The organism is Sphingomonas naasensis (assembly GCF_004792695.1).
In the GTDB taxonomy this organism is placed as follows: Bacteria; Pseudomonadota; Alphaproteobacteria; order Sphingomonadales; family Sphingomonadaceae; genus Sphingomonas; species Sphingomonas naasensis.
In genome coordinates this window covers 113,299-224,158 of sequence record NZ_SRXU01000006.1, presented here as the reverse complement: position 1 = coordinate 224,158, position 110,860 = coordinate 113,299, and the positions used below count along the sequence as shown (strand labels likewise).

Here is a 110,860-nt window from a genome sequence, read left to right as displayed (position 1 = left end):
GGCTCGGCCACCCCGGCCCTCGCGCAGGAAGAGCCGCCCAAAGCCGTCACCGTCACCGGCAGCGTCGCGCTCGTCTCCGACTATCGCTTCCGCGGCGTCTCGCAGACCGACAAGGAAATGGCGGTCCAGGGCGGCCTCACCGTCAGCCATGAGAGCGGCCTCTATGCCGGTACCTGGGCGTCGAACCTCGCCGGCTGGGGCACGTTCGGCGGGGCCAATATGGAGCTCGATCTCTATGCGGGCTACAAGTTCCAGCTCGGCGACGGCGCGGCGCTCGACGTCGGCCTGACCTGGTACATGTATCCGGGCGGCTTCCAGAACACCGACTTCGCCGAACCCTATGTCAAGCTGTCGGGCTCGCTCGGCCCGCTCAGCGGCCTGCTCGGAATCGCCTATGCCCCCAAGCAGGAAGCGCTCGGCAATTTCTCCAACACCCCCGAGAGCAACGGCCAATCCGAGGACAATCTCTATCTCTGGGGCGACGTCTCGGCAGGGGTGAAGGGCACGCCGGTGACGCTCAAGGGCCATATCGGCTATTCGAACGGCAATCCGGGCCTCGGACCCAATGGCACCAGCCTGTCGCCGACCGGCGAGTATCTCGACTGGCTGCTCGGTGCCGATGTGGCGATCCCCGGCACGCCGCTGACTCTCGGCGTCGCCTATACCGACACCGACATCAGCGAAGCCGAATCGGCCTATCTGCTGCCCAATTTCTCGTCGACCAAGGACGGGTCGAGCATCGCCGGAAGCCAGGTGGTGTTCTCGGTAAGCGCGGCGTTCTGAAGCTGTCTTTCCTCTCCCTGCGGGAGAGGTAGCGAAGCTTGGCAGCTTGCTGCCTTAGCGTAGCCAGGTGAGGGTGTCGTGCCATCTATAGCGCGATCCCCTCACCCAGCTCCGACTAAGGCCTCGCCAGGCGAGACCTAAGTCTGCGCAACCCTCTCCCGACGGGAGAGGGAAGTACAGGTTACCGCAAATCGGGCGCGGTCGCCTCCTCGGCCAGCTTCGCCACCACCTCGTCGAGGCTCAGCATCTGCTGGCCCTGGCTGCCCAGCACGCGCAGCGCCACGGTGCCTTCATCGGCCTCGCGCTTGCCGACGACGAGCAGGTGAGGGACCTTCGCCACCGAATGCTCGCGCACCTTATAGTTGATCTTCTCGTTGCGCAGGTCGGTCTCGACCCGGATGCCCGCCGCGGCGAGCTTCTTCGCCACTTCCTTCGCGTAATCGTCGGCGTCCGAGACGATCGTCGCGACCACCGCCTGGGTCGGCGCCAGCCACACCGGCAGCTTGCCGGCGAAATGCTCGATCAGGATGCCGATGAAGCGCTCGTACGAGCCGAAGACCGCGCGGTGGAGCATCACCGGGCGGTGGCGCTCGCCATCCTCGCCGACGTACGACGCGTCGAGCCGCTCGGGGAGCACCCGGTCGGACTGGATCGTGCCGACCTGCCACGTCCGCCCGATCGCGTCGGTCAGATGCCATTCGAGCTTGGGCGCATAGAAGGCGCCTTCGCCGGGCAGCTCTTCCCAGCCATATTCTTCCGTAGCCATGCCGGCGCGGACCACGGCGTCGCGCAGCTCGGCCTCGGCCTGGTCCCACATCTCTTCGGTGCCGAAGCGGTTGTCGGGACGCAGTGCCAGCTTGATCGCGTATTTGAACCCGAAGTCCTTGTAGATGCGGTCGGCGAGGCGGCAGAACGCCTGGACCTCGTCGACGATCTGGTCCTCGCGGCAGAAGATGTGCGCATCGTCCTGGGTGAACTGGCGGACGCGCATGAGGCCGTGCAGCGCGCCATGCGGCTCGTTGCGGTGGCAGCAGCCATTCTCGTAGAGGCGCAGCGGCAGGTCGCGATACGACTTGATCCCCTGCTTGAAGATCAGGATGTGCGCGGGGCAGTTCATCGGCTTCAATGCCATCCATTCGGCGGCATCGGAGACGATCGGGCCCTCATCCTCGATATTGGGCACCTCGTCGGGGATGACGAACATGTTCTCGCGATATTTGCCCCAATGGCCGGACTGCTCCCATTGGCGCGCGTCCATCACCTGCGGCGTCTTCACTTCCTGATAGCCCGCGGCGTCGATCGCGCGGCGCATATAGGCCTCGAGCTGGCGCCAGATGGTGAAGCCCTGCGGATGCCAGAACACCGAGCCATGCGCTTCCTGCTGGAGGTGGAACAGGTCCATCTCCGCGCCGAGCTTGCGATGATCGCGCTTCGCCGCCTCCTCGAGCCGCATCAGATGCTCGTCGAGCTGCTTCTTGTTGAGCCAGCCGGTGCCGTAGATGCGGCTCAGCATCGCGTTCTTCTGGTCGCCGCGCCAATAGGCGCCCGACACGCGGGTGAGCTTGAACGCGTTGGGATCGACCTTGCCGGTCGAGGCGAGATGCGGCCCGCGGCACATGTCGAGCCACGCGTCCTCGCCCTTGCCGGCGCGATAGACGGTCAGCTCCTCGCCTTCGGGAAGCTCCTGCGCCCATTCGGCCTTGAAGGTCTCGCCCTGCTTCTGCCAGCGCTCGATGAGTTGCTGGCGCGACCAGACCTCGCGGATCAGCGGCTCGTCCTTGCCGATGATCTTGCGCATCTCGGCCTCGATCGCCGGCAGGTCCTCCTCGGTGAAGGGACGGTCCTTCGGCGCGAAGTCGTAATAGAAGCCGTCGTCAGTGGCGGGGCCGAAGGTGATCTGGGTGCCGGGGAACAGATTCTGCACTGCCTCGGCGAGGATATGCGCATAATCGTGGCGGACGAGCTCGAGCGCATCGGCCTCGTTCTTCGCGGTGACCAAAGCGAGGTGCGAATCGCCTTCGAACGGCCGGCCGATATCGCGCAGCTCGCCGTCGACGCGTGCGGCGAGCGCCGCCTTGGCAAGGCCCGGACCGATCGCCGCGGCGATGTCCGCCGGGGTAGTCCCCGGAGCTACCTCGCGGACGGAACCGTCGGGCAGCGTAATGCGGAACATCTCGGACACGGGAGCTCTTTCAACAAAGGTTTGGGAGCGCGGCTTATGCCCGCGCAGGCGCGATATAGGCAAGGTGCACGTCGGCGGCCATGTTTCTCGGCGAGACTCGACGAATAGTCTGATGATTGGACTTGCCTCGAACGCGCGTATCGGGTTGAGGCAAGCCATGCTGAACCACATCATCAACCGCCGCGAGCTGATCGTGGGCGGCGCGGCGCTCGCGATCGGTGCCGGGCTTCCCGGTGCGGCGCAGGCGAAGGAGGCGAAGATCCAGAACCCGCTCGTGCTCCAGCGCGCCGACCCGCAGATCCTGCGGCACGGCGACGATTTCTACTTCACCGCCTCGGTCCCCGAATATGACCGGATCGTGCTGCGCCGCGCGAAGACGATCGCCGGGCTGAGGGACGCGCCCGAGACGGTGATCTGGCGCCGCCCGACGAGCGGCAAGATGGCGGGCTATATCTGGGCGCCCGAGATCCACCATTTCGACGGCAAGTGGCATTTCTACTTCGCCGCCGGCGATGGCGACGACAAGTTCCACATCCGCACCTATGTGCTGCAGGCGGAGGGCGCGGACCCGCTGACCGCGGACTGGACCTTGCTCGGCCAGCTCGAGACGCCGTGGGACAGCTTCACGCTCGACAGCACGATCTTCGCGCACAAGGGCGTGCGCTACATCTGCTGGGCGCAGCACGAGCCGGGGATCGCGACCAACAGCAACCTCTACCTTGCGCCGCTCAAGACGCCGACGACGCTCGCAGCACCGCCCGCGCGGCTGACCGTGCCGACGCTCGACTGGGAAGTGCAGGGGTTCAAGGTGGCCGAAGGGCCGGCGCTGCTCGCGCGGAACGGCAGGTTGTTCCTTACCTACTCGGCAAGCGCCACCGATGCGCGCTATTGCATGGGCATGCTCACCGCCGACGCAGATGCCGACATCATGGACCCGAAGGCATGGTCGAAGTCGCCGGCGCCGGTATTCGCGACCTCGGAGGCGAACAAGGTGTTCGGGCCCGGCCATAACAGCTTCGTCGTCGACGAAAAGGGTCGCGATCTGCTCGTCTATCACGGCCGCGACTATCGCGAGATCAAGGGCGATCCGTTGTTCGATCATAACCGCCACGCCCGGGTCCAGCCGATCGCGTATCGCAAGGACGGCACGCCCGATTTCGGCGTGCCGGTGGCGAACGGGGTGCTGGGCTAAACAAATCCTCCCCCGGGAACCGGGGGAGGTGGCGCCGAAGGCGACGGAGGGGCCTCTCCGCGAATACGCCGCTTGCGGAGGCGCCCCCTCCGTCAGCTTCGCTGCCACCTCCCCCGCTGCGCGAGGGAGGATTTTCTTCAGGCCACCCCGAACGGCACGACGCGGTTCAATTCGACATGGCCGATCTCGGCGCGGCCGAGATAGGGCACCTTCATGTCGCGGCACCAGCGGACGATGATCTGCTCGATCGTCTCGCCAAAGTCGTTGCCGTTGTCGACCACCGCGGACACCGCGCCGAGCCGCACCCCGGCGATGCCCTTGAGCTGAGTGGCGTGCGCCATCTGGAAGAGCATGCGATCGATCCGGTAGAGCGGCTCGTCGACTTCCTCGATCATCAGCACGTGATCGGTGAGATCGGGCAGCCACGGCGTGCCGATCATCGTCGTCAGGATCGCGAGGTTGAATGCCGCGGCGGGGCGCCCGTCGGCGAGGCTCGGCTCGAGCGCGCGGCGGTCCTTGTCGATCAGCCAGCCCAAAGCCCAGCCCGCCGCCTCGCCGGTATCGTTCTTGCCGATGCTGCTCGCCATCGAGGCATGGACCGGGTGGCCGATCCGCCGCGCATAGAGCGCACCGAGCAGGAACCCCATGTCCGAGAAGCCGAGATACGTCTTGCGCGCCGCGGCGGCGTTGAGCTGGGGCATCACCGCGTCGAGGATGCGGTTCGAGCCATAGCCGCCGCGCGCGAACCAGATCGCGTCGAAGCCCGGATCATTGGCGAACTCGAGAAAGGCCGCGGCGCGCTGCGCGTCGGTACCGGCGAAATGCCCGGCCTCGAAATAGCATTGCGGATGGAACACGATGTCGTGCCCCGGATAGGTCAGCGCCATGAACGCTGCCATCCGCAGCGAGCTCTCGCGGGTGACCGGTCTTGCTGGTGCGACGACTCCGATGCGCATGCCTTGCCCCTTCGCTTCAAACCGCCGATAGCCCGCCCATGCAGCATGGCAAACCCTACTTCTTCGTCGGCATCGGTGGATCGGGAATGATGCCGCTGGCGATGATCCTCGCGGGGCAGGGCGCGACGGTGGCGGGATCGGACCGCAGCCTCGACGCCGGCCGGCTCCCCGCCAAGTTCGACGATCTCGCGCGGCGCGGGGTCGCGCTGTTCCCGCAGGACGGCAGCGGGATCACCTCGTCGGATCAGATCGTGGTGGCCTCCGCCGCGATCGAGGCGAGCGTGCCCGACATGGTCCGCGCCGCCGAGCTGGGCAGCGAGCGTATGACTCGCGCCGAGCTCAACGCGAAGCTGTTCAACGCGGCGCCGCAGTCGATCGGCGTGGCGGGGACCAGCGGCAAATCGACTGTCACGGGCATGATCGGCTGGATCCTCCACGTCTGCGGGCGCGATCCGACGGTGATGAACGGCGCGGTGATGAAGAACTTCGTCTCGCCCGACGCGCCCTTCGCCAGCGCGCTGGCCGGCGCCGGCGATGCCTATGTCAGCGAAGTCGACGAGAGCGACGGCTCGATCGCGCTCTATTGGCCCAAGGTCGCGGTGCTCAACAATGTCAGCCTCGATCACATGCCGATGGAGAAACTGATCGAATTGTTCGGCGCCTTTGTCGCCAGGGCGGCGCATGCGGTGGTCAATCTCGACAATGGCGAGGGCGCGGCGCTGGCGATGACCGTCCCGCCCGAGCGGCTGACCAGCTTCGCGATCGACCGTCCCGCCGATCTCACGGCGATCAATCTGATCGAGCAGCGTTTCGGCGTGTCGTTCGAGCTCGCCCGGAAGGACCATGCTTCGATCCCGGTCACGCTGCAGGTGCCGGGGCGGCACAATGTCTCGAACGCGCTCGCTGCGCTCGCTGCCGTGGCCGCGGCGGGGATCGATCTCGGCGAGGCGGCACGGGCGATTCAGGGGTTCACCGGCCTCAGGCGGCGCTTCGAGCTGGTCGGCGAGGCAGGCGAGATCGCGGTGATCGACGATTTCGGGCACAATCCCGACAAGATCGCGGCGACGCTCGACACGCTGCACGCTTTTCCCGGCCGGCTGCTGCTGCTGTTCCAGCCGCACGGCTATGGCCCGCTCAAGGTGATGCGCAGCGAGCTTGTCGCGATGTTCGCGGCGAAGCTGCGCGGTGACGATCTGCTCGTGCTGCCCGATCCGGTGTTCCAGGGCGGCACCGTCACGCGCGAGGTGACCAGCGCCGATATCGTCGCCGATATCGCCGCCACCGTCGCGCAGGCGCTCCATATTCCCGATCGCGATGCGGCGGCGGCGCATCTCGTCGCGCAGGCGCGGCCGGGGGACAGGATCGTCGTTATGGGCGCCCGAGACGACACACTCAGCCTGCTCGCCCAGACGATGGTCGAACAACTCCGCGGACGCTGAGCACCGGCCAGTCAAAGGGGGCTTGCGTCGAGGCCCTCGGCCGTGACACGTTACCCCGGCTCGCTTGGATCCCTCTTCGCGAGCCAGTGCGTGGCCGGAAGCTGTCACTACGGAAAGCACGGCCTTCCGGCCACAAATCCCGCTCAGCGCTGCTCGGCAGCGGCCGCTACGTGCCCGGGCTGCTCGACCGGTGCCGCCCCGGCGCCCGGCAAGGGATGCTCGATCCGCGCGCGCCGGATCCGCAATCCAAGGAACAGCACCGTCGGCCAGAACACGGTGTTGAGCACGTCGCTCGTCGTATCGGGCATCCATTGCCCGTGGTTGATGCGATCGAGCACTTCGTTGACGAACTCGGCGAGATAGACCGCGAGCAGCGGCCACGGCGTCGCCAGTGATCGGCCGGTGACGACGCGCACGAAGAGCAGCACCGCCATGCCGGCATGGATGTGGAGCACGGTGTCGGGAGCGCCGGTGCCGTCGCCCACCCAGGCGATCAGCCGGCCATAGAGTTCGATCGGACTCATCGTCGCGCCTTAGGCGCAGTTCGCCGGCGCGGCTACCGGCCTATCGCGCGGAAGGGCGAGGGCGGTAACGACAACAACGCTTGTCTCTGTGTCGCGATTGCTTTCCTTAATGTAAAAGACAGTTGACATTGATACTGGTGCTACGTAAAGCTCACTTTACTAACTCGAAAGGGAGCTTGACATGTTCGTTCGCAAGGGAGCCCATAATCCGGCGCAGCGCCGCTATGTGCGGCGCTTCGTTCCGGGCATGCTCGGCTATGTCGGCCTGCTGCTCGTCTCGACCTGGGCGATCAGGGCCTATCACCCGGAGGGGGCGCTGCTGTTCCTCCTCGCGCTACTGCCGGCGCTGCCGCTCGTCGCGGTGATCGGGGTGATGGGCTTGTATCTCGTCGAGGAGCGGGACGAGTTCATCCGCAACCGCCTCATCGTCGCCATGATCGGCGGGCTCGGCATCCTGCTTGCGCTGACGACGATCTGGGGGTTCCTCGAGGATCGCGAGGTGGTCCCGCACTTCCCCACCTTCCTCTCCTTCCCGATCTGGTGTGGCTGCTTCGGGCTGTTCCAATGCTTCCTGTCGCTGCGCGACCGGCTTGCGGGAGGAGGCGAATGAAGAACCGCCTTCGCGTGCTCCGCGCCGAACGCGCCTGGAGCCAGCAGGATCTCGCCGAACGGCTCGAAGTGTCGCGCCAGAGCGTCAACGCCATCGAGACCGGCCGCTACGATCCGTCGCTGCCGCTCGCCTTCAGGATCGCCGACCTGTTCGATCTGGCGATCGAGGAAATCTTCCACAACCCGGCAAAGGACGACCAATGATCGCTCGCATCCTCTTCGCACTGGCGGCCACCGCCAGCATTCCCGCCATCCTCGGCCCGCAGCCGGCGCATGCCGCGATCGTCGCCCCCGCCGACCGGATCCAGATGGAGCACATCTCGGTCGAGGTGATCGGCAAGGGCAGCCCGGTGATCCTGATCCCCGGCCTGTCCAGTCCCCGCGCCGTATGGGACGGGGTCGCACCCGAGCTTGCCAAGACCCACAGCGTCTATCTGGTCCAGGTCAACGGCTTTGCCGGTGACGATCCGCGCGCCAATCTCAAGCCGGGCGTGCTCGACGGCATCGTCGCCGATCTGACGACGCTGATCGCGCAGCAGAAGCTGAAGGCGCCGGCGGTGGTCGGGCATTCGATGGGCGGGCTGGTCGGGCTGATGCTCGCCGCGCGCCAGCCGGCGAGCGTCGGCCGGTTGATGGTGGTCGACGCGCTGCCATGGTTCGCGGTGCTGATGGCGCCCCCGGGAACCGAGATGACGATGGCGATGGTCGAGCCGCGCGCCGCGCAGATGCGCGATGCGGTGACCGCGAGCTATGGCAAGCCGCCGAGCAAGGCTGCCGCCGAGGCCAATGTCGCGTCGCTGACGCTCAAGCCCGAGAGCCGCGCCAAGGCGACCGAATGGGCGATGGCGGCCGATCCCCGCGTCACCGCGCTGGCGCTCTACGAGGATCTGACCACCGACGTGCGCGGCGAGCTCAAGGCAGTGCGCGCGCCGACGACGATCGTCTATGCTTGGAACAGCCAATATCCGGCGAAGGACCGCGCCGACGCCTTCTTCCGCGGGCAATATGCCGCGATCCCGAACGTCACCTTCGCCGGGATCGGCGAGTCCGCCCATTTCGTGATGCTCGATCAGCCCGGCCAGTTCGCGACCACGCTGAATGCCTTTCTCGCCGGTTGAAAAAAGAAGGGCCCGGGGATCGCTCCCCGGGCCCAGTTTTGCTCACCCTTCTCTGCGTGCGTTCGCTCAATAGGTGCCCGAGAAGCTGCGATTGAGGTTGCGCTCGCTCGACCAGTCCTCGCGGCTCCGGTCGTCGTCGCCCTCGCCGAACAGCGCACCCGAACGATCCTCGTCGCGCCAATGCGCCTGCGCCTCGGCGGCGCTCTTGCGCAGCGTCACCTCGTCGTCGACCGACTGAATCCAGCGCGACGGGATCGAATGGTGGTGCCCGCCGGCTTCGCTGTCGCTCCTGGTCAGCAGGATGCGGTCGCCGCGCACCTTGTCGACGGTGCCGACATGGCTGCCGTCCGAGCCGATCACTTCCATGTGCTCGTTCACGCGCTGCAGCGAATCGCGCTGTCCCTGGCGTTCGGACCGCCAGCTGGTGAACTCGTTGTGGAAGCGCTGCGAATTCTCGCGGCGATACTCGTCATAATCGCGATCGAGCTCTGCGATACGCTGGCGGCGCCACGCATGGTAATGGCCGTCGCCGGCGGCATCGCGCGCGCGTTCGCCGCGGCCGACGCGGTCGTCATAGCGCTGGTCCATTTCGCGGCGGCGCTCGGCGTCCTCGTCGCCGAACCATGAACGAACCTCGTCGCCCGCGCGCTCGAGGAAGCTGCGATCCTCGCCATGGCCGAACCGGCCCCGCGCATAGCCGCGATCGGAATCGCCTTCGTCGCGGAAGGCGCGCTGCCCGGTCGGAGCGCTGCGATATCGGTCGGTCCCGCCGCGGTCGCGATCGCCATAGCTTCGCGCGCCATAGCCGCTGCCGCGATCGCGCCAGTCTTGCTCGTCGCGCGTGCCATAGCCGCCATGGCCGCGTTCGCGCCGGCCGGAGCCGATCTCGCCGGCCGCGGCATAATCGCGCGCGCTGGAATAGGTATAGTCGCGGCCCGAGCCGTAATCCTCGCCATAGTCTTGCGGGCCGCTCTGGCCATAGAAGTCGCGCCGCCCGTAGCGGCTGTTGCGGTCGTCCATCGCACGTCTCTCCTGGTCACTGGTCGGACAGGGCGCCGCGGACGCGAAATCGCCGCTGCGCCGACGGTGATTCAGCGTGCGAGAAGCGGGGAAGGTTCCGGCATCTTGCCGAATTTGCAGCCTTTTTCGGCGCGGTGCGAAGGCGTTCCGTCGCGGCGATCGCAACCCGGTTGCATCGCGGTTCGCGGCCCGCTAAGGGGTGCGCCTCCCGGGCGACCGGGGGCCGGCGGCGGGGCTGTAGCTCAGATGGGAGAGCGCTGCAATCGCACTGCAGAGGTCAGGGGTTCGATTCCCCTCAGCTCCACCAGCCGCCCTAAGGATAGACCTGCCTCTTCCCGCAATCGCGCGAACCTGCGCGTGCCCCGTCGGGGCCGAAAGGCGCAACCTGCGACAATATCCGTGCGCACCGCCAGGCTATCCGGAGCCGCTGGAGGTCCCGTGTCGCGCGTATCTGCATCGATCATTCTGCTCGCGCTTGCGCCCGCGCCGCCGGCAATGGCGCAATCGGCGTGCGTTCTGCCGAACGGCAACGTCTTCAAGGGTGCCTATGTCGTCGAGTTCTGGAAGCGCCATCCGGCAGGCACCGTGCTTCCGGATGCCGATGCCTCGGCACGCGCACCGGGGCTGCGCCGCACCACCGCGCGGACCTTCGTCGCGCCGCGCTCGAACATCTCCAAAGCGGACGCCGACCTCATCTCGCGCAAGCTCGCGGTGGCGCTCGACGCGTTGATGGCGCAGCCATCGCTCCGCGAGCTGCACGGCGTCAGCATCATCCCCACCATCAACATGCGCCGCGCGAGCTCGGGCCTCATCGAGGCCAATCTCACGCTGATGGCCTATCCGATCCATCTCGAGGACCCGGCGACCTTCCAGCGCGACGGCGGCTATTTCACCCCCGGCGAGGGGACCAACATCAACGTGCTGTTCAACACCGAGCCGGCGCGCGGCCGCGATCCCGGCGAGCGCGGCGTCTGCTACGGATCGCGGCTGCGCCGCGTGGGCGACGCCGATGTCCTGTACGTCGTCGCCAATGGCCGACCGCTCGCGGTTGACGAGGTCGTGCCGGTGAGCGGACGCATCGCGCGCGCGCCGAATCCGGACTTGCTCGATCCCAAGGTCCCGGCAACCCGATTGCAATTCCTCGACGTGCAATTGCGCACCGGCAACGGCGCCTCGGAGCTGGCCCGTCGCGTGGCGCGGCCCACGGACAATGTCGGCCGCATCTACGCCGCGGCCTTCATGACCGACTGGAACGGCGTGGCGGCGCGGATGCAGGCGGTGCGCTGAACGCGCGGCGCGGCTCAGGTCGGGCTGGAGGCATGGACCTCGTGCAGAACGAGGTTGCGATCGGTGATGCCCAGCCCGGCCCAGCTCTGCCGCCAGCGGGCAAGGTGCGGGGCGCCGAAATGGGCGTCGAGCGCTTCCCTGCTGCGCCACATCTCCGCCACCCGGATCAGATCGGGGTCGAGCAGGTCGCGCGCATAGGAATAATCGATGCAGCCATCCTCGGCGCGGCTCTGTGCGATCATCTCGCGCATGACGGGCAGCGCCGCGTCGAGCCTCGCGGCGGGAAGGCGGATCGTGCCGGTTACGAGGATCATCGCGATTGTTTCTCCCGAAGGGGCCACGCCGCCGCCTTGCTGCAACTGAAGCACGGAAGATAGCCGCATCGGCACGTGGTTCTTGTTGCGTCTTGCGGCGCGCATCGACGCAGGCCGCATTTCCGCAAAGCCGAACAATCGTTCCGCGCCGTCCCGCAGTAGCTTTGGTGCCGTTGCTCGAATCGGCAGCGAAGTGGGACGATCGGCATGCGTAAGATGGTCACAGGCCTGGCGATATTGGCTGCGGTTGGCGCCGGAGCGGCGCTCGCGCGTGCGGGCCAATCGGCGACTCAGGCGAGCATGGACGCCCGGTTGAGCGGGGATTGGCGGTGGGGCAGCGCCTCCACCGTCGACCAGTACAACCCCGCCACCAACCGCTTCGTCACGCCGAACGGCTCGGGCGGCGCGCTGCGCTTCACGAGCAATGGCGGCTTCGTCCAGACCGGCTATCTGCAGACCGGCTCAATGTGCACCAATCGGATCATGTTCTGGAAAAAGGGCAGGGTGCAGGTCGCGAACGGCAAGATCCGCTTCCTGCCGACCGCGAGCGTCCGGCGCATCGAGGACAGCTGCAACAGCAGCGCGGTCAAGGAAACGCGCAACTGGGCGACCGCCGAGGATTTCGCTTTCGCCGTCAGCGGCAGCACGCTCAAGCTGACCTCGGACGGCGTCACGCGCGAATATGATCGGCGCTGAATCATAGGCGCGGCCCTTCCGCCCCGATCTGCGCCCAGCCACAATCCAGCGAGCCAGCAAAATGCACATCGCCACACCCTTTACCCGGATCGAGATCCCGCGATTGGCGGTGCTGCGTCGCGGCGCGCTGACGGTCGACTTCGAGCCGCTCCAATTGTGGCTCGGCCGCGCGCCCCTGCGGCTGTCTCCGCTGGAAGCCGCGCTGATGCTGCTGCTGGTCCGGCGCGGGCGCGCGACATGGGCCGAGGTCGATCAGGTGCTGCGCGACGGCGCGTCGAGCGCATCGATCCGCGACGTGATCGTCTATCGCATCCGCGGCAAGTTCCGCGCGGTCGGCGGCGCCGATCCGATCGAGACGGTGCGCGGCTGGGGGCTCAAGCTGCGCGTGCCGCCCGACGAGCGCGATTCGACGAGCCTGTGGATCGGCGATCGCCGGCCGTTTCGGTGACCCGCTAACGGCCCGGCGCCTCGAGCCATCCGGCCCGCGCCACGGTCTCCTGCATGACGCAGTCGGCATAGACCAGCCCGGCAGCGGAGCCGCCGCCTTCCGAAGCGGAAGCCTTTTGGCAGCGCGCGTCGCGCCGGGCGATCCACGCGCGCTCCGATTGCCGCAGGCGGGTCCGGCCGGCCGGATCGCGCGCCGCCATCGCCGCCTTGTAGGCGCGGTTCAGTCGCGCGTCCTGCCGCGCGGTCTCGGCGGCGATGCAGTCGAGCATCGCCGAGGTCACGCCGCTCGCGGCGTCGCCGTGCGCCATGCATGCGTGATAGTCGGCCGACAGCGCCGCGTCGGCCGCCGCGGCCGTGCGCTCCTGCGCGGCGATCGAGGACGCGCTTCCCGCCAGCGCGATGCCGAGGCAGATCCGCAGCATGCGCCTCATGCCGCCTTCGCTCCCCGCATCCATTCGCCGGGTGGCATGCCGAAGCGGCGCTTGAATGCCTTGGTGAACGCCGCCTGGTCCGAATAGCCGAGTTCGGCGGCAGCGCGCGAGAGATTGAGCTTCTCGGTGCGAAGCCGCGCCGCGATCGCGTCGAGGCGCAGCTCGCGGTGATAGGCCGCCGGCGGGACGCCGTAGAATTGGGTGAACACCCGCGAGAGATGAAAGGGCGAGGTGTTGGCATAGGACGCAAGCTCGCGGAGCGAGACGTGGCGGTCCTGGATCGCGTGCAGATAGCCGCGGCTGAGCTCGGCGCGGCGGATGAGCTCCCGGCGCGTCGCGGGGCGCGCCGCGGTCGCGCCGGCAAAGGGGCTGGCGGGGCTTCGTAGCAGGCCGCGCAGCCATTCGGCGGTCGACGCCACGGCGGCATTGGCGACGGCCGGACCGGCATCCGGCGTGGACGCGACCTTGCGCCCGGCCGCGCGCATCTGCTCGACAAGCGGCGAGCCCGCCGCGCTGAGCGTCACCGGGCCGTCGAGCAGAATATCGTGCGCGGCGGCCGGGATCTCGAAATCTCCCTCCGCGAAATAGACGCAGATCCCGGCGCCGTCGCCCTTGCGGATCTGCGCGACCATCGTCTCGCTGCTCGCGCTGACCAGCAGCATCTCGCCCGCGCGCAGACGATAGTTGCGCCCGCTACAGACATAGGATTCCTCGCCCTCGAGGACGAGCTTGATCGACATCGACTGGCGGGAAATGACGCTTTCCCCACGCGGAAGCCGCGACAGCACGAGCCGCGGGCCATCCACGCCGCCGGGCCGTTCACGATGCGTCCGCATATCTACGAAGCTGGCAACCATATCATCCCGTTCACGCGAACCATCGCGGCCCCCCAGGCGCCGTCGACCAATCCCGCTCTATAGTGAAGCCGCTAGATGGCTGCGACCTTAACGTCCGCCGCTCGCCGGAAATCAGCAAGGACGGACAAAATCTCGTGCCGCGCCGCGCCCGTGTTCGGCGGTGCCCGCAAGCCAAGACAATACCCGGCGCGTCGAGCCGGATAGCGCTTTGCTACTTCGTGGGACGAGGCGTTGCGTTTCGGTTCGAGGGAGAGGGCGCGGCCGCAGGTGCCGCGCCGTGCGGGGAGAGAAAGCAGTGAAGCCTTTTCGCGTGTTCATCGCCGACGAAGAGCTGGGCGGGCTCGAGCGGCTGCATAGCATCCTCCGCGCAATTCCGGGAATCGAAGTGGTGGGAGAGGCGCGCAACGGCGAGGACGCCGAACGCGCGATCGTGCGCTCGGACCCCGATCTGGCGGTGCTCGGCGCGCGGATGCCGCGCAAGAACGGCCTCCAGCTCGCCGCGTCGCTGCGCGAGGAAGGCGGCCCCGAGGTCGTGCTGATCTCGGCGGACGAGAGCTTCGCGGTCGACGCCTATGCGGTGGAAGCGGTGGACTATATCCTCAAGCCCGCGCAATTCAGCCGCGTCGCCATGGCGGTCGAGCGCGCACGCCGCCTGCGCCGCCTGCGCCAGCTCGCGCAAGGATCCGGCGCGCCGGCGAGCGCGATGCGCGGCATGTGGGTGACGACGCGCTCGGGCTCGGCATTCGTCGCGTACGACAAGGTCGTCTGGGTCGAGGCGCAGCGCGAATATGTCCTCCTCCACACCGACGAGCGCGACTATATCGTCCGCAGGGCGATGAAGGACCTCGAGGACGTCCTGCTGCCGAGCGGCATCGCGCGGGTGCACCGCTCGCGGTTCGTGCGGCTCAGCAAGATCGTCGAGATCCGGCGCGGCCGACGGGCGGTGCAAGAGGTCGTGCTCGAGGACGGGACGCTGATTCCGGTCGGCGCGAAATATGCCGCCGGGCTGTCCCGGTCGCTCAGCGCGCGGTGACGCCCATCGGCTCTTGCCGTGGGGCCGTCCGGCGCGAATAAAGACGCGTGAAATGTCGCTGAAACCGATTTTGATCTTGCTGGCTTGCGTCTCGATGGCCGGCCCGTGCGCGGCCGCCGCCGATCCGCTGCCGAGGTCCGCCAGCCTCGCCGCCGAAGTCCGGACCGTGACCGGGGGAGCGGCACGCGGTGTCGAGGTCACGGCGCTGCGCGGCGAGGCGGGCGTCGCGCTTAAGGCCGGGGACATCATCGTCGCGCTCGACGGCAAGCCGACCGCGGATGTGCCGGCGTTGCTGGCGGCGCTTCGGGGCACGCGGGCGGGGAACCGGCTGCATGTCGAGGTTCAGCGCGGCCGCGTGCGCAAGCATTTGTGGGGCATCGCCGCGGCGCGTCCGATCGAGCGCTTTGCAGGGGCGGAGACCCGGCTCGGCGAAGTCGCGTTCGGCGGGGGTCTGCTGCGCGACATCATGGTCGTTCCGCACGGCGCGCCCGCCGATGGGCCGCTGCTGTTCCTCATCCCGGGATATACCTGCGCGAGCGTCGAGACGCCGGATCCCGACGCGTCGCATCATCAGCTGATCGAGGGGCTCGCGAAGCGCGGCATCGCCACCTATCGCATCGAGAAGCCCGGGGTTGGCGACAGCCGCGGCGGCAAGCCCTGCGCCGATATCGACTTCGCGACCGAGCTCGGCGGGTTCGTCGCCGGATATCGCGCGCTCGTCGAGAAATATGGCGTCTCGCCCGATCGCATCTTTCTCTTCGGCCATTCGCTCGGCGGCATCGAGGCGCCCTTGATGGCGCGCGATCTGCCGCCGCGCGGCGTGGCCGTGTACGGCACGGTGTACGAGAACTGGCAGGACTATATGGCCAACGTGTTCCGCACCCAGGACTTCATCGCGCTGGCTGCGGATCCCGCCCTGGGCGAGGCGCGCGGCGAGGAAGCCCGCGCGCTGCTCCACCAAGTCTTCGTCGATCGCCTGACGCCCGGGCAGATCGCCGCGCAAGGCCCCGAGGCCGCGGCCCGGCTCACGTCCTTGATGAGCTGGGACGGGGGCACGCATTATTACGGGCGGCACTATGCCTATTGGCAGGGCCTCGCCGGGCAACGGATGGCCGCGGCGTGGCGCGACGTGCATGCCGAGGTGCTGTCGATCTTCGGCGAAAGCGACGTCGAGGCGCTGAACGACATCGGCCACCGCGCGATCGCCGACGTGGTGAACCATTATCGGCCCGGCACCGCGCGGTTCGTCGCGGTGCCGCTGACCGGGCACAAGATGCGGCTCGACGGCACGCTGGCGGACGTCCGGCGTGCGCGCAGTGGCGGCGATGAGGAGGGGGCGACGCGGCCCTTCAACCCCGCGCTGATCGACATCGTCGCCGACTGGATCGCGCGCGCCGCGAAGCGATAGGGGGCGGCCGGCCGGCGCCGGCAGGGGACATTGCCGCCATTCCCGTTTCCCCGGCAGGCTCGCCGGCGCGCGAAGCCGTGTCCCGCGCGTCTGTCGGTAGCGCCAATGCGCTTCTTGGTTGATTGGCTGCAGTTCCCGACGCGCTCGTGACTTGCCGGTTCAAGTGTGTCCGGCCCTTTCCGGAAGAACGCTCCCAGCAATGCGGGGTGCACGATTTCTCGGTGCCGTGCGCGGGGGTCCTTCGGGAGTCCCGGTCATGGATCACCGGGCCGCCACCAGCCCCCGACTGAGCAGAAAGCTGACGCAACGGCTGTCGCCGCATCGTCCGGATGTGTCGGGCGAGCGATCGGCGATGCGGGAATTGAGGGAAGAGACATGAGTAAGAGAACGGGGGCCTCGGCCAAAATGCTGCGCCGCTCCACGGCACTGTCTGCACTGGTGCCGCTCAGCGCGCTGCTGATCACCGCGCCAGCGATGGCACAGGAAGCTACCGCGCCGATCGAAACACAGGCGGTGCCGGCCGCACCCGCCGAGGTTGCGGACGCCGCGCCGAGCGAGGATGTCGTCGTCACCGGCTCGCTCATCCGCCGGACGAACACCGAGACGCCGTCGCCCGTCACCATTCTCTCGGCCCAGTCGCTCGAGGAGCGGGGGCTTAATACTGTCGCCGAAGCGCTGCAGCGCGTCTCGGCGGGCAATGCCGGAACGATGACGCAGGGCTGGAACGCGGGCGGCAATTTCGCGGCGGGCGCCAATGCGGTCGCGCTGCGCGGGCTCACCGTGCAGGCGACGCTCAGCGTCTTCGACGGGCTACGCATGGCGCCCTATCCGCTCGCGGATGACGGCCAGCGCAACTTCGTTGATCTCAATACCATCCCCAACGGGATCATCGAGCGAATCGAAGTGCTGCGTGACGGTGCATCCTCCACTTATGGCGCCGATGCCGTTGCCGGCGTGATCAACGTGATCACCAAGAAGCAGATCAAGGGGCTCCATCTGAACGGCTCGGCCGGCATCTCGCAGCGTGGTGACGCCGGTGAACGACGGCTTGAGGCCACCTGGGGCTATGGCGACCTCGGCGAGCAGGGCTTCAACTTCTATGTGAGCGGCGAGTATCTCAAGCAGGACCCGCTCTACGCCGCCGATCGCGGCTACCCGTTCAATACAGGCGACTGGAGCAAATTCTGCAACGCAGACGGGGCCTGCATTCACAACGGCAATCCCAATGGCGTGAGTCCGGACGGATTTGCCAATGTTCTCAAAATTATTCCGGGAATCGCGCTGGCGCGCCCGGTGAACACGGCCGGCGCCAGCATCGGTGATGGGCGCTTTCAGTTCCTCAACTCGGCGCTTGGATGCGGGCGGTGGGATACGGTCCAGCTCACCCCGGCGCAGCTGGATCCCAACCAGGGCGGATCCGCGACGGCGCCGGTGAACGGGCGTGCCTGCGAGGTCAATCTGATCGGCGCCTATGGCATGTTGTTGCCCGATGTCGAGCGCTTCGGGGCCTCGACACGCTTCACCATGCAATTGGGGGAAGATCACCAACTTTACGTGCAGGGCAACTATTATCAGACCGACACCAACACGAGCGGCGCTCCGCGCTCGTTCCAGGAGCGCCCGACCGATCCCCGCAGCGGTGCCCTGGTCTATAACGTCATCGCGCCGGTCTATGTCTGCCCGACCGGCGTCGGCACCCTGAACGGCGTCGGCACCGGATGCACGGCGCAGAATGGCGTGCTCAATCCCTACAATCCCTTTGCGGCCTCCGGCCGAACCGCGCAGCTTTATTTCGGCGCCGACCAGCCCACCCACGACGATACGAGCGCGCGCGCGCTGCGCGGGGTCATCGGTTTGTCGGGCGCGTTCGAGGGAGGCTGGAACTATACGGCGGATTTCACCGTCTCGAGCATCAAGCTCGACTATGATCAGCGAGGGTATCCGATCCCGCAGCGTCTGATGGACGTCGTTGCCCGCGGCACGTTCAACTTCGCCAACCCGGACGCCACTCCGCAAGCGATCTGGGACTATATCACGCCGGCCAACCATACGACCTCGACGTCGGATTTGTGGCAGGCAACCGCGACGGTCTCGAAGTCCCTGTTCGATCTGCCGGGCGGTTCGCTGCAGACGGCAGTCGGTGCAGCCTATCGTCACGAGTCGATCGACGCGCCGAGCGCCAATCCTCAGAATGACGCGCATCCCTATGACCGCTATTACAATATCAATGCCGTGGGCACGTCGGGCAGCCGCAACGTCTTTTCGGCTTTCGGCGAGATCGACGCGCCGATCGTCAAGCAGTTCGAGCTGAATCTGTCGGGTCGCTACGATTCCTATTCGACCGGTCAGTCGAACTTCTCCCCCAAGGTCGGCGCCAAGTTCACGCCCGTGCGCGAGCTTGCGTTGCGCGGCACCTGGTCGAAGGGTTTCCGCATCCCCAGCTTCAACGAAGCCTTTGGTCTGCCGACCACCGGCTTCGTGTCGCAAGGCGGCGGGAATTTCTGTACGACCTATGCGAGCTTCTGCGCCGCGCACAGCAACAACGCCTATGCCTCGACGGCGTTTTCGGTGGGGCTGACGAATCTCGGTAACCGCGATCTCAGGCCGGAGCGCTCCCAGAGCATCACGATGGGGGCGATTTTCGAGCCGATCCGCAATTTGAGCTTCACGGTCGATCTGTGGCGCATCAAAGTGCGCGATCAGATCGTCGGCGTCGTCGACATCGGCCCGGCGGTCCGGCAATATTATTCCAACAATGGTGTCGTCACGATCCCGGGGATCACCGTCACTCCGGGCACTCCGGATCAGGCTAACCCGAATGCGCTCCCGCATATCGGCACGGTCCAGGCGCCGTATCTGAACGCCAACCGGCAAGTCGTGCAGGGCGTCGATCTCGGCATGAACGCGCGCCTCAATCTCGCCGACGGCGTGAGGCTGATCAGCGCCTTCGAGGCGTCGTATCTCGATCAGAACCATCTGACGCTGGTGGATCCGCTATCGGGTGAAGCGCAGGATCCGCAGAAATATGAAGGCACGCTCAGCCCGTGCAACACCACCTCGTGCTCGGGCTCGCCGCGGTGGCGGGCAAGCTGGCAAAACACGCTCGATTTGGGCGATACCACGGTATCGGCGACGGTCTATTACACGAGCGGCTACGACGTCGCGCAGGTCGATTTCGGCGCCACGCCTGGTGACTGCCAGAGCGCGCTCGATGTCGGCGCGGCCGCCTATGACGATGGATCGCCCGTGCAGTGCCGTTCGAAAGCGATCTGGAACCTCGATCTGACCGCCAACCACCGGGTAAGCGAGAATTTCAGCGTCTACGCCAACGTGCTGAACCTGCTCGACACGCAGCCACCGTTCGATCCGAATGCAGCCTATGGCGGGTTCGGCTACAATCCGGCCTGGGCCGGTCCGAACATCATGGGGCGCTATTTCCGGCTCGGCGTGAAGCTGGATTTCTGAACCTCCGCACGAGGCAACACCTGGGGCGGCTTCGGCCGCCCCTTTTTTTGGGCTGCGCGCGCATCCGCCGCGCGGGCGCGACGGAAAGACCGGACGGCAATCAGGGAATCGCCGCCCGGCCAGGCCCCGCAAGACAATGCCCTCGGAACCCGGCACACCCTCTACAGAGCCAAGAAAAACGGATTGCTAGCAAGGCCTTCCGGATAGTGCCTTACGGGTTCGCCACGGGCTTCGTCGCCGGCGCCCGCGTCAGGCGCTGCGTCGGCTTCGGCTTGGGCTGGCTGTCGAGCAGCGCGTCGAGCCTGGCGCGGACCTCGGGCTGCGCGGCGGCGAGGTTGCGCGTCTCGAGCGGATCAGCGACGAGATCGTACAGCTCGTAATCGCGCGCGCCGGTCTGCTCCTGCGTCCAGCGGACGAGGCGATAGCGCTCGGTGCGGATCGCCTGGCCGAGGCGATTGGGCCGCGGATAGGCGTGATAGGCATAGCCGCGGACCCGCGCGGCGGGATCGTGCAGCACCGGCGTGAGATCGGTGCCGTCGATTGGCTGCGGCCCGGCCGGCACCTTCAGCCCGGCGAGCGCCGCGAGCGTCGGATAGATGTCCACCGTTTCGGCGAGCTGGCGCGTCGCCTGTCCGGCGCCGATGCCGGGGCCGGCGAAGACCAGCGGCAGATGCGTCGCCTGCTCGTAGTTGGTGTGCTTGGTCCAGATCGCATGATCGCCGAGATGATAGCCGTGATCGCCCCACAGCACGACGATCGTGTTCTTCGCGAGGCCGGTGCGATCGAGCTCGGCGAGCAGCTTGCCGATCTGCGCGTCGACATAGCTCACCCCGGCATAATAGCCGTGGATCAGCGTGCGCTTGAGCTCCTCGGGATAGTCTGCCTCGCGCGTCTCGGGATCGATCGGGGCGAAGGCGTTGATCTCGCCGCCGACCTTGCCGGCAAAGGCGGGCGCGCCGTCGGGCATGCGCTCGAAGCTCGGCAGCGGCAGCTTCGCGCGATCATATTTGTCCCAATAGCGCTTGGGCACCGAGAAGGGCAGATGCGGCCGCGCGAAGCCGACCGCGAGGAAGAAGGGCTGGCCCTTCGCCTTGAGTTCGCCGAGCCGGCCGACCGCCTTCGCCGCGACGCGGCCGTCGCCATAGGCCTCGTCGGGCACGTCGGGCGATTCCCAAGCGATCCCGCGGCCGAGCGTGCGGGCATAGGCCCAGACATCGCCCTTGGGGATCTCGAACTCGTTGAACAATGCCGCCTCGCGCGTCTTGCCGAGCGCCTTGCCCTCGGGCGAGACATATTCGATCACATGGTCCTTGTACGGCGTGGTCGACCAGCTCTGCGGATCGCCGACGGTGTTGTGGCCGATGTGGAAGGTCTTGCCGATGCTCTCGGCGCGATAGCCGGCGGCCATGAAATATTGCGGCAGCGTCACCGCGTTCGGCATGTACTCACGCAGATTCTCGCCGAAATCATAGATCCCGCTCGAGGTCGAGCGCGCGCCCGTCATCAGGTTCATCCGGCTGGGCGCGCACACCGCCTGATTGGCGAAAGCGAGCTCGAAGCGCGTCCCGCGCGCCACCAGCCGATCGATGTTGGGCGTCACCGCGACCGGATCCCCGAAGCTGTGGATCGCGGGCTTGAGATCGTCGACGAGGATGAGCAGCACATTGGGGCGCTCCGCCGCCACCGGCGCGGCCGCGGGGGCCGCCCGCGGGGGCGCGGTCTGCGCGGTGCTGCATCCCGAGGCGAGCAGTAGCGCGGCGAGCGCGGCCGCCGCGCCCGCGCCGCGCCCGAACCGCGCAATTCCCACGCTCGATCCGCGAAGCCCGGCTTTTGAGATACGCAACCGCATAGCAACCCTTTCCCGTTCGCACGCCAACGCGCGCTATTTAGCATATAAATAGCGCGATCATTTGACAGATAAATCATTTTTATGCAGCGTTCGATCATGGAGGATGCCGGGACTGCCCTTTCCGCGAGCAGCGCCCGATCCGCGCTGGGGCACAATCTCACGCTCGGCCTCGTCGATGCGCTCGGCCGTGCGATCGTCGCCGGCGAATGCGCCAATGGCATGCTCCCGACCGAGCCCGAGCTCGAGCGGCGCTTCGCGGTCAGCCGCTCGGTCGTGCGGGAAGCCGTCAAGATGCTCGCCGCCAAGGGCCTCGTCGTCACGCGTCCGCGGCAGGGAAGCCGGATCGAGCCCTGCACCGCATGGGATCTGTTCGATCCGCTCGTGCTGGACTGGATGGTCGAGGGCAGCATCGCGCCGGAGATGCTTCGCCAGCTCTGCGCGTTCAGCATGTCGATCGAGCCCGCCGCCGCGGCGTTGGCGGCGCAGAGCGGCGGCGCAGGCGGCCATGCGGCGATCGCGGCGGCCTGCCATCGTATCGCGCAGAGGCAGGGTCAGTGGCCGTTGCGGATCGACGCCACGATCGCCTTTCACCGCGCGGTGATCAGCGCGTCCGGCAATGTCTTCTATCTGCGCACCGGCGATGCCATCGACGCCGCGCATCGCGTCCTTGCCCGGCACGGCATGGCCGAAAGGCCGGCGCTCCTGCCGCACTACCCGGCGATTGCCCGCGCGATCGAGGTCGGGGCCGCCGAGCGTGCGCGGCGGGAAATGACGACGTTGCTCGTGCGCCTGTTCGAGCCCGTCCTCGGCGGCACGGCGGCGGCCTAGGGACCTCGACGCTAGGCTTCTGGCGTCCGGTCGAGATAGTCGAGCACGTCGCCGATCAGCTTGGCCATCGCGTCGCGCGCGATGTCGGGCTTGCCCGCGGCGATCGCGACATACACCGCCTCGTGGTCGGGGATGCACGCCTTGCCGCCGGCCTGGCGATTGGTGACCCGGATCGAGGTGTGGAGCGCCGTCGTCACGATGTCGCGGAACTGCGAGAGAAAGGGATTGCCCGAGGCGCGCAGCACCGCGACGTGGAAATCGATGTCCGCGGCGAGCGGATCGCCATTGCCGTCGGCGGCCTCGCGCATCCGCGTCAGCCCCGACTGGATCGCGGTCACCTGCGCGGGAGTCGCCCGGCGTGCGGCCCAGGCCGCAGCCTGCGGCTCGACGGTCATCCGCAGCTCGTTGAACTGTCGCAGCAGCCCGCGCGAGAGCTTCTGCTCCATCAGCCAGCGCAGCACGTCGGTGTCGAACAGGTTCCAGTTTTCCTGGGGCTGGACGAAGGTCCCGATCTTCGGGCGGGCGCCGAGCAGTCCCTTGGCGGTGATCATCTTGATCGCCTCGCGCGTCACCGAGCGGCTGATGCCGTGCTCGCGGCTGAGCTCGGCCTCGGTGGGGAAGGGGTGTCCCTGATACTCGCCGCGGACGATCGCGCTGCCGACCGCGTCGACGAGGCCGAGGGTCAACGTCCGATTGAACTGGCCGCCGCTGTCCAGCTCGTCTTTCGGCATCGTCGCCATCGCCTCGATTTTTCCTCATTGGCGCCCCGCCCCAGCCGGGTGCGAGGCTGTGCTAGCGTAAAATCGGACCAATGAACACGGTGCCGCGAACGGGCACGGCGCGCGCCCCTGCCGGGAGCGCGCGCCGTGCTGGACTTTGCCGACCCGGCATCAGAACCGGAAGCGGATGCCCACGCGATAGACGCTCTCGAGGAAACGCGTCTGCCAGCGATAGCTCTGGCCCGCCGCGTTGAACACGCGCGCGTTGGTCGCGGCGGCACCGAGCAGGTTGGTGGCATTGAACGAGAGCGTGACGTTTTCGATCGGCGACAGCGTCGCGGCGAAGTCCATCGTGCCGCGGCCGTCCTCGGTGATCGGCAGCGTCGGCCCGAGCACGCCCGCGCCGAGCGCGGGATCGACGACCTGGCCATAGCCCGAGACGAAGTCCGAACGGTAATTGTACGAGAGGCGCGCCGAGAAGCCGCGCGTCTCGTAGAAGCCGGAGACGTTGAAGATGTGATCGGAGATCCCGGCGATGCGCTGCATCCCCGGAAGCGTCGCCGCGAGGCTGGGGGCGAGCTCGGTGCCATGGTCGAGATAGGTGTAGTTCACCAGCGCGCCGAACTTGCTCATCCAGTCGGGAAGCCAGGATGCGTTGAAGAAGGTGCGCGCACCGGCTTCTATGCCGTTGATCTGACCCTTGCCGCCATTTTCCGGGCGGTTGATTCGCAGGCGGCCGAATTCGGCATCCTCGATATCGGTGGTGAAGTTGTTGATGAAGCCGTTCAGGTCCTTTCGGAACAGGCCCACGGTGATCGAACCGCTCTTGCTGAAATAATATTCCAGCGATGCGTCGTAGTTGTTCGATTCGATCGGGTTGAGATCGGGGTTCCCGCCCGATGCGGTGCGGATGCAGTCCGGGTTGTTGGGACCGGCGCTCGGATCGGTCGCGCTGGGGGTGCAGATCTGCGGCAGCGCGCCGATCGTCACCGATGGATTGATCTGGCCGAAACCGGGCCGGGTCCGCGTCTTGGTGAAGGCGAGGCGCATCTGCAGCTCGGGCAGGAAGCGAATCCGCGCGCTGACATTGGGCAGGAAATCATTGTAGTTGTTCACCCGGGTGATCGGGGTGATCACGGTGCTGCCCGCCGAAGTGCTGCGCGCCAGCCCGTTGATCGTGTCCTCGGTGCGGGTCGCGCGCAGGCCGATCAGCCCGTCGATCGGCACGCCGATATCGAACTCGTACTTCGCCTGGACGTAGCCGGTATAGGTCTTCTCGTTGCCGGTGTAGACCGGGGTGCCCCAGCCCGGGCGGCCGGTCGGCTGACCGGCAGCAGTGCGCAGCGTGTCGATATTCTCGACGAGGCTGTCGCGGGTCGGGCTCAGCCAGGTGACCAGCGAGGTGGCATCGTCGTTGCGGAAGCCGCGCGCCGCGCTCTCATATTCGAGCGGCAACAGCGTGAACAGGCGGCCGGCGGGCGCGGTGTCGGTGCGGGTATAGGTGTAGCTGTCGGCGTCGCGGGTGCTGTAGCGAATGCCCGCCTGGAGATTGGTGATGCCCGAGGCGCCGAGACGGTAGTCGAGGTCGAGGCGGCCCTGCACGCTGCGGCCGTGCCCGCGATTGCCGCTCTCGACGATGTTGGTCCAGCGATAGAGGGCGGGATTGAACAGGTCGAAATTGTTGAGCAGCGTCACCGTGCCGCCGCCGACGCCCTGATCGGCGTCGAACTCGAAATGGCGAACCGGCTGCGTCGTCAGCGTGTAGTTGAAGACGTAATTATGGTTGGTGAAGGTCGAGTCGGTGAACGCGGCATCGCCGGTGATCTTCAGGTTGCCATTGTGCCAGATGAAGCCGCCGCCGGCCTGATAGGTGTCGGTCCACTGATCGTTGACCTGCTGGACGCCGGTGGGGAACCCGCCGGCGCTGGCGTCCATGCTGCGGATGAGGTTGGTGCCTTCGAACAACGCGATGTTGGACAGGACCGCGGCATCGCCCGAATTGACCTGGAAGTTGCGCGGCTCGTTCTTGCCGCGATAGCCCTGGAACAGCCCGTCGAGATAGATTTCGAGCGTCGAGCTCGGCCGCCACTGGAACGACGCCGCCGCATTGGGGCGGAAGCGCGTGCCGGCATTATAGTCGGTGTTGACGAACGACGGATAGCGCAGCGCGGTGCCGGCATAGCCGGGGACGGTGGTGCGGTTGAGGATCGTCTGGCTGACGTTGCGCGCCGAATCGGTGAACTTGGTGTCGGCATAGGATCCCTCGATCAGGAAGCCCATCTCGCCGATCCCGGTGTTCCAGCGCGTGCTGGCGAGCAGGTTCGCCTCGAAGCCGAGCCGCTGCGACTGGTACCAATGGAGCCCGGTGATCGCGCCGGCGACGCGGCTGCCCTTGAAATCGAGCGGGCGGCGCGAACGCACGTCGATCAGGCCGGCAAGTCCGGGCTCGAGCAGATTGGCGGTCGCCGATTTGAACACATCGAGCCGCGCGATGCCGTTCGACGGGAAGTCCTGCAGCTGGACGTAGCGCCCCTCGGCCGTGAACACCTCGCGGCCGTTATAGGTGGTGGAAAGGTCGCCGAGCCCGCGAACCGTGACGCCCTGCGCGATGCCGGCGTTGCGCGTGACCTGGACGCCGGTGACGCGGGCAAGCGATTCGGATGCGCTGATATCGGGCAGCTTGCCGATATCCTCGGCCACGATCGAATCGACGATCTGGTCGGAATCCTGCTTGATCGCCTGCGCGGTCTCGAGGCTGCGCCGGATCGCGCTGACGACGATCTCGTCGGAATCGCCCGGATCCGTTTGCGCGTCGGCCTGAAGCGCCCCGGCATCGTCCGCAGAAGTCGCGCGGAGCCCCTCCTGGGCCGCGGCGGTCAGCGGAAACAGCATCAGCGCCAGTGCAGACGAGGTCGCCAGCAATGAGACGGAACGAACAGACATGAGCCTCCCCCTTTTCTTACAACAGTTATGATAATTGACGTGCTTTAATTATCATATTAATCTGTGTTTGCAACAGGGGATGTTTCCCGATCGTGTCAGAGGCACGGCAAATCCGAACGCGGGAGAGCGATGTGAAAGCTGCGATCAGTCGTCGCGGGGTGCTGCTTGCGGGCGCTGCCGCACTGGTCGCGGGAGGGGCGCTGCCCGCGGCGACGGCGCGCCGGAAGCCCAATATCGTGGTGCTGTACGCCGACGATCTCGGCTATGGTGATCTGAGCTGCTACGGCGCCACGGCGCTGCGCACGCCCAATCTCGATCGGCTCGCCGCGCGCGGCACGCGTTTCGAGAACGCGCATTCGCCCTCGGCGACCTGCACGCCTTCGCGCTACGCGCTGCTCACCGGCGATTATGCGTGGCGCGCCTCGGGTACCCAGATCCTGCCGGGCGACGCCCCCGCGCTGATCCGTCCCGGCCGTTTCACGCTGCCGACGATGCTCAAGCGGGCGGGGTACGCGACCGGGCTGGTCGGCAAATGGCATCTCGGGCTCGGCGACGGGAGCGTCGACTGGAACGGCGAGATCGCGCCGGGTCCGCTCGACATCGGCTTCGACTATGGCTTCTTCATGCCGGCGACGCTCGATCGCGTCCCGACCGTGCTGATCGAGAACCGCCATGTGGTGAACCTCGATCCCGCCGATCCGATCGCGGTCAATTATCATACCAAAATCGGTGACGAGCCCACCGGCGCGGAGAATCCGGACCAGCTCAAATTCGGCGGCGATCCCGAGCATTCGGACACGATCGTCAATGGCATCGGCCGGATCGGCTGGATGACCGGCGGTCGCGCCGCGCGCTGGCACGACGAGGAGCTGAGCGACGTCCTGCTCGCCAAGGCGACCGCGTTCATCGAGCAGCACAGGGCCGATCCGTTCTTCCTCTATTTCGCGGTCAACGAGCCGCATGTCCCGCGCGCGCCGCATCCGCGCTTCGTCGGAAAATCGGGCATGGGGCCGCGCGGCGATGCGATCCTCCAGCTCGACTGGACGGTTGGCGCGCTGATCGCCACGCTGGCGCGGCTCGGCATCACCGACGACACGCTGATCGTGTTCAGCAGCGACAACGGCCCGATCCTGTTCGACGGCTATGCCGATCACGCGGTCGCGCTGGCCGGCGCGCACCGCCCGGCCGGGCCCTATCGCAGCGGCAAATACGCGATCTACGAGGGCGGCACGCGGGTGCCGATGATCACGTGCTGGCCGGGGCAGGTGCGCGCCGGCCATGTTTCGCGGGCGATCGTCGATCATGTCGACCTCGTCGCCTCGCTCGCCGCGCTGGTCGGGCAGGCGCTGCCGCGCGACGGCGCGGTCGACAGTTTCGACATGCTCGCGCCGCTGCTCGGCCACAGCGATCGCGGGCGCGACCATGTCGTCGAGGATACCAAGCTGATGGTCACCACCGGGGCGACGGTGGCGAGCGACGGCGAGCGGATCCTCGCGATCCGGGTCGGCGACTGGAAGCTGATCCGCGGCAGCGTGGCGCCGCACGAATTCCATGGCAACGCGATCGGCACGAGCCCACGCGACCAGCTCTACAATCTCGCCGAGGACCCGGGCGAGCGGGACGATCTCGCGGCGAAGCTGCCCGATCGCGCCCGCGCGCTGGCGGCGTGGCTCGACAAGATCGAACGCGACGGCCGCAGCCGTCCCTGAATCCGGAGGAAGAGTGATGCGGAAGCTTCTCGGACTATGCGCGGCGGCGCTGCTCGGCATGGCGGGCCCAGCGCTCGCGCAGGGCGCGCTCGGCGCGAACTACAACGAGCATTTCGAGGACGTCGATTGGCGCGATCTGCAAAAGGCCGATGCGCGCTGGGTCCGGCTGTTCCTGCCGATGCCGCAGGTCGATCGCACCGGCGCCGCGGGGCATGGCGCGGTCCGGACGATCCTCGCTGCCGCCGATCGCGGCTACAAGACGATCCTGACCCTCAAATATCCCTATAACCGCGTCGCCTTTCCCAAGGTCGGCAGCGCCGAGTTCGAGAAGCAGCTGGCGCGCACCGATGCGGTGCTGCCGCTGGTGATGGGCAAGGTCGATATCCTCGTGATCGGCAACGAGCCGTTCATCGAGAGCCGCCAGCAAGATTGGGACGCCAATTTCAACGAATTCTACGAGCAGCTGGCCCGGCGCGTGATCGCCTATCGCGCCGCGCATTGCGGCAAGGACTGCAAGACGCGGCTCTATATGGGCGCGCTCAATCACATCGAGCGCCCCGCCTGGCGCACCCCGGCGACCGAGCGCTGGCTCTCCTTCATCAAGGCGACGCCCGAGCTCGACGGCGTCAACCTCCACCCGCACATCCGCGCGATCGAGGAATCGAAGCCGTTCCTCGACTATGTCCTGCCGCGGTTGCGCCCGGACCAGAAGTTCATCGTCACCGAATTCTCGCTGGTCTGGTGGTGGCAGGCCAATATGGAGAAGCCGGCGCCCGCTGCCTTCCTCGCCCAATATGGCTTCCCCGCCGGCACGCAAAACTGGCAGGTGATCGCGGCGGCGCTGAAGAATCCGTTCCCCAAACCGCAATGGGACGCGTTTCTCTCCGCCAGCCCGTGGTTCGAGAGCAGGAAGCATTATCTGCGCAACCAGATGAAGCTGTTCAACGACACCGGTCGACTTGCGGTGGCCACCTATGGCTTCAAGCAGGGCAGCTCGATGTCGGCGGAGTGGGGACCGAAAAAGGTGCCGTGGCTGCTCAACAGCGTGGTCGCCGGCCGTTCGGTGCAGCCCAATCCGGACGGCAGCAGCGCGTTCAACTATGCCTGGATCGACGACTTCCGGGCATTGCAGAAGAAGTGACCATGAACCGCCTGCTCCTCGCCGCCCTGCTCGCCCCGGCGTTCGCCACCTCCACGGCGCAGGCGCAGGCGCCCGCCAAGGGCGTGGCCGACGATATCTTCGCCGATCACCCCTCGATGGATCGCAACGCCGTGGTGATGCCGGGGCCGGACGCGAAGCCGGTGGTGCCCTTCTTCGCCGAGCGACCGATCGGCGACGCTTCGATCGCGCGGACCGCGGACGGCGGCTGGATCCTCACCGGCACGCCGCTGCGGAGCGGCGCGCGGCACGGCGTCGCGCTGTGGACCTCGATCGACGGCAAGAGCTGGAAAGGCTGGGGCCCGGCGCGGATCGCGGGCAACGGCATCGCGCCGGGCGACGTCTCGGAACGCTATCTCGCCCCGTCGGTGACCGTCGCGCGGGGCGGGCTCTATCTCGCCTTTTCGGACAAGACCGGCTGCGCGCGCATCGCCACCGGGACCACCCCGGGCGGCAGCTTCGCCGCCTCGCCCTGCCTCGTCGAGGATACGTCCGACGCCTCCTTGTTCGTCGACAGGGACGGCACGGGCTATCTGCTCTGGGGCGGCGGGTACATCGCGAAGCTGCGGCCGGGCTTCCAGAAGCTGGCCGAGGCGCCGCGCTTCCTCAAGCCCGACCAGAAGCTGTTCGCCGCGCATCCGCCAGTGGGCAAGGACTGGCCGGTGCGGACCCGCGTCGGCCGCACCGGCGCGACGATGTTCCGCGACGGCGATCGCTATCTGCTCGCCGCCAGCGAAGTCACCGGCCGGATGCGCACCGCGACCGAGGACCTGTTCATCGCCGAGGGGCCGACGCCCTATGGCCCGTTCTCGATGCGGATGCTGGCGGTGCCGCATGCCGGGCGCGGAGCGATCGTGCGGCGCGACGACGGCGGGCTGGCGACGGCGTATAATCCGAAATGCGAGGACGGCTTCGCGCTGTTCTGCGAGCAGGTCGGGCTGGTGCCGCTCGAGCGCGCGCCCGACGGCCGGCTGCGCCAGGCGGCATCGGTGCTCACCGAGGACAGCGCCGTCGCGGCGCGCAGGCCGCTGATCACCGGCGAGACGATGCGCGATCCCTCGGTCACGCTCGGCGGCGACGGCTTCTACTATCTGGTCGGCACGCTCGACGGCTATGGCTATCACAAGCCCGAAGGCGGGGTGAAGCTGTGGCGCTCGGCCGACCTCCGCCAATGGGACGCGGTCGGCCTCGTCTGGCGCTGGGAAGACATGGGCTATGATTTCGGCGGCAACATCGCCGAGCTCTGGGCGCCCGAGATCAAATGGGTCGCGCGCGACCGGACCTATTATCTCGCCTTTTCGGTGATGGAGCGCGGGGTCGGCGGCAAGACCTGGCTCTATCGCTCGAGCAGCGGCAAGGCCGAGGGCCCCTATCAGAACGTCACGACCAGCTATCTGGTCGAAGGGATCGACGGCTTTCCGTTCGAGGATGACGACGGGCTCTATTTCCTGTGGGGCGGGGGCCGCATCGCGAAGCTCAACGCCGCGCGGAGCGGCTTCGACGGGCCGGTGCGCACCCTTGCCGATGTCGATGGCGACGCGGTGGGCTATGAAGGCAACGGCCTGATCAAGGTCAACGGGGTGTATTTCCTGACCGGCGCCGAATGGCACGGGCCCTTACGGACGCATGGCACCTACGACATGATGTACGGCACCTCGAAATCGCTGTTCGGGCCGTACAGCCAGCGCCGGATGGGCGCGCCGCATGGCGGGCACGGCACGGCCTTCGCCGACAAGCAGGGACGCTATTGGTACACGATGTTCGGCAACGACCCGACCGCGCCGTGGCGGATGCATTTCGGGCTGGTGCCGATCGACATCGGCGACCCTGCCTCGATCGGGGTGCCGCGGATCGACGCCGCGCGGGAATGACCGCGTGTAGGAAGAGAGCGCGCGAGTCGTGAAGGATTTGCCGCGGCAAGAGTCGCAAGAGTCGCGATAGAACGACTCTCCCGTTGCGCGGGTAGGAAATGTGGTTGCGTGCGGCTGTAGGACAATCGACGGTGTCAAAGAGCGGGGCCGCGGCGGAGCCGGGCCGGCACCGAGGGCAGCAGACGAAATCCTGCATTGCAAGAAGGCGGTTCGGCGGTTGCCGGGTGGATCGCGATCCCGGGACCTTCGCGCGACGAACGAACCCAGCGCCTGCTTTACCGGACGTTGAGAGCAGGCCGCTACGCAGGTAGCCCCGCGACACGGCAAGGGCCTACGACGACGTGACGCTCGCTGACTTCAATCGAGGCGCAGACCTCACCGCCGAAACCGTCGAAGCGTTCGGCGCGTCCGGAAATCCGTTGATCGACGGGCTTTGGAGCAAGCCTGCTGCATCGATACGGCAGCACGAAGCCATCGGTATCGGCTTGTTCGAGACGTTGCTCGCAGGCTCGTCGCGAGACATTCGGGCGCGCGTGCATCGCGCCATCCGGGCACTGCCGCTCAGCTGGGGAACCTATTGGTTCCTGTATCAAGACAGGCGATTGCGGGGAAATTCCAGCGATTGGGCCGATGCGGTCGCTGCCCTGCTGATCCGCATGCCATTGGCCCACGCCATGCATCGCGGCGGGCATTATGGCAGTGCCCGGCCGGTTATCGTCGCCTGCCTGCATCAACTGCTGTTGTCGTCGCATGTGAAAGGGCTCGATTACGATCGGCCTCTTCAGGCGAGGATGGGTCAGATCGTGGATGTCGTCGCGTGGTTCGCGCGAAACGACCCCGACGCCAGCCGCGACATCGGCCTGGCCATGGCACCCCTGATGCAATTTCTCTGGGATCGAAGGGCCGATGGCGGGCTTGCCGGCGATACGCGGGAGTCGATCCACCGGCTCTACACGTTTCTGGATCAGAACCTCGACGTGTGCGCGCGCATGCCGGGCGCATGGCCTTCGATCCACGAATATTGCCTGAAGGCGCTGGGGATTGCCCCGCGGGACTCGATCGTCTGGCAATTGCAGGACGATTTGCCAGGACTGGTGAACGCGTTCAAGCGATCCCTGTCGCGCAGAATCGGCGCGGATCTCGCGGAGCGGCTGCTTTCCGACGACCGGTTGGATCCCGCAGAACTCTGCCGCGCCGGGCAGGCGACGGATATGCTGCTGCGTCTCCTGCGCGCCAGAGAGCTATGGCGTGGCACCGCCGGGCTCGGACGCGAGAACAGCTATGATATCCTGCACCGCGCGCTCGATGCGTTCAGAAACTGGCGTGACCTGAATGATATGATCCGTGGCGTGGCCGCTGTCGACGCGCCCGCCAGTGACGCCCAGATGGCGGAACTGGTTCGCTCGTTGGCGGGCGCTGGAAACATTGTCGCCGAGCAGATCGTCCCCCGCGCCCTGCAGCGCGCCCGCATGCCAGGCTTCCCGATGACGCGTCAGGCTCTCGAGGATCTCCCCGTCACCGGCGAGATGAACGTCGTACCGTATTTCGACGAGACGTTGCGGAAGGTGAAACGCGGCCTTCGTTCGATCTGAGGTCGACTGCGAGCAACGATTTCGCGCTGGGTCCTGCCTTCCGCCGGCTCGTCACTTGCCCGCCTGCGCACGCGCGCGGGCGCGCAGCTGGAGGCAATAGGCCAGCGTTGCGATCATCCCCGCCGCCACCACGCCGGTGCCGAGGCTGATCGCCAACGGGATCGGCGCGAAGATCCACAGGCCGGTATAGACCAGCCCGCTGAGCACCAGCGACCAGCCGGCGAAGCGGGTGATCTGGCGCGCGCAGGCACTGGGCGCGACGATCTTGGGCGCGCGATTGCCGAACCAGGCGATCATCAGCCCGTTCGCGCCGATGACCAGCCGCAGCACGGTATCCTGATCGATATAGCCCCGCTGGCGGGCGAAGGTCGCGCCCAGCGCCAGCACAATGATCGCGCCGGCGCAGACGAGGCCCGGGACGAGTTCGTCGAGAGGTTTCTTCATCGCTGGATCTCCATCCTGGCCGGCGCCGCTTCGCCGCCAAGGCCGAAAGAGTGGGCGAAGCCGAGCAGCGCCTCTTCGAGCACCGAGAGCTTCAGATGATAGAGGACCGACTTGCCGGCCTTTTCGGCATGGACGAGATCGGCTTCCCTGAGCACGGCGAAATGCGCCGACATGGTCGGCTTCGAGACGTCGAAATGCTCGCAAAGCTCGCCGGCGCTCATCGGTCCGCCGCGCAGCAACTGCAGCACGCGGCGGCGCGTGGGATCCGAAAGGGCTTTGAACACCTGGCTCATGATTCGATAATTAGCTAATAATCGAATTGATCGCAAGCCCGATCTCATTCGCGGACCACGCAGCGGAAGCCGATATGGCTGGTCGGGCTGTCGATCGGCTGGGCGTGGCGCGCCGCGGGGCGATAGCGTTGGCAGTAATTGGCGGCGCAGAGATGCGAGCCGCCCTTGAGCACTTTCCGGCCGATCGCCGGGCCCGACGGATCGATGCTGTTCTTGCGATTGCCGCCGCGCGGATCGGGGACCGCGCAGCACGGGCTCTTGTCCTTGCCGGGGCGCAGCGTCTTCGGCACCGCATACCAGTCGCGCGTCCACTCCCAGACATTGCCGATCATATCGACAAGGCCATGGCCGTTGGCGGGATAGGCGCCGACCGGGGTGGTGCGGCAACCGCCATCGGCGCGCTGATTGGCGAAGGGGAAGAGGCCCTGCCAGTAATTGGCGAGGATCGCGCCGCCGGGAGCGAGTTCGTCACCCCAGGCATAGTCGGCGCCGTCGAGCCCGCCGCGCGCGGCATATTCCCATTCGGCCTCGGTCGGCAGCGCCTTGCCGGCCCAGCCGGCATAGGCCTCGGCATCGGCGAAGGCGATATGGACCGCGGGGTGATCGGGCAGCGCTTCGCTGCCCGGGCCGAGCGGGTGCCGCCAGTCGGCGCCGGGGACGAAGGCCCACCATTGGCCGTAATCGTCGAGCGGCACCGGGCCGGCGGTCGGCTGGAACACCGCCGAGCCGGCCTGCGCCTCCACGGGCGCGAGGCCGGGATAGTCGCGCGGATCGGGGGCGATCTCGGCGAAGGTGCGATAGCCGGTCGCCGCGACAAAGGCGGCGAACTGGCGATTGGTCACCGGCGTCTCGTCGATCCAGAAAGCGTCGACGCGGACGCGGCGCACCGGGCGCTCCTCGGGGTAGAAACGTTCCGCGCCCATCGCGAAGGCGCCGCCGGCGATGCGGCGCATGCCCGGCGGCGGCGTCACCGCGCGGGCAGCGTGCCGTCCGCGACCGGATCGCCGAACACCGGGTGCCCGTCGCGCCCGAAGGTGACGCGCTGGATCCGCGGCGCGCGCCGGGGCGTGCACTTCATGTCGGCGGCGGGATTGGCGTGGTAGACGATCCAGTGCTGGCCGTCGGGCGAGGTGAAGAAGCCGTTGTGCCCCGGGGCGAACACGCCGTGCGCGGGCGATTTGGCGATCACCGGGCCGGGCGCCTTGGTCCACATCTTCGCGTCGAGCGGATTGGCGTTCGCCGGTGCGCGGAGCAGGCCGATCGCGTAATCGTCCGACCAGCAGGCGCTGCCCGAATAGCTGAGGAACAGATCGCCCTTCGGGCCGGCGAGGAATTCGGGGCCTTCGAGGATCTGGCGGCCGCCCTGGCGCTCCCAGCTCTGATCGGGGCGGGCGATGATCGTCTCGGGGCCGGTGAGCGTCCACGGATTGGCCATTGCGACGATCGCGAGATTGCTGTCGGGGCCGACATAGGGCGAATAGACGAAATAGCGCTTGCCGCGCCACGCGAAGGTGGTGCCGTCGATGCCGGTATGCGCGGTCTCGAGCCGGCCGCGATCGACCCAGTTGGCGCTCAACGGGTCGGCCGAGGCGTTCTCGAGCACGAAGATGCCGCGATGCGCGTCGTCATTATGCCCCGCCGCGGCGGCGGTGTAATAGAGATACCATTTGCCGTCGATGCGGTGCAGCTCGGGCGCCCACACCGCCTCGGCATTGGGACCGGTGGCCGGCGCGCGCCACACGGTGACCTCCTCGGCCTCGGCGAGCTTGCCGAGATCGCGCGTCTTGCGGATCGCGATGCGATTGCCGAGCGTGTTGAGATAATAATAGTCCTGCCCCTCACGCGTGATCCACGGATCGGGGCCCGAGGGCAGCAGCGGATTGGCGAAGCGCGTGTCGTCCGCCGCGCCGGCGAGCAGCAGGACGAGCGACGCGGCCGCGGCGGCGCGGGCGGACAGGTTGACGAGTTTCACTGAATCTCTCCGGGAAAGGCCGCGACGAGCGCGTCATATTGCTTGCGGCTGATTTCGAGCATCGAGCCGTGCCGGGTGCCCGCGGGCATGGTGTAGCGGTTCCACGCGTCGACCCCGCTATTGCCGGACACCTGATACCACGGCCCCTCGAGCCGCGGCGCGCGCGACAGGCCGTAGCTGGTGCCGGCATATTGCTCGTACCAGAGCAGCCAGTCGTTGGTTTGCGGCGCGCGGATCAGCGTCGGCGCCTCGCGGAAATTGGGGCTGAGCGGCGGGCCGGGCTCGGGATACGGCCCGAGCAGCTTGTCGGCGCAGCTGATCCGGATCGTCTTGCCGGTGATCCAGTTGTACGACGGATAGCGCTCGTCCTTGATCACCGCGCAATAGCCGCCCTGCGGGTTGGGCTGCACGATCGTGTCGATCGTCGCCATCTCCCAAGTGAAGAGCCGCTTCGGCTTCGCCGGCAGCTTCGCCAGATCGGCGCCGGTCACGTAGAGCGTGCGCTGGCTCGCCCAATAGCGCTCGGGATCTTCCTTCGCGCCGGGCACGCTGGGAGTGTGCCACGTCAGCAGGAAGGCGTTCGAGGCCTTGTCGAACAGCAGCTTGGGCGCGCCGATCCGCTGCAGCGCATTGGCGTGATGCGGGATGTTCTTCAGATCGGGCTGATAGGTGGCATAAGGCGTCCAGCGGATCAGATCGTCCGAGACCCAGAAGCGGATCAGCGGATCTTCGTCGCTCTTGTTGCCGACCAGATAGTAGCGCCCGTCGGGCCCGCGCGCGATCGAGGCGTGGCCGTGATAGTCCTCCGACACCGGCTTGCCGGCGTTGATCCGGCGCCAGTGCAGCCCGTCGAGGCTGACCGAATAATAGAGGACGCCGTAGCGCTCCCGGGTCATGTGCGCGAACAGATAGGCGCGGGCGGGATCGATCGCCGGTGTCTCGGGGGCGCCGGGGGGCACGCTCTGCGCCCGCGCGGCGCCGGTGCTGCCGAGCAGAAGCGCCGCGGCGAGCAGGATTCCGCCGCGGATCGCCGCGCGGCCCCGCCGCCCGCGCCTGTTGAGTTCGCCCATGCTCCGCTCCCGATCACTTAGCTTATTTATCATACATAGCGGCGAGCGGCGCGGTTGCGCAAGCGGCCAGCGCGGGGCGCGGCTGCGGTGTCGATTACGCCTTTTTTGCCCGGGCCGGCGGTTTGGCGCGATTGAGCGCGGCGGCCTCGCGGATCAGCGCCTTGAGCGCGTCCGCGTCGATCGCCTCGCCCTCATGGATGTCGATCGCGCGGCGGGTGTTGCCGTCGAGGCTCGCATTGAACAGGCCCTTGGGATCGGGCAGCGACGCGCCCTTGGCGAAGGTGAGCTTGACCGCGGCCTTGTAGGTCTCGCCGGTGGTGAGGATCCCGCTCGCCGACCAGACCGGCACGCCGCGCCACTTCCACTCCTCGATCACCTCGGGAACGGCCTCGTGGATCAGCGTGCGGACGCGGGCGAGCGTCGCGCCGCGCCAGTCGTTCAGTGCCTCGATGCGCGCGTCGATCCGCTGCGAGGGGGTCGGGTCGGTCATGCTGCTTCCTTCTCAAACAATCGCGCGCGGATCACATCCGCTCGCCGGGCAATTTGCTCGCCTGCTTCACCCAGTCGACGAACTGGGCTTCGTCGATCGGCGCATCCTCGTGGAGGTCGAGATAGCGGACCTGCGGGTATTTCGAGAGCCCGGCCGGGGCGGGATCGAGCGATGCGCCCTCGAAGAAGGTCACCTTCACATAGCGATCGAAGCAGTGGAAGCTGAGGAACCAGCCCTTGCCGGGCATGCCGTAGAAGGGCGAGTTCCACTTCACCGCCTTGCGCACCTCGGGCAGCGCCTCGCCGATCAGCCGGTCGAGCGTGCGGCCGATCGCCTGCTTCCACCCGGGCATCGCGGCGATATAGGCCTGCACCGGCGCATCGCCCTCGCCCTTGGGGATCTGGGGATTGCCCCCGGCGAGCAGCTTCGGCGGCGCCATCGCGCTAGTCCTGCGCCGCGACGCGGCGTGCCGCGCGCCCGCGGGCGACATAGGGCAGCGCGAACAGATAGAGCCCGGTCACCAGCAGCAGGATCAGCGGGACCAGCGCGAACAGACCGAGCCATGCCGGCGGCTGCCCCTGGCCCATCGCGACCATGTAGCCGATCACGCCGAGCGTGAAGGCGATCGCCGTCCAGCGATGGAATTGGCGGATTTTGCCGTTCATGCCTGTCTCCTTGCTCCCGGGAGTTCAGTCGAGCCGCCCGGCGAGCTCGTCGAGCTTGCCGAGGAATTGCTGCCAGCCGAGCTTCGCGCCGCCGAACGCCTGCTTCTGATCGGGCCGGAAGCCGGTCTGCTCCATGCGCAGCAGGGTGCCGCCGGGAGTGGGGGTGAGGGTGAAGGTCACCACGCTCTCGAGCGCGAAGGCGGGATCGTCGCTGGCGAAGTTCCAGCTATAGGCGAGCGTCTCGTACGGATCGATCTCGAGCACCTCGCAATCGAGCACGCCGCCCCATTCGCCGCGCAGCTGGAAGCGATGGCCGCGCTCGGGGCTGAAATCATTCTGCATCAGCCATTCGGCGATCAGATGCGGCTGGGTGAGCGCGCGCCACAATTTCTCGGGCGGGTGCGGCATCGCGCGCTCGACGGTGACGGTCTGCACGGCGGCGGGGGTGGCGGTCATTGGTCCATCCTTTTGAGCAAATCCTCGAGATCGTCGAACCGGCTCTGCCAGAAGCCGGTCATCCGGCTGGTCCAGTCGACGAGCGGCGCGAGCGCGCCGAGCTGGGCGCGATAATGCGTCTGGCGGCCCTCGGGCCGGTCGAGCACCAGCCCCGCCGCCTTGAGCAGCCCGAGATGCTTCGACACCGCCGGCTGCGACACGCCGGCACGCGCGGTGAGCGCCGCGACGGTCTGCTCGCCCTCGCGGCACAGCCGTTCGAAGATCGCGCGCCGGGTGGGATCGGCGAGGGTACGGAAAAGGGCATCGGGCTCGGGCATCAAACACATAACTCAGCGGTTATGGGTTGATCCATAATCACATGGTTATGAATGAGTCAAGCGCGGGTTCGACGGGCAGCGGGAAAATCGCGCGGTGCGGCGAGGCGCCCGATCGCTGGCGGCTAGCGAATCCGTCGCAGCGTCTGCGATTTGCAGATCACCCCGCCGAGGGTGCAGCCGGTGCCTTTGAGGGTGTTGGCGTCGAGCATCACCACGGTGCCCGAGAAGGTCCGGTTGATGTCGGGGACGAAGACCTTGCCGCGCCAATTGCCCTTCCGGTCCTTGCGGAAATCGTGGAACAGGTCGAGCCCGATCAGATTGGGCGTGCCGCCGCGGCGGGCATCGGCGATGGCCTTTTCGCTGGCCCAGACGACCTTGCCGCACATTGAATTGCCGCAATGATAGGCCTCGAGATGCACGCTGTTGCTGCCGTTGCGCCACAGCCCGAGTGCGGCGTCGCCATCGCGCGCGAAGGCGGGCGATCCGCTCGCGGCGAGCAAGGGGAGGAGCAGCAGCGTTCGAACGGAGAGCCTCATCGCATTTCCCTCCACAGCAGGCGCCGGCGCGCGGGGCGCAATCCGCGGGCTGCATCGCGCACGACGGCAGGCGTGCATATACAAGTTTACCCGTGGGAGACAGGGGAGGCGATCCCCTCGGGGAATGTCGCCGGACGGACGAGAGCGCCGGTTCCCGCGCCCGCGAACCCGCCTCGCCGACGCCGACGCCGTCGTGCCGTCGCGTGTCGGAAGACGGCCGCGCTTCGACATCGGTGGAAACCCCTGCTCCAATCGGCGATAATCGCGATGTTCAGCGGTGGGCGGACCAAGCTAGGCCGACGGAGCGAGGCGGGCGTGCACCGCCTTCGTCGCCGGCTGTGACGAGGTGAGAAATGTCAGACCGTCTTTCCCCGCTTCGGATGCGCCGTCGGGCGCGAGCGCTTCCCCTTGGTGCTGCGGTGCTGGCTTGCCTCGGTGTCGGTGTCGCGCCGGCGATGGCCCAGCGCACCGCGCAGCAGGAACTGGCGGCCTTCCCCCAGGCGCCTGCCGGGCAAGTGCGGCGGGTGATCTTCGTGCCGAAGGAAGCCAATGAGGATGGGCTGCGAATCGGGCTGATCGTCGGCCGGACGATGCGCGTCGACTGCAATCGCCACCTCTTCGCCGCACGGATCGAGACGCGCACCGTGCAGGGCTGGGGCTATGACTATTTCGTCGTCACCGAGGCGGGCGCGCCGGCCAGCACGTTGATGGCCTGCCCGCCGGGCAGCGAGCGCCGCGAATTCGTGCGCGCGGCGGAGGAGCCGCTGCTCCGCTACAACAGCCGCCTGCCGGTCGTGGTGTTCGCCCCGGCGGGGGTGGAGGTGCGGTACCGGATCTGGCGGGCCGGGCGCGAGGCGGTGGCGCGGTGAGGGTGTCGCAGGCGCGCGTACGGCAGCGCCGCCCGCGGCTTTTTTGGATTTAGGATGAAAAGGATGGTGCCGCTTACAGGACTCGAACCTGTGACCCCCGCATTACGAATGCGATGCTCTACCAGCTGAGCTAAAGCGGCCAACCGAGGCGTCACGGCCCCGGAGAGAGCGCGCGCTTACCAGCATGATTCGTAGCTGACAAGCGTTGCGATTTGCTTGCCGCGGCGATCCGGGCTTTCCCCGGCAGGGCTGGCCGGCGATCGGGCTTTACGCGTCGTTTACCACGGACGGTGCATGGCTGTGTCTCAAAGGTCGGGCGCTGCGCCCGCAACGGAGCACGCGCATGGACATGGCTCGCGGTATCAATGAGCCCTTCGACCCCGCCCCGGAGGAGTCGGACGACGAGATGGTCTCGAATCATCCGATGGAGATCGGCGCCGACGAGCGCCGCATGCATGTGCGCGCCTATAATTACTGGGTGTCGCTGCTCCACGGCCGCGCCTATCCGTCGATCGAGGATCTCGATCCCGACAATATCGCCGATTTCGGCCCGCACAGCGTGCTGCTCGATTTCACCCGCGGCGTCGAGGATCCGGCGATTCGCTATCTCGGCGCGATGCTGCGCGAGGAATGCGGCTTCACGCCGTCGATCCAGCGAATCGGCGAAGTGCCGAGCCGCTCGCTGCTCTCGCGCCTCACCGACCACTACCTCCAGATCATCGCGAATCGCGCGCCGATCGGCTTCGAGGCCGAGTTCGTCGGCCAGCGCGGGCACAACACGCTCTATCGCGGCATTCTGATGCCCTTCTCGTCGGACGGCGAGACGATCGACTTCATCTATGGCGTGATCAACTGGAAGGAACTGGTCGACGCCGAGACGCAGGCGCGGCTCAACGCCGAGATCGAGGAATCGCGCCGCGCGGTGCCACTCAATCCGGTCGCCGCCGCGGTCTGGGCCGACGGCCCGAGCGCCGGCTTCGACACCCCCGATTCGATCGCGGCGCCGGCCGCTGCCGAGACGCTCGCCGATCATCTGATCCTCGCGCGCGAATCGGCGGAGGCCGCGCGCGCATCGGATTTGCGCAGCCGCAGCGCGCTCTACCGCGCGCTCGCCCGCGCCTATGATTTCGTCCTCGCCGCCGAGGAAGCGCCCGAGGATTATGCCGAACTGCTCAGCGACCATGGGCTCACCGTCCAGGCGCGCGCGCCGATGACCCCGGCGGTCAAGCTGATCTTCGGCGTCGACTACGACAAGACCCGGCTCACCGAATTCGCCGCGGTGCTCAGCTATGCCCGTCGCCACGACGTGCCGGTGGGCGGGCTCGACGCGTTCCTCGAAGTCGCCGAGGGCGGCATCAAGGGCGTGGTCAAGGCCGAGCGCGACTATCGCCGCCCGGCGCCCAAGGCCGACATCTTCGCGCAGGCCGCCGCCGAGCTGCGCAGCCGCCCGCCGCTCGGCCATGTCGCGATCCCCGCGCAGGGCGAGTTCGTCGTCCTGCTCGCACGCGCGGGCAATCAGGGCCTCGACATCGTCGCGAGCTTCGAGGACGACGCCGCGCTCACCGAGCGCGCGATCCGCAAGGCCGCCGCCTGAGAGCTGTTAGCGCTAAACTGGTAGCAAACGTTACTTTCTTGCGCGCTTAGGGTTGAGGTCGCCGAGCGCCCGGCGCATAGCGGCGCGCATGAAAACCATGATGACGTCGCTCACGCAGGCGTTCGAGGCGCGGCTGCTCGAAGGAGCACTGCCGGGAGAGTTGGAAGGATTCGATGCAGGCGAGCGGGCCGAGGCCGCCGCCTTCGTCGCCGAGGCCGCGGCGGTGCGCCCGCCGGGCAGCCCGCAGATCCGGGTCGAGACCTATCTCGACGACGAACGCCGCAGCATGCGGCTCGCGGTCATCAATGACGACATGCCCTTTCTGGTCGATTCGATCGCCAGCGCGATCGCGGCGCACGACATCGCGATTTTCCGCATCATCCACCCGGTGATCGCCGTCGAGCGTGACGGCGAAGGCAAGCTCGTCGCGATCGACGCCGAGGGCGGGCGGCGCGAATCGATGATCTATATCGAGATGGAGCGCAGCGACGCGCGCACACGGCGCGGGCTCGTCGCCGAGCTCGAGCGCACGCTCGCGCAGGTGCGCAGCGCGGTCGAGGACTGGCGCGCGCTCCAGGCGGCGATGTTCTCCGACGCCGGTGCGCTGGCCACGCCCGAGGGCACGGCGCTGCTGCGCTGGTTCCTCGACGGCGCGATGACGCTGCTCGCGCACGAGAAATGGCGCACCGACGGCAGCGTCTCGGACCAATTGGGGCTCGCGCGCTACACGCTCGAGACGCCGATCCTCGCCGAGGCGTCGCGCAAGGCGGCGGTCGAGCATTTCCAGAAGGGCGGCGATGCGCCGTTGCTGCTCAAGTCCAATTCGATCTCGACCGTGCACCGCCGGGTGCCGCTCGACATCGTCGTGCTGCCGATCCTCACCGGCGCCGAGGTCACCGGGCTGTCGATCCATGCCGGGCTGTGGACCAGCGCGGCGCTGTTCGCCGATCCACAGGACGTGCCGGTGCTGCGCGCGCGGCTGGGCGCGCTCGAGAAGAACTTCGGCTTCGATCCCAAGGGCCATACCGGCAAGGCGATGGCGCACGCACTGACCGCGCTGCCGCACGACCTGACCACGGCGTTCGATCCGGCCTCGCTCGAGACGCTGGTGCTCACTGCGATGTCGGTCGCCGATCGGCCGCGCTCGAAGCTGGTGCTGGTGCGCAGCCTGCTCGGGCGGCATTTGTTCGCGTTCGTCTGGCTGCCGCGCGACGAGATCTCGACCGGGCGCCGCGAGGCGATCGGCGAGATGCTCGAAGAGGCAGCGAAGGCGAAGCTGATCAACTGGTCGATCGCGCTCGAGGACGGCGTGGTCGCGTTGCTGCGCTACACGCTCGATCTGCGCGGCGGCGGGGTGATGCCCGATGCCGCCGAACTCGACACGCGGCTCGAGCGGATGCTGCGCGGCTGGGTGCCCGCGGTCGAAGCGGCGCTGGTCGAGCAGGCGGGGAGCGCCTCGACGCGGCTCGCGCTGCGCTTCGCCAATGCCTTCCCCGCGGTCTATCGCGCGACCACCACGCCCGAGGAGGCGGCGCGCGACATCTTGCGAATCGCCACGCTCGAAGCGCCGGGCGCGCGCTCGGTGCGGATCGCGCCGCAGCCGGGCAAGAAGGGCGAATATCGCATCAAGCTCTACGCCCAGGGCGGCGCGCTGGCGCTGTCCGATGCGGTGCCGGCGTTCGAGAATTTCGGCTTCCGCGTGATCGAGGAAGTGCCGACCCAGCTCGCCAACGGCATCTTCGTCCATGATTTCGAAGTCGCGCTGACCGGCAATGCGCGGACGCTCGACGCCGAGCCCAAGCTGGTCGAGGACGCGATCGCCGCGGTGCTCGAGGGCCGGGCCGAGAACGACCTGTTCAACCGGCTGATCGTCGAGGGCGCGATGCGCCCGCGCGCGGTGGTGCTGTTCCGCGCCTGGTTCCGCTATCTGCGCCAGACCGGGATGAGCTATGGCATGGCCACCGTGGTCGACGCGCTGCGCCGCGCGCCCGCGGTCGCCGCCGCGCTGATCGCGCGATTCGAGGCGGCGCACGATCCCGAGCGCGCCGGCAAGGACGCGAACGCGCTCAAGGCGGCGGGCAAGGCGATCGATGCCGGGCTCGACCAGGTCTCGGCGATCGACGACGACCGCATCCTGCGCGCGCTGCGCGGGGTGGTGCTGGCGACGCTGAGGACCAACGCCTTCGCGCCGGCTTCGGCCGAGGCGCTCGCCTTCAAGATGGATTCGGCCAAGGTGCCGGGGCTGCCGGCGCCGCTGCCGTGGCGCGAGATCTGGGTGTACAGCCCGCGGGTCGAGGGCATCCATCTGCGCGCCGGGCCGGTCGCGCGCGGCGGCCTGCGCTGGTCCGATCGGCGTGACGACTTCCGCACCGAGATCCTCGGGCTTATGAAGGCGCAGCGCGTCAAGAACGCCGTCATCGTGCCGACCGGCGCCAAGGGCGGCTTCTATCCCAAGCTGCTGCCGTCGCCGGCGCAGGACCGCGACGCGTGGCTGGCCGAGGGCACCGAGAGCTACCGGATCTTCATCCGCTCGCTGCTGTCGATCACCGACAATATCGTCGCGGGCAAGGTGGTGCATCCGGAGGGCGTCGCGATTCTCGACGGCGAGGATCCCTATTTCGTCGTCGCCGCCGACAAGGGCACCGCGACCTTCTCCGACGTCGCCAACAAGATCGCGGTCGAGCGCAACTTCTGGCTGGGCGATGCCTTCGCCTCGGGCGGGTCGCACGGCTATGACCACAAGGCGATGGGGATCACCGCCAAGGGCGCATGGGTGTCGGTGCGCCGCCATTTCCTCGAGATGGGCGTCGACGTGCAGTCCGAGCCGGTGCGCGTCGCCGGCTGCGGCGACATGTCGGGCGACGTGTTCGGCAACGGCATGCTGCTGTCGAAGGCGATCAAGCTGGTCGCGGCGTTCGATCATCGCCACATCTTCCTCGATCCCGATCCCGATCCGGCGAAGAGCTGGGACGAGCGGTCGCGGATGTTCGCGCTGCCGCGGTCGAGCTGGGCGGATTATAATCCCGATCTGATCTCGCAGGGCGGCGGCGTGTTCGCGCGCACCGAGAAGTCTATCCCGCTGAGCCCCGAGGTCCAGGCGCTGCTCGGGCTCGACGTGCCCGAAATCGATCCGACCGGGCTGATCACCGCGATCCTCAAGGCGCAGGTCGACCTGCTGTGGTTCGGCGGCATCGGCACCTATGTGAAGGCGGCGAGCGAGAGCCATGTCGATGTCGGCGATCCCGCCAACGACCGGCTGCGCGTCAATGCCGAGCAGCTCCGCGCCAAGGCGATCGGCGAGGGCGCCAATCTGGGCGTGACCCAGGCCGCGCGCATCGCGTTCGCCGGGCTGGGCGGGCGGATCAACACCGACTTCATCGACAATTCGGCGGGCGTCGACTGCTCGGACAACGAGGTCAACATCAAGATCGCGCTCAACCGCGAGGTGATCGAGGGCCGGCTGGAGTTCGAGGACCGCAACACGCTGCTCGCCGAGATGACCGACGATGTCGCGCATCTCGTGCTCGAGGATAATCGCCTCCAGACGCTCGCGCTCTCGTTCATGGAGAATGACGGCGCGGTCTCGTTGCCGAGCTATGTGCGGGTGATCGAGATCCTCGAAGGCGCCGGCCGGCTCGATCGCGCGGTCGAGGGGCTCGCGCCGAACGAGGAACTGCTGCGCCGCGCGCAGGAGGGCAGGGGGCTGACCCGGCCCGAGCTGGCGGTGCTGCTCGCCTCGACCAAGCTCGCGCTGCAGGACGCGATCGAGCAGGGCCAGCTCGGCGCCGATGCCGAGCTCGAGGACGATCTGCTCGCCGCCTTCCCGCAGGCGATGCAGAAGCGCTTCGCGACTGCGATCGAAGAGCATCGCCTGCGCAACGAGATCGTCGCGACCAAGCTCGCCAACCGGCTGGTCAACCGGCTCGGGGTGCTTCACCCGTTCGAATTGGCCGAAGAGGAAGGCGCGGCGATGCGGGACATCGCAGCGATGTTCGTCGTCGCCGAGCGGCTGTTCTGCCTGTCCGACACGTGGACGGCGGTGGAGACCGCGGCGATCGGCGAGGGCGCGCGGCTCGCGCTGCTCGACGAGATGGCGGTGGCGGTGCGCGGCCAGATCGCCGATCTGCTCCGCGTCTGCCGCCCCGGCGCCAGCCCCGCCGAGGTGATCGCGCGGCTGAAGCCGGGCATCGACGCGCTCGACAAGCAGGCCAAGGCGCTGCTGCTCGACGAAGTGAAGAGCCAGAGCGGGCGGATCTCGACCAGGCTCGAAACCGCGGGCGCGCCGGCGGAGCTCGTCGCCAAGGTCGTCCGGCTGTTCGAGATGGACGGGGCGGTCGGCCTCGCCGAGCTCGGCGTGCGCAAACAGATCGACGAGACCGTGCTCACCCGCGCCTTCACCCATCTCGGCCAGGCGCTGGGGCTCGACTGGGCGCAATCGACCGCGGCGCGGATCACCACCGGCGATCCGTGGGAGCGGCTGCTGATCGCCGGGCTGGCGCGCGACTTCCAGCAACTGCGGCTCGACTATCTCGGCCGCGCCGAGGGCGATCCGCAGGCGGCGGTCGATACGTGGCTCGACGAGAATCGCGCCCGGGTCGAGCAGTTCGCGGGGCTGGTACGCCGCGCGCGGCAGGCGGCGTCGCCCAATGCGGCGATGCTCGCGCAGATCGCCGGTCAGGCGCGGGTGCTGTTGGGGCGGTAACCGGGGCGGACGGCCTGGCCCCGGCCTTTGTCAACTGTCGTCAGCCCCGCGGAAGCGGGGGTGACGAAGATGGTTGCGATCAGGCTTCGACGTCGACGCGCTGCGTGGGCGTGGTCCGCACGATCAGGTACATCGCGCCGAGGCTGCCCACCACGCCCATTCCGCAAATCGCCGCGAGGCCGATATAAAGTGCCGACATCCCGCTCTCCCCTTTTTTTCTGAGGAGAGACTGCGAAGCTTTTGGTGATCAGGCAATGTACATTCGTCGCTGCACTGCGGCGGGACTTTGCTGCATTTGCGAATGACTGCCGCTCGCCGAAACGCCGGCGCGTGGCCCGGAATCAATCATTCGCCACATTGCAATTGCGAATCGTTCGCGTTATCCGCGCCTGTCGCAACCGCTCGAGTTCAGCCGCCTTCCATGCACGGTACCGCCGCCACCCCGGCCAAAGCAAAGCGCAGCCGGAAGAGCTTCTGGCTCAAGCAGCTCCATACCTGGCACTGGATGAGCTCGGCGATCAGCCTGGTCGGGCTGCTGCTGTTCGCGATCACCGGCTTCACGCTCAACCACGCCGCCGAGATCGAGGCCTCGCCCAAGTCGATCGAGCGCGCCGCGCAGCTGCCGCCGCCGCTGCTCGCTTTGGTCAGGCCCGACGACGCGCCCGACAGCAAGAAGCCGCTTCCGGCGGATGTTGCGAAGTTCGTCGGCGAGAAGCTGCAGATGCCCACCGGCGGCAACGCCGAATGGTCGATAGACACCGTCTATCTCGCGCTGCCGCGCCCCGGCGGCGACGGCTGGATCTCGATCGATCGCGCAACCGGCGAAGTGACCAGCGAAGTCAGCTCGCGCGGCTGGATCGCGTATCTCAACGACCTCCACAAGGGCCGCAATTCGGGCGCGGTGTGGAAGTGGTTCATCGACATCTTCGTGCTGGCCTGCATCGTCTTCACGCTGACCGGCCTCGTGCTGCTCTGGATGCATTCGAAGCATCGCAGGAGCACCTGGCCGATCGTCGCCGCCGGGCTCGCGATCCCGGCGCTGCTCGCCATCTTCTTCATCCACTAAGGGGTTTCGTCAGCATGCAGATCCGCCTGACCGGTCTCACCGTCACCGCGCTGGGGGCGAGCGCGCTCGTCGCCGGCCCGGCCGCGGCGCAGGCGCTCGACCTGACAGTCACCATCCCGAGGCTCAGCGTCGCCGAATATCACCGCCCCTATGTCGCGGTGTGGCTCGAGAAGGAGGGCGTCGCGCCGCGCACGATCCAGGTGTGGTACGACGTCAACAAAGCGGGCGGCGAAGGCACCAAATGGCTGCGCGACGTGCGTCAATGGTGGCGCGCCTCGGGCCGCGCGATGGCCTTCCCTGCCGACGGCGTCACCGGCGCCACGCGCGCGCCGGGCGCGGCGAAGGTTCGCCTCGTCGGCGGCCGCGGCGGAATGCCGACGCTCAGCCCGGGCAATTACACGCTGGTCGTCGAGGCCGCGCGCGAAGTCGGCGGGCGCGAGCTTCTGCGCCTGCCGTTCGCGTGGAACGGCAGCTCGGCCACTGCCAGCGGCAAGGGCGCGACCGAGCTCGGCGCCGTATCGCTGACGCTCAAGCGCTAAAAGGGGGAACGCCATGAACCTACGCACGCCACTCATCGCGATCAGCGCGGTCGCCGCGCTGGCCGCACCGGCCGCGCTCGCGCACCGCATGTGGATGATCGCCTCGTCGACCACCGTCTCGGGCACCGACAATTGGGTGACCGTCGACGCCGCGGTTTCGAACGACCTGTTCTTCTTCGATCACCAGCCGATCCGCGTCGTCCCCACCGTGACTCAGCCCGACGGCACCGCCGGCACGGTCGAGAATCATGCGGTCGGCAAGTTCCGCGCGACCTTCGACGTCCACCTCACCCAGCAGGGCACCTACCGGATCGGCGCGGTCAGCCAGAATGTGTTCGGCAGCTACAAGCTGAACGGCGAGAGCAAGATGATTCCGCGCGGCACCACCGCCGACAAGCTCGCCTCGGTGATCCCCGCGGGCGCCACCGACGTCCAGACCTCCGAGAGCCTGTCGCGCAACGAGATCTATGTGACGCAGGGCGCGCCGACCACCACGGTGTTCAAGCCGGCCGGCAAGGGCATCGAGCTGGTGCCGGTCACCCATCCCAACGATCTCGTCGTCGGCGAGGCGGCGACCTTTCAGTTCTTGCTCGACGGCAAGCCCGCGCCGGACCTGTTCGTCACGGTGATCCCGGGCGGCATCCGCTATCGCGACAATCTGAAGCAGCAGGATCTCAAGACCGGCGCCGACGGCAAGGTCTCGATCAACTGGCCCGATCCCGGCCTCTATTGGCTCAACGTCACGCCGAACAGGCCGCGCGAGGAAGGACAGGGCGGTCCGGGCATGGGTGCCCCGGGTGCCGGCAGCCCGCAGGGCGGCCGTCCGGCCGGCCCGCCGCAGCGGCGGGTGAGCTATGTCACCACGCTCGAGGTGCTCGCCCCCTGAGGATCGCGATCCCGCCCGCGCTGTCGGCCGAGGCCTTTCACCGCCGCGCGGGAGGCAGCGTCCGCGCGTTCGGCGGCGAGACCATGGGCACGACCTGGTCGGTGCGGATCGCGGCGCTGCCCGAGCGGCTGGCGCCGGCGATCGCGCCTGCGGTGCAGACCGTGCTCGACCGCGTGATCGCGCAGATGAGCCAGTGGGAGCCCGGATCGGATCTCAGCCGGTTCAATCGCGCGACGCCGGGAAGCGGGATCTCGCTGCCCGCCGAGTTCGCGCACGTGCTCGGCGCCGCGCTCGACGTCGCGGCGCGGAGCGGCGGGGCGTTCGATCCGGCGATGGGCGCGCTCGCCGATCAATGGGGCTTCGGTCCCTCCGGGCGCCGGGTGGGGATTCCGCCTGCGGTGCCCGGTGGCGAGCGACGGATCGACTTCGAGCCGCTATTGCTCCGCGCGCGCCGCAGCGCGGCGGCGGCGCTCGACTTTTCCGGCATCGCCAAAGGCTATGCCGTCGATGCGGTGGCGGCGGCCCTGCGCGCGCACGGGCTCGATGATTTCCTCGTCGAGATCGGCGGCGAGCTCAGCGGTCACGGCATCAAGCCCGATGGACAGCCCTGGTGGGTCGATCTCGAGCAAGCACCGGGTGCCGCGGTGGCGCCGATCCGGGTGGCGCTCCACGGCCTCGCGATCGCGACCTCTGGGGATTATCGGCGGCATTTCGAGGAAGGCGGGCGCCGCTATGCGCATACGCTCGATCCGCGCAGCGGCGCGCCGCTCGACAATGGCGTGGCTTCGGTGACGGTGCTCCACGCCGAATGCATGCGCGCCGATGCCTGGGCGACTGCGCTGAGCGTGCTCGGTCCCGAAGCGGCGCCGGCGGTGGCGGCGCGCGAGGGGCTGGCGATGCACATGGTGGTGCGCGCGGCGGAGGGGCCGCGCGAGATCCTCTCGCCCGCCTTTGCGGCGATGCTCGGCTAGGGTCCGTACTCAAAACCCGCAATGGTCGTGACGGAGCCGATTTTGGCGCACGGGGAGGAACGAGGAGGGAGCGACGCGGTGTCATCGTGACCCCAAGGACTTGGCTCGTGACGTGGCTGTGCGCCAAAAGCGACCCGCCGCTGCGCGGTCGCCCGGAGACGCACGCTGGACTGCGTCAGCCCGCTTGCCCGGGCCGCCAGCCCGCGCTGCGCGAGCTTCCTTGCCAGCGCACGTCTCCGGGCGATCCCGACCGTTGTGGGTATTGAGTACGGACCCTAGAGCGCGGACGCATAGGACTGCCAATCTGCTTTCGCCCCAAGGGCGGTCGTTCCGTGGCTGTCGGTGTTCGCCTGCAAGCGGTCATCGGGCGTTCCGGTCGATCCTCACAAACCGCAAGATCGGTCGAGCGTCTAAAGGTGCGAATCGCCTAGCTGGTGCCGTCACGGAGGAAGAAACGATGAAGGCAGCGCTTCGGAATTATCGGGCGCGGATGCAGCGGGTGCTGGATTATATCGATCAGCATCTCGACGGCGATCTCGACCTAGATACGATGAGCGCGATCGCCGCCTTTTCGAAATTTCATTTCCACCGGCAGTTCACGGCGACCTTCGAGGTTTCCGTGCATCGCTATGTCCAGCTTGCCCGCATGAAGCAGGCGTCGAACCGGCTGGCCTCGAATGGCGCGCTGAGCGTCACCGAGATCGCGATGGATGCCGGATACGAATCGCCGGATGCCTTCGCCCGCGCCTTTCGCCAGCGCTTCGGGCAATCGCCTTCGTCGTTTCGAAAATCGCCCGATTGGGCGCCGTGGCTTGCGGCCTTCGGGCCATTGGAGATCGCCAGGAGCAAGCTGATGAATACGACCTACACCGAAAATGATGTGACGATCCGCGAGGTGGCGCCGACGCAGGTGGCAGTGCTGGAGCATCGCGGCGATCGGGCGCGGCTGAACGAGACGATCGAGAGCTTCATCCGCTGGCGCAAGGCGGCGGGGCTTTCGCCGGAGACAAGCCCGACCTTCAACATCTTCCGCTCCGAGCGGACGCCCGCAAATCCCGACGATTACAGCATGGACCTATGCGTCGGGACCGATATGCCGATCTCGGCGGACGACGAAGTGATGAAGGCCGGCACGATTCCCGGCGGGCGCTGCGCGGTGCTGCGGGTCAACGGTGCCTCGCACAATCTGGAGCCTGCCGCGCTCTATCTCTATCGCGACTGGCTGCCGGCAAGCGGCGAGGAGGCGCGCGACTTCCCGATCTATTGTCAGCGCTACATCACTTTCCGACCCGATGCGGCCGCGCATGATGTTGTAGCGGAGCTATTTCTGCCGCTGAAATAGCCCCGTGATGGCGGCTTGTTCCTTCCGGTCGCGGGAAGAGGGCAAGCCGCTAACCGCCCGTTCTCAGACATCCACAGCCGTTCCGGCGGGCGGGGTCTATGAATCCTCGGCCTGGCCGCTCGCTGCGGCCGGCGGCTGGGTCTGGTCGAGCAGCCAGGTGCGGATCGCGCTGGCGAGGTTGGGCGGCGCATCGGATTGGATGCGGGCGTGATCGATCGCCGCGACGAGCGCGCTGAGCGGCAATGCGCGCGCCTCGGCGGCGGCTTCGAGGGCATCCCAGAACAGCGGCTCGAGGCTGATCGAGGTCTGGTGCGCGGCGATGGTGATCGAGCGTTTGACCGGCCCGTGAAACCCTCCCGCGGGCGGGTCGAGCTTCATTCGCTGTCGAACAAGGCCGCCAGCTGCTCGACCATCGTCCCGGCGAGCTGCTCGGCATCCATGATCGTCACGGCGCGGCTGTAATAGCGCGTCACGTCGTGGCCGATGCCGATCGCGACGAGCTCGACCGGCGAGCGCGCCTCGATCCAGCCGATCACCTGGCGCAGATGGCGCTCGAGATAGGAGCCCGAATTGACCGAAAGCGTCGAATCGTCGACCGGCGCGCCGTCCGAGATCACCATCAGGATGCGGCGGTCCTCGGGCCGGGCGATCAGCCGGCTGTGCGCCCAGAGCAGCGCCTCGCCGTCGATATTCTCCTTGAGCAGCCCCTCGCGCATCATCAGCCCGAGGCTGCGCTTGGCACGGCGCCACGGCTCGTCGGCCTGTTTGTAGACGATGTGGCGGATGTCGTTGAGCCGGCCGGGCTGGGCGGGGCGACCCTCGGCGAGCCATTTCTCGCGCGCCTGCCCGCCCTTCCACGCGCGCGTGGTGAAGCCGAGAATCTCGGTCTTCACGCCGACGCGCTCGAGCGTGCGCGCGAGGATGTCCGCGCTGATCGCGGCGATCGAAATCGGCCGCCCGCGCATCGAGCCCGAATTGTCGATGAGCAAGGTCACCACCGTGTCCTTGAACTCGGTGTCGCGCTCGACCTTGTACGACAGCGACAGCATCGGATTGACGACGATCCGCGCCAGCCGCGCCGCGTCGAGGATGCCTTCCTCCTGATCGAAGTCCCAGCTGCGGTTCTGCTGCGCCATCAGCCGGCGCTGGAGCCGGTTGGCGAGCTTGGTCACCGCGCCCTGGAGATGGACCAGCTGCTGATCGAGATAGGCGCGCAGCCGATCGAGCTCCTCGGTGTCGCACAGCTCGGTCGCCGCGATCACTTCGTCGAACTGGGTGGTGTAGGGGCGATATTCGAACTGCGGCGGCAAGTCGCTCCACGGGCGATTGGGGCGGACGGGCATCATGCCGTCCTCGCCATCGTCGCCGGGCTCGCCGTCGCCGTCGTCCATCGCCTCGGCGTCGCGGTCCTCGCCCTGCTCGGCATCGTCGGATTCGCGCTGTTCGCCGCGCGCCTCGACCTCGCCTTCGCCCTGCTGCGCTTCGCTGTCGCCTTCCTCGTCGCCGGGCTCGTCCTGCTCGTCGGTGCCCTCGTCCTCGCCGCCGCCGTCATCGGCCTCGTCGGGGATCATCTCGCCTTCGACCAGCTCGAGATCGTGGAGCAGCTTGGTGGCGAGGCCGGCAAAGGCTTGCTGATCGTCGATCGTCAGCGCCAGCGCATCGAGATCGCCGGCGGCGCGCTCCTCGATCCAGTCGCGGACCAGCGCCATGCCCATCGCCGCGCTGGCCGGCGCCTCGCGCCCGGTCAGCCGCTCGCGGACCATCAGCCCGAGCGCGGTCGACAGGGGCACTTCGTCGCGGTTGCGTGCCCGCGCGATCGGATCCGAGCGCAGCCGCACGCCCAGCGCATGCTCGAGATTGTCGGCGATCCCGGCATAGCCGCGCGATCCGAGCGCCTCGACCCGGGCGGTCTCGATCGCGTCGAATACCGCGCGTGCCACGGCCTCCTTGGGCGCGCCCTTCAGGTGCAGCGCGGCGTCGTGGTGCCGCATGCGGAGCGCGAAGCCATCGGCGAAGCCGCGCGCCTCGGCGACCTGCTCGGCGGGCAGGCTGCGCGCCGGCATCGGCACCTTGATGCTGCGCCCGTCCTGGCGCGGCGCCTCGGACGTGAAGCTCAGCTCGGCCTCGCCCTCGCCCGAAAGCGCGCGCGCCGTGCCGCCCAGCACGTTGCGAAGCTGCTCGAGGGGAGAATCTGCGGCCACGAACGCCATGTGGCGGGGTGCGCGCGCGAAATCAATCGCGCGCGACCGCTCCGGCGCGCAAGTCGTCGTTTAGCGAAATGCTAAGCAACCTTCAGCAGGATGCAGGCGATCGGCTCTGGGGGGATGGCGGATGCAGGCACGCGGCAGGTTCGTACTGGCGATCATGGCGGCGGTGACGCTGCTCGTCGCGCTCGCCGAGCCCGCGGAGGCGCGGCGCCGTTTCCGCTTCTTCAGCTTCGGCGGCGGTGGCGGCGGCGCCTATGCCGAGAAGATCGACAAAGTCTACGACCTGCCCGACACCGCCACCTATTCCCACGACGGTCAATATTATGATCTCGGGGCGCTCTACACCGTCCGCGACGGCGATTCGATCTATCCCGCCGAGCCGGGCTTCGTGCTCTACAATGGCGATCGCTATGTGAAGCTCGACAGCGCCCAGCTCGATGTGATCCGCCTCGATCTCGGGATGGACCCGACCGCCAGCTACCGCGCGACCTATTCGGCCAAGGTCCCCGAGCGGCCGAAGAGCCGTGCCGAGGTCGAGCGGCTGCCCGGCGAGACGACCGACGAACTGCGCGCGCGCGTCCGCAAGATGGCGGCGGAGCGGGGCGACGCGACGGATGGGGACACGGCGGCGCCCACGGGCAAGGGTGGCGTCGGGGCGTTGTTCATCGCAATGCTGGTGATCGGCGGCGGCTTCATCCTGTGGCTGCGGAGCTTCCTGCGGCGACGCGTGCGCGAGTCGATCCTCGGCCCCGAAGAGAGCAGCTCCCCCGATTCCGCGTTCAACCAGCGCGTCGCCGCGCGGCTGCGCGAGCTCGAGATCGAGCGGCAGGCGCAGGGGCACGGGCAATCGGCGCCCGAGGCCGCCGCGGCGCCGGCGATGGCGGCCCCGCGCACCTTCGGCCGCAAGCTCGCCTAGCCGGCTTTGGCGACCACGCTTTCGGGCAGGTCCTTGCCGAACACCCGCTGATAATATTCGGCGACCTGCGCGCGCTCTGCCTCGTCGCACTTGTTGAGGAACGACAGGCGAAAGGCGAAGCCGACATCGCCGAAGATCAAGGCGTTCTGCGCCCAGGTGATCACCGTGCGCGGACTCATCACCGTCGAGATGTCGCCGGCGATGAAGCCCTTGCGGGTCAGATCGGCGACGCGGACCATGTTCTCGACCACCTGCTTGCCGTCGGGCTTGTCGTACTCGCCCGACTTGGCGAGCACGATCTGCGCCTCGGTCGCGGCGGGGAGATAGTTGAGCGTCACCACCACGTTCCAGCGGTCCATCTGGCCCTGGTTGATCTGCTGGGTGCCGTGATAGAGCCCGCTGGTGTCGCCGAGGCCGACCGTGTTGGCGGTGGCGAACAGCCGGAACCACGGGTTCGGGCGGATCACCCGGTTCTGATCGAGCAGGGTCAGCTTGCCCTCGGTCTCGAGCACGCGCTGGATCACGAACATCACGTCGGGGCGGCCCGCGTCATATTCGTCGAAGACGAGCGCGGTCGGGGTCTGCAGCGCCCAGGGGAGCAGGCCCTCGCGGAATTCGGTGACCTGCTGGCCGTCCTTGAGCACGATCGCGTCGCGGCCGATCAGGTCGATACGGCTGATGTGCGCGTCGAGATTGATGCGGATGCACGGCCAGTTGAGGCGCGCGGCGACCTGCTCGATATGCGTCGACTTGCCGGTGCCGTGATAGCCCTGGACCATCACCCGGCGATTGTGCGCGAAGCCGGCGAGGATCGCGAGCGTGGTGTCGGGATCGAACACATAGGCGGGATCGAGATCGGGGACGCGCTCGTCGGCCTCGCTGAACGCGGGGCATTCCATGTCCGAATCGAGGCCGAACAGGTCGCGCACCTTCACCATCTTGTCGGGCGCGTCGAGAATCGTCGTCTCGCGACTGTCGGGCTGGGTGTTGGGAATATCGGCCATCATCGCTTCCTGCAGGATCGGCTTCGCGAGGTAGTGGGGCGTTCGCCGCACTGCAACGTCAAAGCGCAGGGGGCTTCCGCCTATCAGTCGTTGGAGAAGACGGGAAGACCAAACAGATCGACGAAGCGCTGGCCGATCGCGGCATCGCCGGTGACGGTCACCCTGCCCTCGCGCATCGACACGGCCAGCGGGTCGCGGCCATAAAAGGTCGCCGCGAGCAGCGAGGGCTCGCCGGCGAAGACAACCTCGGCGCCCGCCGGGTCGCGCCGCTCGATCGCGAGCAACCCGTCCACGATCCGCGCGCGGAACGGCTCGCCGCCGACGCGGAAGCCGAGATCGGGGGCGAAATCGGGATCGGCGCGGTGATTCATCATCGTGCGCAGCGACAGCATGAAGGCGGTGTTGCTGAGCGGCAGCGTCACGTCGTGCGCGGGCGATCCCGCCGCCCAGCGGCTCAGGGCGAAGATCGGCTCCTCGAGCGCGGCACCCCATTTGGTGAGCTCGTACACCTGCGCATTGGCGGGTGAGGGGAGCGCCCGCTTGCGCAGGATCCCCGCCCTTTCCATCCCTTCGAGCCGCTGGGTGAGGATGTTGGCGCTGAGCCCGTCGAGCGCCCCGCGGATCTCGCCGAAGCGCCGCGGCCCGAGCAGCAGCTCGCGCACGATCAGCAGCGCCCAGCGCTCGCCGATCAGATCCATCGCCAGCGCGGTCCCGCAGGCGTCGCGATACCAGCGGCGCATCTGGATCAAATCGGGGTTAGTTATTTTTTGTGACTCCATGGTTGTTTTTTGTAACCGAGTCGGGCATCAAGATCAAGAAAGCGATTCGCGACACCCGAAAAGCGGAGGTTTGCATGACGGTCGAAACGATCCTGCCCCCGGTCGAGGTGCTGGCAGCGCGTGCCCGATCGCGCTGGCCGGGCGAAAGCGCCGAATATCGCGCGGCGCGCACCGCGCTGCTCGCCGACGAGATCGCGCTCCGCCGCCAGATCGAGCGCGTCGCCGAGCAGCGCCGCGCGCTGCCGCCGGGGCCGCTGGTCCCGGGCGACGCCTATAGCTTCGAAGGGCCCGAAGGCCCCGTGACGCTCGCCGAGCTGTTCGGCGACAAGGACACGCTGGTCGTCTACACATGGATGTTCGGGCCGCAGCGCGAGCGTCCGTGCCCGATGTGCACCTCTCTGCTCTCGGCCTGGGAAGGCGAGACGCGCGATATCCAGCAGCGCGTCGCGCTCGCGGTGACCGCGCGCTCGCCGCTCGACAAGCTCGAGACGTTCGCCGCCGGGCGCGGCTGGAAGCATCTGCCGCTCTATTCGGACGCGGACGGGACGTTCAGCCGCGATTTTTGGGCGGTCACCCCCGAGGGGGACGACATCCCGCAACTGCTCGTCTTCTCTCGCCGCGACGGCACCATCCGGTTCTTCTGGGCAGGGGAGATGGACGATCTGACGGCCGATCCCGGCCAAGACCCGCGCGGCGCACCCGATTTGATGCCGCTTTGGACGATTCTCGACGCCACTCCCGAGGGACGCGGCGCAGACTGGTATCCCAAGCTCGATTATTGAAACCGATTCCCCCGGGGAGATTTCCGATGACCCAAAAGCTCTTCATCAGCTTGCCCGTCTCGAACGTCGCCGCTTCGGTCGCCTTTTACGAAGCGATCGGCATGACCAGGGACGAGGCCTTTCCCGGCGGCGATAGCGGCGCGGCGATGAACTGGGGAGACGCGGTCTGCTTCATGCTCTCCAGCCATGCGGCGTTCGGCAGCCTGACGTCCAAGCCGATTGCCGACACCCACAAGACCGTCGCCAATCTGTTCGCGCTTTCCATGGACAGCCGCGACGCGGTGGATGCCATCTTCAGGGCCGCGCTCGCCACCGGCGGACGCGAAGTCCACGGCGTGGAGGATGAGGGGTTCATGTACAGCGTCGGATTCGAGGATCCCGACGGCCATGGCTTCGGCCCCTTCCATATGGACATGGCCGCGATGCCCGCCTGATCCGGGGGGCGCCGGGCGCGCACCCGATCCAATGCCCTTTTGGACGATCCCCGACTCGACTTCAGCGGCCGATGGGAGCGATGGACGCCCCCGGCTCGACTATTGAAACAAGCATTAGGAGAGACCCGATGACCCAGATGATCTTCGTCAACCTGCCCGTCGCCGACGTGGCGAAATCGACTGCCTTCTACGAGGCGATCGGCTGCACGAAGGATCTGCGCTTCAGCAACGAGAATGCCAGCGCGATGCAGCTTTCCGACACGATCGTGTTCATGATCCTGTCGCAGGACTTCTTCAGGACGTTCACCTCGAAGCCGATCGCCGATGCGCATGCGACCACCGAGGTGCTGATCTGCATCTCGCGCGACAGCCGCGATGCCGTCGACGCGATCGTCGAGAAGGCCGTGGCTGCCGGCGGCAAGGGCGATACCCGGGAGAAGCAGGACATGGGCTTCATGTACGGCCGCAATTTCGAGGATCTCGACGGCCATGTCTTCGAGCCGATGTTCATGGACATGGAAGCGGCGATGGCGGCCTTTCCCGATGGCCCCGCGCACGAGCCGGCCTGAGGGAGAAACCCGATGTCGTTCCAGGCCTATCTGACCAATATCGAGGCGAAGACCGGCAAGAGCCCCGCCGATTTCCGCGCTTATGCCGCGGCGAAGGACTGGCTCGCCGGCGAGACGCTGCGGCCCGGGATCAAGGCCGGCACGATCGTGGCCGATCTCAAGGCCGAGTTCGCGCTCGGCCACGGCCACGCCATGGCGATCGTCGCGCTGCTCAAGGGCAGCAAGAAGGAAGGCGACGCCTGAACCCTTTCGACAGGAGAGAGATCATGGACAAGCACCTCACCACCTGCATCTGGTACAACTACACTGCAGAAGAAGCCGCGAACTTCTATGCGTCGCTGCTGCCCGACAGCCGGGTCACCAACATCTACCGGACGCCGTCCGACACGCCGTCGCAAAAGGCCGGGGAAGTGATCGTCGTCGAATTCGAACTGATGGGCCAGAAGTTCATCGGTCTGAACGGCGGACCGCAATTCCCGCAGAGTGAGGCAGTGAGCTTCACCATCCACACCGACAACCAGGAAGAGACCGACAAGCTCTGGAACGCGATCGTCGGCAATGGTGGCGCCGAGAGCATGTGCGGCTGGTGCAAGGACAAATGGGGCGTCAATTGGCAGATCACGCCGAAGCAGCTCATCGCGCTGGGGCTCGCCAATCCCGATCGCGCCGCCGGCAAGCGCGCGATGGATGCGATGATGCAGATGAAGAAGATCGACATCGCCGCGATCGAGGCCGCGGCGGCTGCCGTCCCGGCCTGAGGAGGGCGCCATGTCGATCGAGATCACCGGGTTCAACTGGGTGCCCGATTTCGCCCGCGGCTATGTCCGCGATCTGCGTCCACGCTGGGCGTGCGAGGAGATCGGGCTGCCCTATGCGATGCGACTGCTCAGCCCCGTCCCGCCCAAGCCCGCCGCCTATTTCGACGAACAGCCCTGGGGGCAGGTGCCGGTGCTCCACGATGGCGAGGTCCAGCTGTTCGAGAGCGGCGCGATCCTGCTCCATCTCGGCGAGCGTGACGAACGCTTGCTGCCGCGCGATCCGCAGGCGCGCGCCACCGCGATCGCCTGGCTGTTCGCCGCGCTCAACAGCGTCGAGCCGTGGCTGTTCGAAGTCGCCAATGTCGAGATATTCTCGGCGAAGGAGGAATGGGCGAAGCTGCGCAAGCCGAGCCTCTTCGAAGCGACCGGCAAGCGGCTCGACGGGCTGGCGAACGCGCTGGGTGATCGCGAATGGCTGGGCGATGCGTTCGGCGTCGCGGACATCGCGATGGTCACCGTGCTGCGCAACGCCGATCACGCAACCCTCATGTCGAGCCGTCCGCGGCTCGCCGACTATGTCGCTCGCGGCATGGCGCGCCCCGCATTCCAACGCGCGCTCGCGGCGCAACTCGCCGACTTCGAACCGGAGCCGGTTGCCGCATAATCAGGAGAGAGACGATGCCTTATGTCGATGGTTTCGTAACCGCCGTCCCGACCGCCAACAAACAAGCCTATACCGAGCATGCCACCAAAGCCGCGGACCTGTTTCGCGCGCTGGGCGCCACGCGCATGGTCGAGGCGTGGGGCGACGACGTCCCCGACGGCAAGATCAACGACCTGAAAAAGTCGGTGCAGGCCAAGCCCGACGAGACGGTGCTGTTCAGCTGGATCGAATATCCCGACGCCGCGACCGGCAAGGCCGCGGGCGAGAAGATGATGAACGATCCGCAGGCGGCCGAGATGATGAAGGACATGCCGTTCGACGGCAGCCGGATGATCTATGCCAGCTTCGATTCGATCCTCGAGCAGGGCTCGGGCGAAAAGCCCGGCTATGTCGACGGCTTCGTCGTCGCGGTGCCGCAGGGCAAGAAGGACGCCTATGTCGCGATGGCGCAGAAGGCGGCGGGCATGTTCGAGAAGCATGGCGCGCTGCGGGTGGTCGAGAACTGGAGCGTCGATATCCCCGAGGGCAAGGTGACCGACTATAACCGCGCGACGCTGCGCGAGGACGGCGAGGATGTCGTCTATTCGTGGATCGAATGGCCCGACAAGGACACCCGGGCGGCCGCGTGGGAGAAGATCATGGCCGATCCCGACATGCAGCCGGGCGACGACATGCCGTTCGACGGCAAGCGCATGATGTGGGGCGGGTTCGTGCCCATCCTCGACGAAAAGCTGGCCTGAGCGGGAGAGCAACCATGACCAATCCCCATGGCACGCCGATCTGGTACGAGCTGATGACCAGCGACCCCGAGGCGATCCGCCCCTTCTACGAGCAGGTGGTCGGCTGGAGCGCGGTGCCCTATGCCAACGACACGCTGGCCGAGACGGGGGGGTATACCGTCTTCAACGCCCCCGACGGCCAGGGCGTCGCCGGGCTGATGAAGGTCCCCGAGCCGGGCCCCGCGCCCGGCTGGTATGGTTATATCGGCGTTGATGACGTCGATGCCGCCGCGGCGAAGCTCGCCGCGGCGGGCGGCGCGGTCCACATGCCGCCGACCGATCTAGAAGGCGTCGGGCGGATGGCGATGGTCACCGATCCGCAGGGCGTCGCTTTCTATCTGATGCGCGGCGCCAGCCCCGAGGCCAGCACCGCGTTCCAGCGCATGGCGATGGGCCATGGCGAATGGAACGAGCTCCAGACCAGCGACGATCAGGCCGCGCTCGCTTTCTATGGCGACCAGTTCGGCTGGAAGAAGGATGGCGCGATGCCGATGGGCGAGATGGGCGACTACAGCTTCCTCAGCCATGACGGCGGCATCATCGGCGCGGTGATGAAGGCGCCGCCCGGCACCCGGCCGGGCTGGAACTATTTCTTCCGCGTCGGCAGCATCGAGGAGGCGAAGCGCCGGATCGAAGGCGGCGGCGGCGCGGTGGTGCAGGGGCCGATGGAAGTCCCGGGCGGCGACTGGGTGATCTACGCCAGCGATCCGCAGGGCGCGAAGTTCGGCGTGGTGGGGACGAAGGGCTGATGCTCGAGCTCTTCCTCCACCCTTTCTCGTCGTACAGCTGGAAGGTGCTGATTCCGCTCTACGAGAACGGCACCGCGTTCACCTATCGGATGATCGAGCAGCCCGAAAATGGCGCCGAGCTCCACCGGCTCTGGCCGGTCGGCAAATTCCCGCTGCTGCTCGATCAGGGCAAGCCGATCTACGAATCGAGCACGATCATCGAGCATCTCCAGCGGCATCATCCGGGTCCGGTGCGCCTGATCCCGGAGGACGATGCCGGGATCGAGGTGCGCATGCTCGATCGCATCTTCGACAATCATGTGATGGCGCAGATGCAGCGCGTGGTGAACGACGCGCTGCGTCCGCCCGAGCGGCGCGATCCGGTCGAGGTCGAGCAGGCCAAGGCGGCGCTCGACAAGATCTATGGCTGGCTCGACGACTGGCTGGCCGGGCGGCAATGGGCGGCGGCGGACAGCTTCTCGCTCGCCGACTGCGCCGCCGCGCCGTCGCTCTTCTACGCCGATTGGGTGCACGAGATCCCCGAGACGCTGACGCATCTCCGCGCCTATCGCGCGCGGCTGCTCGCGCGTCCCTCGGTCGCGCGCGCGGTCGACGAGGCGCGGCCCTATCGCCATTATTTTCCGCCGGGCGCGCCCGACCGGGATTGACGGTTCGGGTCAGTGCTCCTGCGAAAGCAGGAGCCCAGAATCACGGGCCGAATCGTTTGTGGCTCTGAACTCCTGCTTTCGCAGGAGCACGAACTTCAGGCGAAGGCCGGCGTGGCCCTGAGGTGCTGATAGGCCTCGATCACCTTTTGCAGCTGCGCCTCGTGGCTGCGGTCGCCGCCGTTGCGATCGGGGTGATAGCGGCGGACCAGCTCGGAATAGGCTTTGCGCAGCGCGGTGCGATCGGCGTCGATCCCGAGCGCGAGCGTGCGCATCGCCTCGCGGTCCCTGCCCGACAGCGGCTTGCCGTCCTTGCGCGCGGCCTGGTCCTGCATCTTCTCGCGGAAGCGCGCGCCGATCGCGTCGAGCGGATCGGCGAAATCGGCCCAGCGCGGCGGGCGATCGGCGCCGCCGGTGGCGTTGAACGCACGCGTCTCGCGCTCCCAGCCGGCGAGCGGGCTCTGCGCGTCGTGGATCTCATCGGGGCTCATGCCGGCGAAGAAGTTGTAGCCCGAATTGAACGCGCGGACATGATCGAGGCACAGCCAGCGATATTCGCCGGGGCCGTCGAAGCCGTTGCGCGCGCCGTTGGCGGGCGCGCGGAACTCGCCCGGCTCGTTGCAGCCCGGCTCGGCGCACAGCCGGCCCTTCGCCTCCACGCGGCCGTGGAAGCGGGCATTGGGTCGATCTTTTCTGGGCTGGCCCTGGGCCACGCTACCTCCCTCGAACAAACCGCCTATATAAGCGCGATGACCGACCCTGCCAGCGGCCGACTCGCCGACATCATCGCCGCGCGTCTCACTGCCGCGCTCGCTCCGACGCAGCTCGAGGTGATCAACGACAGCCACCATCATTCGGGGCATCTCGGCGACGACGGCACCGGCGAATCGCACTGGACGGTGGTGATCGAAAGCGAGGCCTTTACCGGCGTCTCGCGCGTTCAGCGCCAGCGATTGATCAACACCGCGCTCGCCGATCTGCTCGCCGGCCGCATCCACGCGCTCGCGATCAGGGCCCGCGCACCGGGAGAATAGCGATGACGACGTACAAGCTCTGGTACTGGGCCGAGATCCAGGGGCGGGGCGAGTTCGTCAGGCTGGCGATGGAGGCCGGCGACATCGGCTATGTCGACATGGCGCGCGAGCGCGGCTCGGAGGCGCTGATCGCCGACATGAAGGCGCGGACCGATCGCCCGCCCTTCGCGCCGCCCTATCTCGACACCGGCGATCAGGTGATTGCGCAGGTCGCCAACATCCTGCTCTATCTCGGCGATCGCCACGGCATCGCGCCGGCGGACGAGGTCGCGCGGCGCTGGCTGCACGAGGTCCAGCTGACGATCACCGATTTCGTCGCCGAGGTGCATCAGGTCCATCATCCGGTCGGCACCGGCCTCTATTACGAGGACCAGAGGCGCGAGGCGGCGCGCTTCGCCAGGGAGTTCCGCGAGGCGCGCATGCCGAAGTTCCTCGGCTGGTTCGAGCGCTCGGTGGCGGGCGAATGGCTGACCGGCGAGCGCTGGAGCTATGGCGACACCTCGATCTTCCAGCTGATCGAGGGGCTGCATTACATGTTCCCGAAGCGGATGAAGGCGATCGAGCGCGACTATCCGAGGCTGCTGGCGATCCGCGACCGCGTCGCCCGGCTTCCCGGGATCCATGATTATTGCGCGAGCGACCGGCGGATCGGGTTCAACACCGACGGCATCTTCCGCCATTATCCCGAGCTCGACGCCGACTGATCGGAAAATCTGCCTTTCCAAACTGTGGCTGTCCGCTGCTGCCGCGCCGGGCTAAAGTTCGGCTCCAGCGGAGGAAGCGATGCGCGAAGACCTGATCACCATGACGATCGAGCCCACCACGCATGATCTGGGCGGGTTCAAGGTCCACCGGACCCTGCCGTCGCGGCCGCGGACGATGGTGGGGCCGTTCATCTTCTTCGATCAGATGGGTCCGGCGCGGCTCGAGCTCGGCACCGGCATCGACGTGCGCCCGCACCCGCACATCAACCTCGCCACGGTGACCTATCTGTTCGCCGGCGCGATCGATCATCGCGATTCGCTCGGCACCTTCGCGACGATCGAGCCCGGCGCGGTCAATCTGATGACCGCGGGGCACGGCATCGTCCATTCGGAGCGCTCGCCCTCGGCCGAGCGCGCGATCGGGCCCGAGCTTTCGGGGATCCAGACCTGGCTCGCGCTGCCCGACGGGCGCGAGGAGATCGATCCGGCGTTCGAGCATGTCGCCGCCGCCGAGCTGCCGGTGATCGCGGCGCACGGCGCCACCGCGCGGGTGATCATGGGCACGCTGTGGGGCGCCGCCGCGCCGACCACCACCTATGCCCAGACCATCTATGCCGATATCGCGCTGGTGCCCGGCGCGAGCATTCCGATCGACGCCAATGCCGACGAGCGCGCGCTCTATGTCGCGGACGGCGAGGCGAGCCTCGACGGGCTGCCGCTGATTCCGATGACGCTCTACGTGCTGCGCCCCGGCGTCGCCGCCACGCTGCGCTCGGACCGCGGCGGACGGGTGATGCTGTGCGGCGGCGAGGCGTTCACCACGCCGCGCCATGTCTGGTGGAACTTCGTCTCGTCGAGCCGCGACCGGATCAACCAGGCCAAGCAAGACTGGAAGGCGGGCAGCTTCCCCAAGGTGCCGGGCGACGACAAGGAATGGATCCCGATCCCGGAGGTCCCGAAGACGGTGAGCTATCCCTGAGATTCTCAACTATGGTAAGCGCGTAAGCTAGATAGTTTTCCTATGACTGCACGGCCTGAAATAGGCCGGCTCATTGTCGCCACGGCGAGTTTTGTCGAAACTGCAGGAATATCCGCATTCATTGTACAGAGAGCAGTACTTGAATATCACGTCCACCCGATCCCATATCAGTTTGCGAAAATTGGATATGTCTTCAACATTTTGATATGGTGTGTGGTATATGGATAATTCTTTTCCAGGTTGTAGGGTGTATGACTCGAAAATACTGTTCCATCTAGGTGTTTCATTTAAGAACATCTCCGTATCAACATACTCCAAGTCAGAAATGTTGGGTAGCAACGATCCATCCAAGTAAATCTTTATGTCTTGTATTATGGCTGGCCCTGAGCCGTGATTGTATATGTATATGCCTACTTCTTCGTCTCCGGATGATGCTCTTCTGTCGAACCCTACTACCGGAGTAACTGATATTCTATTGTGAATGTCTGCCTGATTAAGTTGACGATTTGCTGCATTTGCTGTTGCGGATAAAGCATTTGATTGCAATCGCATCTCATTGATTTGATTGGTTAGTTGAACCAGCTGCTTTTTTGTTACTTCTGCCATCTCGCTCGCCGCCTTTGATTGTTCTTGGCTGGCTTCAGCTTGCCTGTTTAGAGTTTTCAATGATTCGGCTGCTTGTTCGCCGCTTAGCACACTCTCTCTTTGGGTAAGCACCGTAGATGTCACGACGACAACAGCGCCCACCCCGGCTGTCGCCAATGTAGCCCAGTCGAACCAATCGCGAGAGGGTCTGGCGCCAAGGGGATCCCGTTTGTCCCGTAGCGGCGATCGTAGTGTGGTTTTCTTGATTCTCTTGTACATGGCTCTCAAATCCCATCTTGGTTCAAGACGCACGTGATACAGAGAAGGTATTTTATACATGAGATGACCGGTTTTGGAAAACTATGGTTGCGATTTTCCGTGAGTTACTTTGATATCAACGGATAAAGGGCCTGTGACGCAAATAGGAGGGCCGATGTCGGACCCATTACTTCGACGCATATCCCTTGCCACCGGCGTCGCGCTCGACGTCGCCATTGCCGGCGATCCCGCCAAGCCGGCGATCTTCCTGCTTCACGGCTTCCCCGAATCGCACCGCACCTGGCGCCACCAGATCCCCGAACTCGCGCGCGATTATTTCGTCGTCGCCCCCGATCAGCGCGGCTTCGCGCGCTCGTCCAAGCCCGAGGGCGTCGACAGCTACGGCCCGGGCAAGGCGGCCGGCGACCTGCTCGCGCTCGCCGACCATCTCGGGGTCGGACGCTTCACGCTGGTTGGGCACGATTGGGGCGGGGCGATCGCGTGGATGGCGGCGCTGCAGAACCCGCAGCGCGTCGCGCGGCTGATCATCGTCAACGCGCCGCATCCGCTGGTCTTCCAGCGCGCGCTGTTCGACGATCCCGCGCAGCGCAAGGCGAGCCAGTATATCACGCGCTTCCGCGACACGACGATCGATCAGGGGCTGGTCGGCGCGGGGCTCGAGCGCTTCTTCGCCTCGACCTTCACCCGGCACCTGGTCAGCGCAGTCGCGGGCGAGGACAAGGCAGCCTATCTCGACGAATGGAGCCAGCCCGGCGCGATGACCGCGATGCTCAACTGGTATCGCGCCTCGCCGATCGTCGTTCCCGCGCCCGACGCGGAACCCGAGCGCCCCGCCTGGCTCGACGCGCCGTTCCCGCCGATCGTCCAGCCGACCCTGGTGATCTGGGGGATGCGGGATTTCGCGCTGCTCCCGGGCCAGCTCGCGCTCGCGGATCTGGTGCCCGATCTGACGATTGCGCGCATCGAGGATGGCGGCCATTTCGTGCCATGGGAGAAGCCCGAGGCGGTGACCGCGGCGATGCGGAAATGGCTGGCGGCGCATCCCGTGCGTTAGGCGCCTCAGCGCTTGCTGCGCATCCCCGGCGTCTTCTTAACCGAAGCATCGTCGAGCAGCCGGCGATAGTCGGCGCCCTGCGAATCGAGCAGCGCGATTCGGCCCTCGCCATCGTGATGGATTCCCCAGCCGAACTGCTTGACCAGCGGCGAGGCGCGCAGGCACGCCTGCGGCGTCGCGAAGAATTCCTCGCGGCGCTTCCCGCCGCCGCGCGCGCGGTGCGTCGCGTAGAGAAGGTCGTCGCTGGTCATCGCATAGGGCGTGGCGAGCAGGCCGTGCTGCACCGTGGCGATGGTGCCGGGCTTTTCGGGGATCGTCCCGCCCGGCACCGGGCAATCCGCCGAGACCGTGATCAGCGTATCGCGATAATTGGTGCTGTGCATTTCACCAGGCCCGCATGACATAGGGCCGCGTCTCGTAGGGCGGTTCGAGCGCCTCGACCCACGCGCCATGCGCATGGGTGAGCGCGACCAGCTCCATCGGGGTGTCGCCCGGCCAGCCGCGGACGCGGACCTCGTGGCGGTGGAGGTCGCGATTGGGTTCCATCATCACCCAGCCGAGCGGGCGTTCGGGCGTCGCGCGCGCCCCCGCCGCGGCCATCGCCCCGGCGATGCGGCGCTGGGTCGGCTCGGGGAGATATTGCCACACCACCGAATGCATCAGCACCCGCGTCACGCCCCCGGGCTGCGGTTCGGCGAGCCGTGCTTCGACCCAGTCGGCGGCGTCGCCCTGCACCAGATCGACCCCCTCGGCGCGGACCATCGCGATCGTCTTTTCGAGCCGGGCCTGGCGCTCGACATTCTCGACCCAGCAATAGGCCTGCAGCCGCTCGGCGTCGCGCTCGCCGGAAAGATCGAGCGGCTGGATGTCGACGCCGCTGGTCCGAACGATCTCGACCGGCGCGTCGGGCGGCGGTGGTCCGCGCCATTCGGGCCGGATCGTGACCGGCGAGTCCGTCGGCCCGAAGCGCGCGCCGCCCAGATCGAAGCGATAGCGGCTGATCAGCAGGTTAAGCCCCGCGCTCGATCCGATCTCGAGCAGCTCGAACCTCGGGCCATAGCGCGCGGCGAGGTGGAGGATCCCGGTCATCAGCCCCGCCGAGCGCCCGGCCTCGTTGGTCTGGGGCGGGCCGTCGAGCCACGGCAGCAGCGCGGCATCGTGCGCGACGAACACCCGGTTGAGGATCGCCGCGACCGCGGCCTCGTCGGTCACCGCGCCGCTGAACACCGGCGCGATCTCGGGCACGCCGCGGCGATACAGCGCGTGCAGCCCGCCGATCAGCCGCAGCACCAGCGCGTCGGCGACCGGCTCGCCCGGCCAGTCGAGCACGCGGCGTCCGGTGGCGCTGTCGCGGGTGAGATGCTCGCCGAGCACGGTCGCGATCCGCGCGGTGATCGGCGCGGCCATCGCGGTGCAATAGCCGGCCTGGATGCGGAAGCTGTCGCGGTTGCGCTGCTCGTCGGCCATGCCGCGCTTGTTGCGCCCGCTTGTCCCCCCAAGTAAAGCCCCCGCACCCATGGCCGAACCGCTCATTCTCGCCGTCCCCAAAGGGCGCATCCTCGACGAGGCATTGCCGCTGCTCGCGGCGGTCGGCATCGTGCCCGAGCCCGCCTTTTCCGATCCCGACAGCCGGGCGCTGCGTTTCGCGACCAACAGCCCGGCGATCGACCTGATCCGGGTGCGCGCGTTCGACGTCGCCACCTTCGTGGCGCACGGCGCCGCGCAGCTCGGCATCGTCGGCTCGGACGTGCTCGCCGAATTCGACTATTCGGAGCTCTATGCCCCGGTCGATCTCGGCATCGGCCATTGCCGGATCTCGGTCGCCGAGCCGGTCGATCTCGCCGAGAAGGACGATCCGCGCGGCTGGAGCCATGTTCGCATCGCGACCAAATATCCGCATATCACCCGCGCCCATTTCGAGGCGCGCGGGGTGCAGGCCGAGTGCGTCAAGCTGAACGGGGCGATGGAGCTGGCGCCGGTGCTCGGGCTCGCGCCGCGCATCGTCGACCTCGTCTCGTCGGGGCGCACGCTCAAGGAGAATGGTCTCGTCGAGGTCGAGGTGATCGCCGAGGTCACCAGCCGGCTGATCGTCAACCGCGCGGCGTTCAAGATGCGCGCTACCGAAGTGGTGCCGCTGGTCGATGGCTTCCGGAAGGCAGTGGCGTGATCCGCCTCGACGCCACTTCGCCCGACTTCGCCGCGCAGTTCACCGCGCTCGTCAACGCGCGCCGCGAGGCCGACGAGGATGTCGCGCGCAACGTCACGCACATCATCAAGCGCGTCCGCGACGAAGGCGATGCCGCGCTGCGCGACCTGACCCGGCTGTTCGACAAGCATGATCTCGACCAGAGCGGCTGGACGATCGATCGCGCCGATTGCCTCGCGGCATGGGAAGGGCTGACCCCCGAGCTGCGCGACGCGCTCGAGCTCGCCGCCGAGCGGATCGCAGTCTATCACGCGAAGCAGAAGCCGCAGGACAGCGACGGGATCGACGCCGCCGGCATCCGGCTCGGCGCGCGCTGGCGGGCGGTGGATTCGGCCGGGGTCTATGTCCCCGGCGGCCGCGCGGCCTATCCCTCGTCGGTGCTGATGAACGCGATCCCCGCCAAGGCGGCAGGCGTGCGCCGGCTGGTGATGGTCACGCCGACGCCCAATGGCGACGTCAATCCGCTGGTCCTCGCCGCGGCGCACATCGCCGGAGTCGACGAGTTCTGGCGCGTCGGCGGGGCGCAGGCCGTCGCCGCGCTCGCCTATGGCACCCACAAGATCGCGCCGGTCGACGTCGTCACCGGCCCCGGCAACGCGTGGGTCGCCGAGGCCAAGCGCCAGCTCTACGGCGTGGTCGGGATCGACATGGTTGCCGGGCCCAGCGAGATCGTCGTGGTCTCGGACGGCAGGAACGATCCCGACTGGATCGCCGCCGATCTGCTCAGCCAGGCCGAGCACGACCCGACCAGCCAGTCGATCCTGTTCACCGACGATGCCGGCTTCGCCGATCGCGTGGCCGAAGCGGTCGATGCCCAGATCGCGCAGCTCGCCACTGCCGCGACGGCGCGGGCGAGCTGGGACGCCAATGGCGCGATCATCGTCGTGCCGAGCCTCGTCGAGGCGATTCCGTTGTGCGACCGGCTCGCGCCCGAGCATCTCGAGCTCGCCTGCGACGATGCCGAGGCGCTGTTCGACATGGTCCGCCACGCCGGCTCGGTGTTCATCGGCCGCTACACGCCCGAGGCGGTCGGCGATTATGTCGCGGGGCCCAATCACGTGCTGCCCACCGGCCGCCGCGCGCGCTTCGCCTCGGGGCTGTCGGTGCTCGACTTCATGAAGCGGACCAGCTTCCTCGCGCTCGATGCCGACGGGCTCGCCGCGATCGGCCCCGCCGCGGTGGCGCTGGCGAAAGCGGAAGGGCTGCCCGCGCATGCCGAATCGGTCGCGATCCGGCTCAGGAACGGCTGATGCGCGCGCCCGACCTGATCGAGGATGGCTGGTGCCTCGAAAGCGGCGAGGACTATCATCAGCTCAACCCCGAGACCTTCGAGATCCCCGACGCGGCGGTGCGCCGCAACCTGCGCATCGGCGATTTCGCCAAGCTGATCTTCGCCGTCGCTGTCGAGGGCGACGAGGATCCGATCTACGAGCGGATGTGGGTGGTGGTGCGCGAAGTCGCGGGCGAGGGCTATTACGGCCTGCTCGATAACGCCCCCGACATCGACGAGAATGACGAGTTCTGGATCGGCACCGAACTGCCCTTCGGTCCCGAGCATGTGATCGAGGTGCAGGCCGGCGACGCGGAAAGCGGCACCTATGCCGCGCGCACGCCGTTGCGGGAGTGGCCGCGCGACTAGTTGCCGCGGCGAAGCACGCCCCCTTTGCCTTTGGCGGCGCGCGCGCCTATCTGCGCGCGATGCCCAGCCCCAAAGCCAAATCCCGTTCCAGGGCCCGCGCCGCCGCGCGGCTCGCCGCCGTGCAGGCGCTCTATCAGCAGGAGATGGAGGGCACGAAGCTGCCCGTGCTGCTCAACGAATTCCACCAGCATCGCCTCGGCGCGACGATCGAGGATGTCGAATATGTCGATGCCGACGTCGCGTTCTTCGACGATATCGTCAGCGGCGTCGACGCGCGGCGCGAGGAGATCGACCGGTTGATCGCCGCCCGCCTCGCCGCCGATTGGTCGCTCGACCGGCTCGACAAGCCGATGCGCCAGATCCTGCGCGCCGGCACCTATGAGCTGCTCGCGCGCGCCGACGTCCCCGTGGGCGCGGTGATCAGCGAATATCTCGACGTGACCGACGCGTTCTACGACCGGCGCGAGAAGGGGTTCGTCAACGGCATCCTCGACGCCGTCGCCAAGGACGTGCGGGGTTGAATTCTATCCTCCCCCTCCGGGAGAGGATCTAATGAACGAAGCCGATTTCATCGCGGCGTTGCGCGCGCTCCCGCTCCACCCGGGCGCGCAGGCGCTGCGCGACGACGCCGCGGTGATCGAGATCGGCGGCGAGGCGCTGGTCCTCACCCACGACGCGATCGCCGAGGGCGTGCACTACCGCCCCGGCACCGATCCCGCCGATATCGCGTGGAAGCTCGTCGCGGTGAACCTCTCCGATCTCGCCGCCAAGGCGGCCGAGCCGATCGGAGTGCTGATCGGCGCGACGCTGGTCGAGGGTGCCGAGCGCTTCGTCGAGGGCCTGCGCGAGGTGCTCGAGGCGTACGGCGTCGCGCTGCTCGGCGGCGACACGATCGCGCATGCCGGCCCGGCCACTTTCGGCTGCACCGCGATCGGCCGCGCCACGGTGCGCCCGGTCCCTGCCCGGACGGGCGCGCGGGCAGGGGACGCGCTCTACGTCACCGGCAGCATCGGCGCGGCGCTGCTCGGGTTCGAGGCGGGCGACGGCGCCGCCTATCTCCGCCCCACGCCGCGGCTCGCCGAGGGACTGGCGCTCGGGCCGCATGTCCATGCGATGATGGACGTCTCGGACGGCCTTCTGCTCGACGCGCGCCGCATGGCCGAGGCGAGCGGCTGCACCGCCGCGATCACGCTCGACGCGGTGCCGTTCGCGGCAGGCACGACCGACCGGCTCGCCGCGGCGCGCTGGGGCGACGACTATGCGCTGCTCTTCGCCGCGCCCGACGGCGTGGCGCTGCCGGTGCCCGCGACGCGCATCGGCGCGATGCTGCAAAAGGGCGCGGAACCCCTTCTGCTCGATGGAAAATCTCCCCCGGAACGGCTCGGCTACGAGCACCGCTGAGGCGGGTTGCGCCTGGTACGGGTGCCCGATACCTTCCCGCTTCCGCAAAGACCGGTGGCAAGGCCGGCGGCGGTTCCAGTTCTAGGGGAAGGACTTCGCCTGATGACGATTGTTTATCTCGCCATCGCCTGCGGTTTGCTGGCGGTGGCTTATGGCTTTCTGACGAGTCAGCAAGTGCTGCGGGCATCGCCCGGTAACGAGAAGATGCAGGATATCGCCGCCGCGATCCAGGAGGGGGCCAAGGCCTATCTGGGCCGGCAATATCTGACGATCGCCATTGTCGGCGTGATCGTGGCTGTCGTGTTGTTCTTCACCCTCGGTGCGCTGCCGACGCTCGGCTTCGTGATCGGCGCGGTGCTTTCGGGCGTCGCCGGGTTCATCGGCATGAACATCTCGGTGCGCGCCAATGTCCGCACCGCCGAGGCGGCGCGGCAATCGCTCCAGGCCGGGCTCACGCTGGCGTTCCGCTCGGGCGCGATCACCGGCATGCTGGTCGCCGGGCTGGGGCTGCTCGCGATCGCGGGCATCTTCGGCTATCTCGTCGAGGGCGCGGGCATGGCGCCCAATGCGCGTCCGGTGATCGAGACGCTCACCGGGCTCGCCTTCGGCGCCTCGCTGATCTCGATCTTCGCGCGTCTCGGTGGCGGCATCTTCACCAAGGCGGCCGATGTCGGCGCCGATCTGGTCGGCAAGGTCGAGGCTGGAATCCCGGAGGACGACCCCCGCAACCCCGCGGTGATCGCCGACAATGTCGGCGACAATGTCGGCGACTGCGCGGGCATGGCCGCCGATCTGTTCGAGACCTATGTCGTCACGCTCGGCATCACCATGGTGACGATCGCGCTGCTCATGCGCGGGCTTGCTCCCGAGCAGCTGCTGGCGCTGATGACGCTGCCGCTGATCGTCGGCGGGGTGTGCATCATCACTTCGATCATCGGCACCTATTTCGTCCGGCTCGGCAAGGGCCAGTCGATCATGGGGGCGCTGTACAAGGGCTTCTGGGTCACCGTGCTCCTGTCGGTCCCCGCGATCATCGGCGTGACGCATTACACGCTCGGCGGGCTCGACACCGTGATCGGCGGGATGGGCGATCCCTCGGCGTTCCTCGAAGGCTCGACCGGGCTCGCCGATCAGGCCAATACCGGCCTCGCCACCGGTCCGAGCTTCACCGGCTGGGATCTGGTCATCTGCATGATGATCGGGCTCGCGGTGACCGGGCTGCTGGTGTGGATCACGGAGTACTACACCGGCACCAACTATCGCCCGGTCAAGTCGATCGCGAAGGCATCGGTGACCGGCCACGGCACCAACGTGATCCAGGGCCTCGCGATCAGCCTCGAATCGACTGCGCTGCCGACGTTGGTGATCGTGATCGCAGTGATCGCGGCCTATCAGATCGCCGGAGTGATCGGCGTGGCGTTCGCGGCGACCTCGCTGCTCGCGCTGGCGGGGATGGTCGTGGCGCTCGACGCCTATGGCCCGGTGACCGACAATGCCGGCGGCATCGCCGAGATGGCGGGGCTCGAGGACGAGGTTCGTCACAAGACCGACGCGCTCGACGCGGTGGGCAACACCACCAAGGCCGTGACCAAGGGCTATGCGATCGGCTCCGCCGCGCTCGCGGCGCTCGTGCTGTTCGGGGCCTACACCACCGACCTCCACGAGTTCTTCCCCAACGTCGACGTCGATTTCTCGCTGAGCAATCCGTACGTCATCGTCGGGCTGCTGCTCGGCGCGTTGCTGCCCTATCTGTTCGGGGCGTTCGGCATGACCGCGGTCGGCCGCGCCGCCGGATCGGTGGTGCAGGACGTGCGCGACCAGTTCCGCGACAATCCGGGGATCATGGAAGGGACCAGCCGTCCGAATTACGGCCGCACGGTCGACATCGTCACCAAGGCGGCGATCAAGGAAATGATCGTCCCGTCGCTGCTGCCGGTGCTCAGCCCAATCGCGGTGTACTTCCTCATCACCGCGGTGGCGGGCCAGCATGAGGGCTTCGCGGCGCTCGGCGCGATGCTGCTCGGCGTGATCGTCTCGGGCCTGTTCGTCGCGATCTCGATGACGTCGGGCGGCGGCGCGTGGGACAATGCCAAGAAATATATCGAGGACGGCAATCACGGCGGCAAGGGATCCGAGGCGCACAAGGCCGCGGTGACCGGGGACACCGTCGGCGATCCGTACAAGGATACCGCGGGCCCCGCGGTCAACCCGATGATCAAGATCACCAACATCGTGGCGTTGCTGCTGCTCGCCGCGCTGGCGGGGAGCCATGTCGCGGGCTGAGGTTGAAACCCGGCGCCGACAGGCGTAAATTACCTTCGTCCGCAGGGGCGACCGTTTCGACGGGGACCCCTGCGGCGGATGCCTTGACCGGGCTGCGTGCCCGGCCTTTGGCAGCAGTCTCGTCTATCCATTGAGACATGCACTGGATCGTGGACCATGCGGAGCGCGACTGTCTCCGCGGAAGATGGCCGTTATTACCGCATGCGAGATCTGGTCCGCCGGCTTCGAGCCGGCGGACATGTATTGGGCTTTGGCCGGCGCTTTACTTGCGATATCCTGCGCCATGTTTGTCCGCGCCTGTTTTCCTTTCTTCGATACGCGCTTCGCGCGCGAGGATGCTGCGGGGGACCAGCGTCGCGCGCCGCTCTGGCTGTCCGTCGAGCCGCCGCCGAAGTTCGATTTCGTCGGCCGGCTCGGACGGGTCGCGAAATGGATCCCGCCTTTGCCCTATGCGCGCTGCTCGGCCGCCGACCTGATCAAGATCGATCGCAGTGCGGATCGCGCCGTCGCGCTTCGCGTCGATGCGATCGAAGCGGTTGCCGACCAGCATGGCCATGCCCGATTGGCGGTCACGCTGGAGGCGCAGGCGTCGGCAGATCGGGTGCGGATGACCGACCTGATCGAATCGGTCGCGAGCGCCAATATCAGCATCTGCCATCCCGAGCGGCGCGGCCTGTCCGACAGCCTTGGCGCGGCCGCGGACGTGCTATGCGATCTCTACGCGCGTGAATCGGCGCGCACCGCGCCCGAGCCGCGGGGCGATTATCAGCCCGATTGGGTCCATGCGGGGCGGCCCTTTCTGATCGTCGTCAACAGTCGCCGCGAGCCGGTCGAGTTGCCGCTCGCGGTCGAAATGCCCGCACCCGTTCCCGGCTTTGGCGGCAGCATCCGCTTCTTCCCGTGGCGCTCCGACGAAGGCGGTGCCGCGCTGCCGATTTGGTATCTCGAGGCGCCGCGCGGGGGCGATGCGTGGCGCCAGCCGGCCGAGGCGCTCGAGGACCTGACCGCGCATTATGAGGAGCTTTTCGTCTGTGCTACGCTCGAGGAGAAGGCCGGCGACGATCCGGCCTATGCGCGGTATCTCGAGCTTCACCGCAAGCGCCTGACCGGGGTGCTGCGCGTCGAGCGGCGCCACGGCGTGGAACTTCAGGCGGCCCTGCGGTTGCTCTCCGACTATGATCGCTCGGTATTCAAGCCGCGCGAGGCGGACGATCTCGAACGGGCTATGATCGCGCGGATCAATGCGCAGATCAGCGATTATATCGAACCCAGGCAGGCGAGGAGCATCTTCATGACCTTCAACCAGACCTTTTCGGGCGGAACCAACATCGTGAACTTCGGCGAAATGACCGGCAACACGATCACGCAGACCAACACGATGTTCGACGAATCCAGCGCGCCGGACGCGCTCAAGGACCAGCTCAAGGCACTGCGGACCTCGTTGGTCGAAGCGGCCAAGACGCTGCCCGAGGCGGACGCGAGGACGCTGCTCAAGGATTATGAGAGCTTCACCGAGACCGCGCTGCGCGAGAAGCCGCCCAAGGAAGTGGTCAAGGCGCAGGGCAACAACCTGATCGACACGGTGAAGAGCATCGCCGCCTTCGCCACGCCGGTCGCGACGATCGTCGGCGCGATCCTCAAGATCGTCGCCGGCTGACGCGGCGGCGCGGTTCTGCTACGGGGGCGCGGCATCCCCATCCCGGAAGCGATTGTGACCGAAGCCGTTTTGCCCGTGCGCGTTGCCGCGCTGTACCAGTTCACCCGGTTCGAGGACCCTGCAGCGATCAAGCCGCCGCTGGAGGCGCTCTGCCACGCGCACGGCGTCAAGGGCACGCTGCTGCTGGCCGGGGAAGGGATCAACGGCACGATCGCCGGCGGCGATGCGGGGATCGGCGCGGTGCTCGCGCATCTTCGGACCCTGCCCGGCTGCGCCGCGCTCGACGTCAAGGAATCGCGCGCCGCGACGATGCCGTTCCACCGGATGAAGGTGCGGCTCAAGCGCGAGATCGTGACGATGGGGCAACCCGATATCGATCCGACCGATCCCGGCGCCTATGTCGCGCCACAGGACTGGAACGCGCTGATCGATTCGCCCGAAACGATCCTGATCGACACGCGCAACGATTATGAAGTCGCGATCGGCAGTTTCACCGGCGCGATCGATCCGCGAACGAAGAGCTTCCGCGAATTCCCCGATTGGGTCCGCGCGCATCGCCACGAATGGGAAAGCGCGGGCAGGGCGCCGAACATCGCGATGTTCTGCACCGGCGGGATCCGCTGCGAGAAGGCGACGGCGTTCCTCAAGGCCGAGGGGCTCGATTCGGTCTATCATCTCAAGGGCGGCATCCTCGCCTATCTCGAGCAGGTGCCCGCCGCGGACAGCCGCTGGCAGGGCGAATGCTTCGTGTTCGACGAGCGCGTCGCGGTGGGCCATGGCCTCGCGCCCGGCAGCCACGGCCTGTGCCGCGCCTGCCGCACGCCGGTCAGCCCCGGCGACCAGGCCTCGCCGCTGTTCGTCGAGGGCGTTTCCTGCCCCGCCTGCCATGCCGGGCGGAGCGACGCGCAGCGCGCGCGTTACGCCGAGCGCCACCGCCAGAGCCTGCTCGCCGAGGCGCGCGGCGAGGCGCATGTCGGGGCGACGCTGCCGGTGCGCGACGCTGACTGAGCCGATCCTCTACAGCTTCCGCCGCTGCCCCTATGCGATGCGGGCGCGGCTCGCGCTGCTGGTGAGCGAGACGCGGTGCGAGATCCGCGAAGTGAAGCTGCGCGACAAGCCCGCCGAACTGATCGCGGCCTCACCCAAGGCGACGGTGCCGGTGCTGGTGCTGCCCGACGGACAGGTGATCGACGAGAGTCTCGACATCATGCGCTGGGCACTGCGCCGCAACGATCCCGAGGGCTGGCTGGCCGGCGACGATGCCGGCCTGATCGCGGCCAATGACGGCCCGTTCAAATACCATCTCGATCGCTACAAATATCCCGAGCGGCACGGGTCGGATCCGGGCGTGCATCGCGCGGAGGGGCTGGCGATGCTGGCGGCGCTCGAAGCGCGGCTGGCGGCACAGGCCTGGCTGTGCGGGGACCGGCGGATGCTCGCCGATGCTGCGATCATGCCCTTCGTCCGCCAGTTCGCCGCGGTCGACCGCGCATGGTTCGACGCGCAGGCGCTGCCCGCCGTGCAGCGCTGGCTCGCCGGACAGCTCGCCGCGCCCCTGTTCGCCGCGGCGATGATCCAGCGCCCGCAATGGCGCGCCGAGGGCTAGAGCGACCGCGCGATCAGCAGCTTCATGATCTCGTTCGACCCGCCATAGATCCGCTGGACCCGCGCGTTCCGCCACATCCGCGCGATCGGATAGTCGTTGATATAGCCATAGCCGCCATGGAGCTGGAGGCATTCATCGACCACCTGCCACTCGCTCTCGGTGACCCAGAGCTTGGCGATCGCGGCCTGGGTGAGATCGAGGCCGCCGGCGAGCACCCGCGCGAGGCAATCGTCGACGAAAACCCGCGCCACCGCGGCCTTCGCCTTGCATTCGGCGAGCTTGAACTGGGTATTCTGGAAATCGAACACGCGCTGGCCGAACGCCTTGCGTTCCTTGACGTACGCGGTGGTTACTTCGACCGCCTTCTCCATCGTGATCACGCTCGAGACCGCGATCACCAGCCGTTCGCGCGGCAGCTCGGCCATCAGCTGGCGGAAGCCCTGGCCCGCGATCTCGCCGAGCAGATTCGCCGCCGGCACCCGGACATCGTCGAAGAACAGCTCGGACGTGTCCTGCGCGTCGAGCCCTATCTTGTCGAGCGCCTGGCCGCGGCGAAAGCCCTCGGCCTCGGCGGTCTCGACGACGAGCAGCGAGACGCCCTTGCCGCCCGCCTCGGGGTCGGTCTTGGCGACGACGATGACGAAGTCGGCGATCTGGCCGTTCGAGATGAAGGTCTTGGCGCCGTTGATCCGATAGAAGTCGCCGTCCCTCAGCGCGGTGGTGCGGATCGCCTGCAGGTCCGATCCCGCGCCGGGCTCGCTCATCGCGATCGCCGCGACCAGCTCGCCCGAGCAGAGCTTCGGCAGCCAGCGCCTTTTCTGCTCTTCGGTGCCGTGGGCGAGGACATAGGGGAGGATGATGACATTGTGCAGCGAGAGCGCGAAGCCCTCGACGCCGTGCCGGCCGACCGCCTCGACCAAGGTGACGTCATGGCGGAAGTCGCCGCCGCCGCCGCCATATTCGGTGGGGATCGACACGCCGAGCAGCCCGGCCTCGCCCGCCTGCCGCCAGAATTCGCGCTCGACTTGCCCGGCCGCGCGCCACTTTGCGATGCGCTCGGGCGGGGCCTCCCGTTCGAAGAAGCGCGCTGCGCCGTCGGCGAGCGCGATCAGCTCGGGATCGTCGCGCCAGTTGGACATCATCAGTCTCCTGTCGTCACCCCGGCCGAAGTGCCGGGGTCCACGGTGCCGCGATGGAAGGACAAGAGTGTTGAACGCCTCGCGTGCCGCGCGGTGGACCCCGGAACAAGTCCGGGGTGACGGTTATGATTAGGGCGTGCGATCAACACGCTCTCACCGCGGCGCCATCCGGATCGCGCCGTCGAGGCGGACATCCTCGCCGTTGAAATAGGGATTGCGCAGCATCTCGAGCGCGAGGCTGGCATAATCCTCGGGCCGCCCCAGCCGCTTGGGGAAGGGCACCGAGGCGGCCAGCGCCTCCTTCACCTGCGGCGGCGCGGCGTTCATCAGCGGGGTGTCGAAAATCCCCGGCAGGATCGTGTTGACCCGGATGCCCTCGCCCGAAAGATCGCGCGCGATCGGCAGCGTCATGCCGACGATCCCGCCCTTCGACGCCGAATAGGCCGCCTGGCCGATCTGACCGTCCTCGGCGGCGACGCTGGCGGTGTTGACGATCGCGCCGCGCTCGCCGTCCGCGTCGGGGTCGAGCGTCAGCATCCCCGCCGCGCTCTTGACGATGCAGCGGAAGCTGCCGACCAGATTGACCTGGATCACCCAGTCGAACGCCGCGGCGGGGAACTGGCGGATCTCGCCGGTCGCCTTGTCGCGACCCACGGTCTTGAACGCGTTGCCGACGCCGGCGCAGTTGACGAGGATGCGCTCCTGGCCATGCGCCGCGCGTGCCTTGGCGAAGCCGGCATCGACTTCGTCGTCCGAGCGGACATCGACCTTGCAGAACACGCCGCCGATCCCGGCCGCGAGCGCCTCGCCCTTCTCGGCATTCATGTCGAACAGCGCGACCCTGGCGCCCGCCGCTGCCAGCGCGCGTGCCGTCGCCGCGCCGAGGCCGGAGGCGCCGCCGGTGACCACGGCTGCGGTGTTCTCGAAGTTCATGCTGCTCTCCTAGCCAATCGTGCCCGCGGCCCTGAGCGCCGCGATTTGGGGTTCGTCATAGCCAAGCCCCGCCAGCACCCGATCGGTCCACTCGCCGGGGCGCGAGGGCTGCGGCGGGTCGGCAGGGGTGGCGGAAAAGCGCGGGGCAGGGGCGGGCGCGCCGCCCGCGAAGCTGCCGCGCGCGGCGTTGTGCGGGTGCGCCGCCGCCTCGTCGAAGGTGAGGACGGGCGACACGCACGCCTCGGGCGCGAAATGCGCGACCCATGCGTCGCGGCCGCGCGTGGCGAAGATCGCCGCGAAGCGCTCGGCGCGCGCGGGCCATGCCGCGGCGTCCATCTGGCCAGCCCCGTCCTCGCCGAGCCCGGTCACCAGAGCGGCATAGAATTGCGGCTCGATCGCGCCGACCGCGACATGGCGGCCATCGGCGCAGGCATAGCTGCGGTAGAAGGGCGCGGCGCCGCTCAGCAGGTTCGCGCCGGGCCCGTCGCGCCACATGCCCGCGGCCTTGAACCCCCAGCTCATGCTGGCGAGCAGCGCCGATCCCTCGGTCATCGCCGCATCGACCACCTGGCCGGGAGCACCCAGCCTCACCGCGAGCAAGGCGCTCACCATCCCGAAGGCGAGCAGCATCCCGCCGCCGCCGAAATCGCCGACATAATTGACCGGCGCCACCGGCGGGCCGCCGGGCGTGCCGATCCCGTCGAGCAGTCCGGCGACGGCGATGTAATTGATGTCGTGTCCCGGCGCCTGCGCGAGCGGGCCGTCCTGGCCCCAGCCGGTCATCCGGCCATAGACGAGGCCGGGATTGTCGCCGATCAGCATTTCGGGGCCTAGCCCCAATCGCTCCATCACGCCCGGCCGGAAGCCTTCGAGGATGCCGTCGGCCTCGCGGCACAGCGCGCGCGCGATCGCCACGCCTTCGGCGGATTTGAGCTCGACTCCGATCGCCTTGCGCGAGCGGGCGAGGGCGTGCGGGCCGAAAGCGGCGCCGGGACGCTCGATGCGGATCACCTCGGCGCCATGATCGGCGAGCAGCATCGCGGCGAACGGGCCGGGGCCGATCCCGCCGAACTCGACGATGCGGATGCCGGAGAGCGCGCCCATCAAAATCCTCCCCCGGAGGGGGAGGGGGACCGCGAAGCGGTGGAGGGGTAGCCGCCACAAGGGCTGAACCTTCGCTCGTGGAGATTACCCCTCCACCAGCTTCGCTGGTCCCCCTCCCCCTGCGGGGGAGGATCCGGGAACATCAACCTCACAGCGCCTCGACGATCGTCACATTGGCGATGCCGCCGCCCTCGCACATCGTCTGCAGCCCGTAGCGCAGCCCGCGCTTGCGCAGCGCATGCACCAGCGTCGTCATCAGTTTGGTCCCCGAGGCGCCGAGCGGGTGGCCCAGCGCGATCGCACCGCCATTGACGTTGAGCTTGTCGGGATCGGCGCCGACATGCTCCAGCCACGCCAGCGGCACCGGCGCGAACGCCTCGTTGACTTCGTACAGGTCGATATCCCCGATCCGCATCCCGGCGCGCTGCAGCGCCCGGTCGGTGGCGAACAGCGGCTCCTCGAGCATGATCACCGGATCGCCCGCGGTGACGGTGAGGTTGTGGATTCGCGCCAGCGGGGTCAGCCCATGCGCCTTGAGCGCAGCCGCGCCCACCACCATCACCGCCGAGGCGCCGTCGCAGATCTGGCTGGCATTGCCCGCGGTGATCACCCCGCCCTCGGCGAGCGTCTTGAGGCTGCCCAGCCCTTCGATGCTCGCGTCGAATCGGATGCCCTCGTCCCGGTCGTGCAGCTGCGCGCCGTCGGGCGTCTCGATCGCGATCGGCAGGATCTCGTCGGCAAAATCGCCGCGCTCGACCGCCGCCGCCGCGCGGCGATGGCTCTCGAGCGCATAGGCGTCGAGCATCTCGCGGCTGTGCCCATATTTCCGCGCGATCATCTCGGCGCCGGTGAACTGGCTGAACCCGCGCACCCCGAACCGCGCCAGCTCGCGCTCGCTATAGGGTTTGGCGCCGGCGACCGAGGTGCCCATCGGCACCCGGCTCATATGCTCGATGCCCGCGGCGATCACCACGTCCTGCGTGCCCGACATCACTGCCTGCGCGGCGAACTGGATCGCCTGTTGCGAGCTGCCGCACTGGCGATCGATCGTCACCGCAGGGATGCTCTGCGGCAGCCCCGAGGCGAGCACGGCGTTGCGCCCGACATGGAGCGCCTGCTCGCCCGCCTGGCCGACACAGCCCATGATGACATCGTCGATCGCGTTCGGGTCGATTCCGCTGCGGCGCGCCAGCTCGGCGAGCGTCGCGCCGGCAAGGTCCACCGGATGCCACCCCATCAGCCGTCCGTTGCGCCGTCCGCCCGCGGTGCGCACCGCCGCGACGATATAGGCCTCCGCCATTCCGCTTCCTCTCGCATGCGGCCGTCGGCGGCCGTCAACTTACATCAGTGTAAGTGGCTGGCCGTGGCCAAGGCAAGCGTCGCGTGCGGCTGGACTTCGCGCCGCCGAAACCCCATGTTGGCGGCAGCGGACGCCGTATCGTGCCGTCCGCCTTCCCTTTTCGCGCGCAGCAGAGTAAAGGCACCGCCACTTTTGCTGGCGCTCACCCGAGAGGCATATTGTTTGGCCAAAGAAGAACTCCTTGAAATGCGCGGCCAGGTCGTTGAGCTTCTGCCCAACGCCATGTTCCGCGTCCGGCTCGAGAATGATCATGAGATCCTCGGCCATACCGCCGGCAAGATGCGCAAGAATCGCATCCGCGTGCTGGTCGGCGACGAAGTCCTCGTCGAGCTCACGCCTTACGACCTGACCAAGGGCCGTATCACCTACCGCTTCAAGTGAGCGGCGGGCCTGTGCGGCTCGTCCTCGCCTCCACCTCGCCGCGTCGGCTCGATCTGCTCCGCCGGATCGGAGTCGAGCCCGCGCGCGTGGCCGCCCCCGATGTCGACGAGGACGTTCGCCCGGGCGAGCTGCCGCGCGCCTATGTGCTGCGCGTCGCGATCGACAAGGCGCTCGCGGTCACCCGTGGCGAGGACGAGATCGTCCTCGCCGGCGACACCACGATCGCGGTCGGCCGCCGCATCCTCGCCAAACCCGCGGACGAGGCCGATCTGCGCCGGATGCTCGGCTTGCTCTCGGGCCGGCGCCATCACTGCCTCTCCGCGGTCTGCCTGATCGGGCTCGACGGCAAGCCGCGCACCCGCATCTCCGACACGATCGTCACCTTCAAGCGGCTGAGCGACGCCGAGATCGACTGGTACGTCACCAGCGGCGAGGGGATGGGCAAGGCCGGCGGCTATGCCATCCAGGGCAAGGCCGAGGCGTTCGTCCGCTTCCTGTCGGGAAGCCATTCGGGCGTGGTCGGGCTGCCGGTGTTCGAGACCCGCGCGCTGCTCGAAGGCGCGGGCTACCCCTTTGGCTGAGTGGCTCTACGAGGCCGGGATCGGCGAGAACCGCGCGGCTTTGGTCTCGCGCGGCGTCATCTGGAAAGCGCGGATCGAGCTCGAGCGAACGGCGCCTCGTCACGGCGCCGTCCTCAACGCCCGGCTCACGGACAGGAACACCGGCAAGGTCGCGCTCGAAGCCGGCGGCGAGGCGCTGTGCGATCCACTGCCCAAGGGGATCACCCAGGGCGGTGCGCTCAGGGTGCGGATCGTCCGCGAGGCGATCCCCGAGCCCGGCCGCGCCAAGCTGCCCAAGGCAGTGCCGGCCGCGCCGGACGATGCGCCCGGCGACGGCCTCGATCTGCTCGGCCGGATCCGCGCCAGCGGGGTGCCGGTCCGGCAGCTCCGCGCGCACGAGGCCGACGTGCTCGAGGAAGCCGGCTGGTCCGAAGTGCTCGAAGAGGCGGTGACCGGCGATATCGGCTTTCCCGGCGGCATGCTGCGCCTCTCGCCGACTCCGGCGATGACTCTGTTCGATGTCGACGGCTCGGGCCCGCTCGAAGCGCTGTCGGTCGCCGCCGCGCATGCCGTGGCGCGCGCGATCGAGCGGCACGGCATCGCCGGCTCGATCGGCATCGATTTCCCGACCCTGGCCAACAAGGCGGCGCGGCAGGCGGTCGCCGAGGCGATCGACGCGGCGCTGCCGCAGCCGTTCGAGCGCACCACGGTCAACGGCTTCGGCTTTCTCCAGATCGTCCGCCGCCGCACCCGGCCGTCGCTCCCCGAGCTGCTCCGCGCCGATCCGGTGGGTGCCGCGGCGCGTGCCGAGCTGCGCCGGATCGAGCGGCTTCCCCCGCCGCCGCCGGCTACCCATATGGTATCGCGGCGCGTCGCCAACCGGCTGGCGCAGAAGCCCGAATGGAGCGCCGAGCTGGCGCGGCGAATCGGGGGCGCGACGGCGTTCGTCGCCCCGAAGGAGTAGGCATTGGCGAAGCGTGACGGCTGCCCGATCTGCGGCAAACCGACCCAAGACGAATTCAAGCCCTTTTGCGGCCGCGGCTGCAAGGACCGCGACCTGCTGCAATGGCTGGGCGAGGGCTATCGTGTGCCGGGCGAGCGTGTTGATCCGAATGCACAAAGCGGGCTGGACACGGGCCGGGACGCCGACTAAGAGCCCGCTTCCGGCGTTCGCCGGCCCCGTGCCCGGGTAGCTCAGTTGGTAGAGCATGCGACTGAAAATCGCAGTGTCGGCGGTTCGACTCCGTCCCCGGGCACCACTTCTTTTCCCCCAGTCCTGAACTGTGCTCCGGCGAAGGCCGCAGCGCCGGGTCGTGCAGCCTTTCGGCATCCTGCGCTCCTGCCTTCGCAGGAGCACGAGGGGAGGCAATTCATGCCCGGTCTTGCCACCCGCCCTCCGCCACGCTAGCTGGCCGCCATGCATCAAGAGTCGGGCGACGCCCCGACACCAACCTGCTCCCGGGCAAGGTGGTGCTTGCGCAATCTGCGCAAGGATGTGGCCGCAATGGCAACCCTCGGGTCTCCATCACGCCACGCGTCGCACGCCTCTTCGGTGCCGGTAGAGCAACGAAAGAGAGTGTCCGCGTGAGCCAGCCCCAGCAATTCGCCCCCCAGCAATTCGCCCCCCAGCAATTCGCCAGCGACAATTATGCCGGAATCTGCCCCGAGGCGTGGGCCGCGATGGAAGCGGCCAATGCCGGCTCGGCGCCGGCCTATGGCAATGACGACTGGACCCAGCGCGCCGCCGACGCTTTCCGTGCGCTGTTCGCCAGCGATTGCGAGGTCTTCTTCGCGTTCAACGGCACCGCCGCCAATTCGCTCGCGCTCGCCGCGCTCTGCCAATCCTATCACAGCGTGATCTGCTCGTCCTCGGCGCATGTCGAGACCGACGAATGCGGCGCACCCGAATTCTTCTCCAACGGCTCCAAGCTGCTCGTCGCGACCACCGCCGACGGCAAGCTCACCCCCGAAGCGATTCGCGGAGTCGCCACCAGCCGCTCGGACATCCATTTCCCCAAGCCGCGGGTAGTGACGATCACCCAGCCGACCGAGACCGGGCAGGTCTATTCGATCGACGAGATCCGCGCGATCGCCGCAACCTGCCGCGCGCTCGGGCTCAAGCTGCACATGGACGGCGCGCGCTTCGCGCACGCCTGCGCGCATCTCGGCTGCGATCCCGCCGACATCACGTGGCGCGCCGGCGTCGACGTGCTGTGCTTCGGCGGCACCAAGAACGGCATGGCGGTCGGCGAGGCGATCCTGTTCTTCGATCGCGCGCTGGCGCAGGATTTCGATTATCGCTGCAAGCAGGCCGGCCAGCTCGCCTCGAAGATGCGCTTTCTCGCGGCGCCTTGGGTCGGGATGCTCGAGAGCGGGGCATGGCTGCGCAACGCCGAGCATGCCAATGGCTGCGCGTCGCAGCTCGCGGCGGCGATCCGCGACCTGCCCGAAGTCGCGCCGATGTTCCCGGTCGAGGCCAACGCGCTGTTCCTGCAGGCGCCGGCGGCTTTGCTCGAAGACCTGCGCGAGCGCGGCTGGTCCTTCTACACCTTCATCGGCGGCGGCGCCCGCTTCATGTTCGCGTGGGATTCCGATCCGGCCCGTGTCGACGAGCTGGCCGCCGACATCCGGGCGGCACGCGAAGCGTCCGCGGCGATCGCCGCCTGAGCAGAGCCATCACCCCGGAACCGACTGCCCCGGGGTGATGGCCATCGGCGCTCAGAGCGCGGTGACCTCGAGCGTGGTCGTCTCGGGCCTCGGCAGGCCGCTCGCCTTGTATTCGGTGATCAGCGCTTGCTTGCGCGCGCGCATCTCCTCGCCCAGCGCGTCCATATCGAGCCCGGCCTTGCGCGCCTGGGAGAACATGCCCTCCATGCGCTTTTCCTCTTCCTCGACATGGTGCTCGATCTGCTCGGAGAGCACCTTGACCTTGGCGTCGTAATATTCGTCCGCGGGGCTGCCCGCCTCGATCTCGGCGATCAGCAGCTTGGCGCCGTCATGCTCGACATAGGCCTCCTTGAGCAGATCCTCCTCGATCTTGCCCTCGCAGGCCGGGTAGAAGATCTCTTCCTCGATCTTGGTGTGCACGGTCAGCTCGAGGCAGATCTGGCGGGCGAGCTTCTCCTTTTGCGAGGCGCTCTTCGCGCCCTCGAACTGCTCGAACAGTTCCTCGACTTCGCGATGATCGGCCTTGAGAAGCGCGATCGCGTCCTGCTGGTTGTCATTGGCCATGCGGTGTCCTCCTCTTTCGAGGGGACTCAACCGCGCGCGTCGGCGATCGTTCCGCTGCGCCCGCGCACCCAGGCGCTCACGACGATTCCGCCCAATATCAGTGCCATGCCGGCGAAGTGATAGCCATGGAGCTGCTCGCCCAGGGTCAGCGCGGCGAGCAGCGCGCCGAACAAAGGCATCAGCGTGATCGCCTGCCCCGCGCTCGCCGGGCCGAGCGTGGCGACCGCGGCGTTGAACAGCGCATAGGCGATCACCGAAGGCAGCAGCGCGACATAGAGCACGGCGGCGAACACGCGCGGCGTCCAGTGCATCGCGGCGATCTCCGCCCATTCAGTGGCGGCGAGCGGCGCCATCGCCAGCACGCCGATCGCGAAGGTCAGCCCGAGAAAGCTCTGCGCGTGGAGCGCCGGTCGCAGCCGCAGCAGCGAGGTGTAGAAGGCCCAGACCACCACCGCGCACAGGATCAGCGCGTCGCCGCGGTTGAACGCGAGCCCGGAGAGCGCGCCCAGCCTGCCCTGAAACACGATCACCACCACGCCGATCGTCGACAGCGCGACGCCGAGCATCGCGCCGGGCCCCGCGCGCACTCCGAAGATGGCGAAATCGGCGACGAGCACCAGCGCCGGGATCGCCGCCTGGAGCAGCATGCCGTTGCTCGCCTGGGTGAAGCGCAGCCCCGAATAGAGAAAGGCATTGAACGCCGCGACGCCGAGCAGCCCGAGCAGCAGGATCACCGGCCATTTGCGCGCGATCACCGCACGGTCGGCGGCGATGTGGCGCGCGGCGAACGGCGCGATCACCAGCAGCGCCCCGGTCCAGCGCAGCAGCGCGAGGAGGAAGGGCGGAATATCGTCGCGCACCGCCCGGCCGACGATCGAATTGCCCGCCCAGAGCAGCATCACCAGCGCGAGCATGGCATAGGCGGCGGTTTGCGGGCGCAGGCGGAGCATCGCCGCCCCCTAGGGGAGCGCAGCGTCGAACGCGAGGTTTTTGCGCGCGCGCAACGATGCTAGGACCGGCGCTCACAGCGAGGAACCGCCAATGCAGATCGCAGTCCTGACCTTCGACGGCTTCAACGAGCTCGATTCGTTCGTCGCGGCGGCGATCCTCAATCGCCATGAAGCCGCAGGGCTGGGCGGCGTACATCACGTCGCCGACGCCCGAGGTCACCTCGCTCAATGGCGTCACCGTCCAGCGCCAGCGTCCGCTCGAATTCGCCGGGGAAGCCGATGCGGTGATCATCGGCAGCGGGATGAAGACGCGCGACATCGCCGCCGACGCCGATCTGCTCGGACGCATCGTCCTCGACCCCTCGCGCCAGCTGATCGGCGCGCAATGCTCGGGCACCCTGCTGCTGGCGAAGCTCGGCCTGGTCGGCGATCTTCCGGCCTGCACCGATCTGATGAGCAAGCCTTGGGTGATCGAGGCCGGGGTGCGCGTGCTCGACACGCCGTTCGTCGCGCACGGCAATGTCGCGACTGCGGGTGGCTGCCTCGCCTCGCAATATCTCGCGACCTGGATTCTCGCGCGCGGCGCCGGGCTGGCCGCCGCCGAGGAAGCGATCCGCTATGTCGCGCCGGTCGGCGAGAAGGAGGAGACCGTGGCGCGGGCGCGTGCCGCGATCACGCCGTTCCTGCCCGAAGCCGAGGCGCGCGCCGCCTGATCAGGGGATCAGCAGCGGCCGCATCGCGGGCACCGCGGCGGCGAGCTCGCGCGTCACCATCGTCGCGAAATAGTTGGCGCCCTCGACGCCGAGATGCGTCCGGTCGAACGACAGCCGCGGCTGCGCCATGGGCTGGACCTCGGTCTCGGTGCTCGCGGTCGGCACCACCGGCGCCGAGCCAGGCGGCAGCTGCGCGAAGCGATCGGCGGCGGCTTCGCCCATCGCCTGCACCGCCGCGCTGCTCTCGGCATTGAGGTCGAGCAACGGCACTTTCTTCTCGGCCGCGACCTTGCGGATCGCCGCGGCCCAGGGCTCAAGATCGTTCTGGAGCGTGCCGTCCTTGAACATCCGCCGGGTGAGCGGCGTGACCAGCACCGGCTTCGCCCCCGCGGCGCGGGCCTCGTCGACATAGCGCGCGATATTGGCGGGGAATTCGCTGGCGAGATCGGTCGAGCGGCCGGGCTTGCCGGGCTGGTCGTTATGGCCGAACTGGATCAGCACCCAGATGTCCCTGAACCCCGGCGTGCGCATCTCGGCGAGCGCGAGGTCCCACGAGCCTTCGGCGCGGTAGCTGCCCGAGCTGCGCCCGCCGCGCGCGAGGTTCACGCATGCTGCGAACGAAGTGACATGGTACGCGCAGAAGCTCGGTCCCCAGCCGCCGATCACTGCGGTGGTTGAATCGCCGACAAGGATGATCTTCGACGCGGCGATCGGGCGCGGCGCTTCGGGGACGGTCTGCGCTGCGGCGGGCGCAGCGAGCAGCGCGGCGAGCGCCAGCGCGCGCATCATAACGCGCGGAACTTGAAGTCGCGGAACTTCGCCTCGCCTTCGCCGGCCGAATAGAGCCCGGGCCGCAGCATCAGAAAGCCACCGCGGACATTGTGGTGATAGCCCGAGACTTCCATCCCGCGATCGAACCGCTTCCAGCTCTGCCCGCCATCGCCCGAGGTGTGGAAGGAGACGATGTGGCGGTTGTTGGTCACCCGCATCTTCATTCGCCGGCCGTGCGGATTGGCCGGCCGCCCGCGCTCGATGCCGTACTGGTGCGTGACGAAGCGCTTCTCGTCGAAGCCGAGCCCGGCATAGAGCTTCTCGTCATAGAAGAGCAGCAGCCCCGCGACGCCGCCGGGCGCGATCTCGATGTCGCACTCGAACTGATAGGCCTGATCGCCGGCGATCAGCAGCAAAGGCGAGGAGTCGCTCGGCGCGATTCCCGAGGCCTTGAGCACCAGCGCGCCGTCCTCGACCCGCTGGCGCCGGCTCTCGTCGGGCGCCGGCTTGAAGAAATTCCACTTGCGGCCGAGTTCGAGCGGCTTGCTGAAATCGTCGGAGAGCGGCTGACCATGGGGCAGGGCGGTGCCGCCTTTGGGCTTGCGGATCGGCTGCGAGAGATCGCCGCCCTTCATCCGGAACCAGCCGTCCTTCGTCCACTCGATCGGATCGAGCAGGGTCTGGCGGCCCAGCGTCCAGAAGCCGTTCTCGAAGCCGTGATAGACCGACCACCAGCTGCCGTCGGGCGCCTCGACCAGCGAGGCGTGGCCGCGCGACCACCATTTCTCGTCCACGCTGGTGGTGCGGACCAGCGGATTGCGCGGATATTGCTCCCACGGCCCGTGGATCGAGCGCGACCGCGCCGCGATCACCATATGGCCGGTCGGTGGGCCCGCGGTGCCGCCGACCGCGGTGATCATGTAGAACCACTCGCCATGCCGGTGGATCTTGGGGCCCTCCGGCGAGAAGCCCTCGACGTCCCAATCGTCGGGATAGCGCCACGGGTCGTAGACATGCTCGACTTTGCCCACGGTCGACAGCCCGTCGGCCGAAAGCCGGATGCGGTCGCCGCCCGAGAGGAACAGCCAGCGCGAGCCGTCCTCGCCCACGGCGTGGCAGGGATCGATATGGCTGTGCAGCCCGAGATCGATCGGATCGCTCCACGGCCCGTCGATATGATCGGCCCAGATCACGAAGATCGAATTCGGCTTCGCCTTGACCGGGATGTAGAGGAAATAGCGGCCGTCATGCTTTTCGAGGCTGACCGCCCAGACCGAACCGATATTCTTGTTGAGCGCGGCCTTGCGCGGCTGCCAGTTCACCAGATCGCGCGAGTGCCAGATGGTGAGCCCCGGATAGGAATCGAAGCTCGAAAAGGTCATGTAATAATCTGCGCCGTCCTTGAGGATGGCGGGATCGGCGCGGTCGCCCGAGATCAGCGGATTGAGGAAGCTGCCATTGCCGAGATCGGCGATGCGCTGGTTGTCGAACCCGCGCTTCCAGTCGGGCGCGGGCTTGCGGGCTGCTTCGGCCGTGCCGGGCAGCGTCAGCGCGCCACCCCCGAGCAGGGCAGTGCCGATCGATTGGCGTCGCGTGAGCTTCATATCATCCTCGAAAACTGGAGGCCGTGAGAGTCAGCGGGCGTCCCGCGCGCAGCCTGACGTTATGGCTGCGGCCATGCGCGACGAGCCTGCGCTCGCCCGTGATGTCCGGCGTCAGCCGCACCCGCGCGAGCCTGCCGCCGCGCCATGCGAGATCGACGCCGCAGCTGCCACGGGCGCGCAGCCCGGCGATCGACCCGTCGGGCCAGGCACTGGGCAGCGCCGGGAGCAGATGGATCGTGTCGCCGCGGCTCTGCACCAGCATCTCGATCATTCCCGCCGCGCCGCCGAAATTGCCGTCGATCTGGAAGGGCGGATGCGCGTCGAACAGGTTCGGATAGGTGCGCTCGGGGCCGAGCAGAAAGGCGAGGATGGCATGCGCGCGGTCGCCGTTGCGCAGCCGCGCCCACAGGTTGATCCGCCACGCCGTCGCCCAGCCGGTGGCGCGGTCGCCGCGGATCTCGAGGCTGCGCCGCGCCGCGGCGGCGAGATCGGGGGTGCGATCGAGGTCGATCTGGTCCGACGGATAGAGGCCGTAGAGATGCGAGACATGGCGGTGGTGCACGTCGCCGGCATCACCGTCCCAATCCTCCTGCCACTCCTGAAGCTGGCCCTGCTTGCCGATCCTGTACGGCGCCAGCGCGGCGCGCGCGGCCTCGACTTCGCCGGCGAACGCGGCGTCGCGGCCGAGAATACGCGCGGCCGCGGCGGTCTGGCCGAAAAGGTCGCGCAGGATCGCCATGTCCATCGTCGGCCCGGCGCAGAGCGACGAGCCATGGCCGTGGCTGTTCTCGGGGCTGAGCGAGGGATTGGTGACGAGGAAGCCGCTGTTCGGATCGCGCTGCAGCGTGTCGAGGAAGAAGCGCGACGCCCCCGCCATCACCGGATAGACCGAGGCGAGGAAGGCCCGGTCGCGCGTATAGTCCCAATGCTCCCAGAGATGGGTGCACAGCCATGCGCCGCCGGTCGGCCAGAGCCCGTATTTGGCGCCGTCGATCGGCGCGGCCGCGCGCCACAGATCGACATTGTGGTGCGCCACCCAGCCGCGCGCACCGTACATCGTCCGGGCGGTGCGCGCCCCCGTCTCGGCGATCTCGCGGATCATCTGGACGAGTGGCGCGACGCATTCGCCGAGATTGGCCGAATGCGCCGGCCAATAGTTCATCTCGGTGTTGATGTTGATCGTGTATTTCGAGCCCCAGGGCGGCTTGATGCTCTCGTTCCACAGCCCCTGCAGCGTCGCCGGCTGGCCGCCGGGCTGCGAGCAAGCGATCAGCAGATAACGGCCATATTGGAAATAGAGCGATGCGAGCGCCGGATCGGCGGCGGCGTTGTTGGCGGCGACGCGCTGGTCGGTCGGCAGATCGGCGGCAGGAGTGCGGCCGAGATCGATCGTCACGCGGCGGAACTGGCGGCGATGCGCGGCGGTCGCGTCGGTAGCGATGCGATCGAAGTCCTGCCGCCGCGCCCCGGCGATCGCGGCGGCGGTGAGCGCCTCGGGATCGCCGCCGACATCGTCGTAGCGGCGATAGCTCGTCGCCATCGCGATCAGCAGCGTCGCGCTGGTGGCGCCGCGCAGCACCAGCCGGTCGCCTTCGGCCGCGAGCGTGCCGCCGTCGGGGATCACTGCCAGCCGCGCGGCGAAGCGCAGCCCGGCGGGATTGGTCTGCTCGGCGGTGTTGGTGCCGGTCATCAGCAGCGCGGCGGCGCCGTCGGCATGGACCACCGCGCTTTTCTGCGGCGATGCGAAACCCAGCGTCACGTCGAGCGCGCCGGGCTTCGAGACGCTCAGCCGCACCGCGATCACGTTGCGGCCAGGCGAGGCGATCACTTCGCGGCGATGGGTGACGCCGTTCGCGACGAAGCCGGTCTCGGCCAGCGCGGAGTCGAGGTCGAGCGACCGGCGATAGTCCCGGGTCTCGCCGATCCCGGCAAAGTCGAGCAGCAGATTGCCGAGCGCCTGATACGACATCTGCCGCATCGGTTTGGCCATGACATTGGCGTTGGCGAAGGCCTCGGCCTCGGCGAAGCGGCCCGCGAAGATCAGCCGGCGCAGCTCGGGCAGCGCCTCGCGCGCGGCGGGGTTGGCGGGGTCATAGGGCGCGCCGCCCCACAGCGTCGCCTCGTTGAGCTGGAGCCGTTCGTGCGCGGTGCCGCCGAATATCATCGCGCCGAGCCTGCCATTGCCGATCGGCAGCGCCTCTTCCCAGCGTGCCGCGGGCTGGCGATACCACAGCGTCAGCGGGTTGGCGGCCGGCACCGCAGCCGCGCGCGCGCCCGATGCCGCGACCGCCATGCCGCCGGCGAGCGTCGCCACGGCCTCGCGCCGGCTGAACTTCATGCGATAGCCCTCGCGAAAGGCTGGTCGCGCGCGACGATCACCCGGCCGTCGGGCGCGAAGTCGACGCGGACGAGGCCGGGCTTCTCGCGAAACGGGCTGGCCTCGTCATTGCCGAAGAAGGTCACCCACCAATCGCCCCGCTTGTCGCGCAGGAAATTGCCGCCGCCGCAGCAGGGCGGGCCCTCGTGGCGATGGCGCCACGGCCCGGTCGGCTTGTCCGACATCCACATCGCGAAGGAATAGCGGCCCTCGTAGCGATCGACCACGCCGAGATAATAGACGCCGTTGCGCTTGAACATCGTCGCGCCTTCATAGCCGAAATGCGCGTATCCCTTGGTCGCGCATTCCTTGCGATGATGGTTCGGGTCGAAGTCATATTCTCCCTCGACCGCGATCATCTTCTGCCAGCCCCCGGTAAAGCCGCTCTGATCGTCGTTGAGCTTCACGATCTCGTCGGCCGAGCCGAGCGTGAACCACACCGATCCGTCGTCATCCTCGAACAGCGTCGCGTCGATCCCGCCGCGCAGCGGCTTGTCGGGCGAGAAGGCGTGGACATAGGGGCCTTCGGGCTTGCCGGTGCTGCTCTTCAGGATCGCGACGCCGGCTCGGCTCATCGAATGGACGATGAAGTAATTGCCGCGGATGAAATGGATCTCGGGGGCCCAGAGCGCGCGGAAGGGGACGCCCTTGCGCATCCGCCAGTTGCGCTCCCAGCCGCCGTCGCGCTCGATGCTCCAGACGAGGCCGAGATACGTCCAGTTTTTCAGGTCCTTCGAGCGCCACAGCTCGACGCCGTCATTGACCGCCCAGATATTGTCGCCGGTCGAGCCGGTCATGTAATAATGGCCGTCGCCGCCGAGGCAGACGATCGTGTCGCGGATATGGACGTCGTGGAGCGGTCGGATCGCGGGCAGCAATCCTGCCGTCACCGCCGCGCCGCCGTCCGAATTGTCCCATGGCGCGATCGGGTAGCGCGGCGTGCCCGGCCCCTTGTAGCGGACATTGGGCAGCCCCGAGACCCAGCCGCCGCCGGCGCTGTCCTTGCCGGGCTTGCGGCCCGGCCCGCTCAGCCCTGAATAGGGCCAATAGCCCTTGGCCGGCGCCGGCACGATCCGCCCGCTGTCGTCGCCTTTGGGATCGAGCTGCCCGCCGGCGAGCGGGGCGGGGCCGTAGGGCGGATCCTGCCCCTGCGCCGCTCCGCCGAGCGTCAGCCCGCCGAGCAGCAATCCCCCGGCGAGGAGCGACCGTCGATCGAATCGAGGGTCGTCCCGGCCGATGGGAGGGACGGAGCGTTCGGCGGGCCCGGCCATGCTCCGATCAGAAGCGGAAGCGCACGCCGGCGCGGAAGATGCGTCCCGAGCTGGCATATTGGGTCACGGCGTTCTGCCCCTCATAGGCGTAGCGATCGCTGGTCTGGTTGGTGAGGTTCAAGCCCTCGAGCGACAGCGACACCCAGTCGGTGAAGTTGAAGCTCATCGACGCGTCGACATTGGTGGTCGATTTGCTGAACACGAAGTCGTTGATCAGCGGGCCGGTGCAATAGCCGCCAGGGGCGTTGTTGCCGGCCACCGTGCCGGGGTTGGCCGAAACCGGCGGGATGATGCCCGGGCTGCACGAGCCTGCCGCGATGGGATAGGCGGTGCTGTAGCCCTTGCGATGCGCGACCGAGACGCGCGCGCGGAACGGCTTGCTCTCGTAATAGAGCGTCGCGTTGACCGCGTCGGGCGAGACGCCGATGAACGGCCCCTTGCCGATCGTCCGCGGCGCGGTCGCCGAGCCCGGATCGAGGATGTAGTTCAGCTCCGAATCGATGTGCGTGTAGTTCAGCTGCGCGCCGAAATTCTTGAACAGGCCGGGCAGGAAGGTGAAGTCCATCTGGAAGCTGGCTTCGATGCCCTGCAGCCAGCCGCCCGGCGCGTCGGCGAACTGGCGCGCCTGGAAGTCGTAATTGCCGTCGATATAGGCGAGCTGCTGCGCGTTGGTGAACTGCGCGCGGATCGCCGCGATCGACTCGGCGTCGGCGAAGGTCGAGAGCGGCGCCGAGAAGAAGATCGTCTGCGGGAAGCTGTCGATCTCCTTGCGGAACGCCGCGAACGACAGCAGGCCGCCCGGCGCGAAATACCATTCGACGCTGGCGTCGAAATTGGTCGAGCGGAACGGCTTGAGCTTGGGATTGCCGACCGTCAGCGTCGCGCCCGCGGTCGCGCCGGTGTTGGGGATCGAGATCGCGGTGATCGTCGGCGCGAGATTGCCGAGCAGCGGACGTGCCATCACCTTCGATGCCGAGAGGCGGACGAGCAGATTGTCGACCGGCTCGTACACCACGTTCACCGAGGGTAGATAATCGGTGTAGCGATTGGTGCCGACGATCGGCCGGCCGGCGGTGGTCGAGCCGGTCGAGGTCACGTCGGTGATCGCGATGCGGGTGCCGGCATTGCCGCGGAACGGCCGGCCGAAGATCTCGCTGTTCCAGTCGGCCTGGAAGTAGAAGCCGGTGTCGGTCTCCTCGACGCCGAAATTCTCGCGGCCGCCGTTGCGCTTGTTGGTGAGGCGCCAGTCGCCCCATTTGTTGACGCAGTTGCAGGTGAAGTCGAACAGATTGTCGAACGCCGCGATGCTCGGCGCGATGAAGCTGGTCAGCGTGCCGTCGGGGACGTTGAGCCCCTGCCCGAAATTGATCGTGCGGCTGACGCTGGCGGTGGTGACGCCGGCCTCGCGCAGCGTCGGATTGAGCAGGTCGTTGTTGCGCTCGTAGAGCGAGGTGTCGAACGTGTATTTGCGCAGATTGGCGCCGAAGCCGAGGTTGAACTCGTCATTGGCTTGCCAGTCGAAGTCGATCTTGGCCTGCTTGTAGGTGTTCTTGACGAAGCGCTGATAGTGGCGGATCGCCGAGAAGCCCTTCACGACTTCCCAATTCGCTGGATTGGCCGCGTCGAAGCCGAGATCGATCTTGGGCATCGAGCCGCCGCCGCGCTCGTCGTAGACGAACGACCCCTGCGAATCCATGCGGTTGAACTCGACGAGCAGCCCCTGCGTGGCGTTGGTCGATTCGGACATGCCCGCGGTGATCTCGGTCTTGAACACGTCCGAAAAGGCGTGCTGCAGGTTGATCGAGCCCTGCTTGAACTTGGTGGTGTAGGTCGATTGGTCCGCCGCCGAGCGGAAGTCGACATTGCGCATCACCAGATAGTCGGCGAGGCCGTTGGTGACGTTGGCGTCGAGCAGCTCGACTGCCGGGCGCCCGATCAGCGCGCCGCGGAACGCCAGCCGGTTCGCGCTCGGAATATACCCGACCGAGCCGGGGTTGTTGTAATAGTCATAGGGATCGAGGTTGAACGGATTGACGCTGAAGATCGTCGCGTTCGCCGGCGTGGTGCCGCCCGGGACCACCGCCGCATTGCCGAGGATCGACGGCGCGAGCACCCCGGCGGAATTATACGCCGTCGCAAAGGCCGGCGTCGTCCCGTAGAGCTGCTGGCCGCAATCCTGCGACGGCGCGAGGTCGCTGTCCGCGGCGGGCGTGCACAGGCCCGGGTAGAGCGCGCGGGCAGCCACCGGCGTGATCGAGTTGGTCGCGGTGTTGTAGGTCGCGTTGGTGTTGTTGCGGTTGAGGCCGACCGACGAGACCTGGTTGTAGGTGCTCTGGTTCCAGAAGCGCGAATAGGCGCCGTCGATGCTGAGCAGGGTGCGGTCGCTGATCTGCCACTGATAGGAGGCGGTCAGGCCGAGGCGCTCGTTGCGGACGTCCTGCTGCTCGATCGCGGCGAGCGCGGGGATGCGCACCAGCGAATCGTCGAAACGGCCGGCGGTGTTGTACGGCGCGCCCGGATAGAGCTTGGCATAGGCGGCCGGATCCGATCCGGTCATCGCCGCGATCGCCTCGGGATTGGTGACGACGCTGCCGAAGCTGGTACCGGTCGGCGCCGCGAAGCCGGCGCGCTGCGGGTTCTCGTTCCCGAGAAAATCCGAGTTGCGATAGAGGAAGTCGGCCTGGCCCGGGGCGCGGCGATATTGGTCGAGCTCGTTGCTCGACTTGCTCCACGCGCCCGAGACGAGGAAGCCCATCGAGCCGCCGAAGAAGCGCTTCGAGGCGAGCCCCGAGATGCGCGGATTCCACTTCCTGCTGTTCTGCTGATAGCTGCCCTCGCCCGAGAGCGCGAACGCGGTATCCTTATAGTCGAACGGGCGGCCGGTCTGCAGATCGATCGTCGCGCCGAGCGAGCCTTCGTCCGTCTCGGCCGAGGGCGTCTTCTGGACCTTCAAGGAGCTGAACAGCTCGGAGGCGAAGGTGTTGTAGTCGAACGCGCGGCTGCGATTGGGGCTGGTGCCGGCGTCGTTGGCGCCCGCGGTCGACAGCGCCTCGAGCCCGTTCAGGCGGGTGCGGTTGAAGTCGCCGCCGAGCCCGCGGACGGTGATCGTGCGGCCCTCGCCATTGTCGCGGTCGATCGACACGCCGGGAAGCCGCTGCAAGGATTCGGCGAGGTTGGTGTCGGGGAAGTCGGCGATGTCCTCGGCGTTAATCGCGTCGATCTGGACGGTCGCGTCGCGCTTCTCGCGGATCGCGCTGCGCAGCGAGGCGCGATAGCCGGTGACGGTGATCTCGTCCTGCGCGGCGACATCGTCGGCCGAGGCCACCTGCTCGCCGGCCGGTGCGACGGGCGCGGCGTCCTGTGCCGCCGCGGCGCTGCTCCATGCCGCGGCAAGCGCCAGCACGGCGAAGGACGCGCCGGTGCGCAGCGTGGCTGCGGTTGCATATTTCTTGATCATCATTCCCCTCCCGTTCGCAGGCGCCGCCCTTGATGCGGTCGCCTCGCCAGCATGATCGTTCGGGAGAGTCGCGCGGCTCCGCCGCGCACCCGGGCGCCGCCGGCGATCGCTCGCCGCCGCAGGACCCGAGGCTGCCTCTCCTCGTTCGGCGCGGCCTTGGCGGCCGTCTGTTCCGATGGCTCCATAGACACCGGTAGCATGATGTTAGCGGCAAGCTGGCTCTGCGGCAACCACGAGGTTGTGAATTAGTTAGTCGATAAATCAATATCTTACGAAATATGATACCGGTATCAATTGCGTAAGATAACGTTTTCATGCCGGCTGATTCGGCGAATGCCTCAATGGTTCGCGGGGGCGTTCAGGCTGCTGCGCCATTGCCGGCGCAGCGTCGCCGGATCGATCGGGATGCGGGTGTCGAGCAGCTCGACGGCGTCGATCCGGTCGAGGCGGAAGCTGCGGAAACCCGCGCGCATCTCGCACCAGCCGATCAGCACGCGCACCGCGTCGAGATAGCCGATCACCAGCGGCCAGACGGTCCGCTCGGTGCGCGCGCCGGCGAGATCGGTATAGCGGATCGCGACCTTGCGGCCCGCCCGGATCTGGGCGCGCAGTTGCGATGCATCGACCCGATCCGCGGCGGAGTCCCACGCGGGCGGGGTCCGCGCAGCGGGATCCTCGAGAAAGCCGCGCATTTCTTCGGGCAGCACCGCTGCGACCTTGGCGAGCACGTCGCGCGCGGCGCGGGCGAGCGCCGGATCGGCGTGGCCGGCGACCCATTGCGCCCCGAGCGCCACCGCGTCGATCTCGTCGGCGGTGAGCATCAGCGGCGGCAAGTCGAAACCGCCTTCGAGGACATAGCCGATCCCGGCCTCGCCGCGGATCGGCACGCGCTGGCCGATCAGCGCGGCGATGTCGCGATAGACCGAGCGTTTCGAGGTCTCCAGCTCGGCGGCGATCGCGTCGGCGGTCACCGGCCGTGTCGTGCGGCGGAGAATCTGGACGATCTGGAACAGGCGATCGGCTTTGCGCATTTCCGGGCCCTACTGCCATGCTGCTGACATCATGCTGGCAGCAGCATGGCAGTAAGTCACTCCCGCATTCCAAGGGAGACAGACGATGCTCAAAACCTATCATGGCAGCTGCCATTGCGGCGCGGTGCGCTTCGAAGCCGAGATCGATCTCGCCGCGGGGACGGGCAAATGCAATTGCTCGATCTGCACGAAGCGGCGTAACTGGGGCGCGCTGCTCAAGCCCGAAGCCTTTCGGCTGCTCAGCGGCGAAGAGGTTCTCAGCGACTATTCGTTCGGCACGGGGCAGGGCAGCCACCGCTTCTGCAGCAATTGCGGCTGCGCGCCGTTCAGCACCGGCGACGTACCCCAGATCGGTGGGGCGTTCGTGTCGGTCCAGCTCGGTTCGCTCGACGACGCAACCGACGAGGAGCTCGCCGCGGCCCCGGTCAACTATGGCGACGGCCGCAACAATGCCTGGTGGCAGCCGCCCGCGGTGACAAGCTATCTTTGAAGGCACGAAAATCCTCCCCCGGGAACCGGGGGAGGTGGCGCCGAAGGCGACGGAGGGGGCCTCTCCGCCAGCGACGTGGCTCGCGGAGGCGCCCCCTCCGACAGGCTGCGCCTGCCACCTCCCCCGCTTCGCGAGGGAGGATCGGGTCAAGGATGCGCCAGCAGCCCGGGGATCTCGCCGGGCAGCTCGCGGGCGAGGAAGCCGAGCGGGCCGATCCGCGCGGCCAGCCTTTTGCCGGCCTCGCCATGGAGCCAGACGCCCCAAGCCGCGGCGGCGCGCGGCTCGGCGCCGCGCGACATCAGTCCGCCGATGATCCCGGCGAGCACGTCGCCCGATCCGCCGGTGGCGAGCCCGGGGCCGCCGCCGGGATAGCGGAGCAGCCCTTCGCCCGGACAGGCGATCCACGTCTCCGGTCCCTTGAGCACCACCGTCGCGTTGAACCGCCGCGCGGCTTCCTGCGCGATGCCGGCGGGGTCCTGCGCGATCCGCATATCCTCGCAGCCCATCAGCCCGGCCATCTCGCCGGGGTGTGGGGTGAGCACTATGCGGCCCTGATGCGCATGGATCGCAGTGGCCAAATCCGCCGCGGCGTGAATCATCGCGGCGTCGAGCACCAGAGACAGCGCGCCGCGCGGCTCCGCGACCACCGGGGCGAGAATCGCCGTGCCGGGCGCCTCCGCGCCGGTGCCGGGCCCGAGCACCAGCGTGTCGCAGCGATCGAGATAGCCGCACAGCCGCTCGCCGGCCGCGTCGCCGAGTTCGCCCGCGTCATTGGCCGGAAGTCCGAAGATCGCAGCCTCGGGGACGAGGACGCCGAGATGCGGCGCGACGCGTTCGACCGTGGCGAGCTGGAGCTTGCCCGCGCCGGCGCGCAGGGCCGCCTCGCCGGTGAGGCGGAGCGCGCCCGGCACGATCTCCGATCCGCCGGCGACGAGCACGCGCCCACGGCTGTTCTTGTCGGTGTCTTCGGGGGGCTCGGGCAGGGGGTGCGCGGCGAGCCAGTCGGCGTCGAGCGGCGTCATCCCCGCGCCGCCACCATCGCGTCCGGCGCCGAGGTGGTTTCGGCCACGGGATCCTCGTCGACCGGCGCCGTGACATTGTAGCGCGCGAGCACCAGTCCGCCGTCCTTGCCCGCATCCGGGTCATGGACATATTCGGTGACCGAGCAATTGGCGACGTCGCCCGCCTTGTCGATCGCGAGGATCTCGGCCTCGGACAGATTCTCGATGATGTATCTGAGGCACAGCACCACCACCTGATGCGCGACGATCATCACCTCGCGGCCGGCATAATGGAGCGAGACCGTGTCCATCAGCGAGCGCAGTCGGAAGATCACGTCGCACCAGCTCTCGCCGCCGGGCGGGCGGTGATAGAATTTGCCGAGCAGCCGGCGGAACTCGGCCTGTTCGGGCTGGACCGCGCGGATGCCGGCGCTGGTCAGCCCGTCGAGGATGCCGAACTCCTTCTCGCGCAGGCGCTCGTCGGCGCACACCTTCTCGTCCGCGTCGGCGCCGCCGGCGTCGCGAAAGATGCGCGCGGTCTCGCGGGCGCGGAGATAGGGCGAGGCGAGGAGCACGTCGGGCCGGCCATTGCCCTCGCCCCGCGCGAACCAGCGGCCGAGCGCCCTGGCCTGGGCGGAGCCGAGCTCGGAGAGCGGCACGTCGACGTCGCGAATGTCGATCGCGATGCGATGCTCGCCCGACGCATGCGCAAGATCGCGCGCGACGTTACCGGCGCTCTGGCCGTGCCGGACGAGCCACAGCCGGGTGGGCCAGCGGGTGGTGGTCATTGGGGAATCGCCGAACGCATTGGCAGGAGAATGCGGGAGCGGTGCTGGCTGTTCCCAATCCTCCCCCGCAAGGGGGAGGTGTCGCTGAAAGCGACGGAGGGGGCGGAATCACTGCGCTCAGTGATTCCGCCCCCTCCGTCATGCTGCGCATGCCACCTCCCCCTTGCGGGGGAGGATTTCTACACCCCCGCCGCCGTCAGCCGGTCGAGCTGGTCCTTGCTCAGCGTCACGTCCCAGGCTCCGATCAGCTCGTCGAGCTGCTCGATCGAGGTCGCGCTGGCGATCGGCGCGGTGACGCCGTCCTGCGCGGTCAGCCAGGCGAGCGCGATGCGGGCGTGGCTGGCACCGGTCTCGGCGGCGACTGCGTCCATCGCCGCGAGCACCGCACCGCCCTTGCCTTCGAGGAACGCCGCCATCCGGCCGCCGCGCACGCTTTTGCCGAAATCGGCCTCGCTGCGATATTTGCCGGTGAGGAAGCCCGAGGCGAGGCCGTAATAGGGCACCACCCCGATATTGTGCGCGATGCACAGATCCTCGAGCTCGCCCTCGAATTTGTGGCGGCTGACCAGATTATATTCGGGCTGAAGCACGCGGTAATGCGGCAGGCCCTCGCGCGTCGCGGTATCGAGCGCCGATTTGAGCCGCGCGGCGTGGAAGTTGGAGGCGCCGAGCGCGCGCACCTTGCCCGCCTTGATCAACGCTTCGAACGCCGCGAGCGCGTCGGCCTGCGGCACGTCCTCGTCGTCCTGATGCGCGAAATACAGGTCGATCGTATCGACCCCGAGTCGCTGCAGCGAGGCCTCCGCCGCGGCGGCGATCCGCGCCGGGGCGAGCTTCGATCCGCCTTCGCCGTCGAGCATGCCGACCTTGGTGGCGATCAGCACCTTGTCGCGCTTGCCCGAGCTGCGCAGCCACTCGCCGATGATGCTCTCGGATTCGCCGCCCTGATGGCCCGGCACCCAGCGCGAATAGACATCGGCGGTGTCGATCATCACGCCGCCGCGTTCGACGAAGCGATCGAGCAGGCGGAAGCTGGCGCTCTTGTCGGCGGTCCAGCCGAAGACATTGCCGCCGAGCACCAGCGGCGTGATCGACAGGCCAGAGGCGCCGAGTTCGCGCCGCGCGGTCACTGCCACACCGAGCCGTTGTCGCCGAAGCTGGCGTTGATGTCGGTCGCCGCCGCCGCTTCGTTGAGCTGGCGCGCCTCGTCGGCGCTGGCGCCGCTGTCGTCGGCGGTCCGGCCGCAGGCGGCGAGGACGAGGAGAAGCAGCAGCGGCAGACCGCGCATCTTATTCCTCGATCTCGTTGCCGGCGTCGGCGGCATTGCCGGTATAGCCGTTCTCGGCCTCGGTGAACGCGGCCTCGGTGGCGGCATTGGCGGCGTTCACGTCGCTCACCGCCTCGGCCATCGTGTTGCTGTCGCCGCTGATCGTCTCATTGGCTTCGGCGGCTTCGTTCTTCGCGCCGCCACAGGCGGAGAGGGCGAGCAGGGCAACGGGAAGCAGCAACAGGGTCTTGCGCATGGAGTCATCCTCTGGTTCAGCCGGCTCAGGGCTAGCCAGCACGGGCCGGGGGCGCAACTGCGTTGACCTGATATAAAGATATCTTTATATCTATATTCCCAATGGTCCAGGCCCTCGCCATCTTCCGCGCCCTCGCCGATTCGACGCGGCTGCGCATCGTCGCGCTGCTGCGCGCGATGGAGCTGTCGGTGGGCGAGCTCGCGCAGGTGCTCGGGCAGAGCCAGCCGCGGGTCAGCCGCCACGTCAAGATCCTGTGCGACGCCGGGCTCGCCGAGCGGCGCAAGGAAGGCAGCTGGGTGTTCGTCGCCCTCGGCGCGCATGCCAAGGTCGAGCCGATCCTCGCCGCGCTCGACAGCTGGAGCGAGGCCGATCACTGGACGATCGCCGACGAGGCCCGGCTCGCCGCGGTGCGCGCCGATCGCGCCAGCGCCGCGGCCGAATGGTTCGAGGCCAATGCCGGCGAATGGGACGCGATCCGCTCGCTCCATGTCGCCGACAGCGAGATCGAGGGCGCGATGGCCCGCGCGCTCGGCGATGCGAAGCTCGGCTGCCTGATCGACATCGGCACCGGCACCGGCCGCATGCTCGAGCTGTTCGCCCCGCTTGCCGAGACCGCGCTGGGGATCGATCGCTCGTCCGAGATGCTCCGCCTCGCGCGCGCCAAATTGTCCGAGCGCGGCCTCGCCAATGCCGAGCTGCGCCAGGCGGACCTTTATGCGCTGCCGCTCGGCGATGGCGGTGCCGACGCGGCTATATTGCACCATGTGCTCCACTTCGCCCAGCAGCCCGGCGCGGCGATCGGCGAGGCGGCGCGCGTGCTCAGCGACGGCGGCCGGCTGCTGATCGTCGATTTCGCCCCGCACGACCGCGAGGAATTGCGCTCGCGCGACGCGCATACCCGGCTCGGCTTCTCGGACGATCAGATCCTCGGCTGGTTCGCCGCCGCGGGGCTCGCGCCGGTGCTGGTCGAGACGCTCGAGGGCGGCGAGCTCACCGTCAAATTATGGCTGGGTCGCAAGACCGGCGTGGAATCGAAGGAAGTGAAGGCGGCATGAGTATCGTGGACCCGCTGGCCGCCCCGCTATTCGCGGATGTGGCCGGCGACATCGAAGTGAGCTTCGAATTCTTCCCGCCCAAGACCGAGAAGATGGAAGAGACGCTGTGGGAGTCGATCCAGACGCTCTCCCCGCTCGGCCCGCGCTTCGTCAGCGTCACCTATGGCGCCGGCGGCACCACGCGCGAGCGCACCCACAACACCGTCGCGCGCATCGCCCGCGAGACCGCGATCCCCGCCGCGGCGCACCTCACCTGCGTGGAAGCGACGCGCGAGGAGATCGATCAGGTCGCGCGGGAATATTGGGCGGCGGGCGTGCGCCACATCGTCGCGCTGCGCGGCGATCCGCCCCGCGCCGGCGAGCGCTATGCGACGCATCCGGGCGGCTATGAGAACGCCGCCGATCTCGTCGCGGGGCTGCGCAAGCTCCATCCGTTCGAGATCTCGGTCGCGGCCTATCCCGAATGCCATCCGGATTCGCCGAATCCGGGCGCCGATATCGACAATCTCAAGGCCAAGATCGACGCCGGCGCGACCCGCGCGATCACGCAGTTCTTCTTCGAGCCCGAGACCTTTTTCCGCTTCCGCGACGATGCCGCCAGGGCGGGGATCACCGCCGAGATCGTGCCGGGGATCATGCCGGTGATGAACTTCGCCAGCGTCCAGCGCATGTCGGCGATGTGCGGCACTGCGGTGCCGGCCTGGATGGGCAAGCTGTTCGAGGGGCTCGACGAGCATCCCGCCGCGCGCCAGCTCGTCGCCGCGACGCTCGCCGCCGAGCTCTGCCGCAAGCTCTATGCCGGCGATGTCCGCCAGTTCCATTTCTACACGCTCAACCGCGCCGAGCTGAGCTACGCGATCTGCCATCTGCTCGGGTTGCGGCCCAAGGTCGGCGCGGCGCTGGTGGCGGCCTGATGGGGCGTCACCCCGGCCTTGTGCCGGGGTCCACCGGCCCGTTTGGCGATGGTGGTGAAGTTGAAGCAGGAGCCGCGCCGCTGTCGCGCTCCGGCACCGTGGACCCCGGCACAAGGCCGGGGTGACGAAGGGAAGTTGAAATGACTGCACGCGAGAAACTGCTGGCCGAGGCGCAGAAGCGCATCCTGATCACCGACGGCGCGTTCGGCACCGAGATCCAGAACTGGAAGCTCGAGGAAGCCGCCTATGCCGGCGATCTCGGCCTTTCGCACGATCAGAAGGGCAATAACGACATCCTCGCGCTGACCAAGCCCGAGGTGCCCGCCTCGATCCATCGCGCCTATTTCGAGGCCGGGGCGGACATCGCCGAGACCAACACTTTCTCGGCCAACCGGATCAGCCAGGCCGATTACGGCGCCGAGCATCTCGTCCGCGAGATCAATGTCGAGAGCGCGAAGCTCGCCCGTTCGATCGCCGACGAGTTCGAGGCGAAGGATGCCAAAAATGGTATCTGGCGTCCGCGCTTCGTCGCCGGCGCGCTCGGGCCGACCAACAAGACGCTGTCGCTGTCGCCCGACGTCAACGATCCCGGCTATCGCGAGATCGACTTCGATTACCTCAAGGAGGTCTATCGCGAGCAGATCGACGCGCTGGTCGAGGGCGGAGTCGATTTCATCCTGATCGAGACGGTGTTCGACACCTTGAACGCCAAGGCCGGCATCATGGCGGCGATCGAGGCGGGCAATGATCTCGGCCGCGATCTGCCGATCATGCTGTCGATGACGCTGACCGATCTCTCGGGGCGCAATCTCTCGGGGCACACCGTCGAGGCCTTCTGGCACGCGGTGCGCCACGCGAAGCCGGTGACGATCGGGCTCAACTGCTCGTTCGGTGCCGAGCAGTTGCGGCCGCATGTGAAGACGCTGAGCGCCCTGTGCGACACGCTGATCATGGTCTATCCGAACGCCGGCCTGCCCAACGAGCTGGGCGCCTATGACGAGGCGCCGGCGACGACCGCCGGGCTGGTCAAGGAATGGGCCGATGCCGGGCAGGTCAATGTGCTCGGCGGTTGCTGCGGCTCGACGCCGGCGCATATCGCAGCGATCGCCGAGGCAGTGAAGGATTTGCCGGCACGGCCGGTGCCGACGCCCGAGGTGCGGACCCGGCTCGCCGGGCTCGAGCCGTTCACGATGGCGGCGTAACCACTCAATCCTCCCCTGGAAGGGGAGGGGGACCGGCGAAGCCGGTGGAGGGGGTAGCTCTCCACAAGCGACGCCGCCCGCGGATAGCTACCCCTCCACCAGCCTGCGGCTGGTCCCCCTCCCCCTCCGGGGGAGGAATTAGGAACGATAATGACTTCGACCACCGCCTCCTCCACCAGCTTCGTCAATATCGGCGAGCGCACCAACGTCACCGGATCGGCCCGCTTCAAGAAGCTGGTGATGGCGGGGGATTATGCCGCCGCGGTCGAAGTCGCGCTGCAGCAGGTCGAGGCCGGCGCGCAGGTGCTCGACGTCAACATGGACGAGGGCCTGCTCGACGCGCACGAGGCGATGACCACGTTCCTCAAGCTGATCCAGGCCGAGCCCGACATCGCGCGGATCCCGGTGATGGTCGACAGCTCGAAATGGGACGTGATCGAGGCGGGGCTGAAGTGCGTCAGCGGCAAGCCGATCGTCAATTCGATCAGCATGAAGGAAGGCGTCGACCAGTTCCTCGAGCATGCGCGCAAGTGCATGGCCTATGGCGCCGCGGTCGTGGTGATGGCGTTCGACGAGGTCGGCCAGGCCGACACGAAGGAGCGCAAGGTCGAGATCTGCGAGCGGGCGTACAAGCTGCTCGTCGGGATCGGCTTTCCGCCCGAGGACATCATCTTCGATCCCAATGTGTTCGCGGTGGCGACCGGGATCGAGGAGCATAACAATTATGGCGTCGACTTCATCGAGGCATGCCGGGAGATCAAGGCGCGCTGCCCGCACGTCCACATCTCGGGCGGCCTCTCGAACCTGAGCTTCTCGTTCCGCGGCAACGAGCCGGTGCGCAAGGCGATGCACTCGGTGTTCCTCTATCACGCCATTCCCGCGGGCATGGACATGGCGATCGTCAACGCCGGCCAGCTCGATGTTTACGACCAGATCGAGCCCGAGCTGCGCACCGCCTGCGAGGACGTCATCCTCAACCGCGACCCCGATGCCGGCGAGCGGCTGGTGGCGCTGGCCGAGCGCTTCCGCGGCACCGATGCAGTGGCGGAGAAGCAGGCGGCCGAATGGCGCGGCTGGGAAGTCGCCAAGCGGCTCGAGCACGCTCTGGTCAAGGGCATCGACCAATATGTCGTCGAGGATACCGAGGAGTGCCGCCAGGCCTTCGCGCGCCCGATCGAAGTGATCGAAGGCCCGCTGATGGACGGGATGAACGTCGTCGGCGACCTGTTCGGCTCGGGCAAAATGTTCCTCCCGCAGGTGGTCAAGTCCGCCCGCGTGATGAAGAAGGCGGTGGCGCATCTTCTGCCCTTCATCGAGGCGGCGAAGGAGCCCGGCGCCAAGGGCAAGGGCAAGGTGGTGATGGCCACCGTCAAGGGCGACGTCCACGATATCGGCAAGAACATCGTCGGCGTGGTCCTCCAGTGCAACGGCTTCGAGGTCGTCGACCTCGGCGTGATGGTGCCTTGGTCCGACATCCTCAAGGCGGCCAACGAGAACGATGCCGACATGATCGGCCTTTCGGGCCTGATCACGCCGAGCCTCGACGAGATGGTCACCGTCGCCGAGGAGATGGAGCGGTCGAGCATGAAGATGCCGCTGCTGATCGGCGGTGCGACCACCAGCCGCGTCCATACCGCGCTCCGGATCGAGCCGGCCTATACCGGCCCGGTCGTCCACGTCCTCGACGCCAGCCGCGCCGTCGGCGTCGCGACCGCGCTCGTCTCGGACACCCAGCGCGACGACTATGTCGCCAGGGTCGCGGCAGAATATGAGCAGGTCCGCCAGGCCCGCGCCGGCCGCGGCCAGAGCGAGCTGCTCCCGATCGAAAAGGCGCGCGACAACGCCTTCGAGGCCGACATGGCGCTCAAGCCCGGCAAGCCCCGCATGCCCGGCGTGCACGCGTTCGACGATTGGGACCTCGAGGACCTGCGCCAATATATCGACTGGACGCCCTTCTTCCGCGCATGGGAGCTCGCCGGGGTCTATCCGGCGATCCTCGACGACAAGGTGGTCGGCGAGAGCGCGACCTCGCTGTTCGCCGATGCCAACAAGATGCTCGACAAGATCATCGACGAGAAATGGCTCACTGCGCGCGGCGTGGTCGGGCTGTGGCCGTGCGCGCGCGAGGGCGACGACATCATCGTCCATGTCGAGGACGAGGAGCATGTCACGCTGCCGATGCTGCGCCAGCAGATCGCCAAGCGCGAGGGGCGGGCGAACATGTGCCTCGCCGATTTCATCGATCCCGATGGCGATTGGCTCGGCGGCTTCGCAGTGTCGATCCATGGCATCGAGCCGCATCTCGCGCGCTTCAAGAACGCGATCGACGATTATTCGGACATCCTGTTGAAGTCGCTGGCCGATCGTCTCGCCGAGGCATTCGCCGAGCGGCTCCACCATTTCACCCGCACCTCGCTCTGGGGCTATGCCGAGGGCGAGCAGCTCACCAACGAAGCGCTGATCAAGGAACAGTATCGCGGCATCCGCCCCGCGCCGGGCTATCCCGCCTGCCCCGAGCACAGCCTCAAGCCGATCCTGTTCAAGATGCTCGACGCGCACCGCCGCACCGGCATTTCGCTCACCGAGAGCTTCGCGATGCTGCCCACTGCGGCGGTGTCGGGCTTCTATTTCGGCCATCCCCAGGCCGAATATTTCGGCGTGGCGCGGATCGGGCAGGATCAGCTCGAGGATTATGCGGCTCGGCGCGGCGTGAGCGTCGAGCAGGCTACCCGCTGGCTGCGGCCGAATCTCGACTGAGCGGCGCCGGCGCTTCGGCAAGGCCGGCGAGCTGCTTCAGCGCGTCGACATGGCGCGCGAATGCCGCGCGTCCCGCCCGCGTCGCGCCGGCCCAGGTGCGCTGGCGGCCGGCAGTCGTCGCCTTGCGCAGCTTGACGTAGCCGGCCTCGACCAGCGCCGCCAAATGCTTGGACAACACCGAATCGCTGACCTGGGTCATGCCGCGCAGCGTGGCGAACTCGGCTTCGTCGATATTGACCAGCACCGCCATCACCTGGAGCCGCGTCGGCGGGTGGATCACCGGATCGAAGGCGGGGGCGCTCATGCCGCCAGCCCCATCTCGCGGCGGAACACGCGCTGCCAGATCGTGCTGCCGACATAGCTGATCAGCGTCGCGGCCGCCGCCAGCAGGATCGAGGGCCAGACCAGCTTCGCCTCGAACGCCAGCCAGAAGCTGGCGAAATAGACCGGCAGGATCAGCAGCAGCAGCCCGGCGGTGACGAGGCGCGTCTTGCCGCGGCGATAGCCGTTGATGAACATGCCCAGCCGCCGCCGATCCCATTGCACGATCAGCGCCACCGCCAGCGCGATCGGCGCGAGGGTGAGGATCTGATAGGGGCCGGCCAGCGGCGACAGGACCAGCGCGCCCATCACCCCCGCAAAGGCGAGGTGGCGGGCAGGCGGGCAATTTGCGGCGAGCGCGAGTTGGGCGCGGCTGGCGTCGATCCGGTCAAGCGCGTCGCGCGCCTCGGCTGCATCGGGCATCGTAGAATCTCCCTTTCCAATATGGAAAGGGATATCCATGACTTTCCGCATTGGCAAGTGATAATTTTCCAACATGGAAAGTCACCGCCGGTCCGGGACAGGGAGGGGTGGGGATCCAGTGGCCTCGGGCGATTAGCCGGGGGCGGGGTCCGCACGGGCGACGCGCGGCCCGGGCCAGCGATCGCGCGGGTCGGGGTCCTCTACGGTCATATTCGCGCCCTCGGTGGCGTGCACCGGGACCGCAGCCAGATCGAAATCGTGCAGGCAGCGCGCGTTGACGCCGAAATGATCGGGCGCTGCGCGCTTGCGGTGGAAGACGTAGATGCCGCAGCGGCTGCAGAAATAGTGCCGCGCGCGATGGGTGTTCCACTGGTAGAGCGTGAGCAGCGCTTCGCCCGCGGTCACTTCGAGCGCGGTCTCGGGCACCTTGGCCATCAGCGCGCCGCGCATCGCGCAGAGCGAGCAATCGCAGGTGGTGAGCGCGTCGATCGGCCCGTCGAGCCGGAACTGCACCCCGCCGCAATGGCACGAACCCTCGATCATCCGGTCCTCCGTGACTCCGCAGGCGCATAGGGCATCGCCGTGCAAAGGCGAAGGGGCGGTCGCGCTTTCCGGTGTCGGCATGAAGCCGGCGCCGGGCCGCGCGCTATTTCGCCGCGAGGAACCCGGTCACGAGCTTCACCGTCGCCTGCGGGTTCTCCTCCATGATCCAGTGGCCGGACGCGGGGACGATGCCCTCGGTGACGTCGGTGGCGGAGGCGCGCATGATCGTCGCCATCATCGGACCGAAGCTCTTCTCGCCGCCCAGCGCGAGCACCGGCATCGCCAGCTTGCCCCCGGCGGCAAGGAAGCCGCGATTGTCGATCACGTCCTGATCGAAGGCGGCGAACTGCGCGAAACCGGCGTGCATATGGCCGGGGAGCGCATAGAGCGCGGCATAATGGACGCGCGAGGCCTCGTCGAAATGCGCGGGGTCGGCGGAGAATTCGTTCCAGAAGCGGTCGAGATAGATGCGTTCGCGCCCGGCGACCAGCCGCTCCATGTCGGGCCCGCCGAAGCGGAAATGCCAGACCAGCGGGTTCTTGAGCACCTCGTCCCACGGCCCGATCCCCGGGATCGGCGCATCGATCAGCACCAGCCGGGTGACGCGGGCGCGATGCTGCATCGTGAACGCATAGGCGACCATGTTGCCGATATCGTGTGCGACGAGATCGGCGCGATCGATCTTCAGCGAGTCGAGCAGCGCCGCCATGTCGGCCGCCTGCGTCTTCTTGTCATAGCCTCCGGGCGCGACCGCGGAGAGCCCCATGCCACGCAGATCGGGGACGATCACGCGATGGTCGCGCATCAGCGTCGCGGCGAGCGGTGCCCACATGTCGCCGGTCTCGCCATAGCCGTGGAGCAGCAGCACCGCCGGGCCTTTGCCGCCGATACGGACGTGCAGCGTGGTGCCGTTGGCGGGGATCTCGCGGATTTCGAACGCGGGCGGAAAGTCCGGCACCTGCGCCCGGGCCGGCGATGCGAAGGCAAGGAGGAGCGAAAATGCAGCGAGAAAGCGCATACCGGACCTCTTCGTTGCGCGACCGAATCGGCCGCCGGAAAGCAGCTTAGGCCGTCCGCGCGCTTTGGCCATCCTCATGGTGCAGGTGCGAAGGACTTGGGAGAATCCGAGTCCGGTGCTAGGCGGCGCGGATCATGCTCAACCTGACCGACATCACGGTGCGCCTCGGCGGGCGCACGATCATCGACGCCGCCACCGCCAAGCTGCCGCCCAAGGGGCGGATCGGGCTGATCGGGCGCAACGGCGCGGGCAAGTCGACTCTCGTCAAGGTGATCGCCAGCCAGCTCGAGCCCGACAATGGCAGCGTCGAGATGCCGCGCGGCGCCCGGCTCGGCTATATCGCGCAGGAAGCCCCGCACGGCGACGCCACGCCGTTCGAGACCGTGCTCGAGGCCGATGTCGAGCGCACTGCCTTGCTGGCGGAGAGCGAGACCAGTCAGGATCCCGATCGGCTCGGCGAGGTTTATGAGCGGTTGATGGCGATCGACGCCTATACCGCGCCGTCGCGTGCGTCGCAGATCCTCGTCGGCCTCGGCTTCGACGAGGAGATGCAGCACCAGCCGCTCGACAGCTTCTCGGGGGGCTGGAAGATGCGCGTGGCACTCGCCGCCTTGCTGTTCTCGCAGCCCGACATGCTGCTGCTCGACGAGCCTTCGAACCACCTCGACCTCGAAGCGGTGCTGTGGCTCGAGGACTTCCTCAAATCCTATCCGGCGACGATCCTGCTGGTCAGCCACGAGCGCGACTTCCTCAACAACGTCGTCGATCACATCCTCCACCTCGATCGCGGCAAGCTGACGCTCTATCCGGGCGGCTACGACGCATTCGAGCGCCAGCGCGCCGAGCGCCAGGCGCAGCTCGCCTCGGCACGCGCCAAGCAGCAGGCGCAGCGCGAGCATCTCCAGGCCTATATCGCCAAGAACTCGGCGCGCGCCTCGACCGCCAAGCAGGCGCAATCGCGCATCAAGGCGCTGGCGAAGATGCAGCCGATCGCCGAACTGGTCGACGATCCGACGCTGAGCTTCGACTTCCCCAATCCCGACGAATTGCGTCCGCCGCTGATCACGCTCGATCTTGCGACCGTCGGCTATGGCGAGACGCCGATCCTCAAGCGGTTGAACCTGCGGATCGATCCCGACGACCGGGTCGCGCTGCTCGGGCGCAACGGCAACGGCAAGACCACGCTCGCGCGGCTGCTCGCGGCGCAGCTCACCCCGATGGAAGGCGCGATGAACGCATCGGGCAAGATGCGGGTGGGCTATTTCACCCAATATCAGGTCGAGGAGCTCGATCGCACCGAGACGCCGCTCCAGCACATGACGATCCTGATGAAGGGGGCGAGCCAGAGCGCGGTGCGCGCGCAGCTCGGCCGGTTCGGCTTTTCGGGGCCCAAGGCGACAACCGAGGTCGGCAAGCTCTCGGGCGGCGAGCGCGCGCGGCTGGCGCTGGCGCTGATCACCCGCGATGCTCCCCACATGCTGATCCTCGACGAGCCGACCAACCACCTCGACGTCGACGCGCGCGAGGCGCTGATCCAGGCGCTCAACAACTATACCGGCACGGTGGTGCTGGTCAGCCACGACCGCCA

At 67.8% G+C, this 110,860-nt stretch carries 109 protein-coding genes, 3 tRNA genes, 1 pseudogene and 1 riboswitch (2 of these 114 running past the window's edge); of the genes and pseudogenes, 62 read left to right on the top strand and 51 right to left on the bottom strand.

The window, feature by feature from the left end; translation table 11 throughout:
* Positions 1–783, top strand: partial view of a TorF family putative porin gene (locus tag E5A74_RS14685; RefSeq protein WP_135986257.1) — the 3' portion only. It extends 33 nt beyond the left edge of the window; the window shows 783 of its 816 coding nt (coding positions 34–816); the start codon falls outside the window, past its left edge; its stop codon occupies positions 781–783.
* A 181-nt stretch (positions 784–964) separates the two neighbouring features.
* On the opposite strand, the gene thrS is transcribed toward E5A74_RS14685, so the two are convergent.
* Positions 965–2,956: a threonine--tRNA ligase gene (gene thrS, locus E5A74_RS14680; protein WP_206365888.1), complete on the bottom strand. Its 1,992-nt coding sequence runs from the start codon at positions 2,954–2,956 to the stop codon at positions 965–967.
* A 166-nt stretch (positions 2,957–3,122) separates the two neighbouring features.
* Between thrS and E5A74_RS14675 the strand changes: the two genes are divergently transcribed.
* The gene (locus E5A74_RS14675; RefSeq protein ID WP_206365881.1) at positions 3,123–4,157 is read left to right on the top strand and encodes a family 43 glycosylhydrolase; all 1,035 of its coding nucleotides are present in this window, start codon (positions 3,123–3,125) and stop codon (positions 4,155–4,157) included.
* A gap of 137 nt (positions 4,158–4,294) precedes the next feature.
* Here E5A74_RS14675 and E5A74_RS14670 read toward each other — a convergent pair whose 3' ends face one another.
* Positions 4,295–5,113, bottom strand: a complete 819-nt coding sequence (locus E5A74_RS14670) for an LD-carboxypeptidase (protein WP_135986253.1) — start codon at positions 5,111–5,113, stop codon at positions 4,295–4,297.
* A 38-nt stretch (positions 5,114–5,151) separates the two neighbouring features.
* Here E5A74_RS14670 and E5A74_RS14665 point away from each other — a divergent pair, with 38 nt between their 5' ends.
* On the top strand, positions 5,152–6,552 hold the full coding sequence (locus tag E5A74_RS14665; protein ID WP_135986251.1) for a glutamate ligase domain-containing protein: 1,401 nt from the start codon (positions 5,152–5,154) through the stop codon (positions 6,550–6,552).
* Positions 6,553–6,695: 143 nt separating this feature from the next.
* Here E5A74_RS14665 and E5A74_RS14660 read toward each other — a convergent pair whose 3' ends face one another.
* Entirely contained in the window at positions 6,696–7,076 is a 381-nt protein-coding gene (locus E5A74_RS14660; RefSeq protein ID WP_206365880.1) for a hypothetical protein, read from the bottom strand.
* Positions 7,077–7,257: 181 nt separating this feature from the next.
* On the opposite strand from E5A74_RS14660, the gene E5A74_RS14655 reads away from it, so the two are divergent.
* Genes E5A74_RS14655 through E5A74_RS14645 form a run of 3 tightly spaced genes read left to right on the top strand, consistent with a single transcriptional unit; the run spans position 7,258 to position 8,803 of the window.
* Positions 7,258–7,686 (top strand): hypothetical protein, encoded by a 429-nt coding sequence (locus tag E5A74_RS14655; RefSeq protein WP_135986249.1) that lies wholly within the window; start codon positions 7,258–7,260, stop codon positions 7,684–7,686.
* Positions 7,683–7,889 carry a helix-turn-helix transcriptional regulator gene (locus E5A74_RS14650; RefSeq protein ID WP_135986247.1) on the top strand — a complete coding sequence of 69 codons (207 nt, stop codon included), beginning with the start codon at positions 7,683–7,685 and terminating at the stop codon, positions 7,887–7,889. The genes E5A74_RS14655 and E5A74_RS14650 overlap by 4 nt, the downstream gene beginning before the upstream one ends.
* Positions 7,886–8,803: an alpha/beta fold hydrolase gene (locus tag E5A74_RS14645; protein ID WP_135986245.1), complete on the top strand. Its 918-nt coding sequence runs from the start codon at positions 7,886–7,888 to the stop codon at positions 8,801–8,803. The genes E5A74_RS14650 and E5A74_RS14645 overlap by 4 nt, the downstream gene beginning before the upstream one ends.
* A 66-nt stretch (positions 8,804–8,869) precedes the next feature.
* Here the strand turns inward: E5A74_RS14645 and E5A74_RS14640 are convergent, their stop codons facing one another.
* Positions 8,870–9,823, bottom strand: a complete 954-nt coding sequence (locus tag E5A74_RS14640) for a DUF2171 domain-containing protein (RefSeq protein ID WP_135986243.1) — start codon at positions 9,821–9,823, stop codon at positions 8,870–8,872.
* A 231-nt stretch (positions 9,824–10,054) separates the two neighbouring features.
* Here E5A74_RS14640 and E5A74_RS14635 point away from each other — a divergent pair.
* Positions 10,055–10,130: transfer RNA gene (locus E5A74_RS14635), tRNA-Ala, on the top strand.
* 131 nt (positions 10,131–10,261) lie between these two features.
* Positions 10,262–11,110 carry a hypothetical protein gene (locus E5A74_RS20940; RefSeq protein ID WP_166745798.1) on the top strand — a complete coding sequence of 283 codons (849 nt, stop codon included), beginning with the start codon at positions 10,262–10,264 and terminating at the stop codon, positions 11,108–11,110.
* A 14-nt stretch (positions 11,111–11,124) separates the two neighbouring features.
* Here the strand turns inward: E5A74_RS20940 and E5A74_RS14625 are convergent, their stop codons facing one another.
* On the bottom strand, positions 11,125–11,424 hold the full coding sequence (locus tag E5A74_RS14625) for a putative quinol monooxygenase (protein ID WP_135986240.1): 300 nt from the start codon (positions 11,422–11,424) through the stop codon (positions 11,125–11,127).
* 207 nt (positions 11,425–11,631) lie between these two features.
* Between E5A74_RS14625 and E5A74_RS14620 the strand changes: the two genes are divergently transcribed.
* A complete protein-coding gene (locus E5A74_RS14620; RefSeq protein WP_135986238.1) occupies positions 11,632–12,120 on the top strand; it encodes a hypothetical protein in 489 nt (162 codons plus the stop codon).
* Positions 12,121–12,181: 61 nt separating this feature from the next.
* Positions 12,182–12,568 carry a helix-turn-helix domain-containing protein gene (locus E5A74_RS14615; RefSeq protein ID WP_135986235.1) on the top strand — a complete coding sequence of 129 codons (387 nt, stop codon included), beginning with the start codon at positions 12,182–12,184 and terminating at the stop codon, positions 12,566–12,568.
* Positions 12,569–12,572: 4 nt separating this feature from the next.
* Here the strand turns inward: E5A74_RS14615 and E5A74_RS14610 are convergent, their stop codons facing one another.
* Positions 12,573–12,998 carry a lysozyme inhibitor LprI family protein gene (locus tag E5A74_RS14610; RefSeq protein ID WP_206365879.1) on the bottom strand — a complete coding sequence of 142 codons (426 nt, stop codon included), beginning with the start codon at positions 12,996–12,998 and terminating at the stop codon, positions 12,573–12,575.
* Entirely contained in the window at positions 12,995–13,738 is a 744-nt protein-coding gene (locus E5A74_RS14605; RefSeq protein ID WP_166745799.1) for a helix-turn-helix domain-containing protein, read from the bottom strand. Before E5A74_RS14605 ends, E5A74_RS14610 begins: the two co-directional genes overlap by 4 nt.
* A 412-nt stretch (positions 13,739–14,150) precedes the next feature.
* Here E5A74_RS14605 and E5A74_RS14600 point away from each other — a divergent pair, with 412 nt between their 5' ends.
* The 3 genes from E5A74_RS14600 (at position 14,151) to E5A74_RS14590 (ending at position 19,761) form a co-directional block, all read left to right on the top strand.
* Positions 14,151–14,888 (top strand): LytR/AlgR family response regulator transcription factor, encoded by a 738-nt coding sequence (locus tag E5A74_RS14600; protein ID WP_166745800.1) that lies wholly within the window; start codon positions 14,151–14,153, stop codon positions 14,886–14,888.
* 94 nt (positions 14,889–14,982) lie between these two features.
* The gene (locus tag E5A74_RS14595; RefSeq protein ID WP_166745801.1) at positions 14,983–16,296 is read left to right on the top strand and encodes an alpha/beta fold hydrolase; all 1,314 of its coding nucleotides are present in this window, start codon (positions 14,983–14,985) and stop codon (positions 16,294–16,296) included.
* A 165-nt stretch (positions 16,297–16,461) separates the two neighbouring features.
* Positions 16,462–19,761, top strand: a complete 3,300-nt coding sequence (locus E5A74_RS14590; protein ID WP_135986226.1) for a TonB-dependent receptor plug domain-containing protein — start codon at positions 16,462–16,464, stop codon at positions 19,759–19,761.
* Positions 19,762–19,972: 211 nt separating this feature from the next.
* Here E5A74_RS14590 and E5A74_RS14585 read toward each other — a convergent pair whose 3' ends face one another.
* On the bottom strand, positions 19,973–21,568 hold the full coding sequence (locus tag E5A74_RS14585) for a sulfatase (RefSeq protein WP_240699824.1): 1,596 nt from the start codon (positions 21,566–21,568) through the stop codon (positions 19,973–19,975).
* Between the two features lie 123 nt (positions 21,569–21,691).
* Here E5A74_RS14585 and E5A74_RS14580 point away from each other — a divergent pair, with 123 nt between their 5' ends.
* Positions 21,692–22,438: a FadR/GntR family transcriptional regulator gene (locus E5A74_RS14580; RefSeq protein WP_135986222.1), complete on the top strand. Its 747-nt coding sequence runs from the start codon at positions 21,692–21,694 to the stop codon at positions 22,436–22,438.
* Positions 22,439–22,449: 11 nt separating this feature from the next.
* On the opposite strand, the gene E5A74_RS14575 is transcribed toward E5A74_RS14580, so the two are convergent.
* Positions 22,450–23,178 (bottom strand): FadR/GntR family transcriptional regulator, encoded by a 729-nt coding sequence (locus tag E5A74_RS14575; protein ID WP_135986219.1) that lies wholly within the window; start codon positions 23,176–23,178, stop codon positions 22,450–22,452.
* 150 nt (positions 23,179–23,328) lie between these two features.
* On the bottom strand, positions 23,329–26,100 hold the full coding sequence (locus E5A74_RS14570; protein WP_135986217.1) for a TonB-dependent receptor: 2,772 nt from the start codon (positions 26,098–26,100) through the stop codon (positions 23,329–23,331).
* Positions 26,101–26,231: 131 nt separating this feature from the next.
* Here E5A74_RS14570 and E5A74_RS14565 point away from each other — a divergent pair, with 131 nt between their 5' ends.
* The 4 genes from E5A74_RS14565 (at position 26,232) to E5A74_RS14550 (ending at position 32,431) form a co-directional block, all read left to right on the top strand.
* Positions 26,232–27,809, top strand: a complete 1,578-nt coding sequence (locus E5A74_RS14565) for a sulfatase family protein (protein WP_206365878.1) — start codon at positions 26,232–26,234, stop codon at positions 27,807–27,809.
* 16 nt (positions 27,810–27,825) lie between these two features.
* Entirely contained in the window at positions 27,826–28,950 is a 1,125-nt protein-coding gene (locus E5A74_RS14560; RefSeq protein WP_206365877.1) for a hypothetical protein, read from the top strand.
* Positions 28,951–28,952: 2 nt separating this feature from the next.
* Positions 28,953–30,839, top strand: a complete 1,887-nt coding sequence (locus tag E5A74_RS14555) for a family 43 glycosylhydrolase (RefSeq protein WP_208411885.1) — start codon at positions 28,953–28,955, stop codon at positions 30,837–30,839.
* A 341-nt stretch (positions 30,840–31,180) separates the two neighbouring features.
* Complete coding sequence (locus E5A74_RS14550; protein WP_135986213.1) at positions 31,181–32,431, top strand: hypothetical protein; 1,251 nt, start codon at positions 31,181–31,183, stop codon at positions 32,429–32,431.
* Positions 32,432–32,482: 51 nt separating this feature from the next.
* On the opposite strand, the gene E5A74_RS14545 is transcribed toward E5A74_RS14550, so the two are convergent.
* From E5A74_RS14545 to E5A74_RS14495, 11 genes are all read right to left on the bottom strand, one after another.
* A complete protein-coding gene (locus E5A74_RS14545; protein WP_206365876.1) occupies positions 32,483–32,875 on the bottom strand; it encodes an ammonium transporter in 393 nt (130 codons plus the stop codon).
* The gene (locus E5A74_RS14540; RefSeq protein WP_135986211.1) at positions 32,872–33,168 is read right to left on the bottom strand and encodes an autorepressor SdpR family transcription factor; all 297 of its coding nucleotides are present in this window, start codon (positions 33,166–33,168) and stop codon (positions 32,872–32,874) included. The genes E5A74_RS14545 and E5A74_RS14540 overlap by 4 nt, the downstream gene beginning before the upstream one ends.
* A gap of 44 nt (positions 33,169–33,212) precedes the next feature.
* Positions 33,213–34,121, bottom strand: coding sequence for a formylglycine-generating enzyme family protein (locus E5A74_RS14535; RefSeq protein ID WP_135986486.1), 909 nt, complete (start codon positions 34,119–34,121; stop codon positions 33,213–33,215).
* A 14-nt stretch (positions 34,122–34,135) separates the two neighbouring features.
* Positions 34,136–35,140 carry a glycoside hydrolase family 43 protein gene (locus tag E5A74_RS14530; protein ID WP_135986209.1) on the bottom strand — a complete coding sequence of 335 codons (1,005 nt, stop codon included), beginning with the start codon at positions 35,138–35,140 and terminating at the stop codon, positions 34,136–34,138.
* The gene (locus tag E5A74_RS14525; protein WP_135986207.1) at positions 35,137–36,210 is read right to left on the bottom strand and encodes a glycoside hydrolase family protein; all 1,074 of its coding nucleotides are present in this window, start codon (positions 36,208–36,210) and stop codon (positions 35,137–35,139) included. Before E5A74_RS14525 ends, E5A74_RS14530 begins: the two co-directional genes overlap by 4 nt.
* Before the next feature lie 94 nt (positions 36,211–36,304).
* A complete protein-coding gene (locus E5A74_RS14520) occupies positions 36,305–36,700 on the bottom strand; it encodes a DUF1801 domain-containing protein (RefSeq protein WP_135986206.1) in 396 nt (131 codons plus the stop codon).
* 31 nt (positions 36,701–36,731) lie between these two features.
* Positions 36,732–37,139, bottom strand: a complete 408-nt coding sequence (locus E5A74_RS14515; RefSeq protein WP_206365875.1) for a DUF1801 domain-containing protein — start codon at positions 37,137–37,139, stop codon at positions 36,732–36,734.
* Between the two features lie 4 nt (positions 37,140–37,143).
* The gene (locus tag E5A74_RS14510; RefSeq protein ID WP_135986202.1) at positions 37,144–37,365 is read right to left on the bottom strand and encodes a hypothetical protein; all 222 of its coding nucleotides are present in this window, start codon (positions 37,363–37,365) and stop codon (positions 37,144–37,146) included.
* 24 nt (positions 37,366–37,389) lie between these two features.
* Positions 37,390–37,821, bottom strand: coding sequence for an SRPBCC family protein (locus E5A74_RS14505; protein ID WP_135986200.1), 432 nt, complete (start codon positions 37,819–37,821; stop codon positions 37,390–37,392).
* Complete coding sequence (locus E5A74_RS14500; protein WP_135986198.1) at positions 37,818–38,138, bottom strand: ArsR/SmtB family transcription factor; 321 nt, start codon at positions 38,136–38,138, stop codon at positions 37,818–37,820. The genes E5A74_RS14505 and E5A74_RS14500 overlap by 4 nt, the downstream gene beginning before the upstream one ends.
* 122 nt (positions 38,139–38,260) lie before the next feature.
* Entirely contained in the window at positions 38,261–38,674 is a 414-nt protein-coding gene (locus tag E5A74_RS14495) for a DUF2147 domain-containing protein (protein WP_135986196.1), read from the bottom strand.
* Positions 38,675–39,093: 419 nt separating this feature from the next.
* Here E5A74_RS14495 and eco point away from each other — a divergent pair, with 419 nt between their 5' ends.
* Entirely contained in the window at positions 39,094–39,543 is a 450-nt protein-coding gene (gene eco / locus E5A74_RS14490) for a serine protease inhibitor ecotin (protein ID WP_206365873.1), read from the top strand.
* A gap of 64 nt (positions 39,544–39,607) precedes the next feature.
* Here the strand turns inward: eco and E5A74_RS14485 are convergent.
* Positions 39,608–39,683: transfer RNA gene (locus E5A74_RS14485), tRNA-Thr, on the bottom strand.
* A 203-nt stretch (positions 39,684–39,886) separates the two neighbouring features.
* Between E5A74_RS14485 and E5A74_RS14480 the strand changes: the two genes are divergently transcribed.
* The 7 genes from E5A74_RS14480 to E5A74_RS14450 all read left to right on the top strand — a co-directional run bounded on the left by E5A74_RS14480 (position 39,887) and on the right by E5A74_RS14450 (position 50,643).
* Positions 39,887–41,137 (top strand): PAS domain-containing protein, encoded by a 1,251-nt coding sequence (locus tag E5A74_RS14480; RefSeq protein ID WP_135986192.1) that lies wholly within the window; start codon positions 39,887–39,889, stop codon positions 41,135–41,137.
* Positions 41,138–41,225: 88 nt separating this feature from the next.
* Positions 41,226–45,839, top strand: a complete 4,614-nt coding sequence (locus tag E5A74_RS14475; RefSeq protein WP_135986190.1) for an NAD-glutamate dehydrogenase — start codon at positions 41,226–41,228, stop codon at positions 45,837–45,839.
* 421 nt (positions 45,840–46,260) lie between these two features.
* Positions 46,261–46,905: a PepSY-associated TM helix domain-containing protein gene (locus tag E5A74_RS14470; protein WP_135986188.1), complete on the top strand. Its 645-nt coding sequence runs from the start codon at positions 46,261–46,263 to the stop codon at positions 46,903–46,905.
* 14 nt (positions 46,906–46,919) lie between these two features.
* Positions 46,920–47,444: a DUF2271 domain-containing protein gene (locus tag E5A74_RS14465; RefSeq protein ID WP_135986186.1), complete on the top strand. Its 525-nt coding sequence runs from the start codon at positions 46,920–46,922 to the stop codon at positions 47,442–47,444.
* Between the two features lie 13 nt (positions 47,445–47,457).
* Positions 47,458–48,330 (top strand): DUF4198 domain-containing protein, encoded by an 873-nt coding sequence (locus E5A74_RS14460; RefSeq protein ID WP_135986184.1) that lies wholly within the window; start codon positions 47,458–47,460, stop codon positions 48,328–48,330.
* Between the two features lie 83 nt (positions 48,331–48,413).
* Positions 48,414–49,301 carry an FAD:protein FMN transferase gene (locus E5A74_RS14455; protein ID WP_135986182.1) on the top strand — a complete coding sequence of 296 codons (888 nt, stop codon included), beginning with the start codon at positions 48,414–48,416 and terminating at the stop codon, positions 49,299–49,301.
* A gap of 253 nt (positions 49,302–49,554) precedes the next feature.
* Positions 49,555–50,643 carry an AraC family transcriptional regulator gene (locus tag E5A74_RS14450; protein WP_240699823.1) on the top strand — a complete coding sequence of 363 codons (1,089 nt, stop codon included), beginning with the start codon at positions 49,555–49,557 and terminating at the stop codon, positions 50,641–50,643.
* 96 nt (positions 50,644–50,739) lie between these two features.
* Here E5A74_RS14450 and E5A74_RS14445 read toward each other — a convergent pair whose 3' ends face one another.
* Entirely contained in the window at positions 50,740–51,021 is a 282-nt protein-coding gene (locus tag E5A74_RS14445) for a ribbon-helix-helix domain-containing protein (RefSeq protein WP_135986180.1), read from the bottom strand.
* Positions 51,018–52,844, bottom strand: a complete 1,827-nt coding sequence (cobT, locus tag E5A74_RS14440) for a cobaltochelatase subunit CobT (protein ID WP_135986178.1) — start codon at positions 52,842–52,844, stop codon at positions 51,018–51,020. The genes E5A74_RS14445 and cobT overlap by 4 nt, the downstream gene beginning before the upstream one ends.
* Positions 52,845–52,974: 130 nt before the next feature.
* On the opposite strand from cobT, the gene E5A74_RS14435 reads away from it, so the two are divergent.
* Complete coding sequence (locus E5A74_RS14435; protein WP_135986175.1) at positions 52,975–53,766, top strand: hypothetical protein; 792 nt, start codon at positions 52,975–52,977, stop codon at positions 53,764–53,766.
* Here the strand turns inward: E5A74_RS14435 and cobS are convergent.
* Both cobS and E5A74_RS14425 read right to left on the bottom strand, forming a co-directional pair.
* Positions 53,763–54,770 (bottom strand): cobaltochelatase subunit CobS, encoded by a 1,008-nt coding sequence (gene cobS, locus E5A74_RS14430; RefSeq protein WP_135986484.1) that lies wholly within the window; start codon positions 54,768–54,770, stop codon positions 53,763–53,765. The genes E5A74_RS14435 and cobS overlap by 4 nt on opposite strands.
* A gap of 83 nt (positions 54,771–54,853) precedes the next feature.
* Positions 54,854–55,510, bottom strand: coding sequence for a winged helix-turn-helix transcriptional regulator (locus E5A74_RS14425; RefSeq protein ID WP_240699822.1), 657 nt, complete (start codon positions 55,508–55,510; stop codon positions 54,854–54,856).
* A 113-nt stretch (positions 55,511–55,623) separates the two neighbouring features.
* Between E5A74_RS14425 and E5A74_RS14420 the strand changes: the two genes are divergently transcribed.
* The 9 genes from E5A74_RS14420 to E5A74_RS14380 all read left to right on the top strand — a co-directional run bounded on the left by E5A74_RS14420 (position 55,624) and on the right by E5A74_RS14380 (position 60,931).
* Positions 55,624–56,331 (top strand): DUF899 family protein, encoded by a 708-nt coding sequence (locus E5A74_RS14420; RefSeq protein WP_135986171.1) that lies wholly within the window; start codon positions 55,624–55,626, stop codon positions 56,329–56,331.
* Positions 56,332–56,357: 26 nt separating this feature from the next.
* Complete coding sequence (locus E5A74_RS14415) at positions 56,358–56,765, top strand: VOC family protein (RefSeq protein ID WP_135986169.1); 408 nt, start codon at positions 56,358–56,360, stop codon at positions 56,763–56,765.
* 128 nt (positions 56,766–56,893) lie between these two features.
* Positions 56,894–57,334 carry a VOC family protein gene (locus tag E5A74_RS14410; protein WP_135986167.1) on the top strand — a complete coding sequence of 147 codons (441 nt, stop codon included), beginning with the start codon at positions 56,894–56,896 and terminating at the stop codon, positions 57,332–57,334.
* Positions 57,335–57,346: 12 nt separating this feature from the next.
* Positions 57,347–57,577: a DUF4287 domain-containing protein gene (locus tag E5A74_RS14405; protein ID WP_135986165.1), complete on the top strand. Its 231-nt coding sequence runs from the start codon at positions 57,347–57,349 to the stop codon at positions 57,575–57,577.
* A 23-nt stretch (positions 57,578–57,600) separates the two neighbouring features.
* The gene (locus tag E5A74_RS14400; RefSeq protein ID WP_135986163.1) at positions 57,601–58,092 is read left to right on the top strand and encodes a VOC family protein; all 492 of its coding nucleotides are present in this window, start codon (positions 57,601–57,603) and stop codon (positions 58,090–58,092) included.
* A 10-nt stretch (positions 58,093–58,102) separates the two neighbouring features.
* Complete coding sequence (locus E5A74_RS14395; RefSeq protein WP_135986161.1) at positions 58,103–58,756, top strand: glutathione S-transferase family protein; 654 nt, start codon at positions 58,103–58,105, stop codon at positions 58,754–58,756.
* Between the two features lie 14 nt (positions 58,757–58,770).
* The gene (locus tag E5A74_RS21465; protein ID WP_135986159.1) at positions 58,771–59,496 is read left to right on the top strand and encodes a DUF1428 domain-containing protein; all 726 of its coding nucleotides are present in this window, start codon (positions 58,771–58,773) and stop codon (positions 59,494–59,496) included.
* 14 nt (positions 59,497–59,510) lie between these two features.
* Entirely contained in the window at positions 59,511–60,284 is a 774-nt protein-coding gene (locus tag E5A74_RS14385) for a VOC family protein (protein ID WP_135986157.1), read from the top strand.
* Positions 60,284–60,931: a glutathione S-transferase family protein gene (locus tag E5A74_RS14380; RefSeq protein ID WP_135986154.1), complete on the top strand. Its 648-nt coding sequence runs from the start codon at positions 60,284–60,286 to the stop codon at positions 60,929–60,931. The genes E5A74_RS14385 and E5A74_RS14380 overlap by 1 nt, the downstream gene beginning before the upstream one ends.
* 95 nt (positions 60,932–61,026) lie before the next feature.
* Here the strand turns inward: E5A74_RS14380 and E5A74_RS14375 are convergent, their stop codons facing one another.
* Positions 61,027–61,641, bottom strand: coding sequence for a J domain-containing protein (locus E5A74_RS14375; RefSeq protein WP_135986152.1), 615 nt, complete (start codon positions 61,639–61,641; stop codon positions 61,027–61,029).
* A 36-nt stretch (positions 61,642–61,677) separates the two neighbouring features.
* Here E5A74_RS14375 and E5A74_RS14370 point away from each other — a divergent pair, with 36 nt between their 5' ends.
* The 3 genes from E5A74_RS14370 (at position 61,678) to E5A74_RS14360 (ending at position 63,645) form a co-directional block, all read left to right on the top strand.
* On the top strand, positions 61,678–61,962 hold the full coding sequence (locus E5A74_RS14370) for a BolA family protein (RefSeq protein ID WP_135986150.1): 285 nt from the start codon (positions 61,678–61,680) through the stop codon (positions 61,960–61,962).
* A gap of 2 nt (positions 61,963–61,964) precedes the next feature.
* Complete coding sequence (locus tag E5A74_RS14365; RefSeq protein ID WP_135986148.1) at positions 61,965–62,666, top strand: glutathione S-transferase; 702 nt, start codon at positions 61,965–61,967, stop codon at positions 62,664–62,666.
* Positions 62,667–62,745: 79 nt separating this feature from the next.
* Positions 62,746–63,645: a pirin family protein gene (locus E5A74_RS14360; protein WP_135986146.1), complete on the top strand. Its 900-nt coding sequence runs from the start codon at positions 62,746–62,748 to the stop codon at positions 63,643–63,645.
* A gap of 27 nt (positions 63,646–63,672) precedes the next feature.
* Here E5A74_RS14360 and E5A74_RS14355 read toward each other — a convergent pair whose 3' ends face one another.
* Positions 63,673–64,509: a PspA/IM30 family protein gene (locus tag E5A74_RS14355; protein ID WP_135986144.1), complete on the bottom strand. Its 837-nt coding sequence runs from the start codon at positions 64,507–64,509 to the stop codon at positions 63,673–63,675.
* Positions 64,510–64,663: 154 nt separating this feature from the next.
* On the opposite strand from E5A74_RS14355, the gene E5A74_RS14350 reads away from it, so the two are divergent.
* Positions 64,664–65,563 (top strand): alpha/beta fold hydrolase, encoded by a 900-nt coding sequence (locus E5A74_RS14350; RefSeq protein ID WP_135986142.1) that lies wholly within the window; start codon positions 64,664–64,666, stop codon positions 65,561–65,563.
* Between the two features lie 5 nt (positions 65,564–65,568).
* Here E5A74_RS14350 and E5A74_RS14345 read toward each other — a convergent pair whose 3' ends face one another.
* Positions 65,569–65,946 carry a DUF6157 family protein gene (locus E5A74_RS14345; protein WP_135986140.1) on the bottom strand — a complete coding sequence of 126 codons (378 nt, stop codon included), beginning with the start codon at positions 65,944–65,946 and terminating at the stop codon, positions 65,569–65,571.
* A 1-nt stretch (position 65,947) separates the two neighbouring features.
* The gene (locus E5A74_RS14340; RefSeq protein ID WP_135986137.1) at positions 65,948–67,030 is read right to left on the bottom strand and encodes a DUF2332 domain-containing protein; all 1,083 of its coding nucleotides are present in this window, start codon (positions 67,028–67,030) and stop codon (positions 65,948–65,950) included.
* A gap of 49 nt (positions 67,031–67,079) precedes the next feature.
* Here E5A74_RS14340 and hisG point away from each other — a divergent pair, with 49 nt between their 5' ends.
* The 9 genes from hisG to E5A74_RS14295 all read left to right on the top strand — a co-directional run bounded on the left by hisG (position 67,080) and on the right by E5A74_RS14295 (position 76,355).
* Positions 67,080–67,730: an ATP phosphoribosyltransferase gene (hisG, locus tag E5A74_RS14335; protein WP_135986135.1), complete on the top strand. Its 651-nt coding sequence runs from the start codon at positions 67,080–67,082 to the stop codon at positions 67,728–67,730.
* A complete protein-coding gene (gene hisD / locus E5A74_RS14330; RefSeq protein ID WP_135986133.1) occupies positions 67,727–69,019 on the top strand; it encodes a histidinol dehydrogenase in 1,293 nt (430 codons plus the stop codon). The genes hisG and hisD overlap by 4 nt, the downstream gene beginning before the upstream one ends.
* Positions 69,019–69,408 (top strand): hypothetical protein, encoded by a 390-nt coding sequence (locus E5A74_RS14325; RefSeq protein WP_135986130.1) that lies wholly within the window; start codon positions 69,019–69,021, stop codon positions 69,406–69,408. The genes hisD and E5A74_RS14325 overlap by 1 nt, the downstream gene beginning before the upstream one ends.
* Before the next feature lie 59 nt (positions 69,409–69,467).
* The gene (gene nusB, locus E5A74_RS14320) at positions 69,468–69,929 is read left to right on the top strand and encodes a transcription antitermination factor NusB (RefSeq protein WP_135986128.1); all 462 of its coding nucleotides are present in this window, start codon (positions 69,468–69,470) and stop codon (positions 69,927–69,929) included.
* Between the two features lie 31 nt (positions 69,930–69,960).
* Positions 69,961–70,809 carry a thiamine-phosphate kinase gene (gene thiL, locus E5A74_RS14315; protein ID WP_135986126.1) on the top strand — a complete coding sequence of 283 codons (849 nt, stop codon included), beginning with the start codon at positions 69,961–69,963 and terminating at the stop codon, positions 70,807–70,809.
* 102 nt (positions 70,810–70,911) lie between these two features.
* Positions 70,912–73,092: a sodium-translocating pyrophosphatase gene (locus tag E5A74_RS14310; protein WP_135986124.1), complete on the top strand. Its 2,181-nt coding sequence runs from the start codon at positions 70,912–70,914 to the stop codon at positions 73,090–73,092.
* A 283-nt stretch (positions 73,093–73,375) separates the two neighbouring features.
* On the top strand, positions 73,376–74,749 hold the full coding sequence (locus E5A74_RS14305; RefSeq protein ID WP_135986121.1) for a hypothetical protein: 1,374 nt from the start codon (positions 73,376–73,378) through the stop codon (positions 74,747–74,749).
* Positions 74,750–74,803: 54 nt separating this feature from the next.
* Positions 74,804–75,757 carry an oxygen-dependent tRNA uridine(34) hydroxylase TrhO gene (trhO, locus tag E5A74_RS14300; protein ID WP_135986119.1) on the top strand — a complete coding sequence of 318 codons (954 nt, stop codon included), beginning with the start codon at positions 74,804–74,806 and terminating at the stop codon, positions 75,755–75,757.
* The gene (locus E5A74_RS14295; RefSeq protein WP_135986111.1) at positions 75,720–76,355 is read left to right on the top strand and encodes a glutathione S-transferase; all 636 of its coding nucleotides are present in this window, start codon (positions 75,720–75,722) and stop codon (positions 76,353–76,355) included. Before trhO ends, E5A74_RS14295 begins: the two co-directional genes overlap by 38 nt.
* Here the strand turns inward: E5A74_RS14295 and E5A74_RS14290 are convergent.
* The 4 genes from E5A74_RS14290 to E5A74_RS14275 form a co-directional block, all read right to left on the bottom strand.
* The gene (locus tag E5A74_RS14290; protein ID WP_135986109.1) at positions 76,352–77,497 is read right to left on the bottom strand and encodes an acyl-CoA dehydrogenase family protein; all 1,146 of its coding nucleotides are present in this window, start codon (positions 77,495–77,497) and stop codon (positions 76,352–76,354) included. The two genes, E5A74_RS14295 and E5A74_RS14290, sit on opposite strands and share 4 nt — an antisense overlap.
* A gap of 150 nt (positions 77,498–77,647) precedes the next feature.
* Positions 77,648–78,427, bottom strand: a complete 780-nt coding sequence (locus E5A74_RS14285) for an SDR family NAD(P)-dependent oxidoreductase (protein WP_135986107.1) — start codon at positions 78,425–78,427, stop codon at positions 77,648–77,650.
* Positions 78,428–78,436: 9 nt separating this feature from the next.
* A complete protein-coding gene (locus E5A74_RS14280; protein WP_166745804.1) occupies positions 78,437–79,534 on the bottom strand; it encodes a CaiB/BaiF CoA transferase family protein in 1,098 nt (365 codons plus the stop codon).
* A gap of 145 nt (positions 79,535–79,679) precedes the next feature.
* Positions 79,680–80,831 carry an acetyl-CoA C-acetyltransferase gene (locus E5A74_RS14275; protein ID WP_135986103.1) on the bottom strand — a complete coding sequence of 384 codons (1,152 nt, stop codon included), beginning with the start codon at positions 80,829–80,831 and terminating at the stop codon, positions 79,680–79,682.
* A gap of 222 nt (positions 80,832–81,053) precedes the next feature.
* Between E5A74_RS14275 and infA the strand changes: the two genes are divergently transcribed.
* The 6 genes from infA to E5A74_RS14245 all read left to right on the top strand — a co-directional run bounded on the left by infA (position 81,054) and on the right by E5A74_RS14245 (position 84,499).
* Positions 81,054–81,272 carry a translation initiation factor IF-1 gene (gene infA / locus E5A74_RS14270; protein WP_003049127.1) on the top strand — a complete coding sequence of 73 codons (219 nt, stop codon included), beginning with the start codon at positions 81,054–81,056 and terminating at the stop codon, positions 81,270–81,272.
* Positions 81,273–81,283: 11 nt separating this feature from the next.
* Positions 81,284–81,853 carry a Maf family protein gene (locus tag E5A74_RS14265; RefSeq protein WP_135986483.1) on the top strand — a complete coding sequence of 190 codons (570 nt, stop codon included), beginning with the start codon at positions 81,284–81,286 and terminating at the stop codon, positions 81,851–81,853.
* A complete protein-coding gene (locus tag E5A74_RS14260) occupies positions 81,846–82,796 on the top strand; it encodes a ribonuclease E/G (RefSeq protein WP_135986101.1) in 951 nt (316 codons plus the stop codon). The genes E5A74_RS14265 and E5A74_RS14260 overlap by 8 nt, the downstream gene beginning before the upstream one ends.
* Positions 82,797–82,799: 3 nt before the next feature.
* On the top strand, positions 82,800–82,985 hold the full coding sequence (locus tag E5A74_RS14255) for a DNA gyrase inhibitor YacG (protein ID WP_135986099.1): 186 nt from the start codon (positions 82,800–82,802) through the stop codon (positions 82,983–82,985).
* Between the two features lie 30 nt (positions 82,986–83,015).
* Positions 83,016–83,091 (top strand) — tRNA-Phe (locus tag E5A74_RS14250).
* A 155-nt stretch (positions 83,092–83,246) separates the two neighbouring features.
* Positions 83,247–83,357: riboswitch (SAM-I-IV-variant riboswitch) on the top strand.
* A gap of 59 nt (positions 83,358–83,416) precedes the next feature.
* On the top strand, positions 83,417–84,499 hold the full coding sequence (locus E5A74_RS14245; protein WP_135986097.1) for a threonine aldolase family protein: 1,083 nt from the start codon (positions 83,417–83,419) through the stop codon (positions 84,497–84,499).
* A gap of 51 nt (positions 84,500–84,550) precedes the next feature.
* On the opposite strand, the gene E5A74_RS14240 is transcribed toward E5A74_RS14245, so the two are convergent.
* Together E5A74_RS14240 and E5A74_RS14235 are read right to left on the bottom strand one after the other, a co-directional pair.
* Complete coding sequence (locus E5A74_RS14240) at positions 84,551–85,063, bottom strand: hemerythrin domain-containing protein (protein ID WP_135986095.1); 513 nt, start codon at positions 85,061–85,063, stop codon at positions 84,551–84,553.
* Positions 85,064–85,089: 26 nt separating this feature from the next.
* Positions 85,090–86,013 (bottom strand): DMT family transporter, encoded by a 924-nt coding sequence (locus tag E5A74_RS14235; RefSeq protein WP_135986093.1) that lies wholly within the window; start codon positions 86,011–86,013, stop codon positions 85,090–85,092.
* A gap of 91 nt (positions 86,014–86,104) precedes the next feature.
* On the opposite strand from E5A74_RS14235, the pseudogene E5A74_RS14230 reads away from it, so the two are divergent.
* A pseudogene (locus E5A74_RS14230) lies at positions 86,105–86,726 on the top strand (DJ-1/PfpI family protein).
* Here E5A74_RS14230 and E5A74_RS14225 read toward each other — a convergent pair.
* The 6 genes from E5A74_RS14225 to E5A74_RS14200 form a co-directional block, all read right to left on the bottom strand.
* Complete coding sequence (locus tag E5A74_RS14225; RefSeq protein WP_240699821.1) at positions 86,727–87,515, bottom strand: rhamnogalacturonan acetylesterase; 789 nt, start codon at positions 87,513–87,515, stop codon at positions 86,727–86,729.
* On the bottom strand, positions 87,512–89,101 hold the full coding sequence (locus E5A74_RS14220) for a family 43 glycosylhydrolase (protein WP_135986091.1): 1,590 nt from the start codon (positions 89,099–89,101) through the stop codon (positions 87,512–87,514). The genes E5A74_RS14225 and E5A74_RS14220 overlap by 4 nt, the downstream gene beginning before the upstream one ends.
* 1 nt (position 89,102) lies before the next feature.
* Complete coding sequence (locus tag E5A74_RS14215) at positions 89,103–91,439, bottom strand: glycoside hydrolase family 95 protein (RefSeq protein WP_135986089.1); 2,337 nt, start codon at positions 91,437–91,439, stop codon at positions 89,103–89,105.
* Positions 91,436–92,665: a family 43 glycosylhydrolase gene (locus E5A74_RS14210; protein ID WP_240699820.1), complete on the bottom strand. Its 1,230-nt coding sequence runs from the start codon at positions 92,663–92,665 to the stop codon at positions 91,436–91,438. The genes E5A74_RS14215 and E5A74_RS14210 overlap by 4 nt, the downstream gene beginning before the upstream one ends.
* A 91-nt stretch (positions 92,666–92,756) precedes the next feature.
* Complete coding sequence (locus E5A74_RS14205) at positions 92,757–96,206, bottom strand: TonB-dependent receptor (protein ID WP_240699819.1); 3,450 nt, start codon at positions 96,204–96,206, stop codon at positions 92,757–92,759.
* Positions 96,207–96,544: 338 nt separating this feature from the next.
* The gene (locus E5A74_RS14200; RefSeq protein ID WP_135986083.1) at positions 96,545–97,237 is read right to left on the bottom strand and encodes a helix-turn-helix transcriptional regulator; all 693 of its coding nucleotides are present in this window, start codon (positions 97,235–97,237) and stop codon (positions 96,545–96,547) included.
* A gap of 85 nt (positions 97,238–97,322) precedes the next feature.
* Here E5A74_RS14200 and E5A74_RS14195 point away from each other — a divergent pair, with 85 nt between their 5' ends.
* Positions 97,323–97,727, top strand: coding sequence for a GFA family protein (locus E5A74_RS14195; protein ID WP_135986080.1), 405 nt, complete (start codon positions 97,323–97,325; stop codon positions 97,725–97,727).
* 146 nt (positions 97,728–97,873) lie between these two features.
* On the opposite strand, the gene E5A74_RS14190 is transcribed toward E5A74_RS14195, so the two are convergent.
* The 5 genes from E5A74_RS14190 to E5A74_RS14175 all read right to left on the bottom strand — a co-directional run bounded on the left by E5A74_RS14190 (position 97,874) and on the right by E5A74_RS14175 (position 101,039).
* A complete protein-coding gene (locus tag E5A74_RS14190; RefSeq protein WP_135986078.1) occupies positions 97,874–98,749 on the bottom strand; it encodes an NAD(P)H-hydrate dehydratase in 876 nt (291 codons plus the stop codon).
* A complete protein-coding gene (locus E5A74_RS14185) occupies positions 98,746–99,516 on the bottom strand; it encodes a histidine phosphatase family protein (protein ID WP_135986076.1) in 771 nt (256 codons plus the stop codon). The genes E5A74_RS14190 and E5A74_RS14185 overlap by 4 nt, the downstream gene beginning before the upstream one ends.
* Before the next feature lie 179 nt (positions 99,517–99,695).
* The gene (locus tag E5A74_RS14180) at positions 99,696–100,646 is read right to left on the bottom strand and encodes an aldo/keto reductase (protein WP_135986074.1); all 951 of its coding nucleotides are present in this window, start codon (positions 100,644–100,646) and stop codon (positions 99,696–99,698) included.
* Positions 100,643–100,804: a hypothetical protein gene (locus E5A74_RS20935; protein WP_166745805.1), complete on the bottom strand. Its 162-nt coding sequence runs from the start codon at positions 100,802–100,804 to the stop codon at positions 100,643–100,645. Before E5A74_RS20935 ends, E5A74_RS14180 begins: the two co-directional genes overlap by 4 nt.
* Before the next feature lies 1 nt (position 100,805).
* Positions 100,806–101,039 (bottom strand): hypothetical protein, encoded by a 234-nt coding sequence (locus tag E5A74_RS14175; RefSeq protein WP_135986072.1) that lies wholly within the window; start codon positions 101,037–101,039, stop codon positions 100,806–100,808.
* A gap of 101 nt (positions 101,040–101,140) precedes the next feature.
* Here E5A74_RS14175 and E5A74_RS14170 point away from each other — a divergent pair, with 101 nt between their 5' ends.
* The 4 genes from E5A74_RS14170 to metH all read left to right on the top strand — a co-directional run bounded on the left by E5A74_RS14170 (position 101,141) and on the right by metH (position 106,967).
* Positions 101,141–102,094, top strand: coding sequence for an ArsR/SmtB family transcription factor (locus E5A74_RS14170; RefSeq protein WP_135986070.1), 954 nt, complete (start codon positions 101,141–101,143; stop codon positions 102,092–102,094).
* Positions 102,091–103,008, top strand: coding sequence for a methylenetetrahydrofolate reductase [NAD(P)H] (gene metF / locus E5A74_RS14165; protein WP_206365871.1), 918 nt, complete (start codon positions 102,091–102,093; stop codon positions 103,006–103,008). Before E5A74_RS14170 ends, metF begins: the two co-directional genes overlap by 4 nt.
* Before the next feature lie 140 nt (positions 103,009–103,148).
* Positions 103,149–104,210 (top strand): homocysteine S-methyltransferase family protein, encoded by a 1,062-nt coding sequence (locus E5A74_RS14160; protein WP_135986068.1) that lies wholly within the window; start codon positions 103,149–103,151, stop codon positions 104,208–104,210.
* Positions 104,211–104,360: 150 nt separating this feature from the next.
* A complete protein-coding gene (gene metH, locus E5A74_RS14155) occupies positions 104,361–106,967 on the top strand; it encodes a methionine synthase (protein ID WP_135986066.1) in 2,607 nt (868 codons plus the stop codon).
* Here the strand turns inward: metH and E5A74_RS14150 are convergent.
* The 4 genes from E5A74_RS14150 to E5A74_RS14135 all read right to left on the bottom strand — a co-directional run bounded on the left by E5A74_RS14150 (position 106,936) and on the right by E5A74_RS14135 (position 109,272).
* Complete coding sequence (locus E5A74_RS14150; protein WP_135986064.1) at positions 106,936–107,271, bottom strand: transcriptional regulator; 336 nt, start codon at positions 107,269–107,271, stop codon at positions 106,936–106,938. The two genes, metH and E5A74_RS14150, sit on opposite strands and share 32 nt — an antisense overlap.
* Positions 107,268–107,711 carry a hypothetical protein gene (locus E5A74_RS14145; RefSeq protein WP_135986062.1) on the bottom strand — a complete coding sequence of 148 codons (444 nt, stop codon included), beginning with the start codon at positions 107,709–107,711 and terminating at the stop codon, positions 107,268–107,270. Before E5A74_RS14145 ends, E5A74_RS14150 begins: the two co-directional genes overlap by 4 nt.
* A 132-nt stretch (positions 107,712–107,843) precedes the next feature.
* The gene (locus E5A74_RS14140) at positions 107,844–108,254 is read right to left on the bottom strand and encodes a GFA family protein (RefSeq protein ID WP_135986060.1); all 411 of its coding nucleotides are present in this window, start codon (positions 108,252–108,254) and stop codon (positions 107,844–107,846) included.
* 103 nt (positions 108,255–108,357) lie between these two features.
* Positions 108,358–109,272 (bottom strand): alpha/beta fold hydrolase, encoded by a 915-nt coding sequence (locus E5A74_RS14135; protein WP_135986058.1) that lies wholly within the window; start codon positions 109,270–109,272, stop codon positions 108,358–108,360.
* Positions 109,273–109,406: 134 nt separating this feature from the next.
* On the opposite strand from E5A74_RS14135, the gene E5A74_RS14130 reads away from it, so the two are divergent.
* Positions 109,407–110,860 carry the 5' portion of an ABC-F family ATP-binding cassette domain-containing protein gene (locus E5A74_RS14130; RefSeq protein WP_135986056.1) on the top strand. The gene runs 412 nt beyond the window's last position, so only the first 1,454 of its 1,866 coding nucleotides appear in the window; it begins with the start codon at positions 109,407–109,409; its stop codon lies beyond the right edge, outside the window.

Excerpts from the sequence above, each read along its gene's own strand:
- E5A74_RS14515 (WP_206365875.1), bottom strand. The coding sequence starts at position 37,139 with ATGGCGCCGCCGAAGCTGCTCGCCGGGGGCAATCCCCAGATCCCCAAG.
- nusB (WP_135986128.1), top strand. The coding sequence starts at position 69,468 with ATGCCCAGCCCCAAAGCCAAATCCCGTTCCAGGGCCCGCGCCGCCGCG.
- E5A74_RS14645 (WP_135986245.1), top strand. The coding sequence starts at position 7,886 with ATGATCGCTCGCATCCTCTTCGCACTGGCGGCCACCGCCAGCATTCCC.
- E5A74_RS14465 (WP_135986186.1), top strand. The coding sequence starts at position 46,920 with ATGCAGATCCGCCTGACCGGTCTCACCGTCACCGCGCTGGGGGCGAGC.
- E5A74_RS14340 (WP_135986137.1), bottom strand. The coding sequence starts at position 67,030 with ATGGCCGACGAGCAGCGCAACCGCGACAGCTTCCGCATCCAGGCCGGC.
- cobS (WP_135986484.1), bottom strand. The coding sequence starts at position 54,770 with ATGGCCGATATTCCCAACACCCAGCCCGACAGTCGCGAGACGACGATT.
- E5A74_RS14195 (WP_135986080.1), top strand. The coding sequence starts at position 97,323 with ATGCTCAAAACCTATCATGGCAGCTGCCATTGCGGCGCGGTGCGCTTC.
- E5A74_RS14650 (WP_135986247.1), top strand. The coding sequence starts at position 7,683 with ATGAAGAACCGCCTTCGCGTGCTCCGCGCCGAACGCGCCTGGAGCCAG.
- E5A74_RS14580 (WP_135986222.1), top strand. The coding sequence starts at position 21,692 with ATGCAGCGTTCGATCATGGAGGATGCCGGGACTGCCCTTTCCGCGAGC.
- E5A74_RS14620 (WP_135986238.1), top strand. The coding sequence starts at position 11,632 with ATGCGTAAGATGGTCACAGGCCTGGCGATATTGGCTGCGGTTGGCGCC.
- E5A74_RS14475 (WP_135986190.1), top strand. The coding sequence starts at position 41,226 with ATGAAAACCATGATGACGTCGCTCACGCAGGCGTTCGAGGCGCGGCTG.
- E5A74_RS14480 (WP_135986192.1), top strand. The coding sequence starts at position 39,887 with ATGGACATGGCTCGCGGTATCAATGAGCCCTTCGACCCCGCCCCGGAG.
- E5A74_RS14460 (WP_135986184.1), top strand. The coding sequence starts at position 47,458 with ATGAACCTACGCACGCCACTCATCGCGATCAGCGCGGTCGCCGCGCTG.
- E5A74_RS14185 (WP_135986076.1), bottom strand. The coding sequence starts at position 99,516 with ATGACCACCACCCGCTGGCCCACCCGGCTGTGGCTCGTCCGGCACGGC.
- E5A74_RS14675 (WP_206365881.1), top strand. The coding sequence starts at position 3,123 with ATGCTGAACCACATCATCAACCGCCGCGAGCTGATCGTGGGCGGCGCG.
- E5A74_RS20935 (WP_166745805.1), bottom strand. The coding sequence starts at position 100,804 with ATGCGCGGTCTGCCGCTGCTGCTTCTCCTCGTCCTCGCCGCCTGCGGC.
- E5A74_RS14370 (WP_135986150.1), top strand. The coding sequence starts at position 61,678 with ATGACCGACCCTGCCAGCGGCCGACTCGCCGACATCATCGCCGCGCGT.
- E5A74_RS14385 (WP_135986157.1), top strand. The coding sequence starts at position 59,511 with ATGACCAATCCCCATGGCACGCCGATCTGGTACGAGCTGATGACCAGC.
- E5A74_RS14175 (WP_135986072.1), bottom strand. The coding sequence starts at position 101,039 with ATGCGCAAGACCCTGTTGCTGCTTCCCGTTGCCCTGCTCGCCCTCTCC.
- E5A74_RS14345 (WP_135986140.1), bottom strand. The coding sequence starts at position 65,946 with ATGCACAGCACCAATTATCGCGATACGCTGATCACGGTCTCGGCGGAT.
- E5A74_RS14640 (WP_135986243.1), bottom strand. The coding sequence starts at position 9,823 with ATGGACGACCGCAACAGCCGCTACGGGCGGCGCGACTTCTATGGCCAG.
- E5A74_RS14235 (WP_135986093.1), bottom strand. The coding sequence starts at position 86,013 with ATGCTCCGCCTGCGCCCGCAAACCGCCGCCTATGCCATGCTCGCGCTG.
- E5A74_RS14410 (WP_135986167.1), top strand. The coding sequence starts at position 56,894 with ATGACCCAGATGATCTTCGTCAACCTGCCCGTCGCCGACGTGGCGAAA.
- E5A74_RS14405 (WP_135986165.1), top strand. The coding sequence starts at position 57,347 with ATGTCGTTCCAGGCCTATCTGACCAATATCGAGGCGAAGACCGGCAAG.
- E5A74_RS14445 (WP_135986180.1), bottom strand. The coding sequence starts at position 51,021 with ATGAAGCTCGACCCGCCCGCGGGAGGGTTTCACGGGCCGGTCAAACGC.
- E5A74_RS14560 (WP_206365877.1), top strand. The coding sequence starts at position 27,826 with ATGCGGAAGCTTCTCGGACTATGCGCGGCGGCGCTGCTCGGCATGGCG.
- E5A74_RS14495 (WP_135986196.1), bottom strand. The coding sequence starts at position 38,674 with ATGAGGCTCTCCGTTCGAACGCTGCTGCTCCTCCCCTTGCTCGCCGCG.
- E5A74_RS14305 (WP_135986121.1), top strand. The coding sequence starts at position 73,376 with ATGTTTGTCCGCGCCTGTTTTCCTTTCTTCGATACGCGCTTCGCGCGC.
- E5A74_RS14510 (WP_135986202.1), bottom strand. The coding sequence starts at position 37,365 with ATGAACGGCAAAATCCGCCAATTCCATCGCTGGACGGCGATCGCCTTC.
- E5A74_RS14420 (WP_135986171.1), top strand. The coding sequence starts at position 55,624 with ATGACGGTCGAAACGATCCTGCCCCCGGTCGAGGTGCTGGCAGCGCGT.
- E5A74_RS14350 (WP_135986142.1), top strand. The coding sequence starts at position 64,664 with ATGTCGGACCCATTACTTCGACGCATATCCCTTGCCACCGGCGTCGCG.
- E5A74_RS14220 (WP_135986091.1), bottom strand. The coding sequence starts at position 89,101 with ATGAAGCTCACGCGACGCCAATCGATCGGCACTGCCCTGCTCGGGGGT.
- E5A74_RS14610 (WP_206365879.1), bottom strand. The coding sequence starts at position 12,998 with ATGAGGCGCATGCTGCGGATCTGCCTCGGCATCGCGCTGGCGGGAAGC.
- E5A74_RS14275 (WP_135986103.1), bottom strand. The coding sequence starts at position 80,831 with ATGGCGGAGGCCTATATCGTCGCGGCGGTGCGCACCGCGGGCGGACGG.
- E5A74_RS14455 (WP_135986182.1), top strand. The coding sequence starts at position 48,414 with ATGGGCACGACCTGGTCGGTGCGGATCGCGGCGCTGCCCGAGCGGCTG.
- E5A74_RS21465 (WP_135986159.1), top strand. The coding sequence starts at position 58,771 with ATGCCTTATGTCGATGGTTTCGTAACCGCCGTCCCGACCGCCAACAAA.
- E5A74_RS14295 (WP_135986111.1), top strand. The coding sequence starts at position 75,720 with ATGTCGGGGCGACGCTGCCGGTGCGCGACGCTGACTGAGCCGATCCTC.
- E5A74_RS14555 (WP_208411885.1), top strand. The coding sequence starts at position 28,953 with ATGAACCGCCTGCTCCTCGCCGCCCTGCTCGCCCCGGCGTTCGCCACC.
- E5A74_RS14655 (WP_135986249.1), top strand. The coding sequence starts at position 7,258 with ATGTTCGTTCGCAAGGGAGCCCATAATCCGGCGCAGCGCCGCTATGTG.
- E5A74_RS14400 (WP_135986163.1), top strand. The coding sequence starts at position 57,601 with ATGGACAAGCACCTCACCACCTGCATCTGGTACAACTACACTGCAGAA.
- E5A74_RS14145 (WP_135986062.1), bottom strand. The coding sequence starts at position 107,711 with ATGCCCGATGCAGCCGAGGCGCGCGACGCGCTTGACCGGATCGACGCC.
- E5A74_RS14665 (WP_135986251.1), top strand. The coding sequence starts at position 5,152 with ATGCAGCATGGCAAACCCTACTTCTTCGTCGGCATCGGTGGATCGGGA.
- E5A74_RS14170 (WP_135986070.1), top strand. The coding sequence starts at position 101,141 with ATGGTCCAGGCCCTCGCCATCTTCCGCGCCCTCGCCGATTCGACGCGG.
- E5A74_RS14380 (WP_135986154.1), top strand. The coding sequence starts at position 60,284 with ATGCTCGAGCTCTTCCTCCACCCTTTCTCGTCGTACAGCTGGAAGGTG.
- E5A74_RS14365 (WP_135986148.1), top strand. The coding sequence starts at position 61,965 with ATGACGACGTACAAGCTCTGGTACTGGGCCGAGATCCAGGGGCGGGGC.
- E5A74_RS14355 (WP_135986144.1), bottom strand. The coding sequence starts at position 64,509 with ATGTACAAGAGAATCAAGAAAACCACACTACGATCGCCGCTACGGGAC.
- E5A74_RS14160 (WP_135986068.1), top strand. The coding sequence starts at position 103,149 with ATGACTGCACGCGAGAAACTGCTGGCCGAGGCGCAGAAGCGCATCCTG.
- E5A74_RS14535 (WP_135986486.1), bottom strand. The coding sequence starts at position 34,121 with ATGCGCCGCATCGCCGGCGGCGCCTTCGCGATGGGCGCGGAACGTTTC.
- E5A74_RS14190 (WP_135986078.1), bottom strand. The coding sequence starts at position 98,749 with ATGACGCCGCTCGACGCCGACTGGCTCGCCGCGCACCCCCTGCCCGAG.
- E5A74_RS14225 (WP_240699821.1), bottom strand. The coding sequence starts at position 87,515 with ATGATGCGCGCGCTGGCGCTCGCCGCGCTGCTCGCTGCGCCCGCCGCA.
- E5A74_RS14360 (WP_135986146.1), top strand. The coding sequence starts at position 62,746 with ATGCGCGAAGACCTGATCACCATGACGATCGAGCCCACCACGCATGAT.
- metH (WP_135986066.1), top strand. The coding sequence starts at position 104,361 with ATGACTTCGACCACCGCCTCCTCCACCAGCTTCGTCAATATCGGCGAG.
- E5A74_RS14215 (WP_135986089.1), bottom strand. The coding sequence starts at position 91,439 with ATGAAGTTCAGCCGGCGCGAGGCCGTGGCGACGCTCGCCGGCGGCATG.
- E5A74_RS14575 (WP_135986219.1), bottom strand. The coding sequence starts at position 23,178 with ATGGCGACGATGCCGAAAGACGAGCTGGACAGCGGCGGCCAGTTCAAT.
- E5A74_RS14670 (WP_135986253.1), bottom strand. The coding sequence starts at position 5,113 with ATGCGCATCGGAGTCGTCGCACCAGCAAGACCGGTCACCCGCGAGAGC.
- E5A74_RS14520 (WP_135986206.1), bottom strand. The coding sequence starts at position 36,700 with ATGACCGACCCGACCCCCTCGCAGCGGATCGACGCGCGCATCGAGGCA.
- E5A74_RS14395 (WP_135986161.1), top strand. The coding sequence starts at position 58,103 with ATGTCGATCGAGATCACCGGGTTCAACTGGGTGCCCGATTTCGCCCGC.
- E5A74_RS14470 (WP_135986188.1), top strand. The coding sequence starts at position 46,261 with ATGCACGGTACCGCCGCCACCCCGGCCAAAGCAAAGCGCAGCCGGAAG.
- metF (WP_206365871.1), top strand. The coding sequence starts at position 102,091 with ATGAGTATCGTGGACCCGCTGGCCGCCCCGCTATTCGCGGATGTGGCC.
- E5A74_RS14615 (WP_135986235.1), top strand. The coding sequence starts at position 12,182 with ATGCACATCGCCACACCCTTTACCCGGATCGAGATCCCGCGATTGGCG.
- E5A74_RS14285 (WP_135986107.1), bottom strand. The coding sequence starts at position 78,427 with ATGAACTTCGAGAACACCGCAGCCGTGGTCACCGGCGGCGCCTCCGGC.
- E5A74_RS14595 (WP_166745801.1), top strand. The coding sequence starts at position 14,983 with ATGGCCGGCCCGTGCGCGGCCGCCGCCGATCCGCTGCCGAGGTCCGCC.
- E5A74_RS14540 (WP_135986211.1), bottom strand. The coding sequence starts at position 33,168 with ATGAGCCAGGTGTTCAAAGCCCTTTCGGATCCCACGCGCCGCCGCGTG.
- E5A74_RS14525 (WP_135986207.1), bottom strand. The coding sequence starts at position 36,210 with ATGGGCGAACTCAACAGGCGCGGGCGGCGGGGCCGCGCGGCGATCCGC.
- E5A74_RS14545 (WP_206365876.1), bottom strand. The coding sequence starts at position 32,875 with ATGAAGAAACCTCTCGACGAACTCGTCCCGGGCCTCGTCTGCGCCGGC.
- E5A74_RS14140 (WP_135986060.1), bottom strand. The coding sequence starts at position 108,254 with ATGATCGAGGGTTCGTGCCATTGCGGCGGGGTGCAGTTCCGGCTCGAC.
- E5A74_RS14660 (WP_206365880.1), bottom strand. The coding sequence starts at position 7,076 with ATGAGTCCGATCGAACTCTATGGCCGGCTGATCGCCTGGGTGGGCGAC.
- E5A74_RS14500 (WP_135986198.1), bottom strand. The coding sequence starts at position 38,138 with ATGCCCGAGCCCGATGCCCTTTTCCGTACCCTCGCCGATCCCACCCGG.
- E5A74_RS14150 (WP_135986064.1), bottom strand. The coding sequence starts at position 107,271 with ATGAGCGCCCCCGCCTTCGATCCGGTGATCCACCCGCCGACGCGGCTC.
- E5A74_RS14325 (WP_135986130.1), top strand. The coding sequence starts at position 69,019 with ATGCGCGCGCCCGACCTGATCGAGGATGGCTGGTGCCTCGAAAGCGGC.
- E5A74_RS14425 (WP_240699822.1), bottom strand. The coding sequence starts at position 55,510 with ATGCGCCGCTGGTATCGCGACGCCTGCGGGACCGCGCTGGCGATGGAT.
- E5A74_RS14200 (WP_135986083.1), bottom strand. The coding sequence starts at position 97,237 with ATGCGCAAAGCCGATCGCCTGTTCCAGATCGTCCAGATTCTCCGCCGC.
- E5A74_RS14205 (WP_240699819.1), bottom strand. The coding sequence starts at position 96,206 with ATGATCAAGAAATATGCAACCGCAGCCACGCTGCGCACCGGCGCGTCC.
- E5A74_RS14625 (WP_135986240.1), bottom strand. The coding sequence starts at position 11,424 with ATGATCCTCGTAACCGGCACGATCCGCCTTCCCGCCGCGAGGCTCGAC.
- E5A74_RS14290 (WP_135986109.1), bottom strand. The coding sequence starts at position 77,497 with ATGATGTCCAACTGGCGCGACGATCCCGAGCTGATCGCGCTCGCCGAC.
- hisG (WP_135986135.1), top strand. The coding sequence starts at position 67,080 with ATGGCCGAACCGCTCATTCTCGCCGTCCCCAAAGGGCGCATCCTCGAC.
- E5A74_RS14415 (WP_135986169.1), top strand. The coding sequence starts at position 56,358 with ATGACCCAAAAGCTCTTCATCAGCTTGCCCGTCTCGAACGTCGCCGCT.
- E5A74_RS14240 (WP_135986095.1), bottom strand. The coding sequence starts at position 85,063 with ATGGCCAATGACAACCAGCAGGACGCGATCGCGCTTCTCAAGGCCGAT.
- E5A74_RS14605 (WP_166745799.1), bottom strand. The coding sequence starts at position 13,738 with ATGTCGATCAAGCTCGTCCTCGAGGGCGAGGAATCCTATGTCTGTAGC.
- E5A74_RS14435 (WP_135986175.1), top strand. The coding sequence starts at position 52,975 with ATGCAGGCACGCGGCAGGTTCGTACTGGCGATCATGGCGGCGGTGACG.
- E5A74_RS14310 (WP_135986124.1), top strand. The coding sequence starts at position 70,912 with ATGACGATTGTTTATCTCGCCATCGCCTGCGGTTTGCTGGCGGTGGCT.
- E5A74_RS14505 (WP_135986200.1), bottom strand. The coding sequence starts at position 37,821 with ATGACCGCCACCCCCGCCGCCGTGCAGACCGTCACCGTCGAGCGCGCG.
- E5A74_RS14570 (WP_135986217.1), bottom strand. The coding sequence starts at position 26,100 with ATGTCTGTTCGTTCCGTCTCATTGCTGGCGACCTCGTCTGCACTGGCG.
- E5A74_RS14135 (WP_135986058.1), bottom strand. The coding sequence starts at position 109,272 with ATGCGCTTTCTCGCTGCATTTTCGCTCCTCCTTGCCTTCGCATCGCCG.
- thrS (WP_206365888.1), bottom strand. The coding sequence starts at position 2,956 with ATGTTCCGCATTACGCTGCCCGACGGTTCCGTCCGCGAGGTAGCTCCG.
- thiL (WP_135986126.1), top strand. The coding sequence starts at position 69,961 with ATGAACGAAGCCGATTTCATCGCGGCGTTGCGCGCGCTCCCGCTCCAC.